The organism is Chitinophaga sp. sic0106 (assembly GCF_019219075.1).
Taxonomy (GTDB): Bacteria; Bacteroidota; Bacteroidia; order Chitinophagales; family Chitinophagaceae; genus Chitinophaga.
This window is the reverse complement of the sequence record NZ_JAHUWJ010000010.1, coordinates 115,343-230,685: the sequence shown is the minus strand read 5'-3', so window position 1 is coordinate 230,685 and position 115,343 is coordinate 115,343. Positions and strand designations below refer to the sequence as shown.

Genomic DNA, 115,343 nt, shown 5'->3' with positions numbered 1-115,343 from the left:
AGCGAGGAATTCGCAATTGGTGGAGTACGCCCGAAACTAGCGAATATTGGCGCGGAGTTTTGAGAAATGATGAAGATGTTTTAGGTTATCCAAGAGGGACTTTTACTACTAAAGGGGATCGGATTACAGCAGCGCTGATAATTTACATGCATAATGCGCAACATGAACCTGGACATTTAAATCTACCATCTTCGACAAGAACACCAAGGGCTTCTAATGGCCCTCAAGCCCCTAAGGCAAGTATAGAGGTAGATGTTAGCCAGCCTGCAATTAAGGTTCCTGGATCAAACAGTACCGAACCTATAAACGTGGCGTTTGGTAAAACAAAGTCTTATGGAAGTGAGGTTTATACTAATTTATCAGAATTTGCTGAGTCGAAAGGGGCGATTAACTATAGAACATTTAATAAAATTCCGAATTATTCCGAAGTGGAACAGGATTTTATCAATTTTGAAGGATCTTTCCTCTTTGCTACCGATGCGGTTAAAGTAACTAATGGAAAGGTATTTTTCAATCTAGATGGAGTTGATATGAATGCTGTGTCCAAAATTAAACCAGGGGTAGGATTATATCAGCAACTAGATGAACTTGGAGGGCAAAGTTGGTGGGAGAAATCCAAGATAACTGAATGGGAATTAAGGCAGGTAACTAGTGATAAGGCATTGTTGAATAATACACATTTCTATGAAGGAGGTAAAGAGGTACCTGCTAAATCAGTTTTAAATAGAATTAATCAATGAGGAAATATACTTTACGTAAGCAAATTAAAAACCGAGGATGTTTTGCTGAAATCATTTATGATTTAATTGTAAATGAAAATGAGGGATTTTGTATTGATTGCCGTTGTAGTGATTGGGTTGTAATTTGCAATGCGGCAGGTGCTATTTTCTATGATTATTTTAAGAGACTAAGAGTTGGAGGCGTAAAGATTGTAGTGTATGAAATAAACTGGTATCCTATAGATACTAACAACCTAATAGTGTTATTCGCTTGCCTCCAGGCATTTGCAGAAGCAACAGATGTTTTCATTGATAACTTAAAAATTGATACTGATCTTGGAATGTTCTGCCTTCCAGAGGCGAGGGGAATATAAAGATGTCGGGTCTTTGAACTGATGTAGTCTGGGCTTTAGTCTAACATATTTTTCTGAAAGAAATCCTTAAACTTAGACTTGGTAAGCATTGTATCGATAATCCGGTACAGTGCTTGCCTGTCTTCTTCTTCGAGCTGTTCAATTAGGCGCAGCTTCTCGGCGATGGTTTTATCTTCCACTCTTACATCGCTGGGTACTTTACCTTCCAGGTGAATCAGTTCATCGATGGTCATGCCGAACAGGCGTGAAATCTTCTCTAAAGCCTCGATAGAAGGCTCTCTTTCTCCTTTTTCAATTTTGCTATAGTTAGACGGCAGCATGCCAGCAACTGCGGCTACTTCTTTTTGGAGTAGTTTTTTTTGTTCCCTGACGATTTTAATGTTTTTACCAATGTTCATCTGAAACTGGGTTAAGTTACAATGGAAAGGTAGTCAAAAAGGATACTTTTTAAATAAATCTGTACTTTTTGAACATTTTAAGTTGTCAAAAAGGAAATTTAATCTTTACTTTGTGGTTGTCAGATTGTCAAAAAATAAATTGTTATGGGAACCACAAAAGTAATCAGGTACTGCAAGCTGCACAGCCGCAGTCAGGAAGTTAGGAAATTATATCCAGATGGACGCTCAGGCTACCGCGGTGTTCCGTGGCTCCGGATCGGTGGGTTATGGATGGAGCGTTACGGTTTTAATGTAGGTGATCCAATCGAGATCACCGTTGAAAATGGAGTGATGACCATTAAAAAGCTGGTTGTCCATGGAAATCACTGAGATTAAGCAGCAGCTAACCCTTGCTACTCTCCTGCATTACTACGGCTTAAAACCTGATAAGTCGCTACGGCTTAATTGCCCGTTCCACGATGATAAAACACCGAGCCTGCAGGTGTACTATAAAACCCATACCGTCTACTGCTTCAGTGCCAACTGCAAAACCCACGGCAAGCCGCTTGATGTGATTGACTTTGTAATGCACAAAGAAAACTGCAGCAAGTATGAAGCGATCCTAAAATGTAAGCAGCTAATCGGTGGTGATCCCCTTCCAGTTGTGACTTTACCGGGGCTGCGCACCGCTATCCTGGGTAATATGTTCACTTACTTTAAAAATGGAGTTAGTAATAGTGATCCTGCAAAAACGTATATACGTGAGCGTGGGTTGAACTATGAAGTCCTTGAAATCGGCTACAATAGTGGCCAGTTCCACCACGGTGCCCGCAAAGATGAAACCCTGATTAACGACTGTTTACAGATTGGTTTATTATCGGTTCATGATAAGCTAGGGCGCACCGGTGAAACCTCTTATCGTGTGTTCGGTAAGGGTTGTGTCGTTTTTGCGTTGCGTAATAAACAACACCAGGTGTCTGGTTTATACTTCCGCAGTACTTACAATGACGCCGATCAAAAACACTTTTACTTAAAGGATCGGAAGGGCCTGTATCCGGGGTATCCTGCTGCCAGTACAGAAAAGTTAATCTTAACTGAAGCGATTATCGATGCTGCTACCTTGTTGCAACAGCCAGCCATTACCAAGGAATACAGCGTGCTGGCCTGTTATGGGACTAATGGCCTGCTGGCAGAACATATGAGCGCTATTAAATCCTTACCCCACCTAAAGGAGATTGTTTTTGCTTTTGACGCAGACGAGGCAGGCAATAAGGCCGTGGAGAAATACGCAGCGTTATTAAAGGAGCAGCTTCCTGAAATTATCCTTACCTATCTGGAACTGCCCACCGGTGAGGATATTAACAGCATCAGCCTATCCCATGAGCCGCAAATTTTTGTTCATCTACTCACCAACAGAAAATCAATTTTTTCTTCAGTTGAAGAAAAAACACTGGAACCGATAATCACTGTAAAAGCTACGCCAGTATTAAATACCAGTCATCCCCATAAACTTATCTATGATACTGACCAGCTTCAGTACTGCATCCAGGGCGGATTAAGTAAGTTGCTGGATAGCATGAAAGTTACGCTGGTAGTGGAACAGAAAGATAACGGCCAGAAAAGCCGTAACAAAGTAGACTTGTACGAAGATAAGCAGGTGGAAAAGTTGAGCCGTGATATTAGCGAACGTTTAGGTGTAGATAGAGCCTTACTGGATGCGGATTTATCCACGCTGACGGATCTACTGGACAGCCACCGGGAAAAAGACCAGCAGCAAAACGACCCTGCCAGCGCCAGGGTGTATCCTATGACAGCAGCTGAACGCAGCGGTGCAGAGCAGTTTTTAAAACAGGCGGACCTGATTGGTCAGTTAAACGAGTTGCTGGGTAGTGCTGGTATTGTTGGGGAAGAAACCAACCGTATCTTTTTACTGCTGATCGCCATCAGCTACAAAATGCCAGAAACCTTACACGCCCTGATCCAAGGTAGTAGCGGCAGCGGCAAAACCAGACTGCTAAAGCAAATATCTGACTGTATCCCAGCCGAGAGTGTGACCAAACTTACCCGCGTGAGTGATAAGGTGTTGTATAACTACCCGGAGCATTACTTTGTAAACCGGTTGCTATGCCTGGAAGATATAGACGGGCTGAGTGAAGAAGCTGAGTTCGCGTTTAGGGAGCTGCAGAGTAACGGAGAGCTGAACAGCGCCACCAGCATCAAGCTGGAGAACGGAACTATTACCAGCGGTCAGAAAACGGTGAAAGGGCCCATTGCTTCCCTTGCCTGTACTACCCGTGGTGAAATCTATGAGGATAATATGAGCCGTGTATTTTTACTGGCTGTGGATGAAAGCAGCGACCAGACCAGCCGTATTATTAACTACCAGAATACGAAGGCCACCGGTAACATCGATGGTAAAAAGGAACAGGAAACAAAACAATTTATACAACGCGTGGTGCGCTGCCTTCAACCGCTTGAAGTGGTGAACCCTTACGCCTGTAAGCTGCAACTACCGCCCGATGCACACAAGATCAGGCGCTTAAATGATCTGTTTTTGAACTTTGTAAAGATGGTAACGCTGCTGCATCAGTACCAGCGTAAGCGGGACAGTAAAGGACGGTTAATTACAGAAATATCCGACCTTGAAGTAGCGGTAGATATTATGTTCGAAAGCATCGTGCTGAAAGTGGATGAGCTGGATGGCAGCCTGCGACAGTTTTTTGAACAGTTAAAGGACTGGCTGCAAACCCAGTACCCAGAAGGTTATCGGACTGCCACGTTCTGCCTGCGCGAAGTTCGGCAGGGACTACGTTGTAGCAAAATGCAGGTGTTTAGATGTTTTAATGACCTGCAACGCCTTGAATATGTACGCCAGCAGGGCGGCCACGCCAATCGTGGCTTTACTTATCAGGTAGTTTATTGGGATAATTACACTGCCCTGCGCAGTAAGCTGAAAAGGCACCTGGAATCCCAGCTTGAATTGCTCAAAGATGTTACGCCAGCCGCCCCCATGTTACACCAGTGAAACACCACGGAAACGCCAGAATGTAATACCATGGCTGAAATGTGGTCTGGCGTAACGCGTAACAAAAAAGTGCTCAAGGGCCCTTTTTTAAAAAGTATCATAGTTATAGGTTTTATATCATAGTGTTACCCCTCTCTCCAAAAGTCAGTTAAAATAATACCAATTATTTATGAAACAGATCATAGGTATGTTCAAAGACTACCTGTCTGTTGTGGGATACAGCATAGGCACGCAGTCTATGCTGCCCAGGTGTGTAAATGAGTTTTTACACTACAGGCAGTGTAAAGACGTATTGGTCGTTACTCCAACGGATATACGTCTTTTTTACGAGTGGCTACAGGTGCGGCCGCTGAAGCGAAAGGAAGGCACTTTAAGCGAAATGATGATTGCTCATTACATGTACGCGTTACGGGTGTTCTTCGACTGGTTGCAGGCGACGGGCGTGCAGCCAGTGAATCCGATTAGCGGCCTGAAGTTTAAGACGGCAGCGTATAACAGCCGTAAGCCTCTGCCCAGAGAAGAAATAGGGAAACTCTTCGATGTGGCCACTACGGTAAAGGAGCAGGTAGTATTGCACCTGTTTTATAGCTGTGGGCTGCGGCGCAGCGAGGCGGTACGGTTGCAGGTAACGGATGTTCACCTGAGTCATCAGGTGTTGTATGTGAAACGTGGTAAGAACGCACGTAGACGGGTGATCCCGTTGCCTAATAAGGTGGTAGTAGTGTTGGGTCAATACTTGAAGCATGAGCGTAGCCGAGCGCGTAAATCCGGATCAGCGTTTATGCTAAACCGTGAGGGCCGTTACATGCGGGGAAACAGCTACCTGTTAATTCTAAAGAAGCTACTATCCCAAGCGGGTCTGAGTAAGGATATTACGTTGCATCACCTGCGGCACAGTATTGCTACACATCTGCTACATGGAGGTATGAGCCTTGGTTATGTACGGGATTACTTAGGTCACCGCCACCTGGAATCCACGCAAATCTATGCGACAGCTGGTGCGCATCAATTACAACAGTTATGACTATACGCCATTATCTTGAGACTCGCTATACGGCTGCGACTACCGAATGTTACCTGCGTGAAATAGCTGCTTTTATGGGCAACTATCCAGCGGCTGCCACGGCCACGTTTACCGATGTTACGGGCTACATCCGCCAGTTGCGACAACGCTACACTAACCCGCAAACGCTGAACCGTATTGTATCTGCTATAAAAGTCTACTATGATTACCTGTGTTACAGCGGGCAAAGGCAGGACCATCCTGCAAAGTCCATCCGGTTACATGACCAGCGTAGCAGGGATATACAGTTACAAGAGTTATTTACCCCGCAGGAGCTGGAAGGGTTACTGGGTAAAACGGAGCGATACAAGGCACTTTACAGCCGTAATAAAGTGTTAATGGGCTTACTGGTCTACCAGGGGTTAAGAGTGCAGGAAATCGCCCAGATATACGTTACAGACGTTGACCTGGATAACGGTAATATCTACATAAAATCTACTCCCAATACCAACAGCCGTACCCTAACCTTAAAAGCGCCGCAGATCATGGTGTTACATACTTATCTGCACCAGGATCGTCCGGAGCTGCTGCAGGGAAAGGAAAGTGCTACACTCCTTATTGGTAAAGGATCGCAGCCCATGCCAGCGGAGGATGTCAGCAAATATGTTATCCGCAGTTTTAGGAACTACTATCCTGGACGGGTGGTAACTACGCAGACTATACGCCAAAGCGTAATCGCAAACCTGTTAACGCAAGGCCACGACATCAGTGTAGTACAGCAGTTCGCAGGGCATAAGTACCCATCCAGCACGGAACGGTATAAACAAAACGAGGTAGAAGTGCTGAGAGCGGCCATAGATCAGTATCACCCGATGAAATAAAAGAGCTGCTGCGTAACTTAAAAGTGGCTACCTGATCACTGTAAAGACCTTTATGTTGAAGGAAAATCGGTCTCACTGCGGGCTCGGTCCGACAAAAAGTGCGCCATCACTCCACTCGCCCTTCCGCTTCGCTCCAGGGCTCGCTCCGTTCTGTCACACTTTTTGCGTTCCCTCACCCTTCGTTCGTCCAGCTCTCGGTCTGGCTAGGTGCTGCGATGAAGGCCTGTACGTATGACCGCCATCCCTTCGCTGTCCATTTTTGTCCGCCCCCCGCCACCTGGCCCGGCCTTGCATTTTTGATTTTGCCATCCGCTCCGCTCCTGGCCAGACATAGGTCGAAGGCGCGGCTTGCTGTGGCTTCGCCTCACTTGCCCTGCGCTTGCCCCTACGCTTCGCTTCGGGGCTCGCTTCGGGCTGCGTTCGGCTCCCGCCCCAGCAGCCGGGCCAGGTATGGCGGAGGGGGCGGCGGTGCTACGATTAAGCGTTAGATTATAGCGCTAGAGGCTAGATCCCTGATTAGACGGGAGAAGAATATGCTGCGCGAACATGAGCTTTAGAATATCCCTCAGCTGTTGTGCTATCTTGCTTGCATCCTGGAAGACAAAGGATGCATCAGCGACAGAACATAGGCTGGGCGTATGTTTTACAATCGGCATTAGATATATGCCTGGGCGTTAGTAACATCCTTTATCTTCCAGGATGCCGACCAGCGCGAGTGCCTGCATTTTTTTCTTTCAAATGAAAAAGTTCATCTGAAAAAAAAGTATAACTTGTTGAAAGTTCTTTGAGAGGGCAGCCGTCGGGGATGTGGCTGTATGTAAGCAGGTATGATGCGGGTGGGTACTGGTATGGGTTTAATGGGCAAGAGAAATCCGATGAGATCAAGGGTGAAGGAAATAGTTATACTGCTCAGTTCTGGGAGTATGATCCAAGGATAGGAAGGAGATGGAATTTAGACCCAAAGGCAATCGTTGGCATAAGTTTATACGCAACGTTTAATAATAGCCCTATTTTGTACACCGATCCCCTTGGTGATACTACTGTTCCTATTCCAATTTTTGAAAGCATTTGGCCAGATATCTACAGAAATCACTTAAAGTATATTGCCAAGTGGCCATTAGAAGCTTCCGTGGATAATAAAGGTTTAATTCACCTCAATTTTCACTATGATCCAAGTAAATCTAGAAACGAAGCACGGAGAATGGCCAATGAATTGGCTCATCCAATTTTTAATCCAAATCCATTGTTCTTTGAAGAGGATGAGGTAGCTCCAGCTTCAACCTATGAGGGAGGAGCAAGAGGGGTTCGCTCGCTTGTACTTAGAACCGAAAATCAGCAACATGGGAGTGTTCTTGCGGCGGCTGTTAGGATTTTTAAGTTGCAAGACGGAGACGTTTTTGATGTAATCTTAATTCCACGAAAGTATGATCAGTATGATCCGGCTCCTGGTGTTCCTCCATTAGTCCCGCCAAATAGGAAGTATCCGAGTTATGATAGAATATTGGAGAAGTATAAAAAGGTTCCCTTCAAATCGCCAACATTACAGGAGCTTGAAAAGTATTTTAGAGAGCACCCAATGAAACCAAGAGTGGTAGGAGGTCATCCTTTTTCAAGTCTGGAAATGATGATTAAACAGATATTTGGAATAAAAACTGATATGCCATTGCCTGTAGCAGTACCTGCACTTGCACCTTTAGCCCTTTGAGTGATAAAGAAAATTATTTATGTCATTTTGTTAATTAATATTGGTGTATGAACATATATGAAAAGCTGGATGAAACGTTGAAACATAAAGCCAGATTTACTTACATAAAATTGCAAGATCCTAAGCAAGAAAGTGATATTATTCAAACTTTTGTTTCTGCGGGAGTAGAGGATAAATTTGCGTTAAGTCTATTAGTTGAAATGTATTCTTGGAAGGATGGTATAGAATATCAAAGTAATGAGCATACAAATCTTTATAATTACTCGGGAAGGGGAGTGTTATTGCCCTTACGCTTTATCAAATCGCTGTATGATTCTGGAGGAAAAGATTATTGGGAGCATGGAGTCGTGCCAATAATAGGGAACTATAAAGGAGAATATCTATTCCTTGACACTAATATAGAAAGTGACACTTACACGATGATACTTTTGTACTCAAAAAGTGCGATGTCTTTGTCGCCAATGTTAACATATTATGATTCAATTGAGTCTATGTTAGAAACAAACATAAAATGCTTTGAGGAAAAAATTTTTAATTATGTTGATGGTGTTGGGCTAATAGTTGACGTTGAGCGAATGTTTGAAATAAGCAAGGAAATAAATCCAAAATCTGAGTTTTGGGAATAATTATTTTAAAAACATAATGTATAATAAGTGTTTTTTGCAATTTTTTTTTGAGTAAAACTGCATAGAACTGCAATATTAATCATGGTGCCAAATCGGTTACCAGACTGTTTAGGAAGTATAGTAAGCCACTGTGGCTCAGTTGGAGATATTCTTGTTGTGATCCTAGCGGGATCACAACAAGAATATCAAAAGGTTATTAAAGCCGCTTAAATCAAAGGATTTAAGCGGCTTTAATTGGAACTAGCAAACCATAAATCCGACGGATTACTGAGTACGAATGTGGATTGTGAAATTGTAAATGGTGAAAGTAATTTTATCAAGAACAATATGTAGATGCGCAACCTGCAAATATTTATTTGTCGGGTAGGGCAAAGGTTTCAGCTGGCGGAGTAGACCGGTTTTTATCAAACCTCATTAAGAAGCTTGAAGAAAGATATAGCCCCACTCTCCTATTCCGCATAGGCAATCTTGCAGAAAGCCTAGGTGCGCACTTTCAGACACAAAGCAGATTCAACTAATAAAATGAATATTGGCTTTATCGCTGACGAGGTGCTGGAGGAAATGTCTGTGCCAGATAGAAAAGGCATAGAACATGCTTCTGCAGTGGGTTTCATTGTTCGAAGCGTACAGGAATTGTCAGAAAAAAATCTGCATCTTGAACAAGAAAATCACCAGTTAAAAGAAGCACTTGCAAATGTCATATCCAGGTTGGAGCAACTGGAGAGAAAGAAATAGCGTTATGTTGTTAACCCCAACCCATCATGTTCATAAAACTCACTTTTGTGCTATATCCATTCACGTTATTTTGCCGTAATATTACAGGCGCGTAACCATAATATCCGACATAAGCCTATACTTAAGGGACATACGTTGTTAACCGCTACCAGCCCTATAAACCTGTGTAGATAAGTGTTGTGACTAACTTGAGGCGTTACTGGTTATAAAGATTGTTATTTAAACACTATTTGTGAAATTCCTATGCTCGATAATTTTGAACTATACCACCGGTATTTATTTTTTGTTAACTCATCAGTTGTAATATCTGCAATACATGAAAAATTTATTCTTACTATTTATCCTATTGTTTTTGGAGAGATGTTATTTGCCCAGAAGGTATATCAGAGCAGGGCCGACAGTATTTCTTTTAATAATGTTTGTGGTGCATCCTGTCTCAAATTAGTATCATTAGGCAAATATGATTGAGGAATTAACTCAGAATGAGATGGGCTATTATGCAGTTTGGGTATAGCATTTTGCATATCCTATTTAGTAATTTATTTATATTGATCAACATTAAACATGAAGAATTTATCCCTATTTTTTATCCTATTTATTGTCAGCAAGATGACATTTGCCCAGAAAGTTTACCAAATTCGGGCCGACAGCGTGCGTATTTACAACGTTTGTGACACCGCAGAACTGATCCTGGAAAACAGGACGCAGCATGTAGATGGATTTCTGTTTAACAAAGGGGCTGGTCGAACAGAGTTTCGAAAGCTCAAACTCCAGAGCATAGGAGCATCACGTTTAGCTATAGTAGGTCAGGATACGCTTGACCTGAGTACACTGCCTGGTATTGCTGGTGGAATAGACAGTATTTATGCATTTTATGATTCCATCCGTTACCTAAAGCAGGGCGTTATGTACACGTTTCCTTCACCGGAACCTTTTAAAGTAGTACCGAACGGCGGCCAGTTGCCTTACTACAGTTATCGTGATTGGGCTATAACCCCATTTACAGCCTATACAACGAATGATATGCCATATATTTCCGACCAGGCTCAGACAAATCAAGGTACGCTAGGGCAGTATTATGTCGGTCATGTAGTAAGAGCCGGGGAATCAGGGTACCAAATGGCGGTAAATTGGGATGGGGAGGATCTTGGACCCAAGGGAGCATTTCTTCGCATAAAAGACGATACGAAAGGAACTTGGGGACAATGGCGCGAATTGTTATTTAAAGATTACGCGGATACTAAGTATAGTACTGGGAGTGATATAGTAGGAGGCTCCGGTTTGACTCTTTCTGGAAATAACTTGCATCTTGGTGGAATGATAAATCGTAATACAGATTTGATTGTTTCGGATACGAATTATTTCAATATTAAATCCAACCTGAGTGCTATCAATTTTTCTCCAGCTTTAGGCACTTATAGCATTACCACCAATTCCACAGGCAATTTCTTTCCGAGAGGGTTAGATATCGGCTTTATTTCATCCATGTACAATGGGAGTTCATTGAGTCATATATCAACATCTATTTCTACCGGACCTTCCGCGGTTACTATAAACGCGAACGATTCCGTAAGTGATCGTCGACTTGCTATGGATCTGTCACCTGTGTCCGAAGCATTTACGATTCGAAGTACAGGGTTGAACAACACCCAGCAGGTATATGCAAATATTTTGAGTGCAAGTCAAAGGGAATTTAGCGTTGGGAATAAAATGTTTGGTTTTAATCTAACTGATAGTACACTCTACCTGAAAAAAGTCATCTATACTGGCAACACTGTTGATACCATGGGTGTTAGTGCTTTATATGTTGATCAAGCTCCACTTGGTAGTAATATCGTAAAATCCAGAACAGTTGCCCCTGCGTTTGGTTCGGAAAACTATATCCAGTCAGCACCTGAACACTTACAGAATGCTTTAATCCGAGTATCTCGGGGTATCGAAAATAAAGGTAAAGTGGTTACAAAAATTCAACACACCGGAGATAATAATTATTCAGTAACAGATACTGATCATCGAATTATTTGTGATGCAGCAACAGCAACCCGGATTCTCACTTTGCCAGCAATTTATCCAGTTGCAGGGCGTGAACTGATCATAAAAGTTGTTAATCCAGGAGCAAGTTTTTGGAAAACCAGTGAGCCTTTCATAGGGGAGAATGGCGTAACAGATATGCTTACTGGATCCCAAACGTTGATTTTTGATGTGTATTATTCTAAGTGGGTAAGCTTTGAAAAATAGCAGGATGGTACCTGTCGAAATATTTCATCCATACATGAATCATGTGTATGAAATTTAATAGTAAATCAGCTTGGTACTAGCACAAAATGCTGCATTAGGATTACAGATGGAAGAATTTATTAACTGATTGGAAAGAGTAGAGAAAAATAAATAGAAGATAAATTAGATTTAGGAAACCATGCATGTACGAGAGAGATTTGTAAGTCTGCTGACTGTGATGTTAATTATTTGCTTTAGTATAAAAGCGCAACCCCGCTACCTGCCATCGCACGCTTTCATTAAGCAAAAGGTAGCGGAAAATGTATTCAAACAACGCCCGGCTACCACCATTCCAAATGATGGATTTTGCATTACTGCAGATGAGGCCAGGAATTGGTTATATCTAAAAGCCGCTAATCTGCCCACGGACGGCAGGCTACCCTGGTACGATGAATTATTGCCGTGTACCGAAATAATTACAGTGTCACCTATCGTGCAAAATAATGTGTATGGTGCATGCGGCTCTTATATCTACACGCCGGGATTTAACACAAATCTGCAAAATAACTGTAGTAAATCAAAAATTCTGAACAACCCCTTCTGGGATGGCCACACCAGCAACTGTGGTGTGGCTCCCTGTTTAGGTACCACACAAGCCCCTACTGGCAAAGTAAATATAACTGCTGCTTCCATTTCCGGAGATACAGTTGTTCCAACCAGCCAAACTGAAAAAATGACTACGCTGGCAGCTACCGGTATCCCTGGCCCTATGAACCGCTGCGGTATTGACGGTGATATAGATGGTGATGCCTGGTATTCAGCCACTGTTACCAGGACCCTTTCCCATGCCGGAATATTCTATATAGGTGCGGCAGCCGATAACCAGTTCAGAATTCTGGTAGATGGTACGGAAATAGCCTATTATACAGCAGATGATCAGGCAGCCTTCATGATATGGCATATCGTTCCGGTTACATTGTCGGCAGGTGTACACAGTCTCACCGTATCATTTCGTAATAGTGGAAGCTCCCGTGGATTCGGTGTGGAAATGTATGATAATACAGAGGCTCAGCTGCGTGCCGCCACAAGTTTATCGCAGTTGAATATCATTTTTTCTACCGCTGATCTCGTAGCTGGTGAGGCACTTTGTAATTAATCCCCTTTTTTAAATATTTTCATTCCAGATTAACTATGAAATATCTTTTATGTATCCTATGCCTCCTGTCATTTACAGTTACTACCTATAGTCAGAAGGTATACCAAATCAGGGCCGATAGCGTCCGTATCTACAATGTTTGCGACACTGCTGAGCTAATACTTGAAAACAGCACCCAGGGCGTAAATGGTTATTTGGTGAACAAGGGCGCAGGCAGAACAGAGTTCCGTAAAATTCAAATGGAAAAAATAGGCACCTCTCAGATTGCTATCGTTGGGCAGGATACACTCGACCTGAGCACATTACCGGGTATTAGTGGCGTAGATACAATCTATCGGATGCAGGACTATATCTATTACGTAAAAAAGGGAATTACATATAATGTATATGCGCCTATGGATGAGTATAAGAATATACCAATAGATTCTACAGCCTCATTTTTTAGCTTCCCTCCAGCAAAGATTACAGGTTTTAATGCCTACCAATCACCTGATATGCCAATGACATCTGATCAGGCTTTGAAAGGAAATGAGCCCTATAATAATTATTACACCGGCCATGTTTCAGCCTTTGGTGCAAATGGGTACCAATTTGCAGTTAACTGGGATGGCGAACAGTTAGGGCCACAAGGTGCATTTATTCGAATCAAGGATGATACACAGCCAGCATGGAGCCCATGGAGAGAATTATTGTTCAAGGACTATGCAGATGCGAAGTATGCCAACAATTCAGCTATCCTGGATACTATTCACCATTTATCGCTGCAGGATGTTGTTTCTGTGAGGGATACGGCGGATCGGATCGTACTCACCACCAACAATCCCTCACTAGTACCAACTACACAGGCACAACTTGAAATAAATAATACAAGTGCCGGTGGTTCTTCCGTCATATTCTTTGGTATGAAGGGGGCTATTTATCCCAATCTTTCTGCATATATAAAATGCACTTCTGAGGTTTATGGTTCAGGGCCGGCTGCTGCAAACTACACCACTTTAAATTTTAATGCCTTATTGGCTGGAGGTAACGAAGTCAATATGTTAAAGCTTAGACCGCTTTGGATAGGTGCAGGTACTCCTACAACGAGCGCACAAGCTACCTTTGCTGGGCCTGTCGAAGGAGCTGACGCAGGAGATAATAAACAATTTGTTACACTTGGTCAGCTAAATAAACTACTCAACAAAACCATCCTAAACCAAACCGACAGCATCCAAACCGGAAATTTTAAAATTAACCGTAACGCCTATATCGGAGGAACAGTAGAAGCAGCCGAAGTTAAAACATCCTCCATTAGTGTTGGAGGACTCAAGTGGATAACCGGCACAGGTGCACCAGAAGGTGTGGTATCAGCACCTGTCGGATCGCTGTACACCCGTACGGACGGCGGGCCTGGGACAACTTTATATGTTAAAGAATCAGGAACTGATGCAACTGGGTGGGTAGCTAAGTAAAGTTTAAAATACAGGTATGCCCTGGAAGGTTAAATACTTCTAGGGCATTTGTTTTTTTATAACATTTTTATAGAGAGACATAAATCTCTCGTCTTTTTAAGGTACAGTTCCGGCAGCCCCCCCCTTCAACGCGCTACCCTACTCATTAACATCCCCAACATCTCCCTAAAAAAATCTATAAAGATATTACCAAATTGTTAACTCCCCCTCCCCCACTCATCCTCCACCTCCCCGCAAACGTACTCTCTATGTATGCACATCAACAGAGCCATATTAGAAAAGTATTTCCAGGGCGACTGCTCCGAACAAGAGCGCCTGCTCGTGGAAGCCTACCTGGAGCAATCAGCCACCCCTGAGCTGGATGAACTGCTCACTGATACCTGGCATGATGCAAGCAAAACGGAAAAGAAAATACACCGCCTCTGGTGGACAGCCGCCGCCGCTGCCGTGGTGGCCGGGCTAATAGTACTGGCCGGACAAAATGTAAAGCATAAGGTGGAAATAGCCGCCACGCTGGATACTATCTATAACAACACCAATCATATGCAGGTGTACAATATGTCCGATGGGTCACAGGTATGGCTAAACGCTCATAGCCGCCTGGCGTACCGGGATGACTATAATATCCACGGCCGCGACCTGTGGCTCGAAGGCGAAGCCCTCTTCAAAGTTGTCAGCAACGCCAAACAGCCCTTTAATGTACATACCCGCTTCCTGACCACAAAAGTGCTGGGCACCACGTTTCATATATCCACCGTAAGCCGCGCCGATAGCAGTATACAGATCAGCCTGCTGGAAGGAAAAATCGCCGTTTCAGGTACCAACGGCTATACGAAAGTACTGTTGCCAGGAGAAATGCTCACCAGCAAAGGAGAGCAAGACCCCAATACCACCGGCTTTGACGAGAAAGAAATACTAGACTGGAAAGAGAATAGAATAGTATTTAACAGAACCACGTTAGCTGATGTGCTTACCCGGCTACAACAGCACGAAGGATGCAAAATAACCTTGACAGACAATAAACTGGCAGCCAAAAGAATATCAGGTGATTTCAGCGCGAATATCCCTATCGGTGAAATTCTCGCTACCCTGGCCTATGTGCATGAGCTGAAATGTACCCGAGCGAAAGATGGCACCTACCTGATATCGTCGAAAAAATAGCATAATCACCAATTATTAATAGCTAAGAAGTATGCAAAATTCTTTACACAGATTTTGTACAGGCGCCGCTATGCCTGTGAAAATGCTGTCGCTGTGTATGCTCACCTGCACAGTGGGAACTACGCAGGCACAGTCGTACAAAGCACTGCACGACAAAGTATCCCTTCAGTTCCAACATGCGAATGCCGGAGAAATTGTAAAATCTCTCCAGAAACAAACTCCCTATACCTTCGTATACGACCCTGAATATTTACAGCAATGCCAGATCAGCGCTGTGAAATTTGCAGGTACCCCGCTCAATACCGTGCTGGAATTCCTGGACTATAACAGCCCGGTAGATATTGAGATGACAGGCTCCAGCACCATCGCTATAAAAAGAGGCCGGGCAGAACGCCCCGCCAACCGCGCCCAGGGCCGCGTAACCGGAAAAGTGCTGGATAGCAAAAGTGAGCCTATTCCCGGTGTAACCGTTGCCGTTAATAACGGCGCCGGTACCGTTACCAACATCGATGGTACCTTCGACCTGCCACTTGAAGCCGGTACCTACGATATCACCTTCTCCTTTATATCTTACGATTCCCACAAAATAACCGGCGTGGAGATAACGCCTAAAAATGCCACCCCACTCAATGTAGTCCTGAAAACCAGCAACGCCACCCTTAAAGGCGTCACGGTAACGGGTACGTATAAACGCGCTTCCGTGGAAGGACTATACGCCATCAAAAAGAACAGCGCCGGCATGATCGACGGTATCAGCGCCGAGCAGATTGGCCGCACACCTGATAAAAACGTAGGGGAAGTGCTCAAAAGAGTAACCGGCTTATCCACCATCGATAACAAGTTTGTAGTAGTACGCGGCCTCAGCGAACGCTATAACCAGGCAGTACTTAACGGCCAGGTAATGCCCAGCACAGAGATGAACCGGAAGAACTTCAACTACGAAATCATCCCGTCAAACGTAATCGAAAATGTGACCGTGGTCAAAACCCTCACACCCGACCGCAGCGCTGAATTTGGCGGAGGCCTCGTGGAAGTAAATACGCTCGACATCCCAACGGAAAACTTCTTCAACATCAACGTAGGCGCCAGCTATAATGATAAAACCACCGGTAAAAACTTTGTAACCCTGCCGCTCGAAGGACAGGAATATATGGCCCGCATTTCCGATCATCGCCAATGGATGGGTAAAACGGACTGGAATACTAAAAAAGAACTGGCAGATGCTGCCGGTACCTGGGATAAAAGCAAACCCTATTTTCAGAATAACTGGAAACTGACAAGCATGAATGCACCGGTATCTCCCAATTTCCAGATAGCCGGTGGAAAAGTATTCAACAGTCATTTTGGGATGGTAGCCGCCGTAGGTTATAGAAATACATTGTCCACCCAGGAAATCGTGTATGCGAGAGATGGTTTTTCCAACTATGAAGCGGGCGGTGCGGATGATAATGGCTATGCCCAGGGATATCGCTACGGTTTCACTACTAATATCAACGGTGTATTTGGCGTAGGTTACCGCAATGCCAAAAACAAAGTGAGCTACCAAACCCTGTTTATGCAATCACTGGATCAGCAACTGATTCTGGTACGTGGTAATCACGAGGACTCCGGTCCTAACACCACTGGCGTGCGGGATCTGGCAGTACAAAATAAATTATTTCAACATCAGCTGAAAGGCGAGCATGCCATTGGTACCCATGGTATCAAAGTAAAATGGAACGCCAGTTACATGACGCTGGATAAAATCCGCCCGGATAACCGCGTGCTCACAGGTGCATCTGTATATGATTCTGCCACACCAATCAACCAGGTAAGTATCCTGGGCGCCTCCGGTATCAACTCCGATGGTACGCTACGCTGGTGGAGCCGCGTAAAAGAAAAGAATTTTTCCTGGGACCTTGCTGTTTCTGCACCGTTTAAACTGGGACCGCTGCAAAACCTTGCCAAGGTAGGCTATGCCGGCTGGAACAAGGACCGCAGCTTCTTCGTAGTTAACTCAGGTAGTAAGAGATCAGCAGCGGTACAGGTGCCACAGCCACTGTCGCACTTCTTCGACGATTCAACGGTGGTTGTAAATATGGCTACCGATGGGGATGAATTTGCAGCCAACGTTTCCCTGAATGCCTTATATGCTATGCTCGACAACCAATTTGGTAAGTTCCGGCTGGTATGGGGAGTACGTGCTGAAAACCTGCCCCTCAACGATGTAAACCAGCTGTTGAAAGTAAACATGGCTAAACTCACGGAAAATGAGCCGGATGCTGATATCAGTGAACTCCTCAACAGGGAATCGGACTGGCACATATTTCCATCGGCCAACCTGATCTACAGCATCACGCCTGCCATGAACTTCCGCCTGGCATACGCGGAAAGCATTATCCGTCCCGATATCCGTGAGCTCTCCTACTTCCGGGAGTACGACTGGGAACTGGGTGGGGAATATTTATCCTTAAATGCCATCCGCTCCAGCAGGATAAAGAACTTTGACTTCCGCTATGAATGGTATCCTTCCCCTGGTGATATTATTTCCGGATCATTGTTTATGAAGAAAATCGCCTATCCGATGGAAATTGTAAAGATGGGCACCAATAGAATCTATAACCTGAAGAACAACAAATCAGCGGATAACTATGGCCTGGAAGTAGAGGTGCGTAAGTCTTTTGCCTTTACACAGGTGCCCGTTGTTAAAAACTTTTCCCTCTACGGCAACTTCACCTACCTCGATTCATGGGTGCGCAACATGGAAGAATCCATTGAACGCTATGCGGAGAACCCGAAAAAATATCATGTAGTGGAAAAAGAGGCACAGTGGCTGGATCACCGCCCGCAATCCGGCGCCAGCACCTATATGCTCAACGCAGGTTTGTACTATGATGTGCCACTGTTTTCCGTGAGCATGAACTATAATTACATCTCTAATAAACTGTTCAGAGCATCCGATGATTCAAGAGCACTTTACGAACAACCACTAAACGGCTTAGATGGGCAAATAGCCATCCGTTTACTAAAGAATAAAGCGGAAATCAGGCTGGGCGTAGCAAATATTCTGAACGCCTACAGTATCATCTACCAGAATATATATGAAAACAGTGCTACCGATCCGGGTTTCAAACCCACGAACTCAGATCAGCAGTACCAGGATGGGAAGGATTTTATTGACTTGAAAGTGAGGCCGGGAAGAACTTACAACGCCTCCATCCTCTTCCGGTTTTAAAATTGACTCAAAATAATTTACGCGTAAAACAGAAACCCTGATCAGGTACTTATTACAAATTACCCGAAACGAAAACTCTCAAAAAAAAATCCATGAACAAGAAACCCTTATTAGTAGCTGCTTTGTCAGTAATGACTGTTGCTGGTGCAATCCTGGCTACATCCTGTAAAAAAGAAAACCAGGCTAACCGCCCTGTGCTGGCTGGTACACCAGGTACCTGCCCTGATAGTACTATCAGCGGTGTTATCACTTCTGACATCTATCTGCAGTCTTGCCGTATCTACACCCTGAGCGGTCTGGTATACGTTACCAACGGTGCAAAAATTACTATCGAAAAAGGAACAAGAATCCTCGGTTCTGTTGGTAACCACCAGGTAGGTGGTACTACAGGTGGTGGTTTGGTTATCACCCGCGGTTCTAAAATTATTGCTGAAGGTACTGCTGCAGAGCCTATCGTATTTACTTCCGCTTCATCTACTCCACAGTCTGGTGATTGGGCAGGTGTGGTGATCCTGGGTAAGGCTAAAACAAACTGGCAGACTTCCAAAATCGTTGAAGGTATCAGCGATCCAAGTGCAACTTATGCAACTGCTGGTGATACCATCAATACCGATAACTCTGGTATCCTGAAATATGTTCGTATTGAATATCCTGGTTATCAGCTGTCTGCTAACAACGAGATCAACGGTCTGACCCTCGCCGGCGTTGGTAACGGTACTGTACTGGATTACATCGAAGTATACAAATCAAACGATGACTCTTTTGAGTTCTTCGGTGGTTGTGTAAACGCTTCTCACCTGCTCTCTGTTGATGCATTGGATGATATGTTCGATACTGACAATGGTTACACTGGTGCTATCACTTATGCTTTAGGTGTTGCCGATGGTTCACGTGCTGACTTCAGCCAGGCAAATGGTTTTGAAAGTGATAACGATGCGGATGGTTCTACCAACGCGCCTATCACCCGTCCTAAATACAACTATGTTACTATCGTGGGTGTTCCTGATGCATCACAAGCTGCTGATCAAACACAGGCTCCAACCGGTACTGGTATCTACGGCCGTGCTGCACACCTGAGAAGAAACACTGAGTTTGAAATCTCTAACTCTATCTTCCTGGGTTACAGATGGGGTGTTTCTATGGATTCACAGAAAAGCAGCGCTACTGCCAATACTGTTTACAAGTATGCTAATGGTGTGGATGTATTCTGCAACAACATTGTGGAAGGTTACCTGCTGCCAACCAGCAGCGAAGTTAACTTCACCACCTTCACCGCTTATACTATGAATATCGGTTGCAGCAACACTGTTTATACCGCTTCATATGGTAACGAGTTCGCTGGTCTGGATTTTCCATTTGATCATAGCGCTGCTGCTGATTATAACTACGCTGGTGGTTCTCAGGGCGCATTTGGTACTGGCTCCGGTGGTACTAGCTGGGCTTCTACCTGGACTGTATTTTAATCGTGAGTGGTTATAAGTTCTTTAAGGAGCCGGTAAAAGGCCGGCTCCTGTTTTAATAACAGCTACTATCCGACTTTATATAAAATTTCAATACTAATACCTGGAGCCGGTTAATGGCCGGTTCCATTTTTCAAAAAAATCGATTTATGTGTTTCAAACCATTAGCGCTTCTTGCGGTATTATTTTTACTGGTTACCGGATGCAGGAAAGGAACAGAGCCTGCAGATTTATACTTTGGAAAAGTCAATTTTGGGGCGGTACAATTGGCCGGAACACCAAAAATGGATGTGAAATTTGAAGGGAAACTCCTGGACTCATTGACCGACAAAATCTCCAAGACTGCCATTCTTAAGGCCGGTATTCCGGGTAAACTCGCTTTTTATAAAGCAGGTACCGACTCGCTGATCATTGACACACTGGTAAACGTTCTTCCAAATTCAACCATCAATCTGAATGTACTCGCAGTTCCTTCACTGGGCAACTCCACATTCATAGACATGAAGCCAGCCGTGAAAGATACGTTGGCGTTCATGATTTACCTCAATCTCAGCGCGGCTTACAAGTATGATGCGGTGGACCTGCAGCTGCAATACCTGAAAAGGCCGAGCAATGTGATCACAGATATAGCCACCATCAAAAATGTAAAGAACAAGGCTTTCCTCTCCGAAATCCTTATTCTGCCACAGAAATTGAATACAGGATCAGTGTCTACCCAATACTGGCTTACCCTTATAGATCCTGCTACCGGCAATCCTATCACAATTCCTAATGCAAATAACAGATTTGTATTAAGCAATATTTCCACCTTCGGAAATTTTATTGCGAACCTGTACGATAATACAGACGGGACGATGGTCACACAAACAACGAAACTACAATAAGCCAACAGAAGAGATTAACAATTGTTGAATTACTGTGTGCAATTCGCATTCCTTGGAATCAGCCGCCTCCCTCTGGAGGCGGCTCTTTTTATTTTATACGGGGAATAATTACTTCAGTTGCCACAGGTGTAGGCTCATAGATAACCGGTACTTTCGGTTGGTAACTCTCTTCCCGGGCATTACCACTGATCAGCGCCAGTGCTTTCGCAATCAACGCATCATTGCCATTGCCGATTAACGGTAACGGTTGAACGCTCATTTCATCTACTACATACTGTGGTACAATACCGGTAGTATAACCACCTTGTCCATTCGCATTGGCCAACCGGTAAGTGATAGGCTGCATCACCCAGGGGATACGTTTAGGCGTGCGCTGATCACGGATAATAATAGCACCTTTGTCCTTACCATAAGTAGTAGCGCCAATCTGTATTACATTCGTATAGGGCTTGAGGTTATTAACTACCAACTCCGCTGCTGAAATAGTTTGATGTCCGGTAAGTACATATACCCGCTTCAGTCGCAGTCTGGCAGCCAGTATGCTGCTGAAACTGATTGGATTCCCACTTTCCGGTACCGCCAGCGTTTCACCAAACGACATTTTATAACTCCCCAGGTTGTTGTTGCCATTCAACTGTATAAAAGCGCTGCCTTCAGATATGCCATCTGCAATCAGGCTGGTCATTAACGCAGCGGCAGCAATGCTTCCGCCAGTATTATAGCGCAAATCCAATATCAGTTCTGATATACCATTTCCAACAAAATTTTTGAAGATGTTAACCAGGTCCCCGTTGTATTTGTCCGCAAAGGCATTGTAATATAGGTATCCCACTTTTTTACCAGCAACTGTAAAGTTTTGCACATTTACAGGTGACTCCGCCGGATAAGCGAAAGGGAGCTCCACCGGTTGGCCATCGGTAAATACACCATCAGACAGCGTTGCCGGAGTAAAGCTGCCTCTTTTATCTCCCAAAACCTGCGCAAATAACTCCCCTGCATTATCAGGTTTCAGGGAGATGTTATTGATGCGTGAGATATAACTGCCACGGCTAAACTTAGATTTCGCAAGGGTAGCCCCACTGGCCACCAGTTTAACCACCCCGATAGGCACCGTGGTACCCGGTAACTGTACCACGCTGATATCCAGTCCGTAGTTGCGGTACAGGGAAGTGGCAACAGTGGTAGCATCATCCGGATTATATAAGTAGGAGAAAGGATCTGCGGTGTTCAGTAAGCTGCTGAAATATTTTTGTGCAGCCAGGGAGGTGTCTGCCTTCGCTGGCAAGCCCTGATTCCATAAATAGAAATAGCGCATGCTGTCCAGCACCCAGGAGTTGATCTCCGCGGGTGTTACAGGCCCTGTAGGCGCAGGAGGGGCTACGGGGGCATCCTTCCGGCAGGCCGTTGCAGTCAGCAACAAGCCGGCGGTAAATAGTACAATTTGGGTGCGCATGTTTATTTGGTATTATCTATATCGAAGTGGGATTGTAACTGCTGTCGCAGCGTTTGCAGGGCACTGCCTAAATGGCTTTTTACTGTGGCCACTGAAATAGAAAGTTTGTCGGCTATCTGTTTATTATTGTACCCATGATAGCGACTCAGCTCATACACATTGCGTCGCTGCTCCGGCATGGCTCCTACCACCTTGTACACCTGCAGGTCAAATTCTTTGCGCATCATGTACCGGTCGCCGCCATCTTCCGACTGCGGCTGCGACTTCTCCTCCGTAGCGGCTTTGCTGATCATCTCCTTTTCACGGTAGTATTTCCGGGCTTCATCTATCACCAGGTTCTTTACATATACAAACAGGAGCGGGAATATGTCCTGTCCGTCCTTTACCTTATCCATGTTTTCCCACAGGCGGATAAAGCATTGCTGCGTGAGTTCCTTCGCCCGCGAATCATCGCCGGTAAGCTTAAAGGCGAACCGGTATATTTTATCTTTGTTGGCGGCAAAGAGTTGTTCAAATTTTATCTTCAGAGGGCTATCAGACATAATGCGCAGGTTGATGCGTTTGGATGATATAAACTTACTATTTCAATGTTATAACAATGTTAAGGAATGCCCTGCCAGCATAGCTTTACAGATAAATGACCCGCCGTATAAGGGTGGCAGTGTACGTTAATTAATTTTTATGATTTTCATATGGCGCCTTCGCGCTTAGCAGCACACCCCGAAATATGTATCTTCGTCGTTCAACAACAATGAATTAGCAATCACATGAAAACTTTAGTACCATTCTTACTAGGTGCTGCACTGATTACCACCAGTGCCCAGGCACAATATAAACCTGATGTGCAGGCACACCGCGGTGGTATGGGCCTGATGCCGGAAAACACCATTCCCGCCATGATCAATGCTGTAAAGCTCGGGGCCCGCACGCTCGAACTGGATTGCATCATCACAGCGGACAACCAGGTAGTAGTATCCCACGATGCCTACATGTCCGCTACGTTCATGCGTAAACCCGATGGCTCCGACATCTCCAAAGAAGAACAAAAAAACCTGACCCTCTTTTCCATGCCTTACGACAGCATCCGCAAATACGACGCTGGTACTAAGCCGCATGAAAGATTTCCGCAGCAACAGAAATTCAAAACCTATCGTCCGCTACTGTCAGAGCTGATCGACAGTGTAGAGGCATACGTAAAAAAGAATCACCTCAAACCGGTGTATTATAATATGGAAACCAAGTCGGACCCTAAAGCCGATGGCCGCCTTAATCCAACGCCAGACGTATTTGTGGCGCGTGTTATGGAGGTAATTAATAAAAAGAAAATTGCTCCCCGCGTTACTATTCAATCATTCGATAAACGCACCCTGCAGGAGCTGCATAAAAAATATCCGAAACAAACTACCGCATGGCTCATTGCTAACAAGGAAACCTTTGCGGATAATATTAAAGACCTGGGTTTTACACCGGATATCTACAGCCCTGCCTTCCAGCTGGTTACACCGGAGCTGATTGCAGAGGCACATGCCATGAAAGTAAAAGTATTACCATGGACAGTTGATGAAACGGCTGATTTGCAGAAGATGCTGGATATGAAAGTTGATGGGATTATTACGAATTACCCGGATAGGTTGATTGAGCTGACCGGTAGCTTTCAAAAATAAGCAAAAAGAGCCAGGACCTAAGTTCCTGGCTCTTTTTGTAATGTTCCACTTGCTCGCGGCAAGCGGAACATTACAGGGGAATGAATCAATTACTGAATAATCGATCCATTCAATCTCCTCAGTTCAGTTTCCGCAAGTTTTGTGTTATACCTCGCCTGAATCAGCCTGTAGTAAGAATCTTCCAGACTTTGTTGTGCTTGTTTAACCTCTATTGTAGTGGACACGCCTTGTTTAAATCTTTCCAAAGCTACCATCATATTTTCCTTCGCCAGATCCAGGTTTTCTTCTTCCAGTGCCAGCGCCTGTTTGTAATAGTCGTAGTCTTTATAGGCATTGATCAGTGATACTTCCACCTGCGATTTCACATTTTCCATGGTGATCCGCTGGAAGTCGTAGTTCAGCTGTGCATTCTTTACCTGACGTTTTACATTGAAGCCGTTGAAAATCGGAATAGCTGCGGTGAACCCATAGTTCAGCGCATTGTTCCTGTTGAATTTCGGGCTAAAGTTGTTGGTAGCCGCATTGGCCACATTCCTGTTGAAAGAATAGATGGAATTGAAAGAAATGGTTGGGTAGTAGTCAGCCCTGCTTTCTTTAATCGCCAGTGCAGAAATGGCAATATTCTGCTGCTGTACCTTTAAGCTGGTATTGTTTTTATTTACATTCTCCTGTAGTTCTCCCAGGGAGATGTTAGCCTTCACCGGGATCGAGTCTGTGACATCGTAAAAGGTAGCATTGGTAGGTACCGCCATCAGCTGGTTCAGTAACGCCTTACTTTGTTCAATCACCGTTTGCTGACGGAGATAGAGCGCTTTCTGTGCGTTCAGATCCACCTTGGATTGCAGCAGATCGGTTTTAGGTCCAAGTCCGGTCTGGAATTTAGCATCCGATAAGGTTACTCTTTCCTGGGAGATGGACATCTGCTCTGATAAAGCCTTCAGCTGCTGCTTTTGCTGCACGATGTTATAATAACCACCAATCACTGTGGCGATGGTATTTTGAATCTGGTCCTTGATGGCCAGTTCACCCAGGTCTTTGATGGCAGATATTTTGTCGCGGGTGGCAAACATTTTCAACCCGTCAAATAAAGTCCAATTCAGGGTGGCGCTGGCGTTCAATACCCGGCTTTTGATGCCGCTGGTATCGCGTTTGGTGCCATTGGCAAATTCCTGTTTGAGTGCGGTGCTGCTCCAGTTGGTGCCGGCAGTGGCATTCAGGCGGGGAGCAAAAGCAAAGTTCGCATAGGCGTAATCGTTAGCCGCTACCTCCGCATTGTTTTTTGCCAGCCTGATGTCGTAGTTGTTTTTCAACGCCACGTCTATTGCCTGCTCCAGGGTGAGCACTTCCCGCTGTGCCATAGCCACTGTGGTAGTGGCTATGATACAGCATACAGACAAACAAATTTTAGCTATATATCTTTTCATATTAATTCCAGACAAATAAATTATGCATGCGTTGCCATCATGGCTTCTGATTCCTGCTCCGTTTCCTCTTCACTGTTACCTGGCTTACGACGGCTCAGGAAGGTGTACATGGCAGGGATCACATACAGGGTCAGCACCAGTGAAAACACGATACCACCCACGATTACAATACCTAGCGGAATACGGCTGGTAGCTGCCGCGCCGAGGGACATAGCGATCGGCAATGCACCCAACGCCATGGCCAGACTCGTCATCAATATCGGACGCAAACGCAGCGAGGATGCCAATACCACCGCATCGGATTTGCCAAGGCCTTCGTCGCGCTTCTGGTTCGCGAACTCCACAATCAGGATACCGTTCTTCGTTACCAGACCAATCAGCATGATCACCCCAATCTGGGAGAAGATGTTCCAGGTTTGACCAAAGATCCAGAGCGATAACAACGCACCCGCAAAGGCCAGCGGCACCGTGATCATGATGATCAGCGGATCTACCCAGCTCTCGAACTGTGCGGCCAGAACCAGGTAAATCAGTACCAGCGCCAGTGTAAGCGCAAACATAGTGTTGGAGCCACTTTCCGCATAGTCGCGGGAAGCGCCTGACAAGGCTGTACTATAGTTATCATTCAGCACCTTCTCCTCTCTCAGCTTCTCGTAGATGCGGTTCATTTCCTTGATACCGTCGCCGATGGTTCTGCCAGGGGCAAGGCCCGCAGAGATGGTAGCCGATTTAAAGCGGTTGAAGTGATAGATGATCGGAGGACTGGTTTCTTCCTCAATGCTCACTACGTTATCCAGCTGAATAGCTTCCCCACGGCTGTTACGCACATACAGGTTCTGCAGGTCCATCGGGTCATCGCGGTTGCTGCGGAATACCTGGCCCATCACCTGGTACTGTTTACCATTGCGGATAAAGTAGCCGTAGCGGAGGTTACTGAGTGCCAGCTGCAAGGTTTGGGAAATATCCTGTACAGACACACCCAGTTGAGTGGCCTTGTTGCGGTCAATATGAATACGGAGTTCCGGTTTGTTGAATTTCAGGTCCACGTCTGTTCCCTGGAAAACAGGGCTGTTGCCCACTTCTTCCATAAACGCCGGCAGTACGGCGGAGAGGGAGTCGAAGTTGATATGTTCCAGTACAAATGCAATCGGTAAACCACCACGGCGGCCTACCTGGATGGTTTGTTGCTCGATGGCAAATACCTTACCTACCGGGAACTGACTCATATTGCGGTTCACCATGTTCACGATCTCTTTCTGCGAGCGATGGCGTTCATTGGGTTCTGTCAGCATTACGTTTACGAAGGCACTGTTTACCGCACCTGCGCCACTGAAGCCGGGAGAGGTTACGCTCAGCACAATTTTACGCTCCGGTACGGAATCGGCCATGAACTGTGTGAGTTTATCCACATAGTTATCCATGTAGTCGAATGAGGTGCCTTCCGGTGCAGATACCTGCAGGCGGAAAGAACTACGGTCCTCCAGCGGCGCCAGCTCCGATTGCAGCGTTTTAAACAGGCCATAGATCATTCCCAGGCACACCAGTACAATGATTACAGCCGTCCAACGGAAACGCATAAACGCATCCAGGGAGTTTTTGTAACCATCTTCCATCCAGCGGAAGAAAGGTTCTGTTTTGGTATAGAACCAGGAATGGGTGTGGGTATCACGGCCCAGTTTTACGTTTAATACAGGAGTCAGGGTGAGAGATACAAATGCAGAAATCAATACTGCACCGGCCACCACTATACCGAATTCACGGAACAGCTGCCCTACAAATCCCTGTAGGAATATGATTGGGAGAAATACGAATGCCAGCGTAATGGAGGTGGCGATTACCGCAAAAAAGATCTCTTCCGAGCCTTCGCGGGCGGCGCGCATACGCGGCATCCCTGCCTCTATCTTCTTATATATATTCTCCGTTACCACGATACCGTCATCCACCACGAGCCCGGTAGCCAGTACAATGGCCAGGAGGGTGAGGATGTTGATGGTAAAGCCGCAGGCGTACATAATAAAGAAGGCGCCTATCAGCGATACCGGTATATCTATCAATGGGCGGAAGGCCATGAGCCAGTCGCGGAAGAACAGGTATACAATTATAATTACGAGTACCAGTGCCACGATCAAAGTTTCCTCCACCTCTTCAATTGATTTTTTGATGAAGCGGGTGTTGTCCATGGCGATATTGAGGGAAATATCTTCCGGCACCTCCTGTTTGAGCTGTTCATATCGTTTGAAGAACTCGTCGGCAATGGCTACGTAGTTGGAGCCTGGCTGTGGAATGAGTGCCAGGGCAATCATGGGTACGCCGGATTCTTTGAGCACGGTTTCTTCATTTTCCGGGCCCAGTACGGCCTGACCTATGTCACGGATGCGGATTTCGCTGCCGTTTACATTTCTGATGATCAGGTTATTGAAATCCTCTTCACTGACGAGTCGCCCGAAGGTGCGCACGGTGAAGTCGGTGGCATTACCGGCAATTTTACCGGACGGTAGCTCCACGTTTTCCCGTTGCAGGGCGGCCTGTACATCCGAGGGGGTGAGGCTATAGGAAGATAGCTTGGCCGGGTTCATCCAGATGCGCATTGCATAGCGTTTTTCGCCCCATATCTGGATCTGGCTTACGCCTGGGATGGTTTGTAATTTTTCCAGGAGTACGTTGGTACCGTATTCTGTTACTTCCAGCTGGTTGCGGGTGTTGCTCTGCACCGTCATGGAGATGATGGCATCGGAGTTCGCATCCTGTTTGGATACTACGGGCGGTGCGTCCAGATCGGGCGGCAGGCTGCGCTGTGCCTGGGATACTTTATCGCGCACATCATTGGTGGCGGCTTCAAGGTCCTGGCCCAGTTCAAACTCCACGGTAATATTACTGCTACCCTGGCTGCTGCTGGAAGATATATTTTTGATCCCTGCGATACCATTGATTTGTTTTTCCAATGGCTCGGTGATCTGTGTTTCGATGATATCCGAGTTGGCACCTGCATAGGAGGTGCGCACGTTCACGATTGGCGGGTCGATGGCAGGAAAGTCCCGTACGCCCAGAAAGGTAAAGCCCACAAGACCGAATATCACGATAATGATATTCATCACAATTGCCAGGACGGGCCGTTTAAGCGATAAGGACGGCAGACTCATATATAAATAATCAGGTTATTGGATCTTATTATATTTCAGCGGCATGCCCTGTTTCAGTTGCAGGATGCCGGTGGTGATAACGGTATCGCCTGGTTTGAGGCCACTCACGATCTGAACGCTGTTCTGGTCGCGGATGCCGGTTTCCACTACGATGAATTTGGCTTTGCCACTATCGGCAACGATTACACGTTTATCACGCGTGCCTGGTATTACTGCCTGTGAAGGGATCATGATCGCTTCCGGCAGGTCTTTTAGGTTGATGCGTACCTGAGCAAAGGAACCCGGGAAGAGGGTGGCGCTGCTGTTAGGTACGATGGCGCGGATTTTTACGGTGCGGGTGGCCAGGTCGATTTTCGGGTCGATGGCGTAGATGCTGCCGTTATGGTCATCCTGGTCGCCGGCAACGGTAAATTTCACTTTATCGCCGTTTTTGATCAGGTTCCGGTATTTTTCAGGTACGGTGAAGTCTACCTTAAGCGGGTCTATTTGTTGTAAAGTGGTGATTACCACGGCAGAAGACACGATAGCGCCTTCGCTGACGTTACGTAAGCCGAGGCGGCCGCTGAAGGGTGCGCGCAGTTCGGTTTTCTGCAGCTGCGTTTGTGTATAATCAATATCGGCGGCGTAGGCGCTTACCTGGTTACGGGTAACATCTACATCCTGGCGACTGATACCATTGATTTTGAGAAGGTTTTCCTGGCGTTCCAGGGTTGTTTTGGCCAGTTGCTGCTGTAATTTGAGTTTGAGAAGCTGTGCTTTCAGGTCTTCATCATAAATTTTTACCAGCAGGTCGCCTTTTCTTACATTGGTACCTTCTTTAAAGTAAAGGCCTGTGATGCGGCCGTTGATTTCCGGTTTGATTTCTACTTCTTCGTTACTCTGGAGTGTTCCGCTGGCGTCGATAAACTGGTCAATAGGAGCGGTTTTTACCACCCATCCATCGATGATCACCTGGGATTTACCGGGGCCTCCTTTTGGTGCGGCGGCTGGTTCTGCTGCTTTTTTGCCCGTTACCTTCTGAAATACCAGAAAGGCGGCAATACCAGCAATCCCTACAATAGCAATAGTGCGGAACGTACGTTTGGTGTTGGCCATTAAATGATTAGCGTTTAGAATTTCGATTATACCATGAGGGGATCTGAAGAACCACAGTGTGTTCACATCACAGGTCTCCGGAGGTCATCCGCGTAAGCATGGGCCAACGACGATAACATTCCTCACAAGCCTGACAAATTTAATAAATGGATGAGGCACTAGCACCCCCGCAACTGTTAATTAGCGTTAAGGGTTTAGATAAGTGGCCAAAAATACGTTTGAGTGGAAATAATGGCCTTCTTATTTTATAAGTGGTAAGAATCTGGGGCGTTTTTGGGTGTTTGCCTCATTAAATCTTAAATTCAGGAAATCCGTAAAGCATTCACTGTATTGGTTTTGCAGCGATATTGGGGGTTAAATAGCTACCAAATTTTCCCCTTCCTGTTGGCAATTCAATAAAAATTATATTTTTGCAGTCAAGTTTTAAACCAAAAACACTTAAAATTATGTCAGACATTGCATCAAGAGTTAAAAAGATCATCATTGACAAATTGGGCGTTGACGAAGCCGAGGTAACTCCTGAAGCCAGCTTCACCAACGACTTAGGCGCTGACTCTTTGGATACGGTAGAACTGATTATGGAATTCGAAAAAGAATTCAACATCTCCATTCCTGACGAACAAGCTGAAACTATTACTACTGTTGGCCAGGCAGTTGCTTACCTGGAAGAACACGTAAAATAATCCTACTAATCAGAATTGTTTTAATGCAACCAAGACGAGTTGTCGTTACAGGTTTAGGCGCTCTTACACCGCTCGGCAATACTGTAGCCGATTATTGGCACGGTTTGGCGAACGGTGTATCCGGCGCGGATTATATCAGACAATTTGACGCTTCCAAGTTCAAAACCCGTTTTGCTTGCGAACTGAAGAATTTCGATCCTACTAACTACCTGGACAAAAAGGAGGCCCGTAAAATGGACCCCTTTACCCAAACAGCGGTGATATCCGCGGATCAGGCAATCCTTGATGCCAAGATAGATGCTTCTAAGATCAATGCTGACCGCGTCGGCGTGATCTGGGGTACCGGTGTGGGTGGTATGATCAACTACAGCAACGAGCTGAAAGAATTCTATACCGGCGACGGCACTCCCCGTTTCAGCCCTTTCCTTATTACCAGGCTTATCACTGACATCGCAGCGGGTTCTATTTCTATCCGCCACGGTTTCAGAGGGCCAAACTTCTCTGTAGCTTCTGCCTGCGCATCTGCCACGAATGCTATCATTGAGGCAATGTACAGTATCCGTTATGGTAAAGCGGATATGGTGATTACCGGCGGCTCGGAAAACGTCATCAATGAGCCTTGTGTTGGCGGCTTTAATGCCATGAAGGCCCTATCCGAAAGAAATGATGATCCTAAAACAGCCTCCCGTCCTTTCGACCTCGATCGCGATGGTTTCGTAATGGGCGAAGGCGCCGGTGCACTGGTACTGGAATCCCTGGATCACGCGTTGGAAAGAGGAGCCAAAATTTATGCAGAACTCGCCGGTGGCGCAGCTACCGCCGATGCCTACCATATCACCGCTCCACACCCCGAAGGTTTAGGCGCCCGCAATGTTATGACCCAGGCCCTCCTGGATGCAGGCATGCAGGCCAGCGATCTCGACTATATCAACGTACACGGTACTTCCACCCCGCTGGGAGACGTGGCCGAAATCAAAGCTGTCCAGCACGTATTTGGCGAACATGCATATAACATGAATATCTCGTCCACCAAATCCATGACTGGTCACCTCCTCGGCGCTGCCGGTGCAGTTGAATCCATCGCTGTGATCTTGTCCATTATTCATGGCATTGTCCCTCCAACCATCAACCATTTTACCGACGATCCTCAGCTGGACCCGAGATTAAACTTTACCTTTAACACCGCACAACATAGAGAAGTAAGAGCGGGACTCTCCAATACCTTCGGGTTTGGCGGACACAACGCCTCTGTTATTTTCAAAAAATTTGTTCCTTGATCTGACCTTGATTGTGTGAAATTACTGCCAGGATTCTTATATCGACTAATATCCAGAAAAAGGCACTTGTACAAAGAGCTGCATAACTTACTTGGATTTGCGCCAGGTAATTTCGCTCTCTACGAGGTAGCCCTGAGCCACCGTTCCAGCAAAGAGAAGTTTCTCGAAAGCAATGAACGGCTGGAATACCTCGGTGACGCCATCCTGGGAGCTATCGTAGGCGACTACCTCTTCAAAAAGTATCCTTACAAAACAGAAGGCTACCTCACAGAGATGCGCTCCAAAATCGTAAACCGCCAGCAACTCAATGATATCGCTATCAAAATGGGACTGCGCAAACTTACCATCTACGATAAATACAACAGCTTCCTGAAAATATCCCAGATCTTCGGAAATACCCTCGAAGCCCTCGTTGGCGCCGTATATCTCGATAAAGGCTATAACAAAACACAACAGTTCGTTCACCGCCGCATCATCATGCCGTACATCGACCTCGAACAGCTCGAAACGGTAGAAATGAACCATAAGAACAAACTCTATGGCTGGGCCAACAAAAATGGCAAAGCCCTGGAATTTGAACTGCTGGAAGAACAAATGGACAACGGCCGCCGCATCTTCACCGTTGGCGCCGTAGTTGACGGTCAGCTCATCTGCAGCGGTAAAGCCTTTAATAAAAAGGATGCCAGCCAGATAGCCGCCGCACAGGCCATCCAGATACTAGGCCTGGCCGACGAGAACTAAGCCTTATTTCCGTATAGCCATTTCTGCTATCCTGCTTACACCATCCTTACAGGGAATTTTTTATTTAGGGAGATGCTAATGCTGGTGCTGCCCATGCCATCGCAACGGGCAGGTACTCCAGGGCCAGCCGCCAAAGCCAGTTTCATGGCCTCACGCTATGCCGTAAAATAGTCTTCAGCCTGGCCGGCTCCGTTTTCCGGAAGTCCGACAAATAGATCTCATGATGACGACCGTAAAATTTTAAATGGCGGGAACGCATAAATGCATCCATCAGCTGTAAACTGGCCGGCTCCTCACTAAAAGGGCCATGGTGCATAATCTGCACGGCCATCCCTCCTTCAATCTGTTTGAGATCCACCGCCCGCAACCTGGGGTTACTTTTTTTCTTTTCCGTGGCTATCACCGCCTGTACAAACTGCTGATGGGTTACAAAATCCGGTAAACGCAGCACCAGCTCATAGTTCCATAAATGCCGGGGCACCTTTAGCGGGTCAGCCTCTGTATCGTCCACCCACCAGTAGCCCTCCAGCTTACTGACCACAAAGTCCTGCCCGGCCGCCTTTTTCGCGAATTTGATGGCATATGCAATGGTGTATAGCGCCTCCACATCCAGGGCAAATGCGGGGCCGTCGGGGTCTCCCTTTCCGGGAATAGCCAGAAACAGGGCATCTTCAATGTTCACCAATTCTACCGCCCTGCCGGCAGTGTAATAGCTTTTGTACGCTTTGGTAAGATCTAATTTTTCCATTTTCAGTCGTTTTAGTAAAGCAATGGGTTAAATGATATTACAAAGCAACGAAGGCGGTGTGACAACCTTATGTCAGGAGGTTTTTTGCGGGTATTTGTCGATATAATGCCCATGTAATTCTATAGCGAGCTGATACATGGAATCACGCAGGTGTTGGGGAGATACCACCTCCACATATTTTCCAAAAGTGATCAGCCAACGGCGGAAGTACTCGTGGGACGTTTGCATAAATGTCATCTCCGTTTTATCGCCCAAATTTTTTTCGGCTACCAGGCCAAAATAGTACTTCTGCTCGGAGATGTAACGGAGCATTTCATTGTCCATCAACACTTTAAACTCCATGAGCTCGTTGGTATGGTCGCGTTGTTGCTGTTCCAGGTATTCTTTCAGGGTCACGTGTTTGGACTTATCATACCGCTCGCTTAGTAGTTGCAGCTTGCGGATACGGTCCGCCCGGAAATCCCGGTAGCCCTTACGGAGCCTGCACCAGGCAATCAGGTGCCAGCTGTTGCTGCTGTGGAAAATACCTACGGGCTCTACTTCTCTCCTGGTGGCCTCCTCATCTTTAATGGAAAAGTATTCCATGCTGAGCGTTTGCTGGTTGCCCAGCGCAGCCTGTATATCGCTGAGGAAGCGGTTAGGGAAGGCGTCGTCCTGCAAATGCAGCGGTGTAAACCGCAGCACGGCAATGTTGTCGTCCAGGTTCTCCAGGTAGTCCTTATCCCCGCCCCGTAGCACGGAGCGAATCTTTTGCATGGCAAAGCCAAACTGCTTTTCATTGGAGTGGTCGCTGTATTTTTCCATCAGCTTTTCGGCGGTAAGCAGTGCTGCGGCCTCTTCCCGGGAAAACATCACGGGGGGAAGGTGGTATCCGTCCACTATGTAGTAGCCGGTGCCAGCCTCTGCACCAATAGGTACACCCGCCTCCTGCAAGGCTTTCACATCTCTGTAAACAGTTCTTAAACTGATATTGAAACGGTCGGAAATTTCTGCGGCCTTCACTATCCGTTTACCCTGAAGCTGGATTAAAATGGCTGTAAGTCGGTCAATACGGTTCATGGGAGTTGAATATTACCACTAAGGTCGGGTACCCCGGAATTATTTTTTAATTTTTTTTCTATTGGATTAAACTTTCTGTAAAGTTGCGGGTCTTATAATTGAAAGAAATCTTTCGGGGAACGTAAGGATTTGAGAATGAAAGCACTAGTGGATTCCTGAAAGATCATTAAATCGATGCTACAGTACAGAATATAGGTTAAATGGTATGCCCCTGCAATTTCTTGCGGGGGCCTGTTTTTTAGCAACTTTTTTCGCAAAGCGAATAGGAATGGTCAGGGCCACGGGCTCTGACCATTCCTAATAAGGCGGATGCCGAAGGCATCCCGGTTAATCGGGAAAATGGGAAAATCAGTAACTCATCTCGTTCAACTTCACCTTCCCTCTAAAAGTCCAAAACACAAATACCGTATAAGAAATCACCAGCGGTGTACCAATAGCAGCAATCAGCAACATAATCTTTAGCGACTTATTGGAAGAGGCCGCAGCATAGATACTAATGCTATGTGCCGGATCAGTAGATGAAATGATAATGTTAGGGTACAGGCCGATCGCAAACAGGATCAGCAGGCACGACATAATAATAGCACTAAACAGGAACGCGATAAAATACCTTCTGCCATCAATATTCCTTTTAATATTCAACAGGGTAAGCACGGCTATCAGCGGCAAAATGAATAACTCCGGATGGTGTTTAAACGCCTGCGTCATATGTGGCACATAAATCAGTGTGGCCATAGACGTTAGTATGAAGCAGAGTATGAAAAACTTGCTGCAGTTATTTACCAGCACGGTGAGCTTGGCATACAGCCGGTTTTCCGTCTTCATAACCAAATATATAGCCCCATGTAACATAAATAAGGATAGGGTGGTAAATGCGATGAGGATCGCATAAGGATTGAAGAAGGTAAGCAGGTTGCCTGTAAATTCATGTTCCTTATTGATGGGCAAACCGTGAATCAGGTTGCCCAGCACCAGTCCCAGCAGGAAGGTGATAAAAATACTGGACACGCAGTAGCTGATATCCCACATTTTCCGCCACCAGGCCCAGGGTTCCTTACTTCGAAACTCAATAGAGATAGCCCTGAATATCAACGAAACCAGGAATAGCATGAAGGGGATATAAAAGGTAGAGAATAAAACCCCATATACGAGCGGGAACCCGGCAAATAGTGCACCACCGGCAATTACAAGCCATACTTCATTACCATCCCATACCGGGCCAATGGCGTTTAACGCCAGCCGCCTCGATTCTTCCTTATTAAAAAATAAATGTAGGGCGCCTGCACCCAGGTCAAAGCCATCTAATACACCATAGCCGGTGATAAGGCCACCAATCACCAAAAACCACCATGTAGGAAGATCTAATCCGAGAAGTGTTTCCATGCGCTGTTATTTAAGATGGTATGTTAGCAATATTGCGTTTGGAGAAATGTTCGCTATCCGTTTCTTCGTCCTCTGTAACGTCTGGTCCATGGCTGATTTTGCGGTTGAGCAAAAACAGGAAGAGGGCAAACAGTAACACATATACGAAGGTGAACAGGATGAGTGAAAATAGTACCTGATCGGCGGTTACTTTTCTGGAGAGCGCATCGGAGGTGCGGAGTAATTTATAAACCACCCAGGGTTGCCGCCCTACTTCAGCCGCATACCAGCCAAGTTGATTGGCCATTTGGGGTAACAGTACCGCCAGTACGAAAATCCACATCAGCCAGCGGTGATTAAACAACTGTTTTCTCCAGAGGAGAATCAGTGCCAGCAGGGTAAGGCCTATTAGTGTGATGCCAATGGCTACCATGGCATGGTAGGTCTGAAACACAAAGTTCACCGCTCCGGGCCTGTCCGCCTGCGGCGTGGCCCTTAAGCCTTCCACCGGCGCGCTGAAGCTGCCATGCGTAAGGAAGGATAGTCCACCGGGGATTTTGATACCGGTCGTTTTCTCATTTTTATTATCTACCCAGCCTACGATATACATATCGGCAACGGCTAAACTATCATAGTGCCCTTCCATGGCGGCGAGTTTGGCCGGCTGGTATTTACTGACGTAATCGGCGGACCTGTGACCGGTGAATAACTGCAATAAGGCTGCTACCACGGCTACGCTCAGGCCTACCTTAAACATAGCCTGCGAGTGTTTGATGTACCTGCCTTTTAATATATACCAGGCACCTACGCTCATCACCAGGAATGATCCCGCCAGGAAAGCGCCAATGATCACATGAGAAAACCGATCCACGGAGGAGGGGTTAAACACCATTTCCCAGAAATCGGTGACTACGGCCCTGGCACCCAGGTCGTACCCTTCAATCTTAAACCCTGCGGGCGTTTGCTGCCAGGAGTTGGCAATTACAATCCACAATGCGGAAAAGATAGAACCCAGTGCCACCATGATGGTGGAAAAGAAATGTACACCCTTGCTCACACGGTTCCAGCCAAACAATAATATCCCCAGGAAGCCCGATTCCAGCGCGAAGGCAAAAATACCTTCTGCCGCCAGGGCACTCCCGAATATATCACCTACATAATGTGAATAAGTAGCCCAGTTAGTACCAAACTCAAATTCCATTACAATGCCGGTGGCCACGCCAATACCAAATATGAGTGCAAATATCTTGATCCAAAATCGCGTAATATCGCGATACACCAACAAACCTGTTTTCAGGTAAATCCCTTCCATAATTACCAAACATAGGCCCAGCCCAATGCTCAGCGGGGGATAGATGTAGTGAAAAGCCACCGTAAAGGCGAACTGAATGCGGGAGAGTATTTCAACAGACGGCATAAATTCTACAGATATTGTACAAAGTTATTGACATCGGTCATCCATGAAACTGATGTTTATCAGGTTCTTTAAATTTAACCTAATTAACTCCGTTTTCTACCATTTGTTTATCCCACACTAAAAAAATAAAAAAAATATTTCTTTAGAATGCCCGTGTATACTGCGTTTTGAGCGGGCGGTTAAAATAATATCATGCCGTTAACATCGGGTAAAGGAATGGACATCGGCCGAGAAGTAATTTTATGCCATCAGTTACTAGTTGGCAAATGACAATACAATATCTTATAAATGGTATTACGCGCGGGCCCCGATTTTTATCAGGGCCCTTTCAATTAGCTGTTATTTTCCTCTGAATACACCTACCTGGGTAAATTTATATAGGTTGTTTTGGTGATAACCTGTAAGCAGAGTCCTGATTCACATCAGGACTCTTTACCTTTTTGGGGATGCCAGGTGACGCTACGCCCTATGATGGATCGCGAGAGCTCATCCTTCCGCTCATTGCTCAGTGCTCACTGCTCAATGCTCAATGCCACCGCCTCCCGCTCCCGCTCCCAGGCCCGCCCGCCATTCCCAATAAAAATTCATCCTGTTAAATGCCGTGCTTAATATACTTTTGCTCCATATCTACCTATAGGTTATATAGTTACTATTTAGGTAGTATTGTTGATAATCAATGATTTAAATTATGCCTAAGATCAAAAATAGTTCGCACCCCGAAACGGTATGCGCAGTTGACTACGCCTTCCAGCGTATCGGCGGCAAACACAAAGGCCGGGTGCTGTATCAACTATCAAGAAATACTTTGCGATACGGGGAACTGGGCCGCCGTATCACCGGCATCACCCCGAAAATGCTTACGCAGGTACTCCGCGAACTGGAAGAAGATGGATTAGTAGAAAGGAAAGTATACCTGGAAGTACCACCGAGAGTGGAATATTCATTAACAGATACCGGAAGAGAGTTAGTGCCGGTAATTACTCTGCTGGCAGATTGGGGAAAGAGTAAAATGGCCCAGGCGGCGGCGATGTGATTCACATGGTAGAGGCGGGCTGCGCCCGCCTCCCACGCGAGGAGGCGGGCGCAGCCCGCCTCTACATTCGTAAACAAAATTGACACATATTGGAAGTGCGACACTCCCACCTATGCCATCGCCATATTTTCAATCTCTTTCTTGCGCTCGCGGTATTCCTCCATCGTGAAGTTATACACCACAGAATCGCGCTTGTTCTTATTTGCCACAAAGTGACAGGCATGAATATAAGGTTCCGCAATATTCAGTTTATCCAATGGCGTTACTACCAGCAGCTGCAGGTTCAACTGACCGCAATACTCCATCAGGTAGTGACTCTTCTCCGGATCCAGCTTGCTGAAAGCCTCATCCACCGTGATGAAACGTAAGCTCCTGTGCTGCCTGTTGGCCTCATTGATGCCGAACTGGTAAGCAATGGCGGCTCCTAATATGGTATAGGTAAACTGTGCTTTCTCTCCACCAGAGAGACTCGCAGTATCCTCATAATACTTAAACGCCTTGTTATCAGAAATATAGAATTCCTTAGCGCCAAAGTCGAGCCAGTTACGCACATCCGTTACTTTCCTGCGCCAGGCCTCATTTTGCTGCAATTCGGTAATCAGCGTCCTGATGTTCTGGAAAAGCTGTTCGCTATAGGCATCATCTTTCTCCGTTTGATATTTTACAGTATCGGGAACGGCTAAACTGAGTTTATCCTTAAAGTTTCGGATTTCCACATCACGCACATGGCGGCACTCCAGCTGTAAATAGGTGTCCGGGTTCTTATTGAAGGTAATGTTGCGCAATGGCTCGTTGAGGTCTTCCATCACTTCACGGATCGCATCTTCCTGACCGTATATCCATGCCCGGTAGTTAGTGATGGCATTGAGCATACTGGTATCCATGTATTTACGGAAGCGCTCTTTATGCTCAATCAGCCGCTGGTATTTGATTTGCTCGTAGAGGGAGGTGAACTCGTCCAGGTATTCTACGTGCGCACGCAGGTCGGTAACGTCGCCAATCCAGTCGGGGAAGGTGTCGTGCACCGACTTTGGCGGATTTACAAACGCTGCCAGCAGGCGGGTGATTTCTGTTTGCTTTTCACCACTATTTCGCTGCGCCTCTTTCAGGGATACGTTCAGACTTTCCTCTGCGCGCTTCCGGTAGCTGTATAGTTGCGATGCGTTGGTAGCCGGGGCGGTGATGGCCAGTTCTTCAAGGAAGGCCAGCGCGCGCTGCATCGCTATCTCGTCGGTATTGCTCACTTTGAGCTGCGAGTAATAGTGTTGTTTTTCTGACAGCTTATTGTCCAGGTGTCCTTTTTGCTGCAGGGTATCCGCCTTGCTTTCTTCCTGCTCGCGGATGCCGGCAGTGGCTTCGTCCAGCTGCTCGCAGATCACTTTGTATTTATCACTGGCCTGCAGCAGGTTATCTTTTTCGCGGGTATATTGCTCAATAACTGCGGCATGTGGTTGCCAGCTGATATCTTCAAAGCTGCGCTGGGTAAGGAATGCGCTTAATACCGTTTGCATGGCGCTAACCGCCTTACGCGAGGCTTCCAGCTCGTTCAGGCCGGCTTGCAGTTCCTCAATGGCGGAGTTGCACTCTTCCATATCCTCTTTCAGCAGGCGTAATTTATTTTTGTTGTTCCAACCCAGCACAAAATTATTTTGCTGGGAACGGCCCGGACGGTCATCTTTTTCGTGCCTGGAAGCCACGCGGGTTAAGCCTTTAGAGGTAACCGCCTTGCGGGCGCGGCCAAAAAGATTCATATCGTCGGTGCAGATATAGTCAAACGAATCCAGCAACTGGTTTTGCAACCACTCCTTAAACTCGGTGCCTGGCTTGATTTCTATCTTCTGTAACAAACTATCTTCTTCCTTAGGCATACGTAGCATGGTATAAGATTCCTCTTCGATCTTATGATATACCAGCCTTGTTTGCAGGTTGTTTTCGTTGATATACCGGTTAATGCGGCTGATATAACCTTCCGGCACCAGCAGGCGCAGGGCAAAGTTGTGCAGCACTTTTTCAATGGCGAATTCCCAGTGGGATTCGTCATCTTTTACCCGCAGCAACTCGCCGGCAAATGGCAGGTCTTCCTCCGGAACATCCAGCATATCCGCCAGCTGCTGGCGGATGCGGATCAGTTCATAAGGAATATTATTTTTTCTGTTAAGGAGAGATTCAATTTCCTCGTTGATAGTGGCCGCGTGATTTTTTTCGGCAGTGAGATTGCTTTTGTGCAGGAAAATGTCCTCCTGAAGTGCGTCCAGCTGCTTTTCCAGCCCTTTGAGTTTTTTCTCAGCGCCTTTGATGTTGTCGTGAAACTGTGCTTCATCCGGGGAGGAAATCAGTTCCAGCCGCTCTGCCAGCTTGTTGTAATCCTCCATTTTGCTGCGCTTGGCTTCCAGCGATTTCTGCTCGTAATGGATCGTTTTTTCGATGGAGCGCAGCTGCTCATCCACGCTGTTGTTGGCCTTTTGCGCAATCAGTTCGTCTTTGCGGAGGTTCAGTTGTTCCAGTTTGGAATTGATGGACAGCAGGGTGCTGGCGGTTACGCTCAGCTCCTGTTCCAGCTGTTGTATCTCTTGCTGTACAATCTCTCTTTCCTGGCGGTTGAAGTAGCCGGGGAGTGTGTCCTGTAAGGATAACAGCTCGCGGCCTTTGTTCTGCAGGGTTTCCCATTCGCTGCGGTGGTGAATGATAGGTTCCAGCATCTGCAACTGCATCTCATCTTTTTGGATGGCGCGGTGGCTGCTTAGCAGACTATCATAGTTTTCCCGTAGTTTGAGAAACTCTGATTCGCTGTCTGTTTCCTCCAGCATGTGTTGCCTGATGAAGGTATTTAAGTCTCCCAATACCTTAATACCTACTGTTTGGTTAAACAGTGCCAGTGCTTTTTCACTGCGCAGCCCGAATATGTTACTAAACATAGTTGCATATTCCTTGAAGCTGTCGGTTACCTCAGTTTTCGGAAATTCCAGTTTCAGGCGCTTTTTCCAGTCGCCTTTGGCGTCGAACTTACCATTGCCAAAGTGGTCGTTGATATTGAGTTTATGGGGAGATACAATGTATTGCCTTTTCATTTCGCCCGCGTACCAGCGCACCTGCGCAAGGGTAATGGTATGCATGGTAGCAGCGTTATAGAAATAGGCCAGCAGTACGGAATAAGGGTTTTGTTCCTTATGGCGCAGTTGTTCTGTTTTGGATTGCAGGGATTCTTCGGAAAACGTTTTGCCGTAATAGCCCCAGAAGTACGATTCTTCGCCACGGTCGCGGCGTTGTTCCGTACCGGACGACTGGTTATAAAAACGCTTCCCGGAGGGTACCAGCAGCGTCAGCAGCGCATCGATGAGGGTGGTTTTACCACTACCATTGGCGCCGGTGAGCAGCGAGGTTTGCCCGTTGGTGTTTACCCGGTAAATTTTATTGTGAAAGGTCCCCCAGTTATATACTTCAAAATATTGCAGGCGGAAACCGCTTTCTTTGGAATCACTATTGAACAGGGTTGACATGCAGATTTAGTTTTGTTTTGATTTCTTCCAGTTTTTCGTTGTTCACAATTGCCTTGATCACGCGTTTTACTTCGTATTGCTGCATTTCCTTGTTGGTAACATCTTCGCGGCTAACGCGGAGGATGCCTACCCCCAGCAGGCTGTTAATAGGCTTGTTCAGGTCTTTTAGCAGTTTGGAGCGGTTGTGGCGTTCCTTAAAGAAGAGGGTGAGTCGTTCCTTAATTTCTTTTTGTGTCATAAACAGCTTGGTGCCGGTGCCTTTGAGGTCAAACTCTTCCAGGGCTTCCCGCAGTACAATGCAGAGCAGGGTAGCTTCGTAGGTGAGCTTGGACTTGCGCATGAGGCGTGGCAGCGGGCGATCGGCATTCTCGTCGTTTTCCGGCTGCACAATGCGTGCAAAGCCATCAGCTTCATTGATCACCAGTTGCAGGCCCACCTGCTGCAGGTATTTATGCAGTTCTGTTTGCCAGCCCAACAGGTCTTTCCAGTAGGCGCGCTCTTCTTCGTAAATGGTGCCTTGCATCAGTTTCAGGAAAACATGTGCAAAGGGTGCTGTATTTCGTTCAGACATAAAGGTTAGTTTTTTGAATTGGTAAACAGTACCATCGGCAGATTGATGATACGGTTACCCAGTTTCACAGGATCAGATGTTTCCAGGATGATATGGCTGGACGACTGGCTGGCAATGGCAAAGTAGGTGATCAGCTCTGTGAGTCCTTTTTCTGAGCCATAAATTTCCACCAGTTCTTTCAGGCTGATCTGCTTTTTGTTTTGCAGTTGCACCTGGATGCGTTCTTCCAGCTGGGCGCGGTCAATATGGAAGTGATTGAACAGTGCCTGCATATCTTCCAGGGAATATTCTTCCCCTCCCACTCCTTCCGGTAGCTGGAATGCCGGGCTGGCCATTTTTTCATCGGCCAGCTCCCAACGGTCCGGAAGATCCAACTCCGGATCGGTTTCTATCTCCATAAAATCCTCCGCTGATGGATGATTACCCAGCGTTTGGAAGGCTAGCACACGGATATCGTTTATCAGCTCCATGGTTTTACGGCGTTCCGTCATATTGCGCTCGTTGAGGACGCGACTGAGTTTATCGCTCAGTTTTTTGTTGGCGTCGATCACCTTTTTGCCGGAGGCATGGAGGGACTGTTTCAGCTTGCGCAGGAAACGATCGTTTTTATAGTCGATATCACGGTCTTCGAGGAGTGTGTATAACTTTTCGATGAGGTCCCGCATTTCTGACTGCTTGGTTTCATCCATCAGGAACTGCCAGAAAGAGTAAAAGCTTTTACCCTGGTCTTTCTGGCGGAGGGCTTCAAAGGCGTCCAGCGTGTAGGCGAGCAGGGTACCTTTGGCCACATCGCGTTCGCTTTGTTTGCGGTAGATGTCCTGGGTGATCTGTTCGAAGTTGGATTCCACTTCCTTAAAATCTCCCAGCAGTTCGCGGGCCATGCGGTTTACATCGTATACCCTTTCTTTGATCTGGGTATCGTCAAATACCTGCACTTTACCGGTGATGTTGATGGCCTGTATTTCCTGTTCTATCTCAAATTTCTTTCTTTCCAGCTCCTGAATACGCTGTTCCGGATCTTTGTTGCTCTGATCCACCAGCTCCTTGAGTTTGGAAAAAATATCCTTAAAACGGCTTTCGGTGCCTATAAATTCCCGTTTCTGCAAGGTAGTGACCCAATGGAGCACCTTTTCCGTATCGCTGCTCAACTCATGGATATCAATACCTTCGTCGTCGGGGTATTTGCGGAGAAACCCCTGGTTGCTCCACTGGTCAATGTATTTTTTAGCTTTGGTATCATCGTCTTCCAGCAGGGAAACCGCATCGATTTCATCGTCTGTGGTGCGGTAGCCGGTATGTGTAAGATAATCTGACAAGCGGGTTACCAGTTCAGCGTTGGTAATGATTGTCTGGTTTTTTTCTTTGAATACGGTGTGAAAAAATGACAACATCATTGGCGCACTGCGGGCCCGTAGTATTTTCAGCGTTACTGACTGGGCAAACAGCAAACATAATTGTTCATACGTCATTCGGTAAAAATAAGGAAAAAAGGTATTCCGTTACATGATATAAAGTCCGTTTGCACGGGCCTCCACAGGGGCCGGAATGTTGGGTTCCCCGAGGGTTTCCAGGAGGTTGATTTCGATGGTCCTGGCGATACTGTCCAGCGGCATGGCCAGCGGGTTGTAGGTAAATGGGTTCATGAGGTTAATCCCGTTGAGGTGGGTGGTATGAAATACAAATCCAAACGCCCAACCGAACAGTATGGACCAGGCGCCAATGGATTCGGTCATCATCAGGGTGTTCATGATCACATAAAACCAGATGAACATTTTGGTGAAATATACATAGCTGGTGGGGAATACCGTGTTTTTGATGCGTTCACATTTTCCCATACTGTCTGTATTTTTTACCAGCAGGTCGTTGAGTTCGAGAAACTGGAATCCGTCTACCGTGCCGGTTTGCTTGAGTCGCTGGAGATCCTGTGCCTGCAGGTTTAATATCGCATTTGGGATATTGGTTTGTCGCCTAACTATCTCCACTTCCTCCGGGGCAAGGTAGCGGTGAAAATATTCATCGGGGCGGTTGCGCAGGGCGGATTTGAGTGCGTACAGGAAGGCCAGGTGGCGGTAGATCATATTGCGGGCGGTAGTGGCGCGTTGGGTTTCATTGTCGGACTGATAGAAGTAGAGCAGGCAGCGGGTCCAGGAGCGGGAATCGTTTACCAGCGCTCCCCAGATGATCCTGGCCTCCCACCAGCGGTCGTACGCCTGATTATTGTTGAAGCCAATGAAAAATGCAATGGCAGTACCCAGCACCGTGGAGATAGCGCCGGGAATATTGATATGATCACTGAGCCAGTATACATCTACATAGTAAACAGCTGTACAACAGAGCAGCAGCAGCAGGTCCACCTTCCAGGTGAAGGAAAAAACCTGCATTAACGACAGCTTGGACTTTATCAGCATAAACGGATCTATTTTTTAAATAACCTGTTACGGAGTATCTTTTCCATGGCTGCCTCTTTCATCCCGCGGGAAAATGGCACGGTGGCGGTTCCCATCTCCACTAAATTCCCATCAATACCGGTAATTTTTTTAGCATTCACTACATAAGATTTGTGCGTTTGCACAAAGTCTGTGCTGTTAATGCTTTCAACCACCGATCTCAGGGTAGCGTGAATAATATGCCGGGCATTGTCGGTGTATATATTCACATAATTTTCCATGGCTTCGAGGTATAAGATGTCCTCCCAGAAAATTTTCACGAGTTTTTCGTTCGACTTTATAAATATATACGCGGAATCGGGTGGGATTGTTTGCCGGAAACTTTCCAGGGCTCTGTTGGCAGCCTTCAGAAAGCGGTCGAAGGATACCGGCTTCAGCAGGTAATCCAGCACCTGTAGCTCAAATCCCTTGATGGCGTATTGCTCGTAGGCGGTGATAAAAATAACTTTGGGTGGGTTGGGAATGCTGCTGAGCAGTTCCAGGCCGGTCATGTAAGGCATTTCTATATCGAGCAGCAGCAAGTCCACCGGCTGTTGCTGCAACAGGTTGTTGAGGGACACGGCATCTTCACAAACGCCCACCAGCTCCAGGAAATCCACTTTTTCCACATAGCTGGCAATGCCTTTACGGGCCACGGGTTCGTCGTCGGTGATTACACAGCGGATTTTCATAAGTTCAGTTTTAAGATGGCCGTATAGTTATTGCCGTTATGAGTGGTAGTGAGTTCATGTTGCCCGGGATAGAGCAGTTCCAGCCGCCGCCGGAGGTTTTCCAGCCCTATGCCGCCGGATTTGATGCGTTGGGAATCCGGCACGGCGTTGCTCACATGGAAAAGCAGGTCCTGCTCCTGCAGCGTGGCAGCGATGTTGATCCAATAGTCGCCACCGGTATATTTAAACGCATTTTCGACCAGAGGCAGTAACAACAACGGATATACGTTTTGTTGCTGTAGCTGCGGATCAAAGCTCACCGTCAGTTGCAGGTGGCTGTTCATCCTTTGTTGTTGCAGGTCGATGTAAGACTGAAGGTATTGCAATTCTTTTCCTACCGGCACCAGTTGTTGCTGGTCGTACAGCTGGTAGCGCAATAGTTCCGACAACTGTTCTACGGTGTGTTTGGCTACTTTCACGCTTTCATCCATCTGGAAATAGATCATGTTGAGGGCGTTAAAGAGGAAATGCGGGTGGAACTGGGCTTTCAGGAACTGTAGTTCCGTTTGTAGTTTATCGTTACTGATTTTCTCCAGCAGCAGTTGTTGCTCATAATTCTTACGCAGGGAGGCGGAGGCCCGTAAGATGGCGTAGGCCAGGAGGCCGTATAGCAAAGGAATCAGGGTGATGTTGACGATGTCGTACCATTGGCAACCGTCATCTGTTAATGCGGCCATGGGTATAATAGTGATATAGGAGATGGCAGTGATCACCAGGGCCACCATCCCGTACTCTTTCCAAACCGGCAACGGGATCATCCTTTGCTGTTGCCGGGTTAGCATCTTACGAAGCACAAAGAGCGTAATATAGGAGGTGATCACGGAAACGACTATCTCAATGACGTTGGTATGCAGTGGGCGGAGCCAGAACCTGGTTTCGCTGATGACATCGTTTACCAGCCGCAGGCTTGTGTATACCAGCAGGGCATAAACGGCAGGCAGCCAATGAATTGTACGGATGTTTTTCATCTCTATCAAGATAAGCAATTATTTTTTGAGGGTTACCGGAAGCATTTTCCTGCAAACGTACCTCGTTCCGGGTGTTTTTTCCGGGAGATATTGACCATCTGCCGCCAGAATTTGACGAAATGCAGATTTTTTTCTCTCCCCATATATTAGAAACTCAATGGGTTGTGAATTATTAACTCTATTAGTCTATAGGATTAGTAGGAAATTAAAATAATCCCCGTATATTTGTTTCACGATAGCCATAAAACGCTGTCCAACCATTTACCAACCGATAAAATTTTCAGGAGATGTCCACACTTTACCGTTACGCCGATTACCTGCAGCAGCCTGTGCCAGAGAATTTTCCAAAAACAGGATATCATAGGGAGAAGATAGCGCCACTGGGTGCGGGACAACAGTTTCCTGAATTTTACCTCGAGGCAGACCAGGTGATTAAAGACGCTGGTTTGTTAACACAGGGGGCGAGTATTCACACATTGACGGCGCAGCCGCTGGTAGTAGTATTCTATTCCATCCACTGGAACGGATACGCAGATGACCTACTGGACCAGGTAATAGCGCTGCATCCTGCTATAGAAGCGGCTGGTGCAAAGCTGTTACTGATATCCAGTGAGGGCCGCAAACAATTTGAGGCGGTAAACAGGCAGGAAATCCCTTTTGATGTAGTATACGACCGGGATTTTGCGATTGCTAAGAAAGCAGGTATCTATAAGAAGTCAGACCCTATCTGGGGCTTTGTTGCAGGTGTTAATGAGGATGTGCCGGTACCTGCGGTATATATTATTACTCCTGCCCTGGAAATCCGCTTTGCATTTGCCGACAAATACCTGGAGCATCAACTGCAACCAGCAGCGTTGCTGGCTGCAATTGAAAACCGTACTGCGATCACTGCTTAATCATTAATAGCCTGGTATACCAGGTTTTTCAGTATATCGAACATAGCCCCGTGTGAAGTGGGCCATATGTTTGTATAGATCAGTGCCACGATCTTTTCCTTAGGATCTGCCCAATAGGTAGTGGCAAACATTCCTCCCCATTGAAAGGAGCCGGCGGGCATTAGTGAAACCGCGCTTCCTTCTTCATTTGTAATCTTAAAGCCCAATCCGAAATTATTATACTTTTCCCAGCCTATCTGCAATTTGCCGGTCTGGTTCATGGTCATGATCCGGACGCTGTTGCGGCTCAGGATGCGCACCCCGTTATAGGTGCCACCGTTGAGCATCATTTGCAGGAAGATGGCGTAGTCGTAGGTGGTAGACGATAATCCTCCGCCACCGGAAAAGTAGGTGCCTTTAAATTTAGGATAGTCGGCATACAGCTCAGTACCATTCAACATAATGCTGTTGCTGGTTCTGCGGAGCTGGTGGGTCTGTTTGTCTTCCGAATACAGGGGTACCAGCCTTGCCTGTTTACCGGCCGGGAGGTAGAACCAGGTATCTTTCATGCCAAGCGGTTCAAAAATCCGTTCCCGCATAAACTGGTCAAGGCTCTTGCCAGACAGGACTTCTACCAGGTAGCCGAGCACATCTACGCCCATGCCATAGGTCCATTTTTCGCCCGGATTATGCAGCAGGGGAAGTTTGCCCAGGGCTTTCATTTTATCTGCCAGCAACATATTATTTACTCCGATACCTGCGATAACACCTGCTTTGGCGTACATCGCCGTTTCCATAGCCCCGCCAATCTGGGCGTAGCCGATGCCGCTGGTATGGGTAAAGAGGTCGCGAATGGTGATTTCGCGTGTAGCCGGTACCGTTTTAAAGGTCGTATCTGCTGGATTATAGGATTGAATTACATGCGGCTGGATGAATTCAGGAATATATTTCGACACCGGATCATCCAGCTGGAATTTGCCTTCTTCGTAAAGGATCATGGCTGCCACGCTGGTAATGGCTTTCGTTTGTGATGCGATCCGGAAAATGTTATCTGTTTTCTCCGGGATCTTTTTTTCCATATCGCTGTAACCAAACGCTTTGTTATAAACGATTTTGCCATCACGTATCACCATGGCCGCAGCCCCGTTTACAAAGCCCTGGTTGATATAGCTGTTGATAAAGGAGTCGATACGGGTAAGCCGGCTGGCGGACATATTAGCCGCTTCCGGCGGCGCGGGAGTCAGTTGCTGGGCATGGGAATGCAATACCGGCAGCAGCAGGAGTGTAAATAAAACGTGTTTCATAGTGGAAGTTTATCAGGGGGGAAGATAAATAATGCCGGGGATAATTTTTTCAGAATTGCTATGGTAAATGCGACATAACAAGAAAAGAATAGCGTTGTAAGGCGGTGTATCACATTGAAAAATACCTACATGTAGGTATTTTATGTAATGTTGCGTTGGTCTACTTTTGCAGGAATCAATTACAACTATTCAAACTAATTATAAGAGTCATTATCCTTAATAGTTAAGATGACCCATGAGGTCAGTTACCCCCAAATTTGGGTCTCCTTCTTCAGGAAGAGACCCAAAACTGTTTTTATAAATTTCCATTACATTTGCAGCAAGTTAATAAAATCAACCAACGCGAAAAGCCTTCAGCCATCTGTCCCGGAATGTGAGTGTTGCTAAAGATGGGCTTCACTATTGTTTTTTTCCCGCTTTGTCTTATTAGTAAATGAACGTATAGAACACGTGGCCAACATGTCAGGAGTAACGCTGGAAGAGAAATTAAGAGCATTACAAACTATTGAAGATGAACTGCCTGCTGTATTGATTGTGCATAGCTTTCCGGATGGAGGTGTGGTGCATATGTCGGCCAGAGGTTGTCGGGAGCTCGGTTATACATTGGAGGAGATTAAGGGGATGGGTCAGGAGTATTATAACCGCTGTTTTAACCCGCAGGATGTGGAGGATTATCTTCCCAGGATCATGGAACTGATCAATGCCCCGGAAGCGGAGGCAAAGGAAATTTCATTTTTTCAACAGGTGCGGCTGGCCGGAAAAGACGACTGGGAGTGGCATTTGAGTACTACCAGGGTATTGTGCCGGGATGCTGATGGGATACCTACCCATCTGGTGACCTGTGCTATTCCGATAGATCCGTTGCATCATGTGACCAGTAAATTAAAACGGTTGCTGAAGGAGAATCAGTTCCTGAGGCAGCATCAGCACATATTTGCGGAGCTTACCAAAAGAGAAAAGGAGATATTGCGACTCACAGCGTTGGGCTACAGTGCCGGGGAAATGGCCAGGGAGCTGCATATTTCAGAGAAAACGGTGGTAACGCACCGGCGGAATATCAAATCAAAAATTAATGCGGAGTCGTCCTACGATCTTACCAAATTCGCGCAGGCATTCGATCTTATCTGATTTTAAAAAATATTTTCTGAATTTATTTTTGTTTAAAACAAAAGCTGTAATTTCATTATAGTTTGTGATCCTGTTTATATGGATGACGAATGTTTGTTAACCAGATCCATGTTTGTTAAACTTGTTCACCATGTCTTTTAAAGCCCGCTGTAAAATCGAAGGCTACGAACTGAATGTGCTCGAATGCCGGTTTTCTTTTTCACAACCTACAGATACCTGCGGTAAGCCCATATCACGTCCTAACGGAGGAACGATTGAGTTATTGGTGGAATCCACTGCCGATACCAATTTGTTCGACTGGATGATTACCGATACGGCTACACGCAACGGGAGTATTATTTTTTACAGGAGAGATGCAGTGTCGCGGTTAAAGGAGCTGCAATTTTCGGATACTTATTGCACCGGATATACCGAGTATTTTAATGCTGCCGGTGAGGAGCCTATGCAGATACGGTTGCTGTTGTCGGCCCGTAAGATGTCGCTCAACAGTAGTGAATACGAGCATTTCTGGACTAAATAACTTTCACTCATGTCGGAAACAACGAGGATTACCATTTCAATAAATGGTAAAAAGTACAGGCATTGGCATGCCCTCCGATTAACACAATCTATTTACGCACCGCACGAATTTGAGGTGCAGCTGGGTGATGATTTTCTGCTGGCGGCAGGAAGTAGTGTACAGCAGGTAGTGCAGCGGTTCCTGGGCAAGGAGCTACAGATCCAGCTGGGGAATACTACCTTCAACGGCTATATTACAGCTGTGGAAACCGGTTGCCATGAAGGGCGGGAGTTTGGCTATTGTCTGCTGAGGGGAAAGAGTCCTGATGCAAAAATGGATATCGCGCCACAACTCCGTTCTTTCGAAGATAAAACACTAACGCAGCTGGTAGAAAGCATGCCTACCCGCTTATCAAATATGCTCATTCAGCCGGAGCGGCAAGCCGCGCTGTCCTATCATGTGCAGTATGAAGAAACCGATTATGCGTTTCTGCGCAGGCTGGCAGCGGTTTACGGCGAATGGTTTTTTTACAACGGCTCCCGGCTGGTGTTCGGAAAATATTCACCCGCGAAGATTACATTGCGCTACCGGCAGGAGTTACAGCGATTCAGTATTCAGGCTGGTATACCACCGGTAGTGCCTACCTACTCGTGGTATGAGAGGGAGCAGGGCTCGGTGAAATCTTTACCTGCAAAAGCGGAGCGATACCATGATCCGATTATCGAGGCGGCCATCAACCAGTTGCCGCCAAATAAAGGAAACAGGTATGCAGGGTATGACGGTGCGTTGCGTAGTGCTGCCGCTATCATTCAGCAGCGGCAAGCCGCTTTGCAATGGTATGCCGAAAGTACGGAGCCGGGCATCCGGCCCGGTGATCTGGTTACCGTCAGGGAGGAGCAGCCGCTGAAGCGCGGGCACGGTACGTTTTTGGTGAGTCGCATTATACATACAGCTGATGCCACAGGTAATTATAAAAACCAGCTGACGGGCCTGCCCGATTGTCCCCCGTTGAAATTTTATGATGAACCTCGCATACCCTGTTGCAGCCCGCAATCTGCTGTGGTAGTAGATAATGATGACCCGGAACACCTGGGCAGGGTAAAGGTGCGGTTGCATTGGCAACAGGGCAGCACTCCATGGATACCGATGCTACAGCCCCATGCCGGTGGTCATAAAGGCTTCTTCTTTCTGCCGGAAAAGGGAGAGGAAGTAAGTATAGCTTTCGTAGAGCAGCATCCGGAACATCCTTATGTGACGGGCACCTGCTATCATGGGAAAGCTAAGCCGGACTGGGGTACAGCAGGAAATAACCTAAAGGTGGTGGCTACACGCTCAGGGCATACCATCAGCCTGGATGATACAGCAGGCAACGAAGTGATTACAATAAAAGATAAAGCCGGTAATATCATACAGTTGGATACTGCCGCAAGGAGCGTGCTGGTAGAAGCGCCGGAGCAACTACAGCTAAAAGCCAATAATCTCCAGCTTTATGCCAAAGAGAGTATTGCCCTGCATGCCGGCAGGGATATTTCCCTTGCAGCCGCCGGAAATGTTTATCAGCATGCTAATGAAAGTGCGCTACTGTCCGCGAAAAATATTGAGATGGTTGCGGATAAGGAACTATCGTTGCTGGCAACCAACTGGAAAGGTAAAGCCGATGAAATACAGGTTCATAGCCTCAAAGGCGACCTGGAGCTGCACGCAGCGCAAACACTGGATATTAAAAGTGAAGAAAAAATAAGAATGTTCTGATGATTTGCTAACCCATAAAAAGCAATGTCATGTCTGTTAACCAACCATTACACCTCGTGTGCGAAGGTGCATTATGCACCTGCTCGCAAGCATTGAACCCCGCACCAGTGACCTTGCAGGTACCGGGAAAAACAAAAGTTTTTTTGCAAAGCAGTAGTGGTAAGCCGGTGGCAACTACCGCAGGCATCCATATCGGTGCACTTAATTTCAAACTCTGTAAAATTCCGGACCCTAAAAATCCCACTCCCTGCACACCAATGCTGCATTGGAAAGATCCATATGATAATATTTTCCTGCCAGGTAACGCACATCCGCTTACAGAAAAAAGCAGTGCTACGTGTAGCCGGGGAGGTAAGATCAGTATTATGCAGCATGGGCAACTGCCGGGAGGCATAGGTGAGTTGATAACGAATGATGTACCTCAGGTAACTCAACAACCAGTGCCTGCTGAAACAGCCGTGGCAGTGGAAGAAAGTGCACCCGCTTTGCGTGGCGCCCGCTGGGAGAACAACAGCCAGCAGTTGAAAGTGGTAACCGGCTGGCAGGAAATTTCTTACCTCCACCTCCTGCTGGACGATGCGGAAGGCCTGGTACTTGAAATAGAAATCATCGCCACGGATAACAACCGGCGGCAACTGCAAACACTGGCTGCTGCCACTGCCTATACGGTGGTGAATGGGGAAATCCTGGTTCCATTCCGGGCTGCGCGCAGGGATGCCCGGCTGAAAGATGGAGATCTGATTTATGCACGCATCCATAGTGATAATGCACCCATTAAGAAGTTACGCTCGCTGCACCCTACCCGCCCGCTCCTCTTTCGCGATGCACCTAAAATCCGTGAAGTGAAATTCACCCGGGATAATAACCCCGTGATTACCGCAAGGTATGGGGATACGCTCTCCTGCCGGATTGTAGCGCAAAATATGTGTCGGCAGAAAATTGATGTGCAAATAAAACGCCTGGAGAGAAAGAACGGACATGACTTGGAACAGTTAGATTCCGTGATGTACAGCAATACTTTCGAGGTAAATGAACATGGCTATATACAGTTCGATTTCACCATTGAAAAGGCGTGGGAGCAAGACTATGAAGAGCGTGTACAGCGATTTTACGCCGCCATAAAAACGGATAGCTGGTGTAGTTGGTGGCAAACGGTGAGCGCATTTCCGGTGATAGCCCCGCTGGCAAAGCGGCGTGTAAGTCACGCAATGATTGGTACTGAAAATAAAAACTATAAGAAGTCCGCTTGCACGGCCTGTGGGGAGCCCGTCACCATGGCGCAAATCCGGCAAATGTCTGTAGATGCACGTGGAACCCCATTCTTAAAAGACGATCGCATCATCCGGGAGGCCCTTCCCTTCCTGAATCAATACCGCCATGAGTTCCGCCTGGACACCTGTTGCCGCAAGGCGCACTTCCTTGCCCAACTGGTTACAGAAACACGTTTCAGCACCCTCGAAGAAAATTTTAATTACAAAGCCTCGGTGCTGTTAAAGAAATTCCGGCGTTTCAAGCAGGGGCAGGGTCGCATAAACGCCGGACAGTGGGGGCGTTCCGAAATCAGCGATGTGCCGGTATCGGCCGAAAACCAGCAACACATCGCCAACTGGGCATACGCAAAAATTAATGGTAACGGCGACTATGACAGCAAAGATGGATACCGCTTTAAAGGTCGCGGCTTTATTCAGTTGACCGGCCGGGGTAACTACAAGGAAGCCAGCCGGCTGTTTAATAAATGGATACCCGATCGCCGGGTAGACTGGGAGGCGCAGCCGGAGCATGTTTCCGACAAGCCTGTGGACGCCATGGCAGCTGCTATGATCTACTGGCGCTCGCATAGCCTCTTCCTTCGCGCTGAATTTGCGGATGAATATGCCGTGGAAAGCGTTAGCAGACCTATCAACGCCGCCCTGGATAATATTGTGGAAAGGAAGCGTTTTTTCCGGGAGGCAGTACTGGCGTTAGGAGTAAAGGCATGTCAACATTACAACCAGCGCAAATGGCAGGAACCAGTGACGGATACGGTGGTGGTAGTGAGTGGGAAGGCGGAGGGAATGGGGAGAAATGGGTGGGCGAAAGGAGGGAAAGGTCAGCCAGGCGGTCAAACCTGGCCGGTTTATCAATCTAGTGTTTATCGCCGGATGTCGATTCCTGTATATAAAAAGCTGGCAGCGCAGCATGCTTTACCAGCCCCTGATTACATTACTTTCCTAACCCGCGATGGTCACGGTGAAGACTATGGAGAGCATTCATCTGAGCGCTATGGATACATGAATGAATGTCCGCCAGGAGAATATTTTCTGAACAGAGGAATAGACGGACAGAAGTATAATATGTACATATCCGATACACCAGGACCGGGAAATGCTATCATTAAAGGACCGAATGGAGAGCGTAGTGGCATCGCCATTCACGGAGGCTGGCCGATTGGGAGTATTGGCTGCCTGACTACCCACAGTAAAGGCTATAAACCGGGTCAGAATGAACTTGTACAGGAATTGCATGCGAATATCCCTGAGTTGGATAAAGCTGTGCAGGAGGAGGGTGTTAGGCATGTGAAGGTGATTCTTGAGCCGAGGGAGGTAGTAAGCAAAAAATGGAGTGATCCCGGGTTGGGTACAATAAAGTGGACTGGTAGCGTAAATTAAAATGAATTGTCATTGACAGTAAGACTGACGGCTCCGAATTATCCCACTTATGTTTGGGGATATTACGCGTGGGTAGTCTTACGAAATGTCAATAGCCATATAATAGACTTAAACTATTTATTTATCAAAGTGTTTTTAGATGGCTGCATGCAATTGCCATCTCAAATAACCATGTTTTTACTTTCAAATTCTACTCAAAATGACCAGATTATTTATTTCCTACCTGATTCTATTATTATTCACTATGAATTTTACTAATGGCCAAGCAAGAAAAATAAGTGAATCAGACTTGCAAAACCTTAAAAAGGGCATGCACCTCCGCGGCTATACATTCCCTGACACTACCACCTTTTTCAAAAAGGTGAGTGATATCTTCGGAATTGAACTACGCAACAATCCGGCGCCACTAATAAAACTCGATTCTTCACCAGAACCATCCCCTACATTATGGGCAGTGAGAAATGCCTGCCTGCTGATTCATCAGGAGGAATTATCACTTATATACCCAAGCTATAATGATAAACATCAGTTAGAAGTTTTACCCTTGGAGAAATGGGATACTTCCGTCTTCCCTCCCATCATCGCCCTCAATAAACTCCTCATCTCCGCCGACCCTACACAGCTCAAACCTGTAGATCACTTCTATCCTGAAATCCTCACCTCTCTGTTAGAGGACTTCGGCTACACCGGCAATCCCGCTATCACCAAAATGCAGCTGGAGGCTATCAGTGATATGGAAGACGGCCGGGAAACATTCAAACATTATTGCTATGGCTGGCTGGCGGGAAAAAATGTATTGGGTATGCGCACGAATGTACTGGACGCCATGTTAAAATACAATCCTGATGCATTTATTCATACGGGCTGGGTTATACGGGAATTGAAGTGGTCGAATCCCCCGGCCAAGGCGTATGCGCAGTTATTGGATGCCGCTATAAGGGCCGGTATTACTGGATTTGCGGAGGAGCTATGCACAACGGATAAAAAGTTAATGAATGAGATCAGGAAAAATAATGCGTATGGGTTGGAGGCGTTAGCTGCCTATATGAAGAATTCTTGTCCCAGGTAATCCTTGTAATAAAAACACCAGTCTGCCTTCAGCGGACTGGTGTTGCAAACAAAAAAAATGCTTTGCTATGTATAAAATAACTAGAACACAATACCACCACTAATCACGCTCACATTCGGCTTATCATCCGGGAACGACACCACCGTGCCATTTGCGGTGAATTTAGGGAACTTATACACATACCCACGGTAAGTATACGATACAAACACCCCTACTTTCCCCACCAGCAAAGAAGCGCCTGCCCCTACACCCCAGAAATATTTTCCTGTTTTCTGGTAACTGGTCACCTGTGCGTTATTGTTGCCATCAGTGTAGTGATATTGGTACGTTACGCGGTAGTTATTGTAGCCAAATTGCCCGTTTATGAAGGGCTCCACCATACCTGTCGGGTATTTTACCTTGAGGTCGGCAAAGGTAGGGATCATGAGGTTGCCGTTATAGCCTGTGAGCTCCGCTCCCAGGCCTGCCGCCAGGTAGCGGTTAAAGCCATAATCGTACATAATACCTCCGCCAAAGTTATTGCTGTGCCGCATCAGGTAAGCATAGCCGCGACTGTTAGTCTTCCATTGGGATACTGCCAGTAGCGGCAGCAGCATATACATCAGAAAGAATAGCTTTTTCATCATTTTTTAGCCTTTTTGTAAGAGACTGCTACCATAAAAACAAACAGATACCAAAAGAGTTGTGCCTTACCGAAATTCAATAAAAATGCAGCAGTGTACTTTATTCCACTGCTACATTGCCTTCCTAAGTAACTATCATTAAGTCAGTAGTAAGTTCTGGCTTAATCATGCCCCTGCGTTTTTACGATTTTATTATAGATGCCAAATAAATCCAATTTCGGCCACGCTGTTTTGTTGTTATTCACTGCTTTCCACAGGAGGCCGTCCAGTTCGTTGAAGAAAGCTTTGTCCGTACGGGTGTTACAGAGTATTACCCAGTTAAACCCTTTAGCAGTGCGTACAATTTCGCTGGCGGTACCGGGCAGTGAGCCCGCATGCCACCAGTTTCGGTACATGTTTACAGCCCATCCGCTGGCATATCCGGCATTGGCGGAGGAGCCGGTAGTCATTTCAGTCACCGATTGTTTGCGAAGTATGTCGGGAACATCTTCAAAACCATCTATGGCTACTAACAGGCGGGCCAGGTCGGTTGTGCTGGCAATCCATCCACCATGAGCGTCCATTCGGGTAATATTATGTACATAGGGTTTTTCACCGTTTTGTCCGTAATAGGTTACTTCATTTATTTTTTTCTGGGAGATGGTATTGCCGCCAATGTGCATGTCCTGGATGCCAGCTGGTTGTAGCACATGTTTACGCACATATTCTTCATAGCTTTCTCCGGCAACCTTTTCAATAATTCTTCCCAGTATACAATAGCCAAAGTTAGAGTACATGTACATTTCACCGGGAGGGTAGCGTAAGGTGTCTTCCTGTAATATGCGCTTCATTAAAGCGTTGGCATCCAGCTTTAGATAGCGGAACATTGGATCACGACCGTCATTTGGCCATCCGCCGGAGGTGTGCTGCAGCAGCTGTTTTACCGTGACTTTGAAGAGGTTCGGGTTGGCGTTGGCAGGCGTATATTCATCTCCAAGAATACCGGCAGTGCCAAATACTGTTTGGTCGATATTCAATTTTTGTTCATCCACCAGTTTAAATATAGCCGTTGCCGTTATGGTCTTAGAAACGCTCGCGATACGAAACAAACTATGTGCTGTTACTTTTTCTTTAGTGGTGGTATCCGCATACCCATACCCTTTCGCATACACGAGCTTGCCATGATAGGTAATGGCAACAGACATTCCAGGTACATGATAGCGTTGCATAAATTCCTGTATGGGTTTGTCTACCTGTGGAATTGGTTGCAGAAAGGGAAGTAAGTAAAACAACAGGAACATCGGGAGGTTATTTATTCAGTCAATTTACAGTTACTGGTTAACATGACCAATTATGTCTTAAAATAAAACAGCTGATACTACCGGTATCAGCTGCAATTCAACGGTTAAAAGGGGTAACTATTTTTGTTTCCTCAATGTTTGCAGTGCCAGCACAGCAATATCCATCGTGACTTTCGTGGGAGAGTTGCAGTCACAGTTACTGAATCCCAGTACATAAATATCTTCACCGGGGATGTAAACGCCCATGGTTTTAAATCCAAAGATGCTGCCACCATGTTCCCGGTCCGGTACGCCGTCAATGTTTTTGATGTGCCAGCCATATCCATAGGTGAAGGTTTCGCCGTTATTCAGCCGGTGCGTGCTGAATGCTTTTTGTTGTTCCTGCTTATTCAACAGCACGTTGGCATTCAGTGCCTGTTGCCATTTCAGCATATCATGTAAGGTAGACATTAGCGCTCCGGATGCAAACGGTACGCTGAAATTGATAATAGTTTTATTCACATAACCGGTTTCCTTTTTATGGTAGCCGCTGGCTCTGCCGGGGATTACTTTGCGGTCGCTGCAGTAATAGGAATGGGACATGCCCGCCTTCTCAAAAATATGCCTGGTGATAAAGCTTTCATATGTTTCTCCACTTACCAGTTCTATGATATATCCCAGCAGCACATAACCTGAATTATTGTACTCAAACTGATCGCCCGGCGGGAAGTCCACTTGCTCATTCTTAAAAAAGTCCACCATCATTTTCGGCGTCATTTCCTGGGTGGCAATGGTAGAAATGGATTTCATTTTTGTGAAATCCTTGATGCCGGAAGTATGGGTCAACAGGTGGTGGATGGTAATATTTTTCCCATTCGGATAATCGGGTATATAGGTAGATACCGGATCACTCGTTTTTAATTTTCCTTCCTGCTCCAGCAGAAGTACTGCCACGGCGGTGAACTGTTTGGTCATGGACCCTAGCTGGAAAACATGGTCGGCGTTCATATCCACATTCAGTTCCAGGTTGGCTTTGCCAATACTTTTCTGATAGATAATTTTGCCTTTGTGTGCGATCATAAACACGCCACCGGGGCCATTTTTATCTGTAAAAACAGTAGCTATAAGGCTGTCCGCCTTTTGAGAAAGGCTTTGACTGTATACGAATTGACAAACAAGGATGCAGGTTAACAAAAAGGCAAAAGCAGGGAGTTTTCGCGTCATTCCGGATGATTTTATAGCTTGTTACGCTATAAAGAAACAGAAAGGGGGAAATAGTTGCATGGAGGGTAGGGATATACCGGAAGTTTTGCTGGCCGAAGGCCGGACAAACTCCCGGTTATAAATGGGGCTGAGTTTTACCACGGCTAAGAATTCAGCGTGTTCATTGGAGTAATTTGCTGAAAGTATACAAACCAGCATGGATGGTACTTAGTGCAGCCCTGCCAACGGGTTATACCGGGATTACCTGTGTTGTTTCCAGCCATTCGCTGAAGCTAAGCAGCTTTGGATGTATGGCCTTTAATGCAGCGATATCCACCTGTGGATAGCCCTGTGTATTCAGGTGTCCGAATAATTCGCCCAGGAGCGGGGATTGCTCCGTCAGCATCGTGATGGGGACCTGCACGTGTGTGATGCTTTTTTGCAGTTTATCGCCGATTTTAGCTGCTATTTCTGTGGCGGTGAGTTGATCCCCTGCGAGATCTAATGTCTTTCCAATAAAAGCCCCCGGATCATCAAACGCTTTTACAGCAAAGGTGCCAATATCCCACGTAGCAATATAAGGTACTTTCAGATGCGCCGGTGTGGGATCGTACAGCTTCCCGCCGGCGATACCGGAGGTAGGGAGTAATACATTCTCCATAAATCCGGGAGGCCGTAAAATAGTAGCAGGGATGCTATGCTCCCTGATAAAAGTTTCGATGGAGAATTTGAAGAAGGGCCGGAAGGTAGCCATCATTTCAGAACCGAGTACAGACGTATAGATCAGATGTGGTACACCCGCTTCCTGTGCTGCTTTGGCGATGGCAATGCCTCTGTTGGCTTCCAGCGTATCGGTAGCTGGTGTAGGTTGCCAGCTGCCAGGCTGTACGCTAAACACGCCATCTACGCCTGTCATCTCCTGCACCAGCAACGTATAGTCATCCATGTGGCCTTCAATAATTTCGGCGCCGGCCAGCGCCAGATTTCTTGCTGCTGCACTGTTTGCATCCCTGGTGAGTGCCTTAACATTATAGCCACGCTGTAACAGCTGCTGTGCGGTAGCGCCGCCTTGCTGGCCAGTGGCGCCTATTATCAGTATTGTTTTCATGAAACTAAATTACCTGTAATAAGAAGTATCTTAGTGTGGGTAACTCCCCGGTAACTAGTCACCCTGAAGAAACTATCTGCAAAACATATGGAACACCTTATGATACCTCCGGAAGATCCGGCCTGCCTTGTTAAACTCCGCGCCCTGCGCGACGGACTGGAAATCCTGGGTGGTAAATGGAAGCTACTCATCGTGCAATACCTGGCTAACAGGCAGGAACAAACGAACCACTTCAAAAAAATGCAGCGCGAGCTGGAAGGCATCTCCGCTAAAATGCTGACGAAAGAACTGCGGGACCTGGAGGTAAACAAGATAGTAAAGCGAACGGTGATGGATACACGCCCGGTAGTAGTAGCATATGCACTCACGTCGTATGGACGGTCGGTATTACCTGTTGCGGATGTACTTATTGCCTGGGGAATGAATCACCGGAAAGAGATACTGGGGTGAAGCAATAAATACTTCTCTGCAAGAAAATAACCACATAACAAAAAGCCCCCAAGTCTTACGACCTGAGGGCTTAAAGCTTGCGGAAGAGAAGGGATTCGAACCCTTGATAGGCTTTCACCTATACACACTTTCCAGGCGTGCCAGTTCAACCACTCCTGCACTCTTCCGTGATTAACTTTGAACTAAATCGGAATGGTTGTTTTTCCGATCAGGGTTGCAAAGATAATCCTTTCATTTATATTTCCAATATTTTTTTATTTATTGTCGTAGAGTTTCCAGATGGCTCCCCCAATAAGCCCGCCCACTATAGGTCCTACGATAAATACCCACAGGTTGGACAACGCTGCTCCGCCCACAAAAATAGCTGGTCCGATGCTACGTGCAGGGTTTACTGATACACCCGTTACAGGGATACCTACGATGTGAATCATTGTCAGTGCCAAACCGATCGCAATGCCGGCAAAGCCAACATTAGGTGTGTTTTTACTGGTGCTGCCATGTACCACAATCAGGAAAATGGTGGTCAATACTATTTCAGCAATCAGTCCTGCACCCTGTGCATATTTGTCCGGTGAAGTATCGCCTACACCATTTTGCCCCAGGCCATTGGCAGCAAGAGAATAATCCGCTTTACCCTGCGCAATCATCAGCAATATGCCGGAAGCCAGTATCGCTCCAAGGATTTGCGCAATGATGTAAGCCACGGCATCTTTACCTGATATCTTGCCGAATGCCAGCATGGAAATAGTAATGGCCGGATTGATATGGCAGCCGGAAATATAACCGATCGCGTATACCATCGCCAGTACGGAAATACCAAATGCAAAGGCGATACCCAGGAAACCTACGTGACTACCAGCCAGTACTGCACTGCCGGTGCCAATAAAAACCAAAACAAAAGTGCCAAAAAACTCGGCAATAGCTTTCTGTGAAAGAGTAGCATTCATAGAGCAATCGTTTAGAGGTTAGTAAAATCTTTGGGGTATAGGGGTTGTAAAAAGCTACTATAAATATATCGCAAATTGCTGAGACCATAAAAAAACGGGAAGCCGTTTTACAGCTTCCCGTTTTGCAGCAGCTAACTGCTACAAATACACTAATATACTTCTGACAACGTCAACTCCCCGCGGAGCGGCGTTTCCATCATTTCTTTACTTTCTTCCAGCGTAAGCCCCCGGCCCAATACAAACATCAGTTTGGTTACGGCAGCTTCAAACGTAAGGTCATGGCCACTTACTACACCAAGATCTTTGAGGTGCTGACTGGTTTCATATTTTCCTAACTCCACACTACCACCATCACACTGCGTAATATCCAGGATCAGTGCACCATTGTCGGCTACACGCTTCAGGCAATCTGTAAACCAGGTTTGCGTGGTGGTGTTACCGCTACCAAATGTTTCCAGGATAACGCCTTTCAGCCCCGGTATATTCAGCGTTGCTTCTACTGCCCGGCGTGTAATACCAGGGAACAGTTTCAGTACCGTGATATTCGTTTCCAGCTCCTTATGCACTTTTAAGGAGGCAGCAGGAGTAGGGAGTATGGCCTGTGTTTTATATTTGATATCTATACCCGCTTCCGCCAGAATTGGATAATTCATAGTGTAGAATGCCTCGAATTTCTCCGCATTATACTTTTTGGAACGGTTACCTCTGAATAAAGAAAAGTCGAAGTAAATACATACTTCAGGCACCATGGCAATATTGCTGCCATTGTGTTTACCACAGGCAATCTCCATCGCCGTGATGATGTTTTCCTTAGCATCGGTACGGATTTTTCCGATTGGTAATTGGGAACCGGTAAGGATCACCGGCTTGGATAAGTTCTCCAGCATGAAGCTCAGCGCCGATGCAGTGAAAGCCATGGTATCAGAACCATGGAGAATTACAAACCCGTCGTAACGGTCGTAACGGTCTTCGATGATGCTGGCCAGTTCTACCCATATCTCTGGTTGCATATCGGAGGAGTCAATAGGCGGATTAAAAGCATAGACGTAAAAGTCTATTCCCATCCTGTATAGCTCAGGTAAATTGTTCCTTATCTCATTGAATCCTATCGGGCGAAGTGCTTTGGTCTTGTCGTCGTAGATCATTCCTACTGTTCCACCCGTGTAAATAATCAGAATTTTACTCATTGTGCGTAGTCTGCCAGTTGCATGCAAAGTTATCCTTAAAATGGTTAGAGCATTTTGAATAATTTAAGGGCATTGCTGCTGGTAATGGCGGCTACATCTTCTATTTTTAGATTTTTTACATCTGCCACCTTTTCACCGATCAGCGGAATGTAGCTGCTCTCATTGCGTTTTCCCCGGTAAGGTACCGGCGCCAGGTAAGGGGCATCCGTTTCCAGCACAATATGTTGTAAGTCAAGCTGCTCCACTATTTTATCCAGGCCCGACTTCTTAAACGTAACCACACCGCCTATTCCCAGGTAAAAGCCCAGGTCAATAATCTCTTTGGCCTCCTCCAGCGTACCGCTAAAACAATGGAATACACCCGTAAGATCCCCGTTCTGTAAGGCTTTAACCTCATCAATGCACTCCCGGGTGGACTCCCGGCTATGTATCGCCACCGGCAGCTTATGCTCCCGGGCCAATATCAGTTGCTCCTGGAATACCTGGTATTGCTGGGTGAGATATGTTTTATCCCAGTAAAAATCCAGCCCTATCTCGCCAATGGCCTTAAACGGACGCTTTTGCAGCCAGGCCTTCACCAGCTCCAGTTGCGTTGCAACGTCTTCCTTAACATAGCAGGGATGTATGCCTATCATAGGAAAACAATGCTCTGGATAAGCCTTTTCCAGCTCCAGCATGCCTTCTATGGAGTCCTCGTCTATATTCGGTAAAAACAGCTTGTCCACCCCATGGGTCAGGGCGCGACCTATCATCTCCTGCCTGTCGGCTGCAAATTCCTCGGAATACAGGTGCGCATGGGTGTCGATCCAAAACATAATATTTATTTTAATATAAAATCCTATCTTTAGGTTACACAAAGTTACAGCCAGAAAAACCTAATTGCTAAAAATCTATAACTATGAAAAGCTATTTCTGCACAAACCGTGTGCTGGCATGGACATTCACAGGAATATCCATTACAGCGCTTTTCTTCGCCTGTAAAAAAGATGCTGCCAAAAATACCGATCCGGTAGTAGCTGAGCAGAGTGATAAACAAGTAATGGCCGGTGCGGGCTATCAGGCAGAGGTGGACCTCTATTACAGCGATATATTTGATGCGGTAGCAGCAGGTGCTGCACAGCAGATTCCTGATCCTTCCGCGCGACTATCAGCAGGTGATCCTGCTCTCCAGACGTCGTCGTCCTGCCCGGAAGTTTCTGTGGAAGGAATTGGTGCATGGCCTATTACCGTGAAATTTGATTTCGGTACCTCCTGCGCAAACAATCTTAACAACCGGGTACGTGGCGGTAAAATAAGCGCGGTATTCTCCGGCTTCCTTACCACTCCTGGCACCACCGTTAAAGTATCTCTGCAAAACTTTACCATCAATGGTAAACCTATCACCGGCGAAATACTTTATACCGTTACTGGCTTTAATAAAGAAGTGAAAGGTGGCATCTCCTTTACACAAAAAATTACGGATGGAACCGTGAAGCTAAATGATTCCATTACCGCCGTTTATAACCATACCAAAACGGTAAAGCAAACCAATGGTGGTAACACCGTTGCAAATCCTGGTGATGATGAATATGACACCGAAGGTACTGGTACGCTGGTGTATAAACACACCAACGGCACAACTGTAAGTATCGCCGTATCTACCCCTAAACCATTGCATACTTCCTGGAATTGCCAATGGGTAAGGTCAGGTCAGCTGAAACTGGTGACAGAAATGGTATCCGGCACCATTGACTATGGAACCGGCGATTGTGATAATAAAGCCACGGTAACCGTAGGCGATAAAGTGAAGGAAATTACACTGTAATCAGTGTTAAAATAATATAGGGAGAAGGTGCAGCTGCGGTAACAGTGCGCCTTCTTTTATTTTACAAAGCACGCAGTTCGTACTTTTGCTTTTTACAGAATTCAAGTACCCGTGGCAGTGCGTAACTCATACGGTCCCAGGCTTTGGTGCTATCGTGAAATACCACTATGGACCCGGGCTTGAGCTTAAATACCACATTCTGTACGCAGGCCTCGCCATTGATGTCGAGGTCGAAATCGCCACTCAGGATATCCCACATAATAATTTTAGCACCGGGTATCTGCTTTTTCAACATCCTGATCTGGAAAGGTGTTATTCTTCCATATGGTGGGCGGAAAAGGTCGCTCTGAATATATTCTCGTGCAAGCAGCACGTTTTCAATATATTTATCGGTACCGGTTTTCCAGCCGTTGAGGTGGTTGTGCGTGTGGTTGCCCACGGAATGCCCTTCTTCAAGGATTCGCTGATAGATGGCAGGTTGTTCAATCACATTCTTGCCAATGCAGAAAAAAGTGGCTTTCGCCTCATATTTTTTTAGCTGGTCAAGTACAAAAGGAGTTGCTTCAGGATGCGGGCCGTCATCAAAAGTAAGATAGATTGCATTGGTGCCGGCAGGCATATTCCAAATACAACTGCTGTACACAGCTTTTAGTATAGCGGGTGTTTTTGTCAGATAGAACATGAATCCGGCAGCTTTTAACGCACTACCTGGTGCAATATACTTAATGTACTATTTCGGTTGGCAGGATTAAAAAATTTTAATCCACACGGGATTAATGCTGGAAGCCATATCCTAAACCCTTAACTTTGTCCATTATGAATAACAGGAAAGTAAGAGTGCGTTTTGCGCCCAGTCCCACTGGTGGCTTACACCTCGGCGGTGTGCGCACCGTATTGTTCAACTACTTATTTGCAAAGCATCACAAAGGAGAATTTGTGCTGCGTATCGAAGATACAGACCAGACCCGCTATGTACCGGGTGCGGAGGAATATATCAATGAATGCCTTCGCTGGTGTGGCCTTGAACCGGACGAAAGCCCTGAAAAGGGCGGCCAGTACGAGCCTTACCGCCAAAGCGAGCGTAAAGCATTATACCGCCAGTACGCAGAAAAACTGGTAGCCTCCGGTCATGCCTACTATGCTTTTGATACTCCGGAAGAACTGGAAGCTTTCCGTGAGAAATATAAATCTCCGGAAAACCCATCCCCACAGTACGATCACAGAACCCGTGTGAAAATGAGGAACTCCCTCAATATGACGGAGACTGAACTGAAAGCACTGCTGGACGCACAAACACCACATGTGATCCGCATCAAAATGCCGGAAAATGAAACGCTTATCTTCACTGACATGATCAGAGGCGAAGTGAGCTTCCATACCGGCCTGGTAGATGATAAAGTACTGCTCAAAGCAGACGGTATGCCTACCTATCACCTCGCAGTGGTAGTAGATGACTACCTCATGAAAATCACCCACGCCTTCCGCGGGGAAGAATGGCTGCCTTCTGCTCCCGTTCACATCCTCCTGTGGAAATACCTGGGATGGGAAGCTGACATGCCTGAATGGGCGCACTTACCGCTGATCCTCAAACCTGATGGTAACGGTAAGCTCAGCAAACGTGATGGCGACCGCCTCGGTTTCCCGGTGTATGCTATGAACTGGAAAGATCCTAAGTTCGGCGACCTCACCAAAGGCTTCCGTGAACTGGGTTTCCTGCCGGAAGCATTTATCAACATGCTGGTAATGCTCGGCTGGAATGATGGTACCGAACAGGAAATCTTCTCTATGGAAGAACTGATCGCGAAGTTTTCTATGGACCGCGTACACAAGGCAGGTGCTAAATTCGATTTCGAAAAAGCGAAGTGGTTTAACCACCAGTATATTCATCATAAAGACAACCAAAGCCTGGCCACTCTCCTCCAGCCTATGCTGGCAGAGAAAGATGTACATGCGGACCTTGGCTTTATCGCTACCGTGGCAGGCCTCGTGAAAGAACGCCTCTACGTACTGTCTGAATTCTGGGAGCACAGCTTCTTCTTCTTCGAGCGCCCGGCTTCACATGACACCGCTGCCGTGCTGCCTAAGTGGAATGCTGATAAGGAAAAGTTCTTCACCACCTGGCTGCCTAAGCTGGATAAACTGCCAAAACAGCCTGCCGCCGCAGATCTCGAAGCCAGCTTCAAAGAGCTCGCTGCTGAAATGGGCATTAAAGTAGGTGAACTGCAACTGCCTTTCCGTATCATGCTCACCGGTGGTAAATTCGGTCCTCCGGTGTTCGATATCGCCTCCACCCTTGGTGTTACAGAAACTCAAAAGCGTATAGCCATTGGCGTTGATGCGTACAAAAAAGCTGCAGAAGCCGCCAGTCAGGCGTAATTATATTTAATCATACACAAAAAAGTCCCTGCCATGTGGCAGGGACTTTTTTGTGCTTATAGAGATATAAATTATTTCGCTGCTTTAGCGCTTTCCTTTGCCCATGCATCTTTCAGGGTAACGGTTCTGTTGAATACCAGCTTCTTACTGCTGGAATCAGGATCAACAGAGAAATAACCCTTACGCATAAACTGGAATCTGTCGCCAGGTTTTGCCTGCACCAGACCCGGCTCCACATAAGCAGTAGTAACCACCTGCAGGGAGTCCTTGTTGATAAAGGATTTGAAGTCGCCTTCTTCCATGGCTGGGTTTTCAACGGTAAACAGGCGGTCGTATAACCTTACCTCTGCCGCTGCGGCATGTGCTGCGCTCACCCAGTGGATGGTACCTTTCACGGTCATGCCGGAACCCTCACCACCACTCTTGCTTTCAGGCAGGTAAGTCGCATAGATGGTGGTAATGTTACCATCCGCATCTTTCTCCACACTTTCTCCTTTAATGATGTAGGCATTTTTCAGGCGCACCATCATACCAGGGCCGAGACGGAAGTATTTCTTCGGAGGGTTCTCCATGAAGTCTTCCCGCTCTATGTACAATGTATTGCTGAAAGGCAGTTTACGGCTACCGCTGTTTGGATCTTCCGGGTTGTTTTCTGCTTCCAGTTCTTCCACCAGTCCTTCCGGATAGTTGGTAAGTACCAGTTTCACAGGGTCCAGCACGGCCATAGCGCGGTTAGCGGTTTTATTGAGTTCCTCGCGGATACAGAATTCGAGGAGACTATATTCAATTACGTTATCACGTTTTTGTACACCCACACGTTCGCAGAAATTGCGGATGCTGGCAGCGGTGTAACCACGGCGGCGTAAGCCACTGATCGTAGGCATGCGGGGATCATCCCAGCCGGCCACATGGTTTTCTTCCACCAGTTGTTTGAGCTTACGTTTGCTCATTACCGTGTAGTTCAGGTTCAGGCGTGAAAACTCGTACTGGTGACTAGGATAGATATCCAGTTCTTTGATGAACCAGTCGTACAGTGCACGGTGAGGAATGAACTCCAGCGTACAGATGGAATGGGTGATTTTTTCGATGCTGTCGCTCTGGCCATGTGCAAAGTCGTACATCGGATAAATGCACCATTTATCGCCGGTACGGTGGTGATGCGCATGTTTAATGCGGTACATCAGCGGGTCGCGCATGTGCATGTTAGGCGAAGCCATATCTACTTTAGCGCGCAGTGTTTTTTCACCGTCTTTGAATTCACCGTTACGCATGCGCGCAAACAGGTCGAGGTTTTCTTCCACGGAGCGACTTCTGGCAGGGCTGGCCACGCCAGGAGTGGTAGGTGTACCTTTCATAGCGGCAATTTCCTCTGCGGTAGCGTCTTCTACGTAGGCAAGCCCTTTTTTGATCAGCGTTACGGCAAATTGGTACAGCTGCTCAAAGTAATCGGAGGCATACAGTTCCTGCTGCCAGGTAAAGCCCATCCATTTGATGTCTTCACGGATGGAGTCCACATACTCCGTATCTTCTGTTACCGGGTTGGTATCATCAAAACGGAGGTTTGTAGCGCCATTGTATTTTTGTGCCAGGCCAAAGTTTAATACGATTGACTTGGCGTGACCTATATGCAGGTAGCCGTTCGGTTCTGGCGGGAAACGTGTGAGTACGCGTCCTCCTGTGGATCCTTTGGCCAGATCTTCTTCTACGATTTGTTCTATGAAATTGAGTGACCTTTCTTCGCTCATAAAGTATATAAATGTGTTCGCAAATGTACGGAATAGTGGGAAGGTTTTCCTTACCTTTAGGAACTTAATCGATAATAGGTATGGTCAACCCTTTGAATCGTCCCGTGCGTGTATTGGTAGCAAAAGTGGGCCTTGATGGCCATGACAGGGGCGCGAAAGTAATTGCGGCAGCACTCAGAGACGCCGGCATGGAAGTGATTTACACTGGCCTGCGCCAGACCCCCGAAATGGTGGTAAATGCAGCGCTCCAGGAAGACGTGGATGCTATTGGGGTAAGTATCCTCTCCGGTGCCCATATGACCGTTTTCCCAAGGTTAATAGCCTTGATGAAAGAAAATAATATGAACGACGTACTGCTCACAGGTGGCGGTATAATTCCCGATACAGATATGAAAGAACTCCAGGAACTGGGCGTTGGCGCGCTGTTTCCCCCCGGTACCAGTACCCAGGACATTGCAGCCTATATAGGCGAATGGGTGGCATCTCACAGAAATTTCTAATATTTTTATCTGGTAGCCGTAACTTTTTAAAAGGTGAGTCGTCTTTTGGGTAGATTTCATCCAATTACCTAATATACAACCGCCATTTTATGAGCTTAAAATCTATTACTGTATTAGTTTTGCTGCTGATTGCAGCCATGGGGCCAGCTATTGCCCAGGAGTCCGACTCTGCTAAAACCACTACTACCTCCGTCGACTCTACGGAGTCAAAGAAAGAGGCGATTTTCAGTATTATCTTCGGCAGATACCCTAAATCCCGCAAAAGTATTTACAGAACTAATGGCGGCGAAGGCGCACTGCTGTCCTTTGCCCAGGTAAAAGATAACGGTGCCCACGTACCCATGGTGCCCCGTTTTACCTTCTTTTTCAACGTAGGAACCAATGTGAATAAGGATTTCGGCCGCAACTTCGGTATTTTCTCCGGACTCAATATCAAAAATATTGGTATCATCACCAAGCCTACAGACGATTTGAAACTGAAACAGCGTGTATATACCCTCGGTGTGCCCCTGGGCTTTAAGGTGGGCGATGTGCACCGTGGTACCTGGTTCTTCTTTGCCGGTGCAGAATGTGACCTGGCCTTCAACTACAAGGAAAAACGCTTCGAAAACGGTGATAAAGTGGATAAATTCAATGAATGGTTCAGCGATCGCACTCCCCTGCTGATGCCTTCCGTATTTGCTGGTATGCGCTTCGCACCAGGCTTTGGCCTCAAAGTGCAATACTATCCGCAAAACTTCTTTAACCAGGATTTTACGGTGAAGGATAAGCTGACCGGCTTGAACGTGAAGCCTTACGAACACCTCGATGCCAAGCTGTTTTTCGTGACCATGAGCTATAGCTTCAATACCCATCTCTATAAAAAAGCACATAAAAAAAGCAACTATGTGCGCTTCAAAAGCGGTAACGCCAAGATGGAAATAGAATACTAGGATTTGTTGTAAGCCAGGCAGCCGGTGGCAGCCCGCTTGCAACAACGGGCAGCCGCCCTTCCTGCAAATCCCCATCGCCACAGGCGATGGGGATTTGTGCTTTCCGCAGGCGGATCAAAACAAAATGCTTAATATTGGATACACTAAAACACGGTTCATGTATCAGACAATTAGCACACAACTGGAGAATAGTTCACTCATCATCACCATCAACCGCCCGGACAAAATGAATGCACTGAACCAGATGGTAATGGCTGAGTTGGCGCTGGCTATAGACGAGGTTTATAGCAACGCCGCCATCAAAAGCGCTATCATTACAGGTGCGGGCGAAAAAGCCTTTGTGGCCGGTGCCGATATTTCCGAATTTCTTAAATTATCACCTAAAGAGGGCGAGGAGCTGGCAAAAAAAGGCCATGTCATCTTCCATAGGATAGAAAATAGTCCCAAACCCATTATAGCCGCGGTAAACGGCTTTGCACTCGGCGGTGGCTGCGAGCTTGCTATGGCCTGCCACTTCCGTATTGCGAGCGAGAATGCCCGTTTCGGACAGCCAGAAGTAAACCTGGGCCTGATTCCCGGATACGGTGGTACTCAGCGACTTACGCAGCTGATCGGTAAAGGAAAAGCCATCGAGCTCATGATGACCGGAGATATGATAGATGCCGCAGATGCCCTGAAATGGGGACTGGTAAATCATGTAACATCCCTGGCAGAGCTGCTGCCCAAAGCTAAGGGACTCCTGGAAAAAATCCACGCTAAAGCGCCATTGGCCATTGCCAGGGTGGTAAAATGCGCCAATGCCGCGCTGGACAAGGATCAGGACGGATTTGAAACCGAAGTAAAGGAATTTGCAGCCTGCTTTGCCACAAAAGACCTGCAAGAGGGCGCCAGCGCCTTTATTGAGAAAAGACGTCCGAATTTCAAAGGCGAATAATCCTGAAATAGCTACTTTTGTAGCCTTAAAAGTTTACGCTATGGAATTCAGAATAGAGAAAGACACAATGGGCGAGGTGAAAGTGCCTGCAAATGCTTATTATGGCGCTCAGACACAGCGCTCCATTGAAAATTTCAAAATTGCACAGGACATCAACAAAATGCCTAAGGAAATTATCAAGGCTTTTGCGTACCTGAAAAAAGCAGCCGCATTGACCAACTTCCAGGCAGGCGTGCTGCCCCAGGAAAAAAGTGACCTCATCGGCCGCGTTTGTGACGAAATTCTGGAAGGTAAACTGGATAACGAATTCCCGCTCGTAGTATGGCAAACCGGTTCCGGTACCCAGTCCAACATGAACGTGAACGAAGTAGTAGCCTACCGCGGACACGTACTGCAAGGTGGCCAGCTCACGGATAAAGAAAAATTCCTGCATCCAAATGATGACGTGAATAAATCACAGTCCTCCAACGATACCTTCCCTACTGCCATGCACATCGCTGCTTATAAAATCCTGGTGGAAACTACCATCCCGGGTATTAAAAAGCTCCGCGATACCCTGCACCAGAAAGCAGAAGCATTCAAGCATGTTGTAAAAATCGGTCGTACCCACTTCATGGACGCTACCCCGCTCACCCTGGGCCAGGAAATTAGCGGCTATGTATCCCAGCTGGATCACGGTCTGAAAGCAATCAACAATACCCTGGCTCACCTCAGCGAACTCGCCCTGGGCGGTACCGCCGTTGGTACTGGTATCAATACGCCTAAAGGCTACTCTGAAAACGTAGCTAAAAATATTGCCGACTTAACCGGTCTGCCTTTCATCACCGCTGAAAACAAATTCGAAGCCCTCGCTGCGCACGACGCTATCGTGGAAGCACACGGCGCCCTGAAAACAGTTGCCGTAAGCCTGATGAAAATCGCCAACGATATCCGTATGCTGAGCTCCGGCCCACGCGCAGGTATCGGCGAAATCCATATCCCGGATAACGAACCAGGTTCCTCTATCATGCCCGGTAAAGTAAATCCTACCCAATGTGAAGCCCTCAGCATGATTGTTGCTCAGGTACTGGGTAACGATGTGGCCATCAACATTGGCGGTGCTACCGGCCACTTCGAACTGAACGTGTTCAAACCGGTAATGATCTATAACTTCCTCCACTCCGCACGCCTCATCGGTGATGGCTGCGTAAGCTTCAACGATAAATGCGCTGAAGGTATCGAACCTATCGAAGCAAATATCAAAAAGCACGTGGAAAACTCGCTCATGCTCGTTACAGCACTCAATACCAAAATTGGTTATTACAAAGCTGCTGAAATCGCACAGAAAGCACACAAAGAAGGTACCACACTGAAAGAAATGGCAGTGAAACTGGGTTATGTAACCCCTGCTGAATTCGATGAGTGGGTAGTGCCTGCACACATGGTTGGCGAAATCAAATAAAGAAAATAATATTGTTTCGGCGAGTTCCGCGCGCAGCGCGGAACTCAGCCAACAGCCACCGAAGGTGGCCAGTACTACCTCAAAATCGCTTTAATAAAACCCCTTCTTTTTGCTAAATTGTTGTTCACCCAACAACAACGGAAATGGATATACTATTCTATAGCGCACAGCCGTACGATATTAAATACTTCACAACGGCAAATGAAAAATACCACTATCGCCTCCGCTTCCTCGAATACCCCCTGAACCCGGACAACGCCGCACTTGTGAAACCCGGTGAAAGTGTAGTTTGTGCTTTTGTAAACGACCACCTCGATGCACCCGTGCTGCATCAGCTATACAACCAAGGCATCCGTCTCATTGCCCTGCGTGCTGCAGGTTTCAATAACGTAGACCTGAAAGCTGCTGCGGAACTAAAGCTGCCAGTGGTGCGCGTACCGGCCTATTCGCCGCATGCTGTAGCAGAACATGCCGTAGCATTGTTGCTCGGTCTTAACCGTAAAATCTATAAAGCGTATAACCGTATACGTGATAATAATTTTACACTCAACGGTCTCGAAGGATTTGATCTTTATGGTAAAACAGTGGGCGTAATTGGTACCGGTAATATCGGAGCTATCTTCTGCCGCATCATGATGGGCTTCGGTTGTAAGGTAGTCGCCTATGACATGTATAAAAATGAAGCGCTTGAAAAAGCAGGTGTAGAATATGTTTCATTAGAAAATCTTTTCGAACAGGCAGATATTATTTCCCTGCATTGCCCGCTTACACCGGAAACCAAACACCTCATAAATACCAGTACCATTACAAAAATGAAGCGTGGGGTGTTTCTGCTCAATACCAGCCGTGGTGGCCTCATTGATACCAAAGCGGTGATAGAAGCACTCAAAAATTGCCACATCGGCGCACTCGCCATCGATGTATACGAACAGGAAGAAAATTTATTCTTTCACGATCTCTCCAGCGAAATTATTCAGGACGATGTATGGTCAAGGTTGATTACGTTTCCTAACGTAGTGATCACTTCACATCAGGGCTTCTTTACACATGAAGCACTCACGCAGATTGCAGAAACGACCTTGAGTAATATTGCCTGCTTTGAAAAGGGAGAACCGTTAGTTAACGAAGTGAAAATTTAGGATGCACCGCAAATAAGGCCGGTATTCCAGGCTTTTAAACAAAAAAGCCTGGCGGTGATAGCGTCAGGCCAGTAATAAAAAACGCCAGGACCGAAGGCCCTGGCGTTTTTTATGCAAACAAAATTTTATCATCCCTTCTTCTTAAACACATCATCAAACGTAATCGAGAAGTAATACAATCCCCTGATCGTAGGTCCTCCCACATACTGAAAATAAGAGCTGTTAAACAAGTTCGAAGCCCCCAGCTTAAACGCTGTTTTGATCTTCGGTACACGATAGGTTACCTGCGCATCTACAGTGCTGTAAGCAGGCACATCTCCGTTACCAAAAAGGTTCTGCCAGTAGAAAGTATTCTGCCAGTGCCACACCACGTTGAAGCCGAGGTTAGGCAATACATTCCTGTTACCAAAGCTCACATTCGCAAACCAGTCAGGAGTATTGAAGCCCGGAATCAGCGCATCGTCTTTTGTTTTATCCTGCCCCAGCTTGTTATAGTTGGCGTTGGCACTCACGGTAAATGATTTGTAGATATCGTAGGTAACGGCTACGGCAAAACCATAGTTATTCACAGTGGATTTACTGTTGGTCCATACACGGTAGCGACTCTGTAAACTCTTATCCAGCATTTGATTCAACACTGATGCGTCCGGATTGTTAACATTACCGCTGGTAGGTACCACTGCTTCTACCTGGCCAATAAAATGTTTGTAGGTAGAATAGTACCCATCCACATCAATAAAGAGTTTGTTATTGAATAGTACCGCTTTATAACCGCCTTCGAAAGAATGGATTTCTTCCGGTACAATCGGATCGAGGTTGGCGATTTTCAGTACACTGGCGTTTTTAGCGGCAGCGGCGTCTTTGCTGATATGTTCGGCATTGATGGTTTTATTGACTGCTACACCAAAGGCATCTACAGAGCTGGTAAGGTAGGAGTTCTTGAAGTAACCGAGGCCTTCTTCAATGAAGGCTAAACCACCTACACGCCTTACCTGTCCGTTATTGACAAAGCTATAGGCTTCAAACAGGGATGGGAAGCGGAAACCGTTCTGCCAGCTGAGACGGAAATTATGCTTGTCTTTAATACTGTATACTGCTGCAATGCGTGGGTTGATCTTCCCTTCGAACTGTTCGTTTTTATCATATCGCAGGGATGCGGTGACCTTCAGCGCATCGTTGAAGAAGGTTTTAGCACCCTGTACAAATCCACCGTATTTACCGTACCAGATGTGCTTTCCGCCAGGTTGACTGCGTTTGTCGAGCGGCTGCGAGAAGTCTACGAAATTGTTACCATCCGGTATGATTTCGTATGTTCTGTAGTCGGCGCCTACCAGTACATCCATGAAATGCACGTATTTACGCAGGTTCCAGGTGCCCTCTGTGTGGTAGAAGCGGCTCATTTGAAGGAGTGCAGCACCACCGGTGGTGTTCTCCGGATTTTTGGAGGTAGGGTAAATATCCCAGTCGTTCACACTTTTGATTTTTGCCAGCTGTGCATCAAATGCTGCGGTGCCGGGTGTAAACCTTCCCTGGTCTGCTGCTGCCCGTGCTGCCTGATGTGCTGCAACGAGGTCGGAGCTGTTGGTGAGCGCGGCGTTCAGGGCAGCAGTATAATCTGCCTGCCATTTTTTATCTGTCTTGAATGATTTCTCGAGATTGTCTGCCAGCGGATTCATGTTATAGGAATCGCCGGTGTTTTCAATGGATACATAGGAGCGCAGGGTAAAGTCAGGGTGCACGAGTTCAATCTTATGATTCTGCACAATTACGTTTCTGAGGCCTATGCGGTTACCCCGTTGGAAGAAACCATCCATGAGGCCATAGCGGTACGCATAGGACAGCTCCAGTTTATGTGGCAGGCGGAAGTTGAGGCTACCGTCCACTTTGGTGTTGCGTACCTTGTAGTCGCCGGCGAGGTCTTTTTCCCAATAGCCGGTGCGGCGTACGTTATAGGCGCGACCATCCTTATCAATGATCTGGATATTGGAGTTGTCGCCATATTTATTCCAACCGTCATTGGCGATATTATTCGCGCCGCTTAACTGCGGAAAGTCTGGATTGGCTTTGGTTTGCGGGTTGAAGTCGGAGCGGTTATCCGCATACCAGTCGGTACCTTCCATGTAGCTGAAATTGATTTTCCAGGCAAACCAGGGTGCATAGGATTGTGCGTAGCGTATAGCCGTTTCCGTGATAGGCTTAGGGCTGCTGCCGTTACCGTCGAAATGGTTAAACGCGATTTTCTGGTATACGCTTACTCCCTGGTAGGTGAAAGGATTTTTAGTGGTGAGGTTGGACATACCGTTGATGGCGTTCATGCCGTACAGTGCGGAAGAGGCGCCTGGCGTCACTTCCACGCTGGAGATATCCAGCTCCGTAGGTCCGATAGCGTTACCCAGGGGTACGCCCAGGGTGGCAGCCTGGTTATCCACACCATCCACCAGCTGCATAAAGCGGAAGTTGTTGGGTACGTTGAAACCACGGGTGTTGAACACTTTGAAGGTCAGGCCGGCGGTGGTCATCTGTACGCCTTTGAGGTTGCCGAGGGCATCATAAAAAGTGGAGGACGGCGTTTCTTTCAGTGCCCTTATGTCCAGCTTTTCAATGGTCACCGGTGAGCGCAACAGCTTTTCCTGCTGGCGGCTGGCGGATACTACCACTTCATTTACCAGGAGCGACTGCGTATAGAGCTGTATGGCCAGTTTGCTGTTGCTGCTTTTTACTTCAAACTCCTGCGGCTGGTAGCCGATCAGGCGTATCACCAGCTTGTAGGGAAACTTAGTATTAGTGGTGAGACTAAAATGCCCGATAGAATCCGTAGTGGTACCGAAAGAGGTCCCTTTTATCTGGATGGAGGCGCCGGGGAGTCCACTCCCCCGGTCATCGGCAATCTTTCCTTCGATCACGTAGGAGCCATTCAGCTGGGCTTGCGCAAAGAAAGGACTGAATACCAGTATAGCAAACAGGTATTTAACCAGTGGTAAAAACTTATACATAACTATGCGTGTGAAAATTAGATTATTGATTGAATTACGGGGTGCGTGTCGTTGTTGGGGATCAACATCGAACTAAGAAATACCGCATTTTATTTTTGAAAGCCATATAGTCTATAGAATTAGTAGACAAATGTAGCGCGGCTTTTCATTATTTCAAAGCGAAATAGAAAATTATTTCTTAATACATTGAAAGTCAATGTGAAATATTGCAAATATTCCGGCCCATCAGGCAGGGAATACTGTGGGTTAACGATGTAATAACTGGCACCTGGCTATATACGGTCAAGGATTTCCAGCAGTTCTGCCTCTGTTTGGCGGTCATTATTATATATGATTTTGCCGCTCGGATCGATCAGGTAAAGCATAGGAATATAGTATACACCATAGGAGCCGGGTATTTTTTCGGGATCGTGTATGGTTGTCCAGTTCATTTTTGCCTGCCTGACCGCATTCACAGCGGCGCCTTTTGTGTCATCCAGATTTATGCCTACCATCGCCAGCTTGCTTTCAGGATATTTATTTCGGATTTTTTTAAGGAATGGCACTTTCGCCATACATGGATGGCACCAGGTCGCCCAGAAATCGAGTAATAGATATTTGCCTTTGTAATCGGCTAATTGCACCGTATTGCCCTGGATGTCAATGCCTTTAAAATTGGGGGCTTTCTGTGCATGGGCAGGCAGGTAGCTCAAGCTGCCTGCTACCAGCAACAGGAGGCAACAAGCCATTGCTTTTATAGTGCTTCGAAGGTAATTCATCACCATAGTGTCGGATATGATTTGTACGTAAAATAAAAAACCCGGAGGAATTTAATCCCTCCGGGTGCTATTATTTTTAGTGAGATGTGAATTACGCGATATGATCGTTGGTCACGGTATTATTTGACTCTGTCGGTTGCTTTGGTGTCTGATGTGCTGCAAAGAAACGTTTCTGGAACAGCAATATGGTTACCACACCTACAGAAATTGCCGCATCGGCCACGTTAAACACCGGTCGGAAAAACACGAAATAGTCCCCTCCTTTGAATGGCACCCAGCTAGGCAGGTAACCTTCGTACAGGGGGAAATACAGCATGTCCACCACACGGCCATGCAGGAAGCTGCCGTAGCCGCCGCCTTCCGGCATAAACTTAGCCACTTCGTAACCTATGCTGTCGTTAAAGATCAACCCATAAAACATACTGTCGATCAGATTGCCGGCAGCACCCGCGAGGATCAGCGCACCGCAGATCAGCAGGCCTTTGTGATACTTTTCCTTTACCAGCTTGTTCAGATAATAAAAACCAAATACCACGGCTACCAGGCGGAATAATGTCAGGAAGATCTTCCCAAAATCGCCACCGAACTTAAGTCCATACGCCATCCCTTCATTTTCAATGAAATGTATGCGGAACCAGTTAGGGAATATGATGAATTCCTGCTGCATGAACATATTTGTCTTAATCCAGAACTTCAAAGACTGGTCAACAACCAGGATGAGTAAGACGATAATTAGAATGTGACGATACTTCAATTGACATTAAAATTTTATCAAAAATAATGGTTTATTTCAAAGTCGGAAATCAAACCGCTTGCAAGATGGCTATTCCTGGAAATATACCCTTTTTACACGCTGTGAAATTCCTGTTAATATTTCATAGGGAATGGTGTCCGCCCACTTCGCAAGGTCCTGTACCGGCAGGTCCTGCCCAAATACAATCACCTCATCGCCCTCGGCTGCGTCCGGAATGTGGGTAACATCCAGCATACACATATCCATGGCTACTACGCCAATCACCGGAGCCAGTTTGCCCCTGATCAGCATTTTGCCATTACTATTACCCATTTTGCGACTATAGCCATCTGCATAACCAATTCGTACTGTGGCGGTTACAGAAGGCTTGGTGGCCTCCCAGCGACGGCCGTATCCCACGGTTTCTCCCGGCTCCAACTCTTTTAGCTGGGCAACAGTCGTTTTCAGCGTGCTCACATTCCTCAGCTGATCCTGGATATCCATGGCGCTGTCGATCCCATACATGCCTATGCCCAGTCGCACCATATCCAGCTGTAGCTCAGGGTGACGGGTAATAGCGGCACTGTTGGAGATATGACGGATCACAAAGTACCCAAGTGCTTTCTGCAGTTCGTGGCTCATTTCATAAAAAAGCCGCCCCTGTTGCTGCGTAAACGCATCTTGTGCCGGATCTTCGCTCGCGGCCAGGTGGCTGAACACGGACTGTACTTTAAAGGTAGACGTGGCGGTGAGTACGGTAATCAGTTCCGGAATATCTTTTCTCATAAAGCCCAGGCGGTGCATACCGGTGTCCAGCTTTATATGTACCGGAAATTCCGTTTTGCCTGCGGCTAATACTTCTTCCTGGAATTGCATTAACGTACTCATGGAATAAATTTCCGGTTCCAGGTTCCATTGCAATATTGCATCGAAGCTGGCCGGTTCAGGATTCATTACCATAATAGGCATGGTAATCCCCGATCTGCGGAGCTCTACCCCTTCATCGGCGTAGGCTACGGCCAGGTAATCGATACCATGGAACTGCAGCAGGTTGGCAATTTCAAAACTGCCGCTGCCATAGGAAAAGGCTTTTACCATCGCCATCACTTTGGTATTGGGTTTCAGGAGCGACTGATAATGTTTCACATTATGCGAAATCGCGCTGAGGTTGATTTCCAGGATGGTCTGATGGGCTTTTTGTTCCAGTAGTTTGCCGATGCGCTCAAATTCAAACACACGGGCGCCCTTTACCAGTATGGTTTCGTAATGAAATTCGTCGCCGTTAAATTGTTGTATAAATTCATCGGTAGTGTTAAAGAACCACGATTTCAGTCCTTCTACCTGTTGAAAAATCTTTTTCTCCCTGGAGATGTTTTTGCCGATGGCAATTAGTTTGTTGATGCCATTCTGATGCAGCAAACCGGCTACTTCCTCATACAGGGTAGCATCGCTTTTACCGCTTTGCAGGATGTCACTGAGGATCACCGTGCGTATCTGGTGCTGCTGCTGTTGCTGCAAAAAGTCGAGCGCAATAGTAAGCGAACCTAAGTCCAGGTTGTAAGCGTCGTTGATGACGGAGCAGTTGTTAATCCCCTGCTTCAGTTCCAGGCGCATGGCAATGTTGCTCAGGAGGTCCATCCGTTGCTGGATAACCTCTTGTTCCTTGCCCAGGTACAACATCAATGCCCAGCAGTGAATGGCGTTTTCAACAGAACCTTCATCCGTAAACTGAATGCGGATTTGCAGGTTTTCACCTTTATACAGGGCCTCAATACTGGTATGATGATCGTGCTTTTCGGTACTGGTAATACGCAGGTCCGCATCCGTTTTCCTGGACCAGGAAAACAGCTCAGGGCCTTCTTCCAGTTGATTGTGGTAGGATAACACGCACTCGTTAAGCGCCAGGTAATCTTTACTATAAATGAGTACGTCACTCTTCATAAAGAGTACAAGTTTCTCATTGATTTTCTGACGAATGTTCAGAAACCCTTCACTGTGCGCTTCGCCGATATTGGTGAAAATGCCGATGGTAGGGCGTATGATTTTCTCCAGGTTCACCATTTCACCCGGCTGGGAAATACCGGCTTCGAAAATGGCCAGCTGGTGCTCCGGCTGCATCTGCCAAACAGAGAGCGGTACACCAATCTGTGAGTTATAGCTTTTGGGACTGCGTACAATATTATAGTCCTTCTCCAGCAACTGAAACAACCATTCTTTTACAATGGTTTTTCCGTTACTGCCTGTGATGCCTATTACCGGAATGTTGAACTGCTGGCGATGCCACGCTACCAGCGTATGCAATGCATTGAGCGTATCTTTTACCAGGATAAAGTTGGCTTTGGGATATTTCTCCAACGGCACAGGCTCACTGATGATAAAGTTGCTGACTCCTTTCTTATAAAGCTCGTCGATATACTGGTGCGCGTTTCTTCTCGCGCTTACCAGCGGAATAAAGACGGATGTTTCCGGAAATATCAGCTTGCGGCTATCGAGCAATAGATGATCGATCTCTGAAAATCCTGTTTCCTGCAACAACTCTCCTTTCAGGACTTTGTTGATACTCGCTGCGTTATACACGTTTTTATCAGTTTGAATAATCACTTGGCGGCTGCAAAAACGTTTCTTTACAGCTGCCTTTTACTTCACTTGTCCTTTCGGTAATTCTTTCTTATCATGGTAAAGGGAATAAAGAATAGAACCTCCAAGGCATACTACAATCACAATCAGTGATACGTATACGGGTATATGAATAAAATACTCTGCGAGCATTTTAAGGCCTATGAATACTAATACAATCGCAATGCCCTGCGGGAGGTAATCAAACTTATCCACTGCACCACGCAGCAGGAAGAATAAGGACCTTAACCCAAGCACAGCAAATATATTAGAGGTAAATACAACCATCGGGTCTTGTGAGATGGCAAACACCGCAGGAATAGAATCCAGCGCAAATACGATATCTGTAAATGCCAGCATTACCACTACCACAGATAACGTGGTGAGATAGGTTTTACCACTACGCTTGATCAGAAATTTTCCCTGCGGATCTTCTGTTGTCCAGCGCATGTATTTGCTGATAAATTTCAACGCCAGGTTGTCCTGTGGATTAAATTCATCCTCCTCTTTGGCATTGAACATCTTCACACCGGTATACACCAGGAACAATCCGAAAATATAGAGTATCCACTCAAATTTATGGATCAATACCACGCCCAGGCTGATAAATATAGCACGGAAAACGATAGCCATCAAAATCCCGATCAGCAATACGCGGGCATAACTCTCCTCTTTTATTTTAAAATATCCAAATATTAAAATGAATACAAATATATTGTCGATGGAAAGTGACCACTCCATCAGATAAGCACTCAGGTAGGCGATAGCCGATTCCTGACCATCCTCGTACCAAATGAATCCAAAAAATAACAGGGACAAGCTCACCCAGAAACAAGTCTGAACCAATGCCTTCTTGATCGTCATCTGTTCATTTTTCTTGCTAAGCAAGCCAAGGTCAAAAATAAGCGCTACAGTTACTACAATGCCGAATATCAGGTACGTCCACTGTGTGGGTGTCATGTGACAGGTGTTTAAATTAGGTGAACAGCAAATATAATCAAGTTACGCGTGATCTATTCTGCGAACTTGCGTTGTCTGATAAAGAGGAAAACCATCGCGAATATCAATACCATTCCAATGGGGAGTATAAAGCAGATAGCCTGCCACTTTGTTTTCTCCTTTTTCACCTTCTCTGTATCCAGCAGGCGTAATGTTATTTCTTTGTTACGGCTTTCCATAATGCCGTGCTTGCCAGTCAGGAATTCCATACAGTTAAGCATAAACTCCTTATTGGCAAAGGCGTAGCCAGGATTGTATTCATTGATTCCCATTTGCAGCGGTCCTTCCTTACGGCTTACGGCATTGGCGATCAGGTCGCCGTCGCTCACCACAATCATCGCATTGGCCTTGTCTGTATTGGCTTTGTATGGGGTACCACTGGCTACTTCCATCTCAGCAGCTGCCTTGGCGTCCAGGCGGTTGCGGAACAGGGAGGTGAACTGGCCTTCCAGCAGTACAGCCGTAGCCAGGTGCTGCTGGCGGTACTCACGCGGATTAGGTTGTGTTTTCAACATCTCCCAGCTGATCTCTGCCGGCACGCGGATGGCGCGGGTGGAGCGGCTGCTGGTGAGCAGGATTGTTTTTTTCAATCCTTCTGTACGTACGGTATCCATGGAACTTACGAAGTGACTCAGCACCAGGTCCAGGTTTTTTACAATTGGATGGGCGCCGGTGGGCGTCAACAGTGGAAACAGCGGAAACGGCAGCTGAATGATCTGCGGGCGGTTGCCTACATTGCCTACCACCATTGGTACGGCATCGGATTGCAGGTCCTGGATCAGGTCCTGGTTGATGCGCACGCCATATCGGAATAACAGGTCTTCCAGATTCAAACCCTTATCAAATGCGAGGAATGAGGGTTTTTGTTGCAAACTGTCAAAGCTGGCGTTGGTTTCATCAATAAACCAGATCACCTTTCCCCCATTCATCACATACTGGTCAATCTTAAATTTATCGGCATCGCTGAAAGTCTCTGCCGGCTTGGCAAACAGGATAACGTCAAAATCTTTAGGTATATAAGCTGTCCCCTGCAGGGTGAGGGTATCCAGACTATAATTGGTTTGCAGGGTTGTCAGTGCGTCATATACTTCGGCACCCAGCGATTCGCCATGGCCAAGCATATAGCCAACCAGAGGTTTTTCTTTTTCCTGGAGCTTGCTGATAGCGCTTGCAAACTGGTATTCCAGGAGAGATTCGGAGGCATTCATGCTTTGCATGGGATCTTGTCCGCCCTGGTTTTTCAGGAGGTTTACCCCAAGGGTGTCTCCTTTATAATGTACCAGCGCACCCGGAAATATTAGTTTTTCCTGGTAGCTGTCATTGGCATCTCCCTGTACCTTCATATTATAAGGCATGATGCCTTTTTCGGTAAGGGCGCCTAAAAATTTCATCCGGGCGGTGTCGCTCAGCCCCTGGCCGGGGTTTACGAAAGTAAACCGCAGGTTTTGCCTGCCATATTCCCGGAATTCTTCCAGCAATTCCTGGGTGGCCTGCGCCAGTTGTTTAAAGGAGGCCGGGTAATCGCCCTTGAGGTATACTTCAATTTCTACGGGACTATCGAGTCCACGCAGGAGTTGTACCGTACTGTTAGAAAGGGTATATCTTTTTTCTGCGGTGAGGTCCCAGCGGCCGTGCAGATAGGCGGCGCCTATGTTTACTGCTATCAGCAGCAGGATAACAGCCAGTGCGCGCTGAAAATATTTTTTTCGTATAGTCGTTGCCATGAGTCCTTATCCGTTTTGCCAGATTTTGCGTTGCAGAGATAGTTTGGTCAGATAGAGCATCAGCCCTGTAATACTGCAGAAGTAGATTACATCGCGACTGTCGATCACGCCCCGGCTGACGGAGAGGTAGTGAAATTTAATGCCTGCCATTTGCAGGTAGTAATCGGCTCCGCCTTGCAGGGCCGGTATTTTACTCAGGGCATCAAATCCGTTATAAAAGATGAAGCAGGTAAATACCGCTACCAGGAAAGCCACCATGGCATTGGCAGTAATGCTGGACGCCCATATACCGATGGCGGTAAAAGCTGCACCCAGGAGCAGTAGCCCGATGTAGGCGCCTATGATCCCGCCATTGTCGAGCAGGGCCGGATTTACACTTAACTGCCGGATAGCAAAGTAATAAATAATGGTAGGCAACAGGGAAATCACCACGATCAGCAGGCTGCTAAGGAATTTTCCCAGCACCACATCCCAGCCGGAAAGTGGTTTGGTACTCAGGAGTTCCATGGTACCGGTTTTAAACTCATCCGCAAAACTGCGCATGGTAATAGCAGGAATCAGCAACAGGTATAGCAATGGTGCCAGGTCGAACAGCGGGTCCAGGTTAGCATAGCCTGTATCCAGCAGGCTGGTATCCGGAAACACGAACAGGAACAATCCATTGGCCAGTAAAAACAGTATGATGGCTACATAGCCGGTAATACCGCTGAAAAACTGGTTAATCTCTTTCTTAAAGATGGCTTGCATGAATAGTAGTTAGTGAAGATGCAAATATATATTTATTAGATAATGCTAGTCAGGGATTTATTATTGTGCGAGGCCGGATTTAAATGCTTCCCACTGGGGGCTGATTTTCCGCATTTCCAGTACCGCGTTGGTAATGGTAGTGATGGCAAAGTCAATTTCTTCCCGGGTGGTGAACCGGCCCACGCCCATGCGGAGCGCATTCCGGGCCAGGGTATCATCCAGTCCCATGGCTTTCAGCACATAGCTGGGCTCCATGGAGGCGGAGGTACAGGCGGACCCTGAGCTCAGGGCTATCTGCTTATTGAAAGTCATAATAAGGGTTTGGCCTTCCAGGTAATTCAGGGAGATGTTGGTCGTATGTGGAAGGCGGTATATGTTACTGCCATTGCGCCGGCTGGCTTCAAGCGCCAGCAGACCGGTTTCGAGGCGATCGCGTAAGGCGGCGAGTCGCAGGGCTTCGGTATCCATTTCTTCAGCACATATTTCACAGGCTTTTCCAAAACCGGCAATGCCAGGTACATTGAGGGTGCCTGAGCGCATGCCTCTTTCATGGCCGCCCCCGTCTATCTGTGCGCTGAGTTTTACGCGCGGACCTTTACGACGCACATAGAGCGCCCCTACCCCCTTTGGACCGTAGAGTTTATGGGCACTGAAGGCCATGAGGTCAATTCCATCTCCCAAAACATTTACAGGAACTTTGCCTACTGCCTGGGTAGCATCACAAAAGAAGATCACATTACGCTCCTTGGCCAGCTGGCCTATTGCTTTTACGGGCTGTATCACCCCGGTTTCATTGTTGGCATACATAATGGCGATGAGGATCGTTTCCGGTGTAATGGCGGCAGCAATATCTTCTACCGACACCAGCCCTTCCTCATTTACCGGCAGCCATGTAACGCGAACCCCCTTTTTTTCCAGGTGCTTACAGGTATCGATCACCGCCTTATGCTCCGTTACCGATGTAATAATATGATTACCAGTGGCCGCATAAGTTTCTGCTACGCCTTTGATGGCCAGGTTGGCGGCTTCTGTAGCGCCGGAGGTAAACACAATTTCCTGCTTCACGGCGCCAATCAGCGCGGCCACCTGCTCCCGGGCATAATCCACCGCTTCCTCCGCCACCCAGCCAAAGGAGTGACTCCGGCTGGCGGCATTGCCATACTGGGTGGTAAAATAAGGTAACATCGTTTCCAGCACCCTCGGATCGCAGGCAGTGGTAGCGTTATTGTCCAGGTAAATAGGTAATGGCTGCATCAAACAAAAATACGACATTCGGCATAGTAAATATAACGCCCATGCTCAAGGTTGAACACATCGGAATTGCTGTAAAGTCGCTGGAAACAAGCATTCCCGTTTATGAAAAACTACTCAATACCCCCTGCTATAAACAGGAACCCGTAGCCAGCGAAAATGTGGTTACTGCCTTTTTTCAAACCGGCGAAAACAAAATTGAACTGCTGGAAGCCACCGCCCCGGAAAGTGCTATCGCTAAATTCCTGGAAAAAAAAGGGGAAGGCATCCATCATATTGCCTTTGATGTGGCTGATATATATGCTGAAATGGACCGGCTAAGGTCCGAAGGATTTGTTTTATTGAATGAAACACCTAAAAAAGGGGCAGATAACAAACTTATTTGCTTCGTTCATCCAAAGAATACACACGGCGTATTAATCGAGATCTGCCAGGAAATTCGCTAAAAAACCCATCTTGATTTAGTTAAATATTTCGAATTTTAATAATTAGATTTTTTTAAACTTTTTTTCCATTTTAGCAATCCAAACTTATTTATGGTTCGTAAGTAAATATGTAGCGGGCAGAAAGAGGGCTACTAACAACCAAAAAAAAATATTTTAAAAATTCTGAACAAAACTATTTTCTATCACGTTATCTATATATACACAATTACAAAAAGACAATCATAACTAAAAATATTAGGGCTTTTAACCAGCTCAGCTGCAAAAGCTCTTAACGATTACTCTAAAGTTGGCATAGGTTATGAACACCTGCGGGTTTTTTAGCTTGCAGGTCTTTTTTTTTATATAAGTCCTATGTTCAAAATGTTCTAAAAGCGGTAAGGGGAAGAATAAGGTAGGTAGCAACCACGCTAATATAAACGACAACCCCGGGCATCTAATTGTGAAGAACTCCTAAAATCTTTTTGAAGGGAAGAAGCCGGTTCAGTACGAACCGGCTTCTTCCCTTTAATGCTCTATTTCGTTTATACATCAGTGTTATACCTACAGAATTTTAATAAGGCTGCAGAATTTCCTTATTTTGTAGTACATGGAAAGTAAGGGGGCCATATTATTGGAAGCAGGTACCTATGTGGGAGCACGGGTACGTCAGCAGGTGTTCGACGGGATCATCGCTTCGGAAAATTTTTATGAAGGCGGTACCATATCCGACTGGCATTTTCATGAAAACCCCCACTTCTCACATATCCTCCAGGGTGGTAGTAAGGAGATACGCGGCAAATCCCCCGAACAACAACTCCCTGGCTCCTCCCTGTATTATTATCCCGGTATAGCCCATCAGAATATGAATTACCAATCCGGGACCCGCATCTTTAACCTGGAGTTTACCCCCGCCTTTTTGACGAAGTATAATATCAATATACCTGAGGAATCGTGGATGTTTAGCAGTAATATTCAATGGAATAGTCACCTCCTGGTGAGTATAATGGCGGAACATTTTCGAAGCGATACCAGTAGCAGCCTGCTATCTGTTCATCAGCTCTGTATTAATCTGCTCAGCTCAGCCAGCAGGCCGGAAGAAATAAATCCCGCCTGGACCAGGCAGGTGAAAGAAGCCATGTACGATAACTGGAACAGGCCGCTGTCACTCACCGACCTGGCAGCACAAGTAGCCCTTCATCCGGTAACGATCTCCCGTTATTTTCCGCGATACTTCGGATGCACACTGGGTGAATATCTCCGGAAAATAAAAATTGAAAAATCCCTGAGCATGATCCGGGAAGGGAAACAATCACTCACGGAAATAGCCTACGACTGCGGCTTTGCAGACCAGGCCCACTTCATCAAAACCTGTAAACGCCTCACAGGTATTACCCCCAAACAATACCAGAAATTCTAAGCCAGGTTAATTGCGTACAATTTTACCCCGGGCATCAGGAATACTTTTGCAATAGGAGCTGTTGAATAGCTCTGGAAAATAGTATGAAAAAGTTAGTCCATCTCTTTATTTTAGTGCTGGTAACAGCTAGCCTATCCGCGCAACAGCAAAACTCAGCCCTGCACCGGCTGTTCGAAAAGTATTACGAACGGGAATCCTATTTCAACCCGCTGCAAGCCACTGCCAATGGCCTCCATCAATATGATGATTTACTGCCTAACGATGGTTCCTCCAGCTTTATCCATGCACGCCGCGATTTTTACACGACCACGCTAAAAGCACTTAATCAGTTTAACCGCGCTGACTTATCAGCTGCGGATCAGATTTACTACGACATCCTGGAATACACGCTCCGCATAAGTTTGGAAGGATTAAACCTCCACCTGGAATACATGCCCTTTAATCAATTTATTTCATCGGTGGCCACAGACTTACCCTTATTCGGTTCCGGTGAAGGCCCCCAGCCATTTACGACAATTAAGGATTATGAAAATTGGGCAAAGCGCATGACAGCGTTTAAAGAATGGACAGATACTGCCATCGCAAACTTTGAGAAAGGGAGAAAATCCGGCATTGTACTGCCCAAAGACCTTGTTACGCAAATGATTGCTCAAATGGCGGCCCTGGCGGAAAGAGATACTGCCAAAAGTATTTTCTATACGCCCATCCGTAAATTTCCCGGCACTTTTTCCGTACGGGAAAAACAACGTCTAACGGAAATGTATATACGCATTATACCAACGTATGTGCTTAATAGTTATGCAGCCCTTACCACCTACCTGAAAAATGTTTACCTGGCTGATGCACAGGATCAGCCAGGCTTGCACGCATTGCCAGGTGGGGATAGCCTGTACCGCTATTTCATTAAGCTCTACACTACCACTGCCTCGCTCTCCGCCGACTCCATCTATCACCTTGGTGTGCAAGAAGTTGACCGCATTACGATGGCGATGGAAAAGAACAAAACAATCACCGGCTTCAAAGGCACCCTGCAGGAATATTTTCATTTCCTACGTACTGACCCTCAGTTCAGGCCTTTTAAAACTCCGGAACAGGTGTTAAATGCTTATCAGTCCATCTACCATAAAATACAACCCCATTTAAAAAAGCTATTTGAATTTGAACCTAAAACAAAATTTGTAATCCGCAGGGTGGAAGCCTTTCAGGAAGCAGCCATGGGCGGCCCCTATTATATCAAAGGCAACCTGAAAGAGCAGCGGCCGGGAACTTTTTTTGTACCCATCCCGGACGCCACAAAAATCAATGTAGTTTTTTACGGACTTGAATGTACGTTCATCCATGAAGCCATCCCCGGCCACCACTATCAGATAGCATTACAACAGGAACAAGCCGGGCTGCCGGAGTTCCTTCAACAAAATGCGTTGTATGCATTCATGGAAGGATGGGCGCTATATTGTGAGTCGCTGGGCGACAGCCTCGGCTGCTATACCGATCCCTACCAGAAAATGGGCGCACTGAACAACGAAATTCACCGCGCCATCCGCCTGGTTGTGGATGTGGGTATTCATACCGGCAGGCTATCCAAAGAGCAGGCCGTACAGTATATGATGGCCCATGAATCCATTAGCCATGAAATTGCTGCCAAAGAGGTAGAACGTTATATGGCCTGGCCTGCACAGGCACTTTCCTATAAAATCGGAGAACTGAAAATAAAGGCGCTGAAGGAAAAATATAAACAATCGCAGGGCGCGCGATTCAGTGAACCAGCGTTTCATTATGCATTACTAAAATACGGATGTATGCCGCTGGATGTGCTGGAAAGGTATATGGATAGCTGGAATGCAATGCAATAAATGATTGAACTTTTTACGTGTATGCGTTTAGGTTATACACTTGCATCTCCCCAAAATAAAAAAGCAGACCAGTAAACACCGGCCTGCTTTTTCGTATAGGGATAAACGTATTAATTGAAAATATAGCGTATGCCAATCTGGCCTTGCCAGCGGCTGATAGTAGCAGTATTGTCTCTCCATGAATTCGTCAATGGAATTTCATTTTAAGCCATACTGCCGGCGTAGGTCCTGCAAATAAACCTACGTGAATTCACTGTTGCATACGGGAAAGAACCGTCTGGTGTGCTGGCAAACGACAATGCATAACGTGCGGTTGTCAAAGCCCCATTCTGTGCGCTGGTATAGAAATCAGCGAGGGAGTTATAACGATAGTTACCTACATAGTTAGGCGCAAAACCATTCAGGAAAGTTTTGTAATAGTTATCTCCCCAAAAACTAAATTATTGACTGATAACTCTTTCCATTCCGGTACTTCGGGAGCCTTTTACTAATATATAAGTATTTTTAAACTGTTGCTGTTCCAGCCATTTTTTGGCTTCGAGGGCATCGGGTAAAAAGATATACGGGTGCGTTACTTTCTGGAAATCTCCGCCTACGAGTACTACGGCATCCCAATGTGTGTGCTGTAATGCATCTACGAGGGCCTGGTGTTCTTTTATGCTATCATCTCCCAGTTCCATCATCGCTCCCAGCAAAAGAACCTTTTTAGGTGCCTGTAAGCCCGCGAAGTTGTCGAGTGCTGCTTTCATGCTGGAGGGATTGGCGTTGTAAGCATCCATGATGATGGTATTGGAATCTTGTCTGATCACCTGTGAACGGTTGTTGGACGGGGTATAGGCAGCAATGGCAGGAGCAATTTTTTGTGCCGGCACTTTAAAGTGACTGGCCACCGTAACAGCGGCCATTACATTCGGGAAGTTATAAGCGCCTACCAGCTGCGTCTGGATCAGGCCCACGGTACTATCGCCCGTTACTTGCACTTCCAGGAATGCTTTATCTGCCAGGGCTTTGCCGGTATAATCAGCATTTTCCTGGCCATAGGTCACAATATGTGCAATGCCCTGACTCATATCCACCAGGTAGCCATAATCATTGCAAACGAACACGGTGCCGTTGTGTGCGCGGAGGTAATCGTACAATTCCCCTTTTGCTTTTTTAACGCCTTCTTCGCCGCCAAAGCCTTCCAGGTGTGCTTTTCCGATGTTGGTGATGATACCGTGGGTAGGCAATGCGATCTTGCAATAAGCCTCAATTTCATGTTGGTGGTTAGCACCCATCTCTATCACTGCCAGTTCCACATCTTCGCGGATGCTGAGGATGGTAAGTGGTACACCAATATGGTTATTTAGGTTGCCTACGGTGGCGTATGTTTTATAGTTAGATGAAAGTGCCGCATTAATCAGCTCTTTCGTAGTGGTTTTACCGTTAGTGCCGGTAATGGCAATAAAAGGTATGCCCAGTTGCTTGCGGTGATGCAATGCCAGCTGCTGCAGCGCTTCCAGCGCATCATTTACCAGCATCATCTTATCCGGCTGTGTGAAATACTTTTCTTCGTCTACCACCGCAAAGCCGGCGCCCAGCTCCAGGGCCTGGGCCGCAAATTCGTTGCCGTTGAAGTTACCGCCTTTCAAAGCAAAGAAAAGATCGCCCGCTTTGAGCTTGCGGGTATCTGTTTGTATGGACGGGTTTTGCAGGTATGTGCTGTAGAGTTGTTCTATATTCACAGTCTATGGTATTTCTTACAAAAATAAGTCTTGAAAGGAAAGTTGGATATTTTTTTTAGTGAGGCAACGGAAGAAAAAAGTAAAACGTATTACCTTGTAAAAACTACCTGCATCTTTATGAAAAAACTATGGATCCTTACGGGAGGTGTTTGCTTGTTGATTTATGCATGTAAAAACGAGCAGGCGCCCGCGCCACAGGTGAAGTCGGCCTGTGACACCGCTAAAATTTTTACCAGCTATGCCGTTGCTGTTATTCAAGCCAATTGCACATCCAGAGGTTGTCATCCCGGAGGAAATGCACCTGCTGCCGCCAACTTTAGTACTGCTCAGGGAATCAAGGCTTATATTACTGCCCGTCCCAACGTTTTTGCGGAAAGGGTAACCGGGCCACAGGCAGATATGCCACCGGCCGCGTTTTCAGCGCTTTCGCAAGGTGCAAAAGATTCACTGGCCTGCTGGGTAAATCATGGCATGCCGGATCAGTAAACTAAAAAATGTTACTATGAAATATGTTTTACTGCTGGCCTTTGGTCTTTTGCTGCATCAAACAGGTTTTTGCCAGGATATCTTCACGGCAAAAGGTGCCACCATTTCCTTCTTTTCTTCCGCACCGCTGGAAGATATAGAGGCGAAAACCAGCAAGGCGGTTTCTGCCATCAATATCAAAACGAAAGCGATCTATTTTAAGGTGCCCATCGCTTCTTTTGATTTTGAGGAGAGGCTGATGCAGCAACACTTTAACTCCACCTACCTGGAATCAGATAAATATCCTGATGCGGAGTTTAAGGGGAATATACAGGAAGAGGTGGATCTTTCCGTGGCGGGCACTTATAACGTAACGGTAGCGGGTACACTGACTTTACACGGGGTCGATAAACCCTACCGCGAAAAAGGAACCATCACTGTAAGCGGAAATACTTTACAGTTGAATGCAAAATTCAACGTTAAGCTCGCCGATCATAAAATCAAAATCCCAACGATAGTGGTTAAAAATATTGCCGAACAAGTTGCGGTAACCGTCAATGCTACCTATGCTGTTATGGCGAAATAGTCCAAAATCAGAACTTTTATTATGAAAATCATAATTTTTCTGCTGCTCGGCAGCGGCCTGCCTTTCTTATGCCTGGCCCAGTCCGACCTGAGCAACCTCTTTGAAACCACTGGCACCCATCAGCCGGTGTTAAACACGTACAAAGGCACCCGCATCATCATGGGGCAATCCACTGAAACACTAGGCAAGCGGGAGCTGGATTTCCGTGTGGATCACCGCTTTGGCGACCTCGGTGGCGAGTTCGGCGGGGTTAAAACCTTCTTCGGTACGGATAACTCCACCGATATCCGCATAGGCCTGGAATACGGAATCACCGATAAGCTGATGGCAGGCCTAGGACGCAGTAAGGGTTCCGGCCTGGAATCGCAACTGGTAGACGGCCTGGTGAAATACAAACTGCTCACCCAAACCACCGATAACCATGTGCCGCTATCGCTCGCGGTATTCGGTAGTATGAACGTTACCTGCATGACCACCTCGGATAATAAAGCCAGTCCGGTATATTTTGAGGATGGCACCGACCGGCTCAACTATGTGCTGCAAACGGTCATTGGCCGCAAGCTGGGGGACCGCCTAACGCTGTCGTTGAGTCCTACCTACGTACACCGCAATAAAGTAGGATATATGGACATGAATAATATGTTTGCACTGGGTGCTGCCGGGCGACTCAAAGTATCCAAACGCGTTGGGTTTATCGTGGAATACTTCTATCCGTTCCGCTCGCAGGAAAGTAAGGACTACTATGCCACCAACGGCATCAAGTTTTACAATCCGCTGGGAGTAGGCATTGAAATAGAAACCGGTGGCCACGTTTTCCACATCAACTTCACCAACTCTACAGCCATACAGGAAAGCCAGTTTATCCCCGAAACACATTCCTCCTGGCTGCAGGGGCAGTTCAGATGGGGATTCAATATTTCGCGTAGATTTACGTTAGGTGGTAAGAAGACGTGGAAAAAATAAAAGTACGCATACACGAAAATTCATTGCTGGCACTTTTAGCCGCCAAACGGCTGAAGGTGCCGGTAGTAGCAATGGTGATCGGTGATACCGTACATCTGCACGGTGTAACGAAGGCTGTTTTCATGACAGATACAGCGTGGGTAAGGCATGAAGTGTGTCATGTACGCCAATTCCGGGAGTGTGGATTTTTCGCTTTTCTGTATCGTTATTTCAGGGAATACCTGCGAAACGGGTATGTGAATAACTCCTTCGAAGTGGCTGCCAGAGCCGCGGAGAGCGATCCGGCAATGATGGAAGGGGTGGAAATTCACTAAAAAATCGTTAAAGCAGGGTAACACCTCATAATTTTCCTTATTTTTACGTTAAAGGTTGTTATATGGTAAAGAAGGTAACAGAGGGCATCACAATCAGCGTGGAAACATTCTACCAACCGGATTATTCGAATCCAATTGGAAGCGAATTCATGTTCGCCTACCGGATTACTATCGAAAACAACAATACTTTCCCTATCAAATTACTTCGCCGCCACTGGTATATCATTGACTCAAACGGTAACCACCGTGAAGTTGAAGGCGAAGGCGTAGTAGGCGTTCAACCCCTGCTTGCTCCCGGTGAAACTTATCAATACGTCTCGGGATCAAATCTCCGCACCGAAATAGGAAAGATGTATGGTACTTACCAGATGGAAAACCAGCTGGATAAGAAGCTTTTCGAAGTGAAAATACCGGAGTTTCAGATGATTGTGCCATTTAAGCTCAACTAAATCGTACTCCACCCCGGCATTTCAGCTGCCGCAGTACCTGCGGCAAGTACCCGCGATTTTTGTTAACTAACGCGGGCGGTACTTAGCTTCATTGAATATTTCCATTACATCTTTTATTTCCAACAACTGCTGCAGACTCATCTCAGGATGCTTATCCATGTATTTGTTCACAATCTGCAAGCCCACAAAATTTCCGATCTTTCCTGGTGAGCCTTCAGGCATACCCTGCGTAGCAGGGCCATCGCCCATGAAATGGCTGATATCCTGCCAGTCGGTCGAATACAGTAAATTATTTTGTATGAAAAATTGCCACACCATCTGCTCGTTATCGTAGCACCATTTTAATTGCTCCTTCGTATAGCCAAGCCTGATGGTATCGTCTGTAGATGGCAGCACTTTGGCCAGGAAATACTGTTGTCTCCCTGCATCCACTATCTGCGAAATCAGCGTGCCGCTGGTACGCATCGGATACAGCTGGTTATGGATCACCTGCATGGCATTGGTAGCAATATACTCCGGGGTAAACCGGCGGATCATATAGCCGGGCAGGTCCTCGATCATTCCGTATGGTGGAAAGTCAGCTCCCATGTACATATCCAGGCCTATGCCCAGCACAGAATCCACCGTTACGGCGCCATAATTGGCAATGCCGGATATGAAGGTAACCACCTGCGGCGTTTTAAAAGATGGCAGGTAATACTTCGTGTATTTAAACGCCTGTTCCAGATCTTTGCGTACCGACGATAAATTGCCGAACTTTTGCTGCACAGCAGCTTCTAACTGTCGGAAGTCGGGCGTGGTAAGAAACAGGTGCAATTGTTGCTGAATAGCAGCACTGCTGTCGGAATAAGCGCCGAGGTTCATAATATCGGTCATATAAACCGGCGTAAACACCGGATAATTCGCATGCAGCTTTGCCAGGCCCGCCTGTATGTTGTTGGTGTCGATTGTAAACAGCGCTGAGTCAAAACGTTGCGTACTAACGGTAACGCTTATATGGCTTACATCTGGGGGCTTAGGCCCTGATTTACAGGATGCCATGGCTATCGCAGCCAGCAACAGCCAGCTAAATCGGGTGCTTATATTAGTGTAACTTTGCATCGCTCTTAAAAACTGAATAAAGGGTAAATTTATTATATACCTTGTACTTAAAAAAAGACAATATCCTTAATATGAAGCGGATTTTATTTATAATGCTGGTGTTGGGAGTAGTGAAGGGAGCATCTGGACAAAGCAACTATGGCCAATTGCAGAAAAGAGTAAGGCTGGGGTTTAACCTCGATCCAAGTATATCGATCATGAATCCCCAGGAGTCCGGCGCCTCGCGCACCGGCGCCAAAGCAGGACTGGGATTCGGCCTCATCGCTGATTTTAGTCTCAATGAACAGGGTAACTATGCCATCGCCTCCGGTTTCAACGTGGTGCTGGGTGGCAGCAAAATAAAATATGATGCCGGCAAAGGGCTGAGCGACTATAAAGCACAACCCGCAGAGTATAATTTTAAATTCACGCATATCCAGATTCCGCTGGCGCTGAAGCTGAAAACTAATCAGAACGATGCCGGCATGGCCTTCTGGGGGCAGTTTGGTACCTATTTCGCCTTTCCGGTAAGCGCCCGGGTGGACGTGACTACTCCTACCCAGAAATATGATAAGGTGAACATCCTGTCGGATGTAAACAGAATCAACATCGGAATGTTAATAGGTGCTGGGGTCGACTATGAACTGAGCGAATCCCTCACCGGTTCCGTAGGCATCATTTACCAAAATGGCTTTATTGATGCCACCCGCAACGCTAAATGGGACGATGGCAGAGTGAATATGAATAGCTTTGCACTGCGTTTAGGCGTATATTTTTAAGAAGATAATAATTGAAGATATGAAGATCATACTGGCACAGCAGAATTATCACATCGGCAATTTCGAACGAAATACAGCCAGGATTATTGAAGGCATACAGGCCGCTAAGGCACAGGGCGCCGACCTGGTCGTGTTTTCAGAGCTCTGTGTGTGCGGATACCCGCCAAGGGATTTCCTGGAATTTGAAGACTTCATTGCCCAAAGCTATGCAGCCATCAACCAGATTAAACAACATGCTACCGACATCGCCGTACTGGTGGGCGCTCCTGCCCGTAACCCACAGCCTGAAGGGAAAGACCTCTTCAACGCTGCGTGGTTCCTCTACGAAGGCGAGGTAAAACATATCGTTCATAAAACACTGCTCCCTACCTACGACGTGTTTGATGAATACCGCTACTTTGAACCATCCTTTGAATGGAATGTGATTCCGTTCAAAGGCAAAAAACTCGCAGTTACCATCTGCGAGGACATATGGAACCTCGGTGAAAACCTGCTGTACCGCATTTGCCCCATGGACAAGCTCATGGAGCAGCAACCGGATGTGATGATCAACCTCAGCGCCTCTCCGTTCGACTATGACCACGATGAGGACCGTAAAGAAATCATCCGCGCCAACGTGCTCAAATACCGCTTGCCTATGTTCTACTGCAACACGGTAGGTAGCCAGACGGAAATCGTGTTCGACGGTGGCTCCCTCATTTTTGACGCGCAGGGCAACATCGTGAAAGAGCTCCCTTACTTCGAGGAAGCGATGGGCGGTATGGACCTGGAACCCTTGCTCCACAACGGTTCCGTGGTAGCAGAAACCAGTAGTTTCTCCCCACTCACCTCTTTGGAATTTGAACATAACATTGATCGCATCTATGATGCGCTGGTACTCGGTATACGTGATTATTTCGGGAAAATGGGCTTTACAAAGGCCATTCTGGGCTCTTCCGGCGGGATCGACAGCGCAGTGACCCTGGCCATCGCCTGCGATGCCCTGGGGGCGGACAATGTGCGGGCCGTGCTGATGCCATCTCCCTACTCTACCGAACATTCCGTGGATGACGCCGTAGCCTTATCAGAAAACCTGAAGAATCCCTACGATATCATCCGCATCAATACAATTTATGAGACCTTCCTGCAAACGCTGGAGCCCTATTTCAAAGGCCTTCCGTTTAACGTGGCTGAAGAAAACACACAATCCCGTATCCGCGGCAATCTGCTGATGGGACTATCCAACAAATTCGGCTATATTCTGTTGAATACCAGCAATAAAAGCGAGTTATCCACAGGGTACGGTACCCTGTATGGTGATATGGCCGGCGGGTTGTCTGTTTTGGGAGATGTGTATAAAATGCAGGTATATGCGCTTGCCCGTTATATCAACCGGGATAAGGAGATCATACCGCAAAACATCATCGATAAAGCACCTTCCGCCGAGCTGCGGCCGGGTCAGAAAGATAGTGATAGTCTCCCGGACTATGCTGTACTCGACAAGCTGTTATATCAATACATCGAGCGCCGGCAAGGGCCGCGTGAGATCGTTGCACAGGGCTTTGACCCTGCATTAGTCTCGCGGACCCTGAAAATGGTGAACGCCAACGAATACAAGCGCAACCAGTTCTGTCCGATCATTCGCGTATCATCCAAGGCCTTTGGCGTGGGCCGCCGCGTGCCGATCGTAGGAAAATATCTGATATAGCCTTTATCTTTGTCCAAATTTTTAAAATTCAATAATGTTACAAGTACCGTTTATACGTCAGAATAAAGAGCTGGTCCTCGAAAGACTGGCTGTCAAAAATTTTAAAGAAACCAACCTGGTGGATGAGGTGATTGCGCTGGACGACCAACGTAAGAAGCTCACCCTGGAATATGATGAAACACAGGCGCAGGTAAACAGTCTCTCCAAAGAGATTGGTAAACTGATGGGCCAGGGCAAAAAAGAAGAAGGGGAAGCGATGCGCAACCAGGTAAACGAGCTGAAAGAGCGTCTGGCACCCGTAAACGAAGCCCTCAACGCTACAGAAAAAGAATTACTCGATACCCTGGTGAAACTGCCTAACCTGCCATCTACCCTGGTGCCGGTGGGCAAAACCCCGGAAGATAACGTGGTAGTGCGCCAGCAGGGTGAGATCCCTGCATTGCACGCCGGTGCGGTGCCACACTGGGACCTTACCAAAAAATACGATCTGATCGATTTTGAACTGGGCAACAAAATCACAGGTAGTGGTTTCCCGGTATATAAAAACAAAGGTGCCCGCCTGCAACGCGCTATGATCCAGTATTTCCTGGACTATAACATCAACGCAGGGTATACTGAGTTTGCACCGCCTTACATGGTCAATGAAGCCAGTGCCTTCGGTACCGGCCAGCTGCCGGATAAGGAAGGGCAGATGTATCATGCCACGGAAGACAACTTCTTCCTGATCCCTACCGCCGAGGTGCCTTTAACAAACCTCTACCGCGATGAGATCCTGAAAGACGCCGACCTGCCAATCCGCATGACCGGTTATACGCCTTGTTTCCGCCGCGAAGCTGGTTCCTACGGAAAGGATGTACGCGGCCTGAACCGCCTGCACCAATTCGATAAAGTAGAACTGGTACAGCTTACCCATCCTGATAAATCTTACGAAGTACTGGATGAAATGGTAGCACATGTGGAAAGCCTGTTGCAGTCCCTGCAGCTGCCATACCGCATTCTGCGTTTATGTGGCGGCGATATGAGCTTTACTTCTGCGCTTACTTACGACTTTGAAGTGTACAGCGCGGCGCAGCAAAAATGGCTGGAAGTAAGCTCTGTAAGTAACTTTGAAAGCTATCAAAGCAATCGTTGTAAAATCCGCTTTAAAGAAGGTAACGGTAAGCCTCAGCTGGTGCATACCCTCAATGGTAGCTCCCTGGCGCTGCCACGTATCATGGCCTGCATACTGGAAAATAACCAGCATGAGGAGGGGATTAACATCCCGGCCGTTTTACAGGCTTATTTTGGTGCCGGTAAGATCTAGTAACTGCAATTCATAAAAAATCTTTACCTTGAGTATGGTCAATTAATCTGATATATTCAATAAAGTTTTATGAAAACACTACTCCAGTTATCGGCGATCGCAGTATTGCTGTGGGGATGCAGTAAAGGTACCGCCTCTCCGGATAAAGCAGCCGCTACGGAAGCAGCCTTTGCAAAATATCCGGAATCAGATGGCAAAATGGTGTACCGCCAGAACTGCAATAAATGTCATGGTTACAAATGGCCTGAAACCCGCACCGCAGAAAAATGGCCCGGCGTAATCGACCGGATGGCCCGCAAAGCCAAGCTCACCGATGACCAGAAAGCAGCCGTGCTGGACTTTGTAAAGACAAATGCCAAAGCATCATAAAAATTTTAGTAAGGTTTAAAACAATCAGCGGCCGGAAACGGTCGCTTTTTTTATTTTCGTACCATGCGACATTTTCTATCAAACGGAGAAGAGCTGATTATACGCCCGGCCCGCCTCCATGATGCGGCTGGCCTGTTGGCCAACTACCAGCGCATGACCGCGGAAACGGATTTCCTCCTGTTTAATCACAACGAAGCGATGGAGCTGGATGTAGAGGGTGAGGAGGCCTTCATTAAGTCGCATATCGATAAGTCGCGCCAGCTCCTGCTCGTGGCCGAAGTAAAAGGGCAAATCATTGGTGCAGTGAATGTGGATAACACCGGGCATGATAAGCGTACACACATAGGGGAAATGGGCATCGGCGTGGCCAAAGCCTACCAGAACATGGGCATAGGCCGCAGGCTGATGACCGCCATGCTGCGCTGGGTAGAAGAGCACGACGACCTCTGGCTCATTACCCTGCAGGTAGCCTCCGCCAACGAAAAAGCTATACAGCTGTACCGCAACTTCGGTTTCCTCGAAGCCGGCCGCATTCCTGACGCCATTGAAACAACCCCCGGCGTATTCTCCGACATCGTGATGATGTACAAAAAAGTATAGCGATTTATTACCTTTAAGGATTACTAATACTGAACCCAATGCGTTACGACAGGCAGACAAGACTGGAAGGATTTGGACCAGAAAAGCAGCAGATGCTGCAAAACGCATCCGTACTGGTGATTGGCGCCGGCGGCTTAGGTGTACCCGTATTACAATACCTGACCGCCATGGGCGTAGGCCACATTGGTATTGTGGAGCACGACAACGTATCCATCAGCAACCTGCAGCGCCAGGTGCTGTATACCACAGCAGATCAGGGGAAGCCCAAAGTGAAACTGGCCGCACACCGCCTGCACCAGCTCAATCCGGAGATCGAAATATTCATGCACGATACCTGGATCACAACAGACAATGCCATCTCCCTGATAGAAAAATATGATGTAGTGGTAGACTGTACGGATAATTTCGGTTCCCGCTACCTCATCAATGATGCCTGTGTGATTGCCGGCAAACCACTCGTTTACGGCGCTATTTACAAGTATGAAGGCCAGGTGAGTGTTTTTAACTATGAGGGTGGTGCTACCTACCGCTGCATTTTCCCCGAAGCACCGGAGCCCGGCGAAATGCTGAACTGTAGTGAAATTGGCGTGCTTGGTGTACTACCGGGTATCATTGGCACCTACCAGGCCAATGAAGTAGTGAAAATCATTACGGGTATCGGCACGCCCTTGCGCAATCAGCTGATGACGATTGATACCCTGCATAACATGCAGCATATTTTCAACTTCCAGCCAGTGGAAGAAAATAGGAATATTACTGCGTTACAGGCCGATTATCACCAGGATGTATGTATGGTGGCCGGTGTGCAGCCGCTCCATGTACAGCAGCTGCAGGACTGGATTACGGCCGATAAAAAATTCCTGTTGCTCGACGTGCGGGAAGATGATGAGTGGGAAATCTGCCACCTCCCGCAAGCGTTGCACATACCTATGGGACAGGTGATACAGCAGTTTCAATCGCTGGATATCAGCGCACCGGTGGCAGTGCTTTGTCACCATGGTATGCGTAGCCGGGCCGTAGCACAGCGTTTGCTGGAGCTGGGCGTGAAAGAAATTTACAACGTTGAAGGCGGGATCCACGCATGGGCCTGCACCGTCGACGATACTATGGCCACTTACTAATCCGATCAACGTGCTCACACTCTGTTTTTTATTTTTCCTGGTAGCCTTATTATACTCCGCAGCCGGCTTTGGCGGCGGGTCCAGCTACCTGGCTATCCTTGCGCTCTGGGGTATTGATTTCCAGCTCATGAAATCTACCGCATTACTATGCAATATTGCGGTGGTTACAGGCGGCGTGTATCACTTTTACAAACAAGGGCATCTGCCGTTGAAAAAAGCCTGGCAGCTTTCGCTGATCAGTGTGCCTATGGCTTTTATCGGTAGTTACCTGCCGCTGAAGCAGGAGCAGTTTTTTTTGCTGCTCGGTATTGCCTTAACGCTCGCGGCAGTGTGTATGTGCTATCGTTTGTTTTTTGAGAGACATAAAGACAGCGAGGAAGTAAAGCAAAGTAACGGCATCGTATATGGCGTAATAGGTGGCGGTATCGGACTGTTGTCGGGCATGACCGGTATTGGCGGTGGTATTTACCTGGCGCCGGTATTGAAGCTGGGGAAATATGACACGTCGAAAAATATAGCAGGCCTGAGTAGCTTTTTTATTCTTGTAAATTCCATTGCTGGTATATTAGGTCAGGCTGCGAAAAAGCAGATCGTATTCAACTGGGAAGTAGTTTTTCCATTGTTGCTGGCGGTGCTGATAGGTGGGCAGATTGGTGCAAGGCTGAGTGCGAAGGTGCTGAAACCTAAGTGGGTGGCGGCGGCTACGGCTATATTGATATTATACGCAGGTGTGCGTATGTTGTTGAAATAGTTACCCTCCGATGAGCGACATGCTCTCCATGATGCCGGTGAGGTAGTGCTTTTCTGACTCTTTTCCGTCGATGAATTTTTCTTTTACTGCTGCATGAATACCGCTACGTATATGCATATCCGTGAAATCTGGATTGCGCATCAGGTCGCGAATATTGAGCATGCTGTTGCCATACAGGCAGGTTTTAAGGCTACCGGTGGCGGATATACGCAGTCGGTTACAGGTACCGCAAAAACTACGTGTATACGCAGGGATTACGCCGATGGTTCCGTTGAATCCGGGTATTTTATAGTTGAGTGAGGTGGAGTGCGGTGCGTCGGTTAACTTCTCCAAAGGGTATTGTTCCCTAATGGTAGACAGGATGCGGAGATAATCCCAACTTACACCTGAAAACCCTTTCTCCTGGCCGTTAAACGGCATTTCTTCAATATAGCGGATGGCTACATTTTGGTGTTCGGTAAGGCCGGCGAAATCAATGATTTCATCAGTATTCACATTTTCCATCACTACCATATTCACTTTTACCTGCATATCATGACTGAGCATGGTATTGAAGCTATCCATCACGGCGGCGAATTTATCACGGCGGGTGATCTGAGCAAACCTTTGCTCCCGGAGGGTATCCAGGCTCAGGTTAATATTACGGATGCCTAGTTGGCAAAGTGCAGGAATGAATTTTTTGGTGAGTACACCGTTGGTGGTAATGGAGATATCGGTGATGCCGTCTATGTTTTTTATTTTTTCGAGGAGGGTAATGAGGCCGGGGCGCATGAATGGCTCTCCGCCGGTGATGCGGACTTTTGATATGCCGTCAAAGGCGAGGATTTTCATCAGCCGGAGGATTTCCTCATCCGAAAGGATTTTTGCATGTTGCTCAAACTGCATTTTCTCCGGCATACAATAGGTACAGCGGAGGTTACAACGGTCGGTTACCGACAGTCGCACATAGTTAATAATGCGGTTATGCGTATCCTGCAACATTTATCAGCAATTTTTACTGGCCATAGGGTTGTCGAATGACTGGCTGTCGTCCTCATCGCGGTCAGTCAGGCAGCGGAAGTCCTTTTCTACCAGTATGGTCAGGTGGGTGCCGTCTTCGTTGGGTATATCAAGACTGAAACCTACTTCGCCGGAGCTGATCCACAGTTGGAGCTGGGTAATGGGAATGAGCAGGTGTACACCGTCATGTTCCAGTTTAGCCACCGGGGCAGGAATATCTTTTCCCCTGATTACAAAGTGAAGGGTACCCGCGCCTACATGCGTACTGGAATCAATCTTACCAACTGTTTCCAGCAATTCCATATCTATTTTATCCAGGCGATAACGGATACTATTACCACGGAGCCTTATCTTCATAAAAAAACATTTACCTCGAACTAAAATTACTACTTTATCGCTGCTATATTGTAGTTTTAGTCAATAATTTTGGAAGATATGAACGTAATGCTGTTTGGGGTGGCAAAGGATATAGCAGGAGTGGCCCGTATGCAGCTACCCGAAGGGATAGCCACAGTAGGAGCGCTAAAAGCATGGTTAACAACTACCTACCCTGCAATGCAGCAGCTTAATTCCCTGATGATTGCCGTAAATAAAGCATATGCAGCCGATACGCAGGCTGTTGGCATTACCGATGAAATTGCCATCATACCACCCGTAAGCGGCGGTTGAACCGATTTATTACACATGAACGTATTACTGAAAATAGAAACTGATATCACCATCCAGGAAGCCCTGGATTTTATTCACTCCCCTGCCTGTGGCGGAGAAGTAGTGTTTACCGGTAAGGTGAGAAATGATACCAAAGGCAGGGCCGTGGACAAGTTATTTTATGAAGCCTACAAGGAAATGGCACTGCTGGAAATGCAAAAGATAGCAGACGAAGTAGCCAGCCAGTGGGATATTAAGAAAATTGCTATGCTGCACGCCGTAGGTGAAAAATTACCGGGAGAGGTGGCTGTAGTAGTGGCTGTTTCTTCTGTTCACCGCGGTATTGCTTTTGATGCCTGCGAATTTGCGATCGATACGCTGAAAGCAAAGGTGCCTATCTGGAAGAAGGAATACTTTTCGGATGGGGAGATTAAATAGTTTTTGCGGTTAATGGGGTGCCTGCGGCACCCCATTAACCCCGTATGGATCAGGGCCGCAGGCCCTGATCCATACGGGAAATAACATCCGCTTTTTCCTCCGGCGTATTCGCATTGAACTGCTCCTCCGGCCAGGGATTTTCCAATACCTTCACCTCACCGGCTGACAACATGGATTTCCGCGGGCATTTAGGCCCGCCTGATAATACGTTGGTGCGTAGTGTGGCGAGTCCTGCCGGCTCCCAGATGGCAATCAGTGGCTCAGGGAGATTGTTGAAAGGACTGATAAAACTGGTAGCTGTACGGGTAACATCTCTCTCTCCTACCAAAAACTGCAGACTTTGAAGACTGATCAAAGGCAGATCGCAGGCCAGTACCAGCCAGGCCGTTTCCGGCTCCAGGATATGTGCGCTGATTAATCCCGCCGCGGGTCCACCCCCTTCCACGCTATCCGGAACGAGACGTGGATAACTGCTGAAACTTGCACCGGTATTGAGCTGGTCAGGGCGGCAGGAGATGTAAACCTCCTCCACTACCTTGCTTAAAAGTGATACCAGGTATTCCCATTGCGGCATGCCGTGATATACGATGCTGCTTTTATCTTCCTGCATACGCGAGCTGTAGCCGCCGCAGAGTAATAATCCTTTTAATGGTGCGTTATCTGGCATAATCCTGCTTGCCTCCTGTTTTACTGATCAATTTTGTTTCGCGGATCACCATGTCGTGGGTAAACGCTTTGCACATGTCGTACACCGTAAGTGCCGCCACAGATGCGCCGGTAAGCGCTTCCATTTCCACGCCGGTTTTTCCGGTTGTTTTCACAGTACACCTGATCACTGCCTCTTCATTTTCCAGCACGATACTCACGTCTACCCCATCCAATAATAAAGTATGGCAGAGCGGTATCAACTCAGGTGTTTTTTTTGCCGCCATAATGCCGGCAATAATTGCCGTCTGAAACACTCCACCCTTGCGGGTTTGAATGTCCTGCCCCTGGAACTGCTCCCGCACTTCGGCCGGTAAAAAAATGCGACTCTCGGCAACGGCTACACGAAAAGTAATGTCTTTATTACTCACGTCCACCATAGCTGGTTGTCCGGATTTATTCAGGTGTGTAAATTCCTTGTTTGACGGATTGGCCATAAAAGCATAAATTTATTGCACTGCTCCTTACAAAAATAATATAAATGATGCTGACTGTTGCTGAAGCTTATGCTGCCGTATTGGAAACCGTACGTACAGCCGGAACCGAGTTGGTACCGTTTGATCAGGCGAATGGGCGTATACTGCGTGAGCCTGTCCGTGCGGACCGGCCTTTTCCTCCTTTCGATCGGGTGATGATGGATGGTATTGCCATCCGTTTTGATAGCTATGCACGTGGTCAGCGGGTTTTTGTAATGGAAGATGTACAGGCCGCAGGCACTCCGCAGCTGCAACTGGGCAATACGGCCAATTGTATGGAAGTGATGACAGGGGCTGTGCTCCCGGAACTCACTGATACCGTAGTGCAGTATGAACACCTGGAAACCACGGAGCATGAAGGATTCCGCCGCTTCACCATTAAACATGCCGTAAAAAAAGGACAACATATACACAAAGCAGGCAGTGATGTGAAAGAAAACGCCATCCTGCTGGAAGAAGGTACCCTGCTGGGGCCGGCAGAAGCTGGCGTGCTGGCCACTGTAGGTAAAACACAGGTGCTGGTAAGCAAACGTCCAAACGTAGTAGTGGTGGCCACCGGTAATGAATTGGTACCGGTAAATGCTACCCCACAGCCGCATCAGCTTCGTATGTCCAATGTATACAGCTTGAGCGCCTCCCTGGAACAGCTTGGTATAAAGCCCACCGTGGTACACCTGGAAGATCATGCGGAAAGCATGAAACATCAGCTGCAGCCACTCATCGCCGGTACAGATGTATGGATCAGCTCCGGCGCCGTATCCGCAGGCAAATTTGATTTCCTGCCACAGGTATTGCAGGAACTGGGCATGCAGCAGGTATTCCATAAAGTACAACAGCGCCCCGGAAAGCCTTTCCTCTTCGGTACTTTCCATAACGGCCCGGTGGTATTTGCTTTGCCGGGAAATCCGGTGTCGGGCTTCATGTGTTTTTACCGCTACGTGCAGCCATGGCTGTTGGCTGCCATGGGCACCCGGCCAATGGCAACAATGTATGCCAGTTTATCCACAAAAGTGAGTTTTGAACCCGCGCTGGAATATTACCTTCCTGTTAAATTGGTATCCCAGCCACATGGTAAAATGATGGCCATCCCACAACCCTATCAGGGCTCAGGAGACCTTGCCAGCCTGCTTTTGGCGGACGCATTCCTGGAACTTCCCGCGGATATTTCGCAGTTTAAAAAAGGAGATACTTTTCCGGTCTGGAAGTTCCGTTAAACCCGGACTCCATTTTGTGGTCATAAGGAAAATATATACTGCCTATGGCCGCTATATCCCCACAACAACAAATGCTGCACCTGGCCTGGAGAGCCGGTTTTGGCGCCACCCTGCCCGAGATCAATGAATGGGCGGGCAAGCGGCGAAAGGTAATTGTAAACCAGGTACTTATTGGAAAAAAGAACTACGCGCCATCCGACGTGAACGTGATGAGCGAAGCCGACCTGCCCGATTACCAGAAGTTTAAAGGCATGAGCGCCCAGGAAAGGAAAATTGTTCAGCAACTGAATAACCAGGGCATCAAAGACCTTAACATCTCCTGGATGAAAGCCATGGTGGAAACTGAACACCCGCTGCGGGAAAAGATGAGCCTTTTCTGGCACGGCCACTTTGCCTGCCGTACCCAGAATGTGCTGTACAACCAGCAGCTGCTCAGCGTTATACGCGAAAACAGCCTGGGCAACTTCGGCGACCTGCTGGCAGCTGTGTCCAAAACACCTGCCATGCTGCAATTCCTTAATAATCAGCAAAACAGGAAACAACATCCCAACGAAAATTTTGCGCGGGAGGTCATGGAACTTTTTACCCTAGGCCGTGGCAACTATTCCGAAAAAGATATCAAAGAGGCAGCCAGGGCCTTCACCGGCTGGGGATACGATGAAGCGGGTACCTTCAAATTCCGGGAACGCCTGCACGACGATGGGGCCAAAACCATACTCGGCAAAACCGGCTTGTATAACGGCGATGATGTACTACGCATCCTATTGGACCAACGCCAGTGTGCTACGTTTATCACCACCAAAATATTCAGGTTTTTTGTAGACGATAACCCCGACGAAGAAAAAATCAACTACCTCGCAGATAAATTCTATCACTCCGGATACGACCTGAAAGCATTGATGCGCGAGATTTTTATGGCCGACTGGTTCTATGACGCCAAATATGTTGGAAACAGGATTAAGTCGCCGGTGGAGTTGCTGGTGGGCATGCGAAGGGCAGTGCCCATGCACTTTGAAGAAGAAGGAACCATGCTGGTATTTCAGCGCATCCTCGGACAGGTGCTGTTTTACCCGCCAAATGTGGCAGGCTGGCCCGGCGGCCGCAGCTGGATCGACAGCTCCAGCCTCATGTTCCGCCTCCGCGTACCACAGATCGTATTTTACTCCCAGGCTATGAACATACAGGCAAAGGAAATTATGCCTGAAATGGGAGATGGGGCTAATTACAAAATGACCCTGCAAATCAATGATTTCCTGAAAAGACAATACGCCAGAAAAGTAAACGCAACGATAGACTGGGCGCCCTTCCTGAAAGGATATGAAAAGATACCAAGAGAGGAACTGGCAGCAGCCATAGCGGCTTCCCTGCTGCCTAAAACCGGTAATGCGGGCAGGCAGGTGCTGGAAAAGTACGCTGATACATCTAACCGCGACGCCTATATTAAAACCGTAGCCATCGATGTAATGAGTACGCCGGAATATCAGCTCTGCTAGACTTTCATCTCCCTAAAAAAATTATTATGCATATAATCAATCGCAGACGTTTTTTACAAGTAGGCTCCCTCGCTTCCGCAGCGATGATGATGCCCAAGTTCCTGAAAGCGCTCGAACGGGGGGAACTGGTGCCCCCCGGTAATAAGGTACTGGTGATTGTACAGCTATCCGGCGGCAACGATGGACTAAACACCATTATCCCCTACCGTAACGATATCTATTACAAGGAAAGACCCAGCCTCGGCATTAAAAGAGAAAAAGCGCTGTCGCTCACAGATGAACTGGGGATACATCCCAGTCTCACCGGACTGAAAGCACTCTACGACGAAGGCGCCATGGGCGTGCTGAATAATGTGGGCTACCCCAATCCTGACCGCTCACACTTCCGCTCCATGGACATCTGGCATACGGCCAGCCAGTCGTCCGACTACTGGACCAACGGCTGGATAGGCCGCTACCTCGATGCCCAGTGCAAAGGCTGCGATAAGCCTACGCAGGCGCTGGAAATTGATGATACGCTGAGTCTGGCCCTGAAAGGGGAAAGCTCCAAAGGCCTTGCATTGACCGATCCTACACGGCTGTATGGCACCAGCAACAATCCCTTCTTCAAGGATCTGCTGAAGCAACAGGCGCACGACGAGGAACACCAAAACGTAGATTACCTCTATAAAACCATGGGAGAAACGATTTCTTCTGCCGCCTATATCCAACAGCAGATCAAAACGTATCAGTCAAAAGAAGCCTATCCTAATACCGAATTAGGTAAGAACATGCGTACGATCGCCAACCTGATCATGTCGGACATCAATACGAAAGTATATTATGTGTCGCACGGCAGCTTTGATACGCATATCAATCAGCAGGCGCAACAGGAGCGGCTTTTTCAGCAGTTGAGCGATGCGCTGACCGTATTTACCGGTGATCTTAAAAAGAACAACCGTTTCCAGGATGTGGTGGTGATGACGTTTTCGGAGTTTGGGCGCCGCGTGAGTCAGAATGCCAGTGGTGGCACTGATCATGGTACGGCAAACAACATGTTCCTTATTGGTGGAGGCTTGAAAGAGAAAGGTGTGCTGAACGAAGGGCCTGACCTGATGCACCTTAAAGATGGGGATTTACAGTATAAGGTAGATTTCAAGAGCGTGTATGCAACACTGTTAGGTAACTGGTTAGGCGCTGATGATGCGGATATCCTGAAGGCGAAATATGATCATCTGAACTTTGTATAAAAAAATAACTCCGGCTATCCCGGAGTTATTTTTTTTATGGCAGCATTTAGAAAGTTAATTATTGCGCTTCCTGGTATTTCAGGACGGCACGGAAGGTGCCATCTCTCACTACCCGGCTGGTGCTGCTTCCGCTCACATCCTGCAAACTACCACTGAACGTACCTTCTACAAACTGGCTCGTGATCCTGGAAATATTGATCACAAAGCCTGTGCTGGTACCAGTATTCAGCGTTTCTCCATTAGAGCTTGGCAGGTAGATGTTCATACTGTTTCCGGTTTCGGATGAATAGTAGGCACCCGGATGAAAAGGCAGTTCAGGAACGGCCAGTTTAAACGTGATATAATCGCCGGTGTAGGTAGTACCTGTGATTTCCATGATCGGATAGTCGTTATCCGGGTTGGAATCGTCCAGTTTAGGCAGGTACGCGGTAGCCTTTGGATTTTCTGACAGGTAGATCTTATTATCCAGTTTCATGGAAATAAACTTCCTGTCGTCGGCATCGGTTTTTGTGTCCGATTTTTCGCATGATACGCTGAAAAACAGCACAGCACCTAGTATAGCAGATAAGTATATTCTCATAGGAGATAGTGATATATCAGTTAAAATTAAGATATTATTTTTTCAGGCAGAAATTATTTTCTCGCAACGCGATAGAGATACCAACCCATAAACGCAAAGAATGCTGTTCCAAGTATGTAATAACCTCCCTGACCCAATACACCAAGGAAAGATGCCTGCATATTTAATTTAGCCAGTCCGGCTGCTGTGGAGTCGAACCCTGCCAGGATGGCGATGATCACCCCTGCTACGGCGCCTCCGGCTACCAATCCGGTGGCGAAGAGGTTGCCTTTTCCGAGCTCTTCTTCTTCGGCAGTGGTGTGAATGTTGGCTTTTTTCTTACGGTAGTCCACCAGACCTCTGATAGCACCTCCTACAACAATAGGCGTTGTGGTGGACAGTGGCAGGTAAGCTCCCACTGCAAATGACAGCGCGTTTACGCCACACAGCTCGATGGTAACGGCTAGCAAAGCACCTACCAGTACAAACTGCCAGTCGAGATTACCTGAAAGGATACCGATATCGAGGGTGGCCAGCAAGGTGCCTTGCGGGGCAGGGTAGTATAAACTTCCGATGGCGTGATCCTTTACGCCGTGGGCGATCATGTCGGCCGTAGGTCGATCGAGGAATTTCACGGTAAGTCCGATCACGATAGAAGAAACAATGGCGCCGATGAACAGTGCTATTTGTTGGTTCATAGGTGTGGCGCCTACGATATAGCCTGATTTCAGGTCCTGGCTGGTACCGCCGGCATTGGCGGCGGCAATGCAGATCATGCTACCCACTACGAGGGCCATGGGTTCATATATTTTACCTGTCCAGCCAACAGCGATAAACACCAGGCAGGTGCCCATCAGTGTGGCGATAGTCATGCCTGAAATAGGATTATTGGAAGAGCCGATCAGGCCTACGATGCGGCTTGAAACGGTCACAAAGAAAGCCCCGAAAAATACCACGAGTGCGCCTACCAGCAGTTTTTGTCCTACGGAGCCACCTGGCAGCTGTGGGAGGACAGCCATGAGCACTACCAGTGCGAGGCTACCGAAGATCACCACTTTCAGGCTGAGGTCTTTTTCAGTTCTTGGAACCGCGCCGGATTGTTTTTCAGTGGAGTCCTTCACTGCGCCGAGGCTGCCTTTGAAGGTGGATATGATGGTAGGGATTGTTCTTGCCAGGGTGATGAAACCACCGGCGGCAACGGCGCCGGCAGCAATCTGGCGTATATAGGCGTAATAAATCGCGGAAGCATAATCTGTAAAAGTATGGGTGGCGGGGTCCCAGTTACCTTGTCCGCCGGGTGTGTCCAGGTTGGCCAGGTAGCCGAGTTTAATGAGTTGCGTGGCAATCGTATCACCCGGCAGCAGGGATGCCAATAAAGGGATGAGTGCCAGCCAGGAGAGTACGCCACCGGCAACCAGTACGCCTGAAATGCGTGGACCGATGATATAACCCACACCCATATACTCCGGGGTAATATCTGCGCTAAGATTAGCTGAGGGTAAGAATTTATTGGCCTGTTTGGTCATGTATCCCGGTGTTTCGGCGATGACATGCAGGACCTTTTGCAGGAAAGCATAAATGGTGGCGAAGCCGAGTCCCCAGAAAGCTGTTTTGGCGAAGTCGCCGCCTTTTTCACCAGCGATGAGTACATCTGCACAGGCGGTACCTTCCGGATAAGGAAGGGTGCCATGTTCTTTTACGATGAGCGAACGTCGCAGGGGGATCATCATGAGTGTGCCCAGCACCCCGCCAATGATAGCGAGGGTAAGGATGGTGATATAGTTGAAGAACTGTGCCCCGGCGCCGTCGCTGAGGAACAGGAAGGCAGGGAGGGTGAACACCACGCCGGCTGCGATGGATTCTCCTGCGGAGCCGGTGGTTTGAATGATATTATTTTCGAGAATGGTGGTTTTGAAGAACTTACGGCCAAGGGTAATCGCAATTACAGCGATAGGGATGGAGGCGGAAACGGTAAGACCTGCTTTCAGTGCGAGGTATACCGTGGCGGCACCGAAGATGATACCGAAGATACATCCCAGGATGATGGATTTGAAGGTGAATTCCTTCATCCGGGTGGTAGCTGGAACAAAGGGCTTGAATTGGTTATCGGACATAAAGGTTTGTGTATGAGTATGGGCAAATATAATATTTCCTCACGCGGAATCGGATGGGACCTTCGGTTCCATCCGATTCCGTTTTCCCGTCCGCCTTTGGCGGACGGGAAAACGGAATTCCGGAAAACTAAAAAGCCTCGCTGTGCGAGGCTTTTTAGCTATTTAGTGATAGCGTTATTTAACACCGTGCATCCATTTTTTCAGGAATGGAGAGATGAGGAACAGTAGTACTGCTGCGGCACCTGGTAGTATCACGAATACCATAAAGAATTCAAAGAGGTTGTGAATGGTAAACCCGGCGAAGGTTGGGTATTCCAGTGGCAACTTCAGTTCTTTAATTTTATCAAGCTGTTGTGCAGTAGCGGTAATTGTACCATCCATAATGCCTTTTAAATCAATACCGTTTTTATCAGCCAGTTGATATTTATCCATGGTTGGAGGGAGTAATGCACCCAGTGTACCTGCTAATGCGTAACCAGCCGCATTGGCTAGGAACCATACACCCATCAGTAAAGAGGAGAATCTTGTTGGCGCAAGTTTAGAAACCAGGGACAGTCCGATCGGAGATAGGCAAAGTTCGCCAATTGTATGGAAGAGGTACATAATAATTAACCAGCTAACACCCAGTTTTTCATTAGGGCCAAGGCTTTTCATCTGGAAGGCAATAATCAGGAATCCGATTGCCAGGAGTGCGAGGCCCAATGATTGTTTAACCGGTGAAATAGGTTCCAGGCCCCGCTTCTGTAACTTGATCCACATTATACTCATTGGAATCGCAAAAACAATGATAAATATTGAGTTAGCGTTCTGAATGAAGCTTGGAGGAAGATCAAATCCAAGGAAATGGCGGTCAGTCTGGTAGTCTGCAATGAAAGTCAGAGAAGAACCAGCTTGTTCAAAACATGCCCAGAAGAATATCACGAAGAAGGCCACGCAATAGAGTACGATTATACGTTGCCTTTCGATTTTAGTAATAGATTTATCCGTGAGTATCAAAACAGCGAGGCTCACACCTATTGCATAGATGAATGGATATAACCATGTTTTGATAGGGTTTTGTACCGCTACAGTGGAGTCAACCGACAGGTAGTGAATAGCGAAGAACAGAATGACTGCCAGAACGGAAACACCCAGCAATGCGCTGGTAGTGAATTTTGCTTTTTCCGCTTCACCTGATGGATTGTTCCCTTTTTTGCTGAAATCTGGCTTGGCACCGATTGGTTGGCCGTCCGGTGTCACTACATATTTGTCTTTTAAAATGGCAAACAGGATTGTTCCAAGGAACATTGCGATGCTGGCAGCAAGGAAACCCCATTTGAATGCAGTAACCATCCTTACACCATCAACTTTTACGTCACCCAGGAAAGGACAGATGGACATACCCAGGAATGCGCCTACGTTAATACCCATATAGAAGATGGTAAAACCTGCATCCAGGCGGTTATCTCCTTTTGGGTACAGGCTACCAACCATTGAGGATATATTGGGTTTAAAGAACCCATTTCCAAAAATGATTACAAGCAAGGCCACCAGTACTATCGTATTGGCCAGCTGAAGATTAGTGGCATACAAAGTAGCGCTGACCACCATTAGTAATTGACCGATGCCCATTACGGCGCCGCCTATGATAATACAGGCTCTGTTACCGAGATACCGGTCAGAAATGTACCCTCCCAGCATTGGTGTAAGATAGCAGAGACCTAAAAAGCCTCCATAAACGTATGAGGAATCAGCTTCGGAATAAGCCAGTGCGTTTACCAGGAAGAGGGTCAATAATGCCCTCATACCATAAAAGTTAAACCTTTCCCACATTTCCGTGGCAAAAAGCACTGAGAGGCCCTTTGGATGCCCTTTTTGCGAGGCAGTCTCAGGTCCTTGTGCAACAGCAGTTTGCATCATAAATGGTTAGTTTTGTTGTCGATTGTTTTAAGGTTCTGTTAAGCTTTAACACGAGCAAGTTAAAGAAAATCGGGAATTCGGGTAAAAAAATGCTATAAAAGGCAAATTTTGAGGTTTTTTTGATCTTACTTTGCATTTTCTTTCGCATCTGTTTTAATTCATTATGAACATACTTTTATTAGGAAGTGGTGGTCGGGAACATGCACTGGCCCTGAAAATGTCGCAAAGTCCGCTTTGTGGAAAACTGTTTATAGCACCGGGAAACGCCGGTACGGCTGAGTGCGGTACCAATGTGAACATGGGTGTAAGCGAGTTTGAGAAGATAAAGGCCTTCTGCCTGGAGCAGGAGATCACCCTGGTGGTACCTGGATCTGAGGAGGCGCTGGTAAACGGTATTTACGATTATTTCGGCCAGGAAGAGGCCTTGCAGCATATTCCGGTGATGGGACCTTCCAAAACAGGGGCTCAGCTGGAGGGCAGCAAGGCGTTTGCCAAGCTGTTCATGGAGCGCCAAAACATTCCTACAGCCGCCTACAGGGAGTTTAATGAGGAGTCTTACGAGGAAGGAGTCGCCTACATTAAGCAGCATTCCTTACCAATCGTGCTGAAAGCCGATGGTTTGGCTGCCGGTAAAGGTGTGGTGATCACCTCCGACCATGAGGAGGCGGTAGAAGAGTTTACCCAGATGATCAAGGCTGCCAAGTTTGGTGATGCGAGCAAAACGGTGGTGATTGAGCAGTTTCTGTCGGGCATAGAGCTGTCCGTATTCGCTATTACTGACGGGCATACGTATAAAATCCTACCTGAGGCGAAGGACTACAAACGCATTGGTGAAGGCGATAAGGGCCTGAACACAGGTGGTATGGGGGCTGTATCTCCCGTGCCGTTTGCAGATGCAGCTTTCATGAAGCTGGTGGAGGATCAGGTGATCCGCCCAACGATTGAAGGGTTATCAAAAGAAAAAATAATTTACAAAGGTTTTGTGTTTTTTGGCCTGATTAATGTAGCAGGAGAGCCTTTCGTGATAGAATATAACTGTCGTATGGGTGATCCGGAAACGGAGGTGGTGATGCCACGGTTACAGAACGATTTGCTGGAACTGTTTGTTGCAGTAAATGAGGGTACACTGGCATCGCAGCAGATCTTTACCGATCAGCGTGCAGCCGCTACCGTTATGCTGGTGTCCAAAGGATATCCTGAGGCTTATGAGAAGAACAAGGTAATTTCAGGTATTCCGGCGCCAACCAAAGATCAGATCGTATTTCATGCAGGCACTAAACAGGATGGGGATAAGGTACTGACTAACGGCGGTCGTGTACTGAGTATTACTTCACTGGCCAGCAGTCTTTCACTGGCCCTGGGTTATTCCGTTCAAACGGCCAATCAGATTGAGTTTGACGGGAAGACTTTCCGTAGAGATATTGGATATGAATTCATTTAAATAGGTTCCGGGTCAGGTCTGTTGCCTTAGGCAACAGACCTGACCCGGAATACAGGGACGACCGAATGTGGTCCCTGTATTCCGGGAGCCATCGTAAAGGTCAGGAGAACAGGCCCCTCAGGCGGCGCTACTCTCCGGCAAAATAATCGGGGGCAGTAGAGGGAGGGCTGTTATATTTATCAAGAGAAGCGGAGCGGTAAGGCGTTAATTTAGAGCGGAGTTATTAAAACGGGATTAAAAATCCGTCTGATTGATCGGTACTTAAAGAGAGCAGTTACTATACCGTTTATACAACAAATAAGATTTTTTAATATTTAGCCGTATTATTGCAGGAATATCCATTTTTTGCATCGTATATTCGTTGGAATTATTCATTTTTGCATTCTAATTTTTGACCGTATCAACAATGGGATTTTTTAATTTTTTAACGCAGGAAATCGCGATTGATCTAGGTACAGCTAACACGCTGATAATACATAATGACCAAGTGGTTGTGGACGAGCCTTCCATTGTAGCGATAGAACGGGCTAGCGGCAAAATTGTGGCGGTTGGTAAGAAGGCCATGATGATGCACGAAAAAACTCACGAATATCTTCGTACGATACGTCCCCTGAAAGATGGCGTTATCGCAGACTTTAATGCTGCGGAAGGCATGATCAGGGAACTGATAAAAATGATTTACCCTAAGAAACCTTTGTTTGCTCCAAGCTGGCGAATGGTGATCTGCATTCCTTCCAGTATTACTGAGGTGGAAAAGAGAGCTGTACGCGACTCCGCCGAACAGGCAGGAGCCAAAGAAGTTTACCTCATTCATGAACCAATGGCAGCGGCGCTGGGTATTGGCATTGACGTAGAAGAGCCTGTGGGTAACATGATTATCGATATCGGAGGCGGTACCACTGGTATCTCCGTTATCGCATTAGCCGGTATTGTTTGTGACCAGAGTATTCGTATCGCCGGTGACGAGTTCACCGCTGATATCATGGAAGCACTCCGCCGGTATCACTCCCTGCTGATCGGTGAAAGAACCGCTGAGCAAATCAAAATTCACATCGGGTCAGCCCTGAAAGAGCTGGATAACCCACCTGATGACATCCCGGTAAACGGTCGTGACCTGGTAACAGGTATTCCTAAGCAGATCATGGTATCTTACCAGGAAATTGCCGAAGCATTGGACAAATCTATCTTTAAAATTGAGGAAGCCATCCTGAAAGCGCTGGA

The 115,343-nt window shown here is 47.0% G+C and carries 101 protein-coding genes and 1 tRNA gene (2 of these 102 running past the window's edge); 57 read left to right on the top strand and 45 right to left on the bottom strand.

The window, feature by feature from the left end; genetic code table 11:
* Nucleotides 1-740, top strand: the 3' portion of a protein-coding gene (locus tag KW844_RS16825) for an RHS repeat domain-containing protein (protein WP_218377946.1). 304 nt of this gene lie to the left of the window's left edge; the window shows 740 of its 1,044 coding nt (coding positions 305-1,044); its start codon lies beyond the left edge, outside the window; it ends in the stop codon at nucleotides 738-740.
* Complete coding sequence (locus KW844_RS16820; RefSeq protein WP_218377945.1) at nucleotides 737-1,093, top strand: hypothetical protein; 357 nt, start codon at nucleotides 737-739, stop codon at nucleotides 1,091-1,093. Before KW844_RS16825 ends, KW844_RS16820 begins: the two co-directional genes overlap by 4 nt.
* Before the next feature lie 35 nt (nucleotides 1,094-1,128).
* Here the strand turns inward: KW844_RS16820 and KW844_RS16815 are convergent, their stop codons facing one another.
* Nucleotides 1,129-1,491, bottom strand: coding sequence for a helix-turn-helix domain-containing protein (locus KW844_RS16815; RefSeq protein ID WP_218377944.1), 363 nt, complete (start codon nucleotides 1,489-1,491; stop codon nucleotides 1,129-1,131).
* Nucleotides 1,492-1,635: 144 nt separating this feature from the next.
* Here KW844_RS16815 and KW844_RS16810 point away from each other — a divergent pair, with 144 nt between their 5' ends.
* The 14 genes from KW844_RS16810 (at nucleotide 1,636) to KW844_RS16745 (ending at nucleotide 20,988) form a co-directional block, all read left to right on the top strand.
* Nucleotides 1,636-1,860 (top strand): SymE family type I addiction module toxin, encoded by a 225-nt coding sequence (locus KW844_RS16810; protein ID WP_218377943.1) that lies wholly within the window; start codon nucleotides 1,636-1,638, stop codon nucleotides 1,858-1,860.
* On the top strand, nucleotides 1,847-4,495 hold the full coding sequence (locus KW844_RS16805; protein WP_218377942.1) for a toprim domain-containing protein: 2,649 nt from the start codon (nucleotides 1,847-1,849) through the stop codon (nucleotides 4,493-4,495). Before KW844_RS16810 ends, KW844_RS16805 begins: the two co-directional genes overlap by 14 nt.
* A 169-nt stretch (nucleotides 4,496-4,664) precedes the next feature.
* Nucleotides 4,665-5,519, top strand: a complete 855-nt coding sequence (locus tag KW844_RS16800) for a tyrosine-type recombinase/integrase (RefSeq protein WP_218377941.1) — start codon at nucleotides 4,665-4,667, stop codon at nucleotides 5,517-5,519.
* The gene (locus tag KW844_RS16795; protein ID WP_218377940.1) at nucleotides 5,516-6,379 is read left to right on the top strand and encodes a site-specific integrase; all 864 of its coding nucleotides are present in this window, start codon (nucleotides 5,516-5,518) and stop codon (nucleotides 6,377-6,379) included. The genes KW844_RS16800 and KW844_RS16795 overlap by 4 nt, the downstream gene beginning before the upstream one ends.
* A gap of 805 nt (nucleotides 6,380-7,184) precedes the next feature.
* On the top strand, nucleotides 7,185-8,084 hold the full coding sequence (locus KW844_RS16790; protein WP_218377939.1) for an RHS repeat domain-containing protein: 900 nt from the start codon (nucleotides 7,185-7,187) through the stop codon (nucleotides 8,082-8,084).
* A 47-nt stretch (nucleotides 8,085-8,131) separates the two neighbouring features.
* Nucleotides 8,132-8,710, top strand: a complete 579-nt coding sequence (locus tag KW844_RS16785; RefSeq protein ID WP_218377938.1) for a hypothetical protein — start codon at nucleotides 8,132-8,134, stop codon at nucleotides 8,708-8,710.
* Between the two features lie 522 nt (nucleotides 8,711-9,232).
* The gene (locus KW844_RS16780; RefSeq protein ID WP_218377937.1) at nucleotides 9,233-9,445 is read left to right on the top strand and encodes a hypothetical protein; all 213 of its coding nucleotides are present in this window, start codon (nucleotides 9,233-9,235) and stop codon (nucleotides 9,443-9,445) included.
* Nucleotides 9,446-10,009: 564 nt separating this feature from the next.
* Nucleotides 10,010-11,683 (top strand): hypothetical protein, encoded by a 1,674-nt coding sequence (locus KW844_RS16775; RefSeq protein WP_218377936.1) that lies wholly within the window; start codon nucleotides 10,010-10,012, stop codon nucleotides 11,681-11,683.
* Between the two features lie 178 nt (nucleotides 11,684-11,861).
* Nucleotides 11,862-12,818 (top strand): hypothetical protein, encoded by a 957-nt coding sequence (locus KW844_RS16770; protein WP_218377935.1) that lies wholly within the window; start codon nucleotides 11,862-11,864, stop codon nucleotides 12,816-12,818.
* Nucleotides 12,819-12,853: 35 nt separating this feature from the next.
* Nucleotides 12,854-14,269, top strand: coding sequence for a hypothetical protein (locus KW844_RS16765; RefSeq protein WP_218377934.1), 1,416 nt, complete (start codon nucleotides 12,854-12,856; stop codon nucleotides 14,267-14,269).
* A 252-nt stretch (nucleotides 14,270-14,521) separates the two neighbouring features.
* The gene (locus tag KW844_RS16760) at nucleotides 14,522-15,430 is read left to right on the top strand and encodes a FecR family protein (RefSeq protein WP_218377933.1); all 909 of its coding nucleotides are present in this window, start codon (nucleotides 14,522-14,524) and stop codon (nucleotides 15,428-15,430) included.
* Between the two features lie 31 nt (nucleotides 15,431-15,461).
* Complete coding sequence (locus tag KW844_RS16755) at nucleotides 15,462-18,644, top strand: TonB-dependent receptor domain-containing protein (protein WP_218377932.1); 3,183 nt, start codon at nucleotides 15,462-15,464, stop codon at nucleotides 18,642-18,644.
* A gap of 92 nt (nucleotides 18,645-18,736) precedes the next feature.
* A complete protein-coding gene (locus tag KW844_RS16750) occupies nucleotides 18,737-20,107 on the top strand; it encodes a hypothetical protein (RefSeq protein WP_218377931.1) in 1,371 nt (456 codons plus the stop codon).
* Between the two features lie 281 nt (nucleotides 20,108-20,388).
* A complete protein-coding gene (locus KW844_RS16745) occupies nucleotides 20,389-20,988 on the top strand; it encodes a hypothetical protein (RefSeq protein WP_218377930.1) in 600 nt (199 codons plus the stop codon).
* 88 nt (nucleotides 20,989-21,076) lie between these two features.
* On the opposite strand, the gene KW844_RS16740 is transcribed toward KW844_RS16745, so the two are convergent.
* Together KW844_RS16740 and KW844_RS16735 are read right to left on the bottom strand one after the other, a co-directional pair.
* Nucleotides 21,077-22,441, bottom strand: a complete 1,365-nt coding sequence (locus KW844_RS16740; RefSeq protein ID WP_218377929.1) for a S41 family peptidase — start codon at nucleotides 22,439-22,441, stop codon at nucleotides 21,077-21,079.
* 2 nt (nucleotides 22,442-22,443) lie between these two features.
* Nucleotides 22,444-22,983 carry an RNA polymerase sigma factor gene (locus KW844_RS16735; RefSeq protein ID WP_218377928.1) on the bottom strand — a complete coding sequence of 180 codons (540 nt, stop codon included), beginning with the start codon at nucleotides 22,981-22,983 and terminating at the stop codon, nucleotides 22,444-22,446.
* A gap of 225 nt (nucleotides 22,984-23,208) precedes the next feature.
* Between KW844_RS16735 and KW844_RS16730 the strand changes: the two genes are divergently transcribed.
* Entirely contained in the window at nucleotides 23,209-24,105 is an 897-nt protein-coding gene (locus KW844_RS16730) for a glycerophosphodiester phosphodiesterase family protein (protein WP_218377927.1), read from the top strand.
* An 89-nt stretch (nucleotides 24,106-24,194) separates the two neighbouring features.
* On the opposite strand, the gene KW844_RS16725 is transcribed toward KW844_RS16730, so the two are convergent.
* The 3 genes from KW844_RS16725 to KW844_RS16715 are packed head-to-tail and all read right to left on the bottom strand — an operon-like array spanning nucleotide 24,195 to nucleotide 29,764.
* Nucleotides 24,195-25,529 carry a TolC family protein gene (locus KW844_RS16725; RefSeq protein ID WP_218377926.1) on the bottom strand — a complete coding sequence of 445 codons (1,335 nt, stop codon included), beginning with the start codon at nucleotides 25,527-25,529 and terminating at the stop codon, nucleotides 24,195-24,197.
* 20 nt (nucleotides 25,530-25,549) lie between these two features.
* A complete protein-coding gene (locus KW844_RS16720) occupies nucleotides 25,550-28,669 on the bottom strand; it encodes an efflux RND transporter permease subunit (RefSeq protein WP_218377925.1) in 3,120 nt (1,039 codons plus the stop codon).
* A gap of 15 nt (nucleotides 28,670-28,684) precedes the next feature.
* Nucleotides 28,685-29,764: an efflux RND transporter periplasmic adaptor subunit gene (locus KW844_RS16715; RefSeq protein ID WP_218377924.1), complete on the bottom strand. Its 1,080-nt coding sequence runs from the start codon at nucleotides 29,762-29,764 to the stop codon at nucleotides 28,685-28,687.
* A gap of 446 nt (nucleotides 29,765-30,210) precedes the next feature.
* Between KW844_RS16715 and KW844_RS16710 the strand changes: the two genes are divergently transcribed.
* The 3 genes from KW844_RS16710 to rnc all read left to right on the top strand — a co-directional run bounded on the left by KW844_RS16710 (nucleotide 30,211) and on the right by rnc (nucleotide 32,465).
* Nucleotides 30,211-30,447, top strand: a complete 237-nt coding sequence (locus KW844_RS16710; protein WP_012788038.1) for an acyl carrier protein — start codon at nucleotides 30,211-30,213, stop codon at nucleotides 30,445-30,447.
* 23 nt (nucleotides 30,448-30,470) lie between these two features.
* The gene (fabF, locus tag KW844_RS16705) at nucleotides 30,471-31,724 is read left to right on the top strand and encodes a beta-ketoacyl-ACP synthase II (protein ID WP_218377923.1); all 1,254 of its coding nucleotides are present in this window, start codon (nucleotides 30,471-30,473) and stop codon (nucleotides 31,722-31,724) included.
* Between the two features lie 66 nt (nucleotides 31,725-31,790).
* Nucleotides 31,791-32,465, top strand: a complete 675-nt coding sequence (rnc, locus tag KW844_RS16700) for a ribonuclease III (RefSeq protein WP_255578491.1) — start codon at nucleotides 31,791-31,793, stop codon at nucleotides 32,463-32,465.
* Between the two features lie 142 nt (nucleotides 32,466-32,607).
* On the opposite strand, the gene KW844_RS16695 is transcribed toward rnc, so the two are convergent.
* The 4 genes from KW844_RS16695 to KW844_RS16680 all read right to left on the bottom strand — a co-directional run bounded on the left by KW844_RS16695 (nucleotide 32,608) and on the right by KW844_RS16680 (nucleotide 37,051).
* Nucleotides 32,608-33,213, bottom strand: a complete 606-nt coding sequence (locus tag KW844_RS16695) for a GyrI-like domain-containing protein (RefSeq protein WP_218377922.1) — start codon at nucleotides 33,211-33,213, stop codon at nucleotides 32,608-32,610.
* Nucleotides 33,214-33,285: 72 nt separating this feature from the next.
* Complete coding sequence (locus KW844_RS16690; protein WP_218377921.1) at nucleotides 33,286-34,272, bottom strand: YafY family protein; 987 nt, start codon at nucleotides 34,270-34,272, stop codon at nucleotides 33,286-33,288.
* Between the two features lie 348 nt (nucleotides 34,273-34,620).
* Nucleotides 34,621-35,655: a cytochrome d ubiquinol oxidase subunit II gene (cydB, locus tag KW844_RS16685; RefSeq protein WP_218377920.1), complete on the bottom strand. Its 1,035-nt coding sequence runs from the start codon at nucleotides 35,653-35,655 to the stop codon at nucleotides 34,621-34,623.
* A 10-nt stretch (nucleotides 35,656-35,665) separates the two neighbouring features.
* Nucleotides 35,666-37,051 carry a cytochrome ubiquinol oxidase subunit I gene (locus KW844_RS16680; RefSeq protein WP_218377919.1) on the bottom strand — a complete coding sequence of 462 codons (1,386 nt, stop codon included), beginning with the start codon at nucleotides 37,049-37,051 and terminating at the stop codon, nucleotides 35,666-35,668.
* A 688-nt stretch (nucleotides 37,052-37,739) separates the two neighbouring features.
* On the opposite strand from KW844_RS16680, the gene KW844_RS16675 reads away from it, so the two are divergent.
* Complete coding sequence (locus KW844_RS16675; RefSeq protein ID WP_218377918.1) at nucleotides 37,740-38,084, top strand: helix-turn-helix domain-containing protein; 345 nt, start codon at nucleotides 37,740-37,742, stop codon at nucleotides 38,082-38,084.
* 110 nt (nucleotides 38,085-38,194) lie between these two features.
* Here the strand turns inward: KW844_RS16675 and KW844_RS16670 are convergent, their stop codons facing one another.
* The 6 genes from KW844_RS16670 to KW844_RS16645 are packed head-to-tail and all read right to left on the bottom strand — an operon-like array spanning nucleotide 38,195 to nucleotide 46,277.
* Nucleotides 38,195-41,581: an ATP-binding protein gene (locus KW844_RS16670; RefSeq protein ID WP_218377917.1), complete on the bottom strand. Its 3,387-nt coding sequence runs from the start codon at nucleotides 41,579-41,581 to the stop codon at nucleotides 38,195-38,197.
* The gene (locus KW844_RS16665; RefSeq protein ID WP_218377916.1) at nucleotides 41,562-42,152 is read right to left on the bottom strand and encodes a DUF4194 domain-containing protein; all 591 of its coding nucleotides are present in this window, start codon (nucleotides 42,150-42,152) and stop codon (nucleotides 41,562-41,564) included. The genes KW844_RS16670 and KW844_RS16665 overlap by 20 nt, the downstream gene beginning before the upstream one ends.
* Before the next feature lie 5 nt (nucleotides 42,153-42,157).
* The gene (locus KW844_RS16660; protein ID WP_218377915.1) at nucleotides 42,158-43,621 is read right to left on the bottom strand and encodes a DUF3375 domain-containing protein; all 1,464 of its coding nucleotides are present in this window, start codon (nucleotides 43,619-43,621) and stop codon (nucleotides 42,158-42,160) included.
* Between the two features lie 30 nt (nucleotides 43,622-43,651).
* Entirely contained in the window at nucleotides 43,652-44,560 is a 909-nt protein-coding gene (locus tag KW844_RS16655; RefSeq protein ID WP_218377914.1) for a bestrophin family protein, read from the bottom strand.
* 8 nt (nucleotides 44,561-44,568) lie between these two features.
* The gene (locus tag KW844_RS16650) at nucleotides 44,569-45,270 is read right to left on the bottom strand and encodes a LytTR family DNA-binding domain-containing protein (protein WP_218377913.1); all 702 of its coding nucleotides are present in this window, start codon (nucleotides 45,268-45,270) and stop codon (nucleotides 44,569-44,571) included.
* Entirely contained in the window at nucleotides 45,267-46,277 is a 1,011-nt protein-coding gene (locus KW844_RS16645; RefSeq protein WP_218377912.1) for a sensor histidine kinase, read from the bottom strand. Before KW844_RS16645 ends, KW844_RS16650 begins: the two co-directional genes overlap by 4 nt.
* Before the next feature lie 287 nt (nucleotides 46,278-46,564).
* Between KW844_RS16645 and KW844_RS16640 the strand changes: the two genes are divergently transcribed.
* Nucleotides 46,565-47,173 carry a redoxin domain-containing protein gene (locus tag KW844_RS16640; RefSeq protein WP_218377911.1) on the top strand — a complete coding sequence of 203 codons (609 nt, stop codon included), beginning with the start codon at nucleotides 46,565-46,567 and terminating at the stop codon, nucleotides 47,171-47,173.
* On the opposite strand, the gene KW844_RS16635 is transcribed toward KW844_RS16640, so the two are convergent.
* Entirely contained in the window at nucleotides 47,170-48,456 is a 1,287-nt protein-coding gene (locus tag KW844_RS16635; RefSeq protein WP_218377910.1) for a serine hydrolase, read from the bottom strand. The two genes, KW844_RS16640 and KW844_RS16635, sit on opposite strands and share 4 nt — an antisense overlap.
* 459 nt (nucleotides 48,457-48,915) lie before the next feature.
* Here KW844_RS16635 and KW844_RS16630 point away from each other — a divergent pair, with 459 nt between their 5' ends.
* From KW844_RS16630 to KW844_RS16610, 5 genes are all read left to right on the top strand, one after another.
* Nucleotides 48,916-49,584 carry a LuxR C-terminal-related transcriptional regulator gene (locus KW844_RS16630; RefSeq protein WP_255578490.1) on the top strand — a complete coding sequence of 223 codons (669 nt, stop codon included), beginning with the start codon at nucleotides 48,916-48,918 and terminating at the stop codon, nucleotides 49,582-49,584.
* Between the two features lie 130 nt (nucleotides 49,585-49,714).
* Nucleotides 49,715-50,104, top strand: a complete 390-nt coding sequence (gene tssD, locus KW844_RS16625) for a type VI secretion system tube protein TssD (RefSeq protein ID WP_218377909.1) — start codon at nucleotides 49,715-49,717, stop codon at nucleotides 50,102-50,104.
* Nucleotides 50,105-50,113: 9 nt separating this feature from the next.
* Complete coding sequence (locus tag KW844_RS16620; RefSeq protein ID WP_218377908.1) at nucleotides 50,114-51,835, top strand: type VI secretion system Vgr family protein; 1,722 nt, start codon at nucleotides 50,114-50,116, stop codon at nucleotides 51,833-51,835.
* 29 nt (nucleotides 51,836-51,864) lie between these two features.
* A complete protein-coding gene (locus KW844_RS16615) occupies nucleotides 51,865-54,483 on the top strand; it encodes a PAAR-like protein (RefSeq protein WP_218377907.1) in 2,619 nt (872 codons plus the stop codon).
* Nucleotides 54,484-54,772: 289 nt separating this feature from the next.
* Nucleotides 54,773-55,552, top strand: a complete 780-nt coding sequence (locus KW844_RS16610) for a hypothetical protein (protein WP_218377906.1) — start codon at nucleotides 54,773-54,775, stop codon at nucleotides 55,550-55,552.
* An 80-nt stretch (nucleotides 55,553-55,632) separates the two neighbouring features.
* On the opposite strand, the gene KW844_RS16605 is transcribed toward KW844_RS16610, so the two are convergent.
* From KW844_RS16605 to KW844_RS16590, 4 genes are all read right to left on the bottom strand, one after another.
* Nucleotides 55,633-56,178 carry a hypothetical protein gene (locus KW844_RS16605; protein WP_218377905.1) on the bottom strand — a complete coding sequence of 182 codons (546 nt, stop codon included), beginning with the start codon at nucleotides 56,176-56,178 and terminating at the stop codon, nucleotides 55,633-55,635.
* A gap of 158 nt (nucleotides 56,179-56,336) precedes the next feature.
* The gene (locus KW844_RS16600; RefSeq protein WP_218377904.1) at nucleotides 56,337-57,455 is read right to left on the bottom strand and encodes a serine hydrolase; all 1,119 of its coding nucleotides are present in this window, start codon (nucleotides 57,453-57,455) and stop codon (nucleotides 56,337-56,339) included.
* A gap of 117 nt (nucleotides 57,456-57,572) precedes the next feature.
* Nucleotides 57,573-58,658 (bottom strand): serine hydrolase, encoded by a 1,086-nt coding sequence (locus KW844_RS16595; protein WP_218377903.1) that lies wholly within the window; start codon nucleotides 58,656-58,658, stop codon nucleotides 57,573-57,575.
* A 229-nt stretch (nucleotides 58,659-58,887) separates the two neighbouring features.
* Nucleotides 58,888-59,745: an NmrA family NAD(P)-binding protein gene (locus KW844_RS16590; protein WP_218377902.1), complete on the bottom strand. Its 858-nt coding sequence runs from the start codon at nucleotides 59,743-59,745 to the stop codon at nucleotides 58,888-58,890.
* 87 nt (nucleotides 59,746-59,832) lie between these two features.
* Between KW844_RS16590 and KW844_RS16585 the strand changes: the two genes are divergently transcribed.
* A complete protein-coding gene (locus tag KW844_RS16585) occupies nucleotides 59,833-60,195 on the top strand; it encodes a helix-turn-helix domain-containing protein (protein WP_218377901.1) in 363 nt (120 codons plus the stop codon).
* An 80-nt stretch (nucleotides 60,196-60,275) separates the two neighbouring features.
* Here KW844_RS16585 and KW844_RS16580 read toward each other — a convergent pair.
* From KW844_RS16580 to KW844_RS16565, 4 genes are all read right to left on the bottom strand, one after another.
* Nucleotides 60,276-60,362, bottom strand: a tRNA-Ser gene (locus KW844_RS16580).
* 87 nt (nucleotides 60,363-60,449) lie between these two features.
* Nucleotides 60,450-61,142: an aquaporin Z gene (gene aqpZ / locus KW844_RS16575; protein ID WP_218377900.1), complete on the bottom strand. Its 693-nt coding sequence runs from the start codon at nucleotides 61,140-61,142 to the stop codon at nucleotides 60,450-60,452.
* A gap of 149 nt (nucleotides 61,143-61,291) precedes the next feature.
* On the bottom strand, nucleotides 61,292-62,329 hold the full coding sequence (locus KW844_RS16570) for an asparaginase (RefSeq protein ID WP_218377899.1): 1,038 nt from the start codon (nucleotides 62,327-62,329) through the stop codon (nucleotides 61,292-61,294).
* Nucleotides 62,330-62,373: 44 nt separating this feature from the next.
* Entirely contained in the window at nucleotides 62,374-63,144 is a 771-nt protein-coding gene (locus KW844_RS16565) for a TatD family hydrolase (RefSeq protein WP_218377898.1), read from the bottom strand.
* Nucleotides 63,145-63,227: 83 nt separating this feature from the next.
* Between KW844_RS16565 and KW844_RS16560 the strand changes: the two genes are divergently transcribed.
* Complete coding sequence (locus KW844_RS16560; protein WP_218377897.1) at nucleotides 63,228-64,133, top strand: hypothetical protein; 906 nt, start codon at nucleotides 63,228-63,230, stop codon at nucleotides 64,131-64,133.
* A gap of 61 nt (nucleotides 64,134-64,194) precedes the next feature.
* On the opposite strand, the gene KW844_RS16555 is transcribed toward KW844_RS16560, so the two are convergent.
* On the bottom strand, nucleotides 64,195-64,815 hold the full coding sequence (locus KW844_RS16555) for a polysaccharide deacetylase family protein (RefSeq protein WP_218377896.1): 621 nt from the start codon (nucleotides 64,813-64,815) through the stop codon (nucleotides 64,195-64,197).
* Between the two features lie 134 nt (nucleotides 64,816-64,949).
* On the opposite strand from KW844_RS16555, the gene gltX reads away from it, so the two are divergent.
* Entirely contained in the window at nucleotides 64,950-66,509 is a 1,560-nt protein-coding gene (gene gltX, locus KW844_RS16550; protein ID WP_218377895.1) for a glutamate--tRNA ligase, read from the top strand.
* Between the two features lie 71 nt (nucleotides 66,510-66,580).
* Here gltX and KW844_RS16545 read toward each other — a convergent pair whose 3' ends face one another.
* A complete protein-coding gene (locus KW844_RS16545; protein WP_218377894.1) occupies nucleotides 66,581-68,254 on the bottom strand; it encodes a glutamine--tRNA ligase/YqeY domain fusion protein in 1,674 nt (557 codons plus the stop codon).
* A gap of 80 nt (nucleotides 68,255-68,334) precedes the next feature.
* Here KW844_RS16545 and KW844_RS16540 point away from each other — a divergent pair, with 80 nt between their 5' ends.
* From KW844_RS16540 to KW844_RS16520, 5 genes are all read left to right on the top strand, one after another.
* Nucleotides 68,335-68,754: a cobalamin B12-binding domain-containing protein gene (locus KW844_RS16540; RefSeq protein ID WP_218377893.1), complete on the top strand. Its 420-nt coding sequence runs from the start codon at nucleotides 68,335-68,337 to the stop codon at nucleotides 68,752-68,754.
* An 89-nt stretch (nucleotides 68,755-68,843) separates the two neighbouring features.
* Nucleotides 68,844-69,686 carry a PorT family protein gene (locus tag KW844_RS16535; protein WP_218377892.1) on the top strand — a complete coding sequence of 281 codons (843 nt, stop codon included), beginning with the start codon at nucleotides 68,844-68,846 and terminating at the stop codon, nucleotides 69,684-69,686.
* A 157-nt stretch (nucleotides 69,687-69,843) separates the two neighbouring features.
* Nucleotides 69,844-70,620 (top strand): enoyl-CoA hydratase/isomerase family protein, encoded by a 777-nt coding sequence (locus tag KW844_RS16530; RefSeq protein ID WP_218377891.1) that lies wholly within the window; start codon nucleotides 69,844-69,846, stop codon nucleotides 70,618-70,620.
* A 40-nt stretch (nucleotides 70,621-70,660) separates the two neighbouring features.
* Complete coding sequence (gene fumC / locus KW844_RS16525; RefSeq protein ID WP_218377890.1) at nucleotides 70,661-72,061, top strand: class II fumarate hydratase; 1,401 nt, start codon at nucleotides 70,661-70,663, stop codon at nucleotides 72,059-72,061.
* Between the two features lie 143 nt (nucleotides 72,062-72,204).
* Nucleotides 72,205-73,200 (top strand): 2-hydroxyacid dehydrogenase, encoded by a 996-nt coding sequence (locus tag KW844_RS16520; RefSeq protein ID WP_218377889.1) that lies wholly within the window; start codon nucleotides 72,205-72,207, stop codon nucleotides 73,198-73,200.
* Between the two features lie 128 nt (nucleotides 73,201-73,328).
* On the opposite strand, the gene KW844_RS16515 is transcribed toward KW844_RS16520, so the two are convergent.
* The 8 genes from KW844_RS16515 to KW844_RS16480 all read right to left on the bottom strand — a co-directional run bounded on the left by KW844_RS16515 (nucleotide 73,329) and on the right by KW844_RS16480 (nucleotide 85,024).
* Entirely contained in the window at nucleotides 73,329-76,193 is a 2,865-nt protein-coding gene (locus KW844_RS16515; protein ID WP_218377888.1) for a TonB-dependent receptor domain-containing protein, read from the bottom strand.
* Nucleotides 76,194-76,465: 272 nt separating this feature from the next.
* The gene (locus KW844_RS16510) at nucleotides 76,466-76,957 is read right to left on the bottom strand and encodes a TlpA disulfide reductase family protein (RefSeq protein ID WP_218377887.1); all 492 of its coding nucleotides are present in this window, start codon (nucleotides 76,955-76,957) and stop codon (nucleotides 76,466-76,468) included.
* 85 nt (nucleotides 76,958-77,042) lie between these two features.
* Nucleotides 77,043-77,705 carry a lipoprotein signal peptidase gene (locus KW844_RS16505; RefSeq protein WP_218377886.1) on the bottom strand — a complete coding sequence of 221 codons (663 nt, stop codon included), beginning with the start codon at nucleotides 77,703-77,705 and terminating at the stop codon, nucleotides 77,043-77,045.
* A gap of 69 nt (nucleotides 77,706-77,774) precedes the next feature.
* Nucleotides 77,775-80,261, bottom strand: coding sequence for a bifunctional UDP-N-acetylmuramoyl-tripeptide:D-alanyl-D-alanine ligase/alanine racemase (locus KW844_RS16500; RefSeq protein ID WP_218377885.1), 2,487 nt, complete (start codon nucleotides 80,259-80,261; stop codon nucleotides 77,775-77,777).
* Between the two features lie 60 nt (nucleotides 80,262-80,321).
* Nucleotides 80,322-81,260 (bottom strand): TerC/Alx family metal homeostasis membrane protein, encoded by a 939-nt coding sequence (locus KW844_RS16495; protein WP_218377884.1) that lies wholly within the window; start codon nucleotides 81,258-81,260, stop codon nucleotides 80,322-80,324.
* Between the two features lie 53 nt (nucleotides 81,261-81,313).
* Complete coding sequence (gene gldG / locus KW844_RS16490) at nucleotides 81,314-83,023, bottom strand: gliding motility-associated ABC transporter substrate-binding protein GldG (RefSeq protein ID WP_218377883.1); 1,710 nt, start codon at nucleotides 83,021-83,023, stop codon at nucleotides 81,314-81,316.
* Nucleotides 83,024-83,029: 6 nt separating this feature from the next.
* Nucleotides 83,030-83,770 (bottom strand): gliding motility-associated ABC transporter permease subunit GldF, encoded by a 741-nt coding sequence (gldF, locus tag KW844_RS16485; RefSeq protein WP_218377882.1) that lies wholly within the window; start codon nucleotides 83,768-83,770, stop codon nucleotides 83,030-83,032.
* A gap of 60 nt (nucleotides 83,771-83,830) precedes the next feature.
* Nucleotides 83,831-85,024, bottom strand: a complete 1,194-nt coding sequence (locus KW844_RS16480; RefSeq protein WP_218377950.1) for an IscS subfamily cysteine desulfurase — start codon at nucleotides 85,022-85,024, stop codon at nucleotides 83,831-83,833.
* Between the two features lie 41 nt (nucleotides 85,025-85,065).
* Between KW844_RS16480 and mce the strand changes: the two genes are divergently transcribed.
* The 3 genes from mce (at nucleotide 85,066) to KW844_RS16465 (ending at nucleotide 88,716) form a co-directional block, all read left to right on the top strand.
* Nucleotides 85,066-85,467 (top strand): methylmalonyl-CoA epimerase, encoded by a 402-nt coding sequence (gene mce / locus KW844_RS16475; protein ID WP_218377881.1) that lies wholly within the window; start codon nucleotides 85,066-85,068, stop codon nucleotides 85,465-85,467.
* Nucleotides 85,468-86,053: 586 nt separating this feature from the next.
* Nucleotides 86,054-86,863: a helix-turn-helix domain-containing protein gene (locus KW844_RS16470; RefSeq protein WP_218377880.1), complete on the top strand. Its 810-nt coding sequence runs from the start codon at nucleotides 86,054-86,056 to the stop codon at nucleotides 86,861-86,863.
* Nucleotides 86,864-86,946: 83 nt separating this feature from the next.
* Entirely contained in the window at nucleotides 86,947-88,716 is a 1,770-nt protein-coding gene (locus tag KW844_RS16465; protein WP_218377879.1) for a DUF885 family protein, read from the top strand.
* 440 nt (nucleotides 88,717-89,156) lie between these two features.
* On the opposite strand, the gene murF is transcribed toward KW844_RS16465, so the two are convergent.
* Nucleotides 89,157-90,440: a UDP-N-acetylmuramoyl-tripeptide--D-alanyl-D-alanine ligase gene (murF, locus tag KW844_RS16460; RefSeq protein ID WP_218377878.1), complete on the bottom strand. Its 1,284-nt coding sequence runs from the start codon at nucleotides 90,438-90,440 to the stop codon at nucleotides 89,157-89,159.
* 117 nt (nucleotides 90,441-90,557) lie between these two features.
* Between murF and KW844_RS16455 the strand changes: the two genes are divergently transcribed.
* From KW844_RS16455 to apaG, 5 genes are all read left to right on the top strand, one after another.
* Nucleotides 90,558-90,926, top strand: a complete 369-nt coding sequence (locus KW844_RS16455; protein WP_218377877.1) for a hypothetical protein — start codon at nucleotides 90,558-90,560, stop codon at nucleotides 90,924-90,926.
* A 16-nt stretch (nucleotides 90,927-90,942) separates the two neighbouring features.
* Complete coding sequence (locus KW844_RS16450) at nucleotides 90,943-91,491, top strand: YceI family protein (RefSeq protein ID WP_218377876.1); 549 nt, start codon at nucleotides 90,943-90,945, stop codon at nucleotides 91,489-91,491.
* Nucleotides 91,492-91,512: 21 nt separating this feature from the next.
* Nucleotides 91,513-92,454, top strand: coding sequence for a DUF5777 family beta-barrel protein (locus KW844_RS16445; RefSeq protein ID WP_218377875.1), 942 nt, complete (start codon nucleotides 91,513-91,515; stop codon nucleotides 92,452-92,454).
* Nucleotides 92,442-92,768 carry a DUF4157 domain-containing protein gene (locus KW844_RS16440; protein ID WP_218377874.1) on the top strand — a complete coding sequence of 109 codons (327 nt, stop codon included), beginning with the start codon at nucleotides 92,442-92,444 and terminating at the stop codon, nucleotides 92,766-92,768. The genes KW844_RS16445 and KW844_RS16440 overlap by 13 nt, the downstream gene beginning before the upstream one ends.
* 62 nt (nucleotides 92,769-92,830) lie before the next feature.
* Nucleotides 92,831-93,217, top strand: coding sequence for a Co2+/Mg2+ efflux protein ApaG (gene apaG, locus KW844_RS16435; protein ID WP_073078323.1), 387 nt, complete (start codon nucleotides 92,831-92,833; stop codon nucleotides 93,215-93,217).
* Between the two features lie 66 nt (nucleotides 93,218-93,283).
* Here the strand turns inward: apaG and KW844_RS16430 are convergent, their stop codons facing one another.
* Complete coding sequence (locus tag KW844_RS16430) at nucleotides 93,284-94,318, bottom strand: hypothetical protein (RefSeq protein ID WP_218377873.1); 1,035 nt, start codon at nucleotides 94,316-94,318, stop codon at nucleotides 93,284-93,286.
* A gap of 71 nt (nucleotides 94,319-94,389) precedes the next feature.
* Between KW844_RS16430 and KW844_RS16425 the strand changes: the two genes are divergently transcribed.
* The 7 genes from KW844_RS16425 (at nucleotide 94,390) to KW844_RS16395 (ending at nucleotide 100,907) form a co-directional block, all read left to right on the top strand.
* Nucleotides 94,390-95,076 (top strand): porin family protein, encoded by a 687-nt coding sequence (locus KW844_RS16425; protein WP_218377872.1) that lies wholly within the window; start codon nucleotides 94,390-94,392, stop codon nucleotides 95,074-95,076.
* A gap of 19 nt (nucleotides 95,077-95,095) precedes the next feature.
* Nucleotides 95,096-96,763, top strand: coding sequence for an NAD+ synthase (locus tag KW844_RS16420; RefSeq protein ID WP_218377871.1), 1,668 nt, complete (start codon nucleotides 95,096-95,098; stop codon nucleotides 96,761-96,763).
* A gap of 34 nt (nucleotides 96,764-96,797) precedes the next feature.
* Nucleotides 96,798-98,066 (top strand): serine--tRNA ligase, encoded by a 1,269-nt coding sequence (serS, locus tag KW844_RS16415; RefSeq protein ID WP_218377870.1) that lies wholly within the window; start codon nucleotides 96,798-96,800, stop codon nucleotides 98,064-98,066.
* A gap of 69 nt (nucleotides 98,067-98,135) precedes the next feature.
* The gene (locus KW844_RS16410) at nucleotides 98,136-98,435 is read left to right on the top strand and encodes a cytochrome c (RefSeq protein ID WP_218377869.1); all 300 of its coding nucleotides are present in this window, start codon (nucleotides 98,136-98,138) and stop codon (nucleotides 98,433-98,435) included.
* A 63-nt stretch (nucleotides 98,436-98,498) separates the two neighbouring features.
* Nucleotides 98,499-99,035: a GNAT family N-acetyltransferase gene (locus tag KW844_RS16405; RefSeq protein ID WP_218377868.1), complete on the top strand. Its 537-nt coding sequence runs from the start codon at nucleotides 98,499-98,501 to the stop codon at nucleotides 99,033-99,035.
* Nucleotides 99,036-99,073: 38 nt separating this feature from the next.
* Entirely contained in the window at nucleotides 99,074-100,156 is a 1,083-nt protein-coding gene (locus tag KW844_RS16400) for a HesA/MoeB/ThiF family protein (protein ID WP_218377867.1), read from the top strand.
* Between the two features lie 10 nt (nucleotides 100,157-100,166).
* Nucleotides 100,167-100,907, top strand: coding sequence for a sulfite exporter TauE/SafE family protein (locus tag KW844_RS16395; RefSeq protein ID WP_218377866.1), 741 nt, complete (start codon nucleotides 100,167-100,169; stop codon nucleotides 100,905-100,907).
* On the opposite strand, the gene moaA is transcribed toward KW844_RS16395, so the two are convergent.
* Both moaA and KW844_RS16385 read right to left on the bottom strand, forming a co-directional pair.
* Nucleotides 100,908-101,888, bottom strand: a complete 981-nt coding sequence (gene moaA / locus KW844_RS16390; protein WP_218377865.1) for a GTP 3',8-cyclase MoaA — start codon at nucleotides 101,886-101,888, stop codon at nucleotides 100,908-100,910.
* A 3-nt stretch (nucleotides 101,889-101,891) separates the two neighbouring features.
* Nucleotides 101,892-102,263, bottom strand: coding sequence for a hypothetical protein (locus KW844_RS16385; RefSeq protein WP_218377864.1), 372 nt, complete (start codon nucleotides 102,261-102,263; stop codon nucleotides 101,892-101,894).
* Nucleotides 102,264-102,341: 78 nt separating this feature from the next.
* Between KW844_RS16385 and moaD the strand changes: the two genes are divergently transcribed.
* Both moaD and KW844_RS16375 read left to right on the top strand, forming a co-directional pair.
* Nucleotides 102,342-102,575, top strand: coding sequence for a molybdopterin converting factor subunit 1 (gene moaD / locus KW844_RS16380; RefSeq protein ID WP_218377863.1), 234 nt, complete (start codon nucleotides 102,342-102,344; stop codon nucleotides 102,573-102,575).
* Between the two features lie 15 nt (nucleotides 102,576-102,590).
* A complete protein-coding gene (locus KW844_RS16375; protein WP_218377862.1) occupies nucleotides 102,591-102,992 on the top strand; it encodes a molybdenum cofactor biosynthesis protein MoaE in 402 nt (133 codons plus the stop codon).
* Nucleotides 102,993-103,041: 49 nt separating this feature from the next.
* Here KW844_RS16375 and KW844_RS16370 read toward each other — a convergent pair whose 3' ends face one another.
* Nucleotides 103,042-103,659 carry an NTP transferase domain-containing protein gene (locus KW844_RS16370; protein WP_218377861.1) on the bottom strand — a complete coding sequence of 206 codons (618 nt, stop codon included), beginning with the start codon at nucleotides 103,657-103,659 and terminating at the stop codon, nucleotides 103,042-103,044.
* Nucleotides 103,649-104,134, bottom strand: a complete 486-nt coding sequence (moaC, locus tag KW844_RS16365) for a cyclic pyranopterin monophosphate synthase MoaC (RefSeq protein WP_073078307.1) — start codon at nucleotides 104,132-104,134, stop codon at nucleotides 103,649-103,651. Before moaC ends, KW844_RS16370 begins: the two co-directional genes overlap by 11 nt.
* Nucleotides 104,135-104,178: 44 nt before the next feature.
* Between moaC and KW844_RS16360 the strand changes: the two genes are divergently transcribed.
* From KW844_RS16360 to KW844_RS16350, 3 genes are read left to right on the top strand one after another with little or no spacing between them, the layout of a single operon-like run.
* Entirely contained in the window at nucleotides 104,179-105,387 is a 1,209-nt protein-coding gene (locus KW844_RS16360) for a molybdopterin molybdotransferase MoeA (protein WP_218377860.1), read from the top strand.
* 44 nt (nucleotides 105,388-105,431) lie between these two features.
* A complete protein-coding gene (locus KW844_RS16355; protein ID WP_255578488.1) occupies nucleotides 105,432-106,880 on the top strand; it encodes a DUF1800 family protein in 1,449 nt (482 codons plus the stop codon).
* Nucleotides 106,881-106,906: 26 nt separating this feature from the next.
* Nucleotides 106,907-108,109, top strand: a complete 1,203-nt coding sequence (locus tag KW844_RS16350) for a DUF1501 domain-containing protein (RefSeq protein ID WP_218377859.1) — start codon at nucleotides 106,907-106,909, stop codon at nucleotides 108,107-108,109.
* Nucleotides 108,110-108,167: 58 nt separating this feature from the next.
* Here KW844_RS16350 and KW844_RS16345 read toward each other — a convergent pair whose 3' ends face one another.
* From KW844_RS16345 to KW844_RS29435, 4 genes are all read right to left on the bottom strand, one after another.
* The gene (locus KW844_RS16345) at nucleotides 108,168-108,689 is read right to left on the bottom strand and encodes a hypothetical protein (RefSeq protein WP_218377858.1); all 522 of its coding nucleotides are present in this window, start codon (nucleotides 108,687-108,689) and stop codon (nucleotides 108,168-108,170) included.
* 53 nt (nucleotides 108,690-108,742) lie between these two features.
* A complete protein-coding gene (locus KW844_RS16340) occupies nucleotides 108,743-110,782 on the bottom strand; it encodes an OPT family oligopeptide transporter (RefSeq protein ID WP_218377857.1) in 2,040 nt (679 codons plus the stop codon).
* 174 nt (nucleotides 110,783-110,956) lie between these two features.
* A complete protein-coding gene (locus tag KW844_RS16335; protein ID WP_255578493.1) occupies nucleotides 110,957-112,678 on the bottom strand; it encodes a peptide MFS transporter in 1,722 nt (573 codons plus the stop codon).
* Nucleotides 112,650-112,817, bottom strand: a complete 168-nt coding sequence (locus KW844_RS29435; RefSeq protein WP_178372081.1) for a hypothetical protein — start codon at nucleotides 112,815-112,817, stop codon at nucleotides 112,650-112,652. The genes KW844_RS16335 and KW844_RS29435 overlap by 29 nt, the downstream gene beginning before the upstream one ends.
* A 27-nt stretch (nucleotides 112,818-112,844) precedes the next feature.
* On the opposite strand from KW844_RS29435, the gene purD reads away from it, so the two are divergent.
* Nucleotides 112,845-114,122 (top strand): phosphoribosylamine--glycine ligase, encoded by a 1,278-nt coding sequence (gene purD / locus KW844_RS16325; RefSeq protein ID WP_218377855.1) that lies wholly within the window; start codon nucleotides 112,845-112,847, stop codon nucleotides 114,120-114,122.
* Between the two features lie 406 nt (nucleotides 114,123-114,528).
* Nucleotides 114,529-115,343: the 5' portion of a rod shape-determining protein gene (locus tag KW844_RS16320; protein WP_073078293.1), read on the top strand. Its footprint extends 208 nt past the window's final position; only the first 815 of its 1,023 coding nucleotides appear in the window; the start codon lies at nucleotides 114,529-114,531; the stop codon falls past the right edge of the window.

Coding starts and splice junctions, on each gene's coding strand:
- KW844_RS16820 (WP_218377945.1), top strand. CDS start 737: ATGAGGAAATATACTTTACGTAAGCAAATTAAAAACCGAGGATGTTTT.
- KW844_RS16815 (WP_218377944.1), bottom strand. CDS start 1,491: ATGAACATTGGTAAAAACATTAAAATCGTCAGGGAACAAAAAAAACTA.
- KW844_RS16810 (WP_218377943.1), top strand. CDS start 1,636: ATGGGAACCACAAAAGTAATCAGGTACTGCAAGCTGCACAGCCGCAGT.
- KW844_RS16805 (WP_218377942.1), top strand. CDS start 1,847: ATGGAAATCACTGAGATTAAGCAGCAGCTAACCCTTGCTACTCTCCTG.
- KW844_RS16800 (WP_218377941.1), top strand. CDS start 4,665: ATGAAACAGATCATAGGTATGTTCAAAGACTACCTGTCTGTTGTGGGA.
- KW844_RS16795 (WP_218377940.1), top strand. CDS start 5,516: ATGACTATACGCCATTATCTTGAGACTCGCTATACGGCTGCGACTACC.
- KW844_RS16790 (WP_218377939.1), top strand. CDS start 7,185: ATGTGGCTGTATGTAAGCAGGTATGATGCGGGTGGGTACTGGTATGGG.
- KW844_RS16785 (WP_218377938.1), top strand. CDS start 8,132: ATGAACATATATGAAAAGCTGGATGAAACGTTGAAACATAAAGCCAGA.
- KW844_RS16780 (WP_218377937.1), top strand. CDS start 9,233: ATGAATATTGGCTTTATCGCTGACGAGGTGCTGGAGGAAATGTCTGTG.
- KW844_RS16775 (WP_218377936.1), top strand. CDS start 10,010: ATGAAGAATTTATCCCTATTTTTTATCCTATTTATTGTCAGCAAGATG.
- KW844_RS16770 (WP_218377935.1), top strand. CDS start 11,862: ATGCATGTACGAGAGAGATTTGTAAGTCTGCTGACTGTGATGTTAATT.
- KW844_RS16765 (WP_218377934.1), top strand. CDS start 12,854: ATGAAATATCTTTTATGTATCCTATGCCTCCTGTCATTTACAGTTACT.
- KW844_RS16760 (WP_218377933.1), top strand. CDS start 14,522: ATGCACATCAACAGAGCCATATTAGAAAAGTATTTCCAGGGCGACTGC.
- KW844_RS16755 (WP_218377932.1), top strand. CDS start 15,462: ATGCAAAATTCTTTACACAGATTTTGTACAGGCGCCGCTATGCCTGTG.
- KW844_RS16750 (WP_218377931.1), top strand. CDS start 18,737: ATGAACAAGAAACCCTTATTAGTAGCTGCTTTGTCAGTAATGACTGTT.
- KW844_RS16745 (WP_218377930.1), top strand. CDS start 20,389: ATGGATGTGAAATTTGAAGGGAAACTCCTGGACTCATTGACCGACAAA.
- KW844_RS16740 (WP_218377929.1), bottom strand. CDS start 22,441: ATGCGCACCCAAATTGTACTATTTACCGCCGGCTTGTTGCTGACTGCA.
- KW844_RS16735 (WP_218377928.1), bottom strand. CDS start 22,983: ATGTCTGATAGCCCTCTGAAGATAAAATTTGAACAACTCTTTGCCGCC.
- KW844_RS16730 (WP_218377927.1), top strand. CDS start 23,209: ATGAAAACTTTAGTACCATTCTTACTAGGTGCTGCACTGATTACCACC.
- KW844_RS16725 (WP_218377926.1), bottom strand. CDS start 25,529: ATGAAAAGATATATAGCTAAAATTTGTTTGTCTGTATGCTGTATCATA.
- KW844_RS16720 (WP_218377925.1), bottom strand. CDS start 28,669: ATGAGTCTGCCGTCCTTATCGCTTAAACGGCCCGTCCTGGCAATTGTG.
- KW844_RS16715 (WP_218377924.1), bottom strand. CDS start 29,764: ATGGCCAACACCAAACGTACGTTCCGCACTATTGCTATTGTAGGGATT.
- KW844_RS16710 (WP_012788038.1), top strand. CDS start 30,211: ATGTCAGACATTGCATCAAGAGTTAAAAAGATCATCATTGACAAATTG.
- fabF (WP_218377923.1), top strand. CDS start 30,471: ATGCAACCAAGACGAGTTGTCGTTACAGGTTTAGGCGCTCTTACACCG.
- KW844_RS16695 (WP_218377922.1), bottom strand. CDS start 33,213: ATGGAAAAATTAGATCTTACCAAAGCGTACAAAAGCTATTACACTGCC.
- KW844_RS16690 (WP_218377921.1), bottom strand. CDS start 34,272: ATGAACCGTATTGACCGACTTACAGCCATTTTAATCCAGCTTCAGGGT.
- cydB (WP_218377920.1), bottom strand. CDS start 35,655: ATGGAAACACTTCTCGGATTAGATCTTCCTACATGGTGGTTTTTGGTG.
- KW844_RS16680 (WP_218377919.1), bottom strand. CDS start 37,051: ATGCCGTCTGTTGAAATACTCTCCCGCATTCAGTTCGCCTTTACGGTG.
- KW844_RS16675 (WP_218377918.1), top strand. CDS start 37,740: ATGCCTAAGATCAAAAATAGTTCGCACCCCGAAACGGTATGCGCAGTT.
- KW844_RS16670 (WP_218377917.1), bottom strand. CDS start 41,581: ATGTCAACCCTGTTCAATAGTGATTCCAAAGAAAGCGGTTTCCGCCTG.
- KW844_RS16665 (WP_218377916.1), bottom strand. CDS start 42,152: ATGTCTGAACGAAATACAGCACCCTTTGCACATGTTTTCCTGAAACTG.
- KW844_RS16660 (WP_218377915.1), bottom strand. CDS start 43,621: ATGACGTATGAACAATTATGTTTGCTGTTTGCCCAGTCAGTAACGCTG.
- KW844_RS16655 (WP_218377914.1), bottom strand. CDS start 44,560: ATGCTGATAAAGTCCAAGCTGTCGTTAATGCAGGTTTTTTCCTTCACC.
- KW844_RS16650 (WP_218377913.1), bottom strand. CDS start 45,270: ATGAAAATCCGCTGTGTAATCACCGACGACGAACCCGTGGCCCGTAAA.
- KW844_RS16645 (WP_218377912.1), bottom strand. CDS start 46,277: ATGAAAAACATCCGTACAATTCATTGGCTGCCTGCCGTTTATGCCCTG.
- KW844_RS16640 (WP_218377911.1), top strand. CDS start 46,565: ATGTCCACACTTTACCGTTACGCCGATTACCTGCAGCAGCCTGTGCCA.
- KW844_RS16635 (WP_218377910.1), bottom strand. CDS start 48,456: ATGAAACACGTTTTATTTACACTCCTGCTGCTGCCGGTATTGCATTCC.
- KW844_RS16630 (WP_255578490.1), top strand. CDS start 48,916: ATGTCAGGAGTAACGCTGGAAGAGAAATTAAGAGCATTACAAACTATT.
- tssD (WP_218377909.1), top strand. CDS start 49,715: ATGTCTTTTAAAGCCCGCTGTAAAATCGAAGGCTACGAACTGAATGTG.
- KW844_RS16620 (WP_218377908.1), top strand. CDS start 50,114: ATGTCGGAAACAACGAGGATTACCATTTCAATAAATGGTAAAAAGTAC.
- KW844_RS16615 (WP_218377907.1), top strand. CDS start 51,865: ATGTCTGTTAACCAACCATTACACCTCGTGTGCGAAGGTGCATTATGC.
- KW844_RS16605 (WP_218377905.1), bottom strand. CDS start 56,178: ATGATGAAAAAGCTATTCTTTCTGATGTATATGCTGCTGCCGCTACTG.
- KW844_RS16600 (WP_218377904.1), bottom strand. CDS start 57,455: ATGTTCCTGTTGTTTTACTTACTTCCCTTTCTGCAACCAATTCCACAG.
- KW844_RS16595 (WP_218377903.1), bottom strand. CDS start 58,658: ATGACGCGAAAACTCCCTGCTTTTGCCTTTTTGTTAACCTGCATCCTT.
- KW844_RS16590 (WP_218377902.1), bottom strand. CDS start 59,745: ATGAAAACAATACTGATAATAGGCGCCACTGGCCAGCAAGGCGGCGCT.
- KW844_RS16585 (WP_218377901.1), top strand. CDS start 59,833: ATGGAACACCTTATGATACCTCCGGAAGATCCGGCCTGCCTTGTTAAA.
- aqpZ (WP_218377900.1), bottom strand. CDS start 61,142: ATGAATGCTACTCTTTCACAGAAAGCTATTGCCGAGTTTTTTGGCACT.
- KW844_RS16570 (WP_218377899.1), bottom strand. CDS start 62,329: ATGAGTAAAATTCTGATTATTTACACGGGTGGAACAGTAGGAATGATC.
- KW844_RS16565 (WP_218377898.1), bottom strand. CDS start 63,144: ATGTTTTGGATCGACACCCATGCGCACCTGTATTCCGAGGAATTTGCA.
- KW844_RS16560 (WP_218377897.1), top strand. CDS start 63,228: ATGAAAAGCTATTTCTGCACAAACCGTGTGCTGGCATGGACATTCACA.
- KW844_RS16555 (WP_218377896.1), bottom strand. CDS start 64,815: ATGTTCTATCTGACAAAAACACCCGCTATACTAAAAGCTGTGTACAGC.
- gltX (WP_218377895.1), top strand. CDS start 64,950: ATGAATAACAGGAAAGTAAGAGTGCGTTTTGCGCCCAGTCCCACTGGT.
- KW844_RS16545 (WP_218377894.1), bottom strand. CDS start 68,254: ATGAGCGAAGAAAGGTCACTCAATTTCATAGAACAAATCGTAGAAGAA.
- KW844_RS16540 (WP_218377893.1), top strand. CDS start 68,335: ATGGTCAACCCTTTGAATCGTCCCGTGCGTGTATTGGTAGCAAAAGTG.
- KW844_RS16535 (WP_218377892.1), top strand. CDS start 68,844: ATGAGCTTAAAATCTATTACTGTATTAGTTTTGCTGCTGATTGCAGCC.
- KW844_RS16530 (WP_218377891.1), top strand. CDS start 69,844: ATGTATCAGACAATTAGCACACAACTGGAGAATAGTTCACTCATCATC.
- fumC (WP_218377890.1), top strand. CDS start 70,661: ATGGAATTCAGAATAGAGAAAGACACAATGGGCGAGGTGAAAGTGCCT.
- KW844_RS16520 (WP_218377889.1), top strand. CDS start 72,205: ATGGATATACTATTCTATAGCGCACAGCCGTACGATATTAAATACTTC.
- KW844_RS16515 (WP_218377888.1), bottom strand. CDS start 76,193: ATGTATAAGTTTTTACCACTGGTTAAATACCTGTTTGCTATACTGGTA.
- KW844_RS16510 (WP_218377887.1), bottom strand. CDS start 76,957: ATGGTGATGAATTACCTTCGAAGCACTATAAAAGCAATGGCTTGTTGC.
- KW844_RS16495 (WP_218377884.1), bottom strand. CDS start 81,260: ATGACACCCACACAGTGGACGTACCTGATATTCGGCATTGTAGTAACT.
- gldG (WP_218377883.1), bottom strand. CDS start 83,023: ATGGCAACGACTATACGAAAAAAATATTTTCAGCGCGCACTGGCTGTT.
- gldF (WP_218377882.1), bottom strand. CDS start 83,770: ATGCAAGCCATCTTTAAGAAAGAGATTAACCAGTTTTTCAGCGGTATT.
- KW844_RS16480 (WP_218377950.1), bottom strand. CDS start 85,024: ATGCAGCCATTACCTATTTACCTGGACAATAACGCTACCACTGCCTGC.
- mce (WP_218377881.1), top strand. CDS start 85,066: ATGCTCAAGGTTGAACACATCGGAATTGCTGTAAAGTCGCTGGAAACA.
- KW844_RS16470 (WP_218377880.1), top strand. CDS start 86,054: ATGGAAAGTAAGGGGGCCATATTATTGGAAGCAGGTACCTATGTGGGA.
- KW844_RS16465 (WP_218377879.1), top strand. CDS start 86,947: ATGAAAAAGTTAGTCCATCTCTTTATTTTAGTGCTGGTAACAGCTAGC.
- KW844_RS16455 (WP_218377877.1), top strand. CDS start 90,558: ATGAAAAAACTATGGATCCTTACGGGAGGTGTTTGCTTGTTGATTTAT.
- KW844_RS16450 (WP_218377876.1), top strand. CDS start 90,943: ATGAAATATGTTTTACTGCTGGCCTTTGGTCTTTTGCTGCATCAAACA.
- KW844_RS16445 (WP_218377875.1), top strand. CDS start 91,513: ATGAAAATCATAATTTTTCTGCTGCTCGGCAGCGGCCTGCCTTTCTTA.
- apaG (WP_073078323.1), top strand. CDS start 92,831: ATGGTAAAGAAGGTAACAGAGGGCATCACAATCAGCGTGGAAACATTC.
- KW844_RS16430 (WP_218377873.1), bottom strand. CDS start 94,318: ATGCAAAGTTACACTAATATAAGCACCCGATTTAGCTGGCTGTTGCTG.
- KW844_RS16425 (WP_218377872.1), top strand. CDS start 94,390: ATGAAGCGGATTTTATTTATAATGCTGGTGTTGGGAGTAGTGAAGGGA.
- KW844_RS16420 (WP_218377871.1), top strand. CDS start 95,096: ATGAAGATCATACTGGCACAGCAGAATTATCACATCGGCAATTTCGAA.
- serS (WP_218377870.1), top strand. CDS start 96,798: ATGTTACAAGTACCGTTTATACGTCAGAATAAAGAGCTGGTCCTCGAA.
- KW844_RS16410 (WP_218377869.1), top strand. CDS start 98,136: ATGAAAACACTACTCCAGTTATCGGCGATCGCAGTATTGCTGTGGGGA.
- KW844_RS16405 (WP_218377868.1), top strand. CDS start 98,499: ATGCGACATTTTCTATCAAACGGAGAAGAGCTGATTATACGCCCGGCC.
- KW844_RS16400 (WP_218377867.1), top strand. CDS start 99,074: ATGCGTTACGACAGGCAGACAAGACTGGAAGGATTTGGACCAGAAAAG.
- moaA (WP_218377865.1), bottom strand. CDS start 101,888: ATGTTGCAGGATACGCATAACCGCATTATTAACTATGTGCGACTGTCG.
- KW844_RS16385 (WP_218377864.1), bottom strand. CDS start 102,263: ATGAAGATAAGGCTCCGTGGTAATAGTATCCGTTATCGCCTGGATAAA.
- moaD (WP_218377863.1), top strand. CDS start 102,342: ATGAACGTAATGCTGTTTGGGGTGGCAAAGGATATAGCAGGAGTGGCC.
- KW844_RS16375 (WP_218377862.1), top strand. CDS start 102,591: ATGAACGTATTACTGAAAATAGAAACTGATATCACCATCCAGGAAGCC.
- KW844_RS16370 (WP_218377861.1), bottom strand. CDS start 103,659: ATGCCAGATAACGCACCATTAAAAGGATTATTACTCTGCGGCGGCTAC.
- moaC (WP_073078307.1), bottom strand. CDS start 104,134: ATGGCCAATCCGTCAAACAAGGAATTTACACACCTGAATAAATCCGGA.
- KW844_RS16360 (WP_218377860.1), top strand. CDS start 104,179: ATGATGCTGACTGTTGCTGAAGCTTATGCTGCCGTATTGGAAACCGTA.
- KW844_RS16355 (WP_255578488.1), top strand. CDS start 105,432: ATGGCCGCTATATCCCCACAACAACAAATGCTGCACCTGGCCTGGAGA.
- KW844_RS16350 (WP_218377859.1), top strand. CDS start 106,907: ATGCATATAATCAATCGCAGACGTTTTTTACAAGTAGGCTCCCTCGCT.
- KW844_RS16345 (WP_218377858.1), bottom strand. CDS start 108,689: ATGAGAATATACTTATCTGCTATACTAGGTGCTGTGCTGTTTTTCAGC.
- KW844_RS16340 (WP_218377857.1), bottom strand. CDS start 110,782: ATGTCCGATAACCAATTCAAGCCCTTTGTTCCAGCTACCACCCGGATG.
- KW844_RS16335 (WP_255578493.1), bottom strand. CDS start 112,678: ATGCAAACTGCTGTTGCACAAGGACCTGAGACTGCCTCGCAAAAAGGG.
- KW844_RS29435 (WP_178372081.1), bottom strand. CDS start 112,817: ATGCAAAGTAAGATCAAAAAAACCTCAAAATTTGCCTTTTATAGCATT.
- purD (WP_218377855.1), top strand. CDS start 112,845: ATGAACATACTTTTATTAGGAAGTGGTGGTCGGGAACATGCACTGGCC.